Consider the following 113600-nt stretch of genomic DNA (forward strand, 5'->3'; position numbering starts at 1 on the left):
CGCCCCGCTCGCCGAACTCGCCGTCCGTGTCGCCGACCAGGTGCCCGACGGCGACCTCCGACGTGCCTTCCGCAGCTGGGCCCGTGAACACCGGGACCGGCACGGGGCCGGTCGCCTCACCCCGGTTGGCGTCGGCGCGGACGGCGAGCGGCACGGGCACCTCCCGGCGGCGCCTGCCATGCCGGGAGCGGCCGGGCCGTCCGAGGCGCTCCCCTGGGCGCCGATCCTCGTCGAGGTACGGCGCAGCGGGGCCGACAGCGGGTCGGTGGTCGCCGAGGTCTCCGTCTACCGGGGTGGCGCACGGCTCCTGGTGAGCGAGGAGCGGCTGCGCGCGGCACGGTTACGGGGCTGGGTGGTCGACCGGATCGACGAGGCGTACGAGGAGATCGTGGACGGCCGGCCCCTGGTGGCGTTCGCACTGCCCCGGGGCTGGCTCAACAAGGACGTCGACCAGTGGACCCGCAGGAAGGACAAGGATCCTCCGCTGGGGTGCCGTTCGGCGGTCGTGGTGCTCGATCACGACCGGCGGTCGAAGGGCCGCCACCAGTTCCAACTGCGGCGGATGTGGGACGAGCTCGACCGGCTGGACGCGTCGCCGCTGCACCGGGTCACCTGTGGCTCCGTGCACCGGGCGGCGCAGCTGTCCGTGCTGCTCCAGGACGTGCGCGGTCCGGTCGGGTTCACCCGGCCGCCGACGGCGGCCCGGGAACGGGACCTGCACGGCGCGGCCCTGGACGCGCCCGCGCCGATCGTGCTGTGGCCGCGCACCGGCTGCCCCCCGGGCGGGCCCTGCGGCGGGAGCTGCGCGGGCGCCGGGTTCCTGGACCGGCTCGCGGAGCGCATCTCGCTCCTGCCGCCCTCCGAACTGCCCGACGTGGTGTTCCGGTTGCGCAAGGAGGCGTTTCTGCACGACGGGCCGGAGCCGCACTGGGCGGCGGCGGGGGTGTCCCTCGTCTGGGAGGATCCGCGCCGTTTCCGTGAGGTCCGTCCACTGCGCCACTCCCCCGTCGGCTGAGCCCCCGTCCCCTTCCCACGACCTGGAGAACCGCGCATGTCCCTCTGGCCCGTCTACACCGGATCGAACGAGCCGAACGACGGCGTCGACGCGCTGCCGGCGCCGCCGCCGTGGCGGACGTTCGACGGAGGTCCGGCGCTGCCGCCGGCCCCCGAGGAGGCGGCGGAGGGCGGTGCGCCGGGCCGGGTGCACAGGGCCCGGACCTACCAGCCGACCCCGGAGACCGTGCAGCTCGTGAACGCGGCCCTGTACCTGCGGCGGCCGCTGCTCGTGACGGGCCCGCCGGGCAGCGGCAAGTCGAGTCTGCCGTACGCGGTGGCACGGGAGTTGCGGCTCGGCCGGGTGCTGCGCTGGAACGTCACGAGCCGCACGACGCTCACCGACGGCCTCTACCGCTACGACCCGCTGTCGCGGCTGTACGCGGCGGGGCGGGCCGGTGACGGCGCGCCGACCGTCGGCCGGGCGGCGATCGAGGATCACCTGCGGCTGGGGCCGCTGGGCACCGCGCTCCTGCCGTACGAGCGGCCGCGTGTGCTGCTCATCGACGAGATCGACAAGTCCGACCTCGATCTGCCGAACGACCTGCTGCACATCCTGGAGGAGGGGCAGTACGAGATTCCGGAGCTGGTGCGGGCGGCGCACTCCCACCCGGTGGCCGAGGTGATGGTGGCGGACTCGGAGGAGCGGGTGCCCGTGCGGCACGGCGAGGTCCGCTGCCGCGCCTTCCCGTTCGTGGTGCTGACCAGCAACGGCGAACGGGAGTTCCCGCCGGCGTTCCTGCGCCGCTGTGTGCGCCTCGAACTGCGGCGGCCGCTGCGGGAGCAGCTGGAGGACATCGTCCGGGCCCACCTCGGCGAGCTGGACGAGCGGGACCACGCGCTCGTGACGGCCTTCCTGCGCCGGGGCAGCGCGGGCGAGCTGGCCACCGACCAGTTGCTCAACGCGATCTACCTGACCCGGACCGCGGGGCTCGGAGCGGGTTCGCGCGAGGAGCTCGCGGAGGCGCTGATGCCGTATCTGGGGCGGCTGGCGGAAGCCTCCTGGGACCTCGATGACGTCTGACGCGCTGAGCGCCTTCGCCGCGCTGCTCGGCCGGGCCGGCGAGGAGCCGCCGACCGGCCGGGAGCTGGCCGAACTGCTATGGCTGGCCCGGCAGACAGCCGGACCCGATGACCCGGCCCGCGAGACGGCGGCATCCGCTTCCGCGCCGGAGGCGTCAGGACCGCGCGACGGCGCCCCGCGCCTGCCGCGGCTCCCGGCCGGTCCGGATCTGGCCCCGCCACCCGTACCCGCCGGAAGGTCCCCGTCGCCGGTTCCCGTGCCGCCCCGGGTGCCGCTGCGCACCCCGGACCCCGCACCACCCCGGCCCGCGCCCGAACCGGCCGTGGGGCACGCGCCGCTGCTCGCGCCCGCGCCGCCGATGCTGGCCCGGCCGCTCGCCCTGCAGCGCTCGCTGCGGCCGCTGCGGCGCACGGTGCCGAGCGCGGCGGGCCGGGAACTCGACGAGGCCGCGACCGCCGACCGGATCGCCGCGGTCGGCGCATGGGACGCGCTCGGCGCGGGAGGCGACGCGAACGGCGTCCTCGCCGGCGCGCACGGCGCCCGGCGGCAGCGGTGGTGGCTGCCGGTCCTGCGGCCCCGGCAGGAACGCTGGCTGCACCTGCGGATCGTCGTCGACTGCGGCCCGACGATGCCGATGTGGCGGCCGCTGGTGCGCGAGCTGCACACCGCCTTCACGCAGACCGGGGCGTTCCGCACGCTCGACGTGCTCCGGCTCGGCGCGGACGGCCGGCTGCCGCCGCGTCATCGGGAGCGGGGCCGCACCGCCGTCCTCGTGGTCAGCGACGCGATGGGCCCGCAGTGGCGCGACGGTTCGGCCGGACTGCGCTGGCGTGCCACGCTCGCCGCGCTCGGCGACGCGATGCCGGTCGCCCTGCTGCAGCCGCTGCCCGAACGGCTGTGGCGGCACAGCGCGGCGCCCGCCGAGCCCGGCCGGTTCGTCTCCCCCGCGGCGGGCGTGCCCAACACCGCTCTGCGCTTCTTCCCGTACGACGGCTCTCCCGCGCCGACGGGCGTGGTCCTCCCGGTCGTGGAGCCGGACCCCGTCTGGCTGGGGCACTGGGCCGCCCTGGTCGCCTCTCCGGCCGGTACGGAGGTGCCGGGCGCGGCGGCCTTCGTGACCCCGGGCGCCCCCGCGCCCCTGGTGGACGCCCTGGTGCCCGAGGACGCCGAGCCGGAGGAACTGGTCCTGCGTTTCCGGGCGCTGGCCTCGCCGCAGGCCTTCCGGCTGGCCGCGCACCTGGCGGTCGGCTCGGCCCACCTCCCCGTGATGCGGCTGGTTCAGGCCGCCGTCGAGGAGCGGCCCGCCCCGCGGCACCTCGCCGAGGTCGTCCTGAGCGGCATGCTCCGGGCCCTTCCCGGCACAACACCCGGCGCGTACGAGTTCCGTCCCGGCGTCCGCGAGGTGCTCCTCGGCACCCTCCCCCGCACGTCCCTGGTCGCCACGGCCGACCTGCTGGCCCGGGTCAGCGCCGAGATCGAGGACCGCGCGGGTGTCCTGCCGGGCGGGTTCGCGGCACTGGTGGAGACGCTCGGGGGGCAGGGCGGGGAGCGGGCGGTGGGGCGGCCGTTCGCGCTGCTGAGCGAGGAGAGCGTACGGCTGCTGCGGGGGCCGGAGGCACTCCCCCCGGCGGGCCGCACGCCGCCGGGCGACATCTCCGGGACGGGCGCCGGACCGGCCGCGCGGGCCGGGGAGCGGGACTGGTCGCTGCCGCTCGCCCAGCGGTACGTGCCCCTCGGGCGCAGGCCCGGCCAGTTCGGGGAGGAGCTGTTGCTCGCCCACGACGAGACCCTGGATCGTCGGGTGCTCGTCCGGGTGCACCCGTATCCGGCCCCCGAGGAGATGGTCGCCCGCGTACAGGTCCAGCAGCGCGTCACCCACCCCCACCTGCTGCGGATCCACTCCGCGCTCACGTCGCTCGAAGGGCGCTGCGCGGTGGTGTGCGCGGCGTTGCCGGGCACGACGTTGCGCGACTTCCTCCACGGCCGGCCGGCGGGCCTGGACATGGACCGCGCCGTGGCCTGGGCCGGGATGCTGTGCTCCGCCCTCGTCGCCCTGCACGGCGTGGGGCTGGTGCACGGCCGGGTACGGGCGGACCGCGTCATGCTGTCCGAGCGGGAGGAGCCGGTCCTCACCGATGCCGCTCCGGGCCGGGGCCGGCAGCGGGCTGAGGACGACCTGCACGACCTGGGGCTGCTGCTGTACGAGATGTGCACCGGGCGGCTGCCGCCGGATGACGGCACCGGTCCGGTCCCCCTTCGGGAGCTCCGGCCGGACGTGCCGCTTCCGCTGGAGACGACCGTTCTCGGTCTGCTCTCGGACCACCACGCCCACCGCCGGGACGCCGTACGCCGGATGGCGGCCACGTACGCCACGGGCGAGGCCCCGAGGCCGACGGCCGTCCTGCCGCGACCGAACTACCGCGTCCTCGGACCGGTCAAGGCGTGGTTCGACACGCTGCCCGAGGCGGACGCGCTGATCCTGGCGCGACTGCTCCTCGCCCGGGGCGACTGGGTGGCGATCGACGACCTCCACGCCGCTTTCCCGGTTTCCGTCACGGACGACGACCTGTTGGACCGTCTGTCGCGGCTGGTCGACGACGGCCACCCGATCGACGGCGCCGAGGGCTCGGCCCGGATCGTCCTGGGCCCTGAGCGCTTCGACCTGGTCCACGCCGAACGGCTGGTGTCCCGTGCGGAGGCGGCCGTGCGGACCGGTGACCGCGAGACGAGCGCCCGGCTCCTCCAGGCCGCCCTGCTCCTGTGGCGGGAGGAGCCGCTGGCGAACCTCCCGGGCGCCTGGGCCGAGGCGGAACGGGCACGGCTGGTGAACCTGCGTGCGCGCTGGGAAGTGGAGCTCGTCCGGGTGCTGAAGGCGACCGTCGGCGGTGGCGACGATCATCTGGGGTCCAGAGTCCTGGCCGTCGTCCATGCGGAGGACGGCGCACGGGAGGCGGAGTTCCTCACCGACTCCTTGCTGACCCGACGCACGCCCACCGGCGGACTCCTGACCAGCCTTCCGCCGCAGGAGGTCGTACGGCGCGCGGTGAAAGAGGCGAGAGTCCGGTGGAGCGTCGCCCGCTCCCGTCGGCCCGTCACCGGCCGGCTCGTCGTGGGCGGGCCGCAGACCGACGAGGGCGTTCTCGCCAAGGTCGCCTCGGCCTTGCCCGAGGAGGGCCGGCGCCTGCTCATCGCCTGTCCCCGATGGGTCGGCAGAGAGCTGCCGGCGGCACTCCAGGAGACGGCGCACCCCGTTCCCGGGCACGCGGCCTGGCAATGGCTGGAAGTGCCCCGGGGAGTCGAGGACGGCCGGTTGCCCGACGAGCAGGCACCCGCTCCGTCCTGGCACCCGGCTCTGGGGAGGCGCGGCGGCTTCCTGAGCCGGCTGTTCCGGCCGGCGCGGGGAAGAGCCGCCGAGGGGAAGGGAGACGGCACCACCGGCCCGCGGGAAGGTCCCTAGTCCTTCTCCCGGCCCCTAGTCCTTCTCCCGGCCCCTAGTCCTTCTCCCAGCCCGCGTGGAGGCGTGACTTCACGTCGTCCGGGGGCAGGAACCGCGACCAGCGTTCCGGGAACTCCGACGGCATGTCCGGGTCGTCCTCGTCCACGTCCTCGGCCTCCGCGCGCAGGCGGGCCATCAGTTCGGCGGCCTGGACGGCGCGGGCGCGTTCGTTGGCCTCGCGGGCGGCGGCGGTGGCGACGGAGGGCCAGACGCGGTCGATGGCCGCGTTGACGGCGGCGCCGACGAGGACGGCGAAGGCGGAGATGCCGATCCAGAGGAGGACGGCGATGGGCGCGGCGAGGGAACCGTAGATGGTGGGGCCCTCGACCTGGCTGGTCAGGTAGATGCGCAGGAGGAAGCTGCCGAGGACCCACATCGCGAGGGCGACGAGGGAGCCGGGGATGTCCTCGATCCATGGGGAGCGGACCGGCACGGACACGTGGTACAGCGTCGTCAGGAAGGCGATGGACAGCAGGATGACGGCCGGCCAGTAGAGGACGGAGACGACCTCCGTGCCCCAGGGGACGAGCTCCACCACCCGGTCGGGGCCGACGACGGCGAGCGGGAGGACGACGGCGCCGATGATCAGGGCGACGATGTAGAGCAGGAAGGCGAGCAGCCGGGTCTTGACGATGCCGCGGTGGCCGTCGAGGCCGTACATGACGGTGATGGTGTCGATGAAGACGTTGACGGCGCGGGAGCCGGACCACAGGGCGATGGCGAAGCCGAGGGAGATGAGGTCCGGTCGCTTGCCCTGGGTGACGTCCTCCAGGAGGGGGCGGGCGATCTCGTTGACGCCCCGGTCGGACAGGACCGTCCGGGCGGCGTGGAGGATGTTCTCCTCGATGCTGGCGACGGTGTCGGTGTTGGTCCACTCGTCGGCGTAGCCGAGGAGGGCGATCAGGCCGAGCAGCAGCGGGGGCAGCGACAGCAGGGTGAAGAAGGCGGCTTCGGCGGCGAGGCCGAGGATGCGGTACTCGATGCACGAGTTGACCGTGTCCTTGAGGAGCAGCCAGACCATCTTGCGTTTGGAGACGTTGCGGTACAGGACACGGGCGCGGTGGAGCCGGCTCCAGGGCCGCCGCTCGGGTCGTTCGGGTGTTTCGTTTGCTGCCTGCACCTCCTTACCGTATCGGCATGGCAGCCGGCACCCACACCGTGACCAACCAGGCTCCGCCCCTGGTGGCATACGACATGTACGCGTCCGACCGGGCCCTCGCGGAGGCCGTCGAGCGGCATCTGCCGCCGGACGTGTACGCGGAAGCGATCGAGCACCTGACCTCCTTCGGGGTGTCGGCGGGCTCGGCACAGGCGCAGGGTTGGGGGACGCTCGCGAACGAGTGTCCGCCGCGGCTGCGCACCCACGACCGGTACGGCAACCGGATCGACGAGGTGGACTTCCATCCGTCCTGGCACCGGCTGCTCGGCCGGGCCGTGACGGCGGGTCTTTCGGGTGGTGCGTGGGGCCGTCCGGGTGGTCATGTGTGGCGGGCCGCGGGTTTCGTCCTGGCCACCCAGGTGGAGGCGGGCCACGGCTGTCCGCTGTCGATGACGCACGCGGCGGTGCCGGCGCTGCGGACCGATCCGGAGCTCGCGGAGGCCTGGGAGCCGCTGCTGGCCTCGCGGGTGTACGAGCAGGGGCTGCGGCCGCCGCTGGAGAAGGCGGGCGTGCTGCTCGGGATGGGCATGACGGAGAAGCAGGGCGGCAGCGACGTACGGTCGATCACGACCCGGGCGGAGCCGCTGGCGGCCGACGGGGAGTACGTGCTCACGGGGCACAAGTGGTTCTGTTCGGCTCCGATGTCGGACGGTTTCCTCGTCCTCGCGCAGGCGCCGGCGGGGCTGACCTGCTTCCTGCTGCCTCGGGTGCTGCCCGACGGGTCACGCAACCCGTTCGCGATCCAGCGGCTCAAGGACAAGCTGGGCAACCGGTCCAACGCCTCCGCCGAGGTGGAGTTCGACGGGACGACGTGGGCGCGCCGGGTCGGCGAGGAGGGCCGGGGGCTGCGCACGATCATGGAGATGGTGGCGGCGACCCGGCTCGACTGTGTGCTGGGCTCGGCGGGTCTGATGCGGCAGGCGGTGGCGCAGGCCGTGCACCACGCCTCGTACCGCGAGGCGTTCGGCGGGCCGCTCGTCGACAAGCCGCTGATGCGGAACGTGCTGGCGGACCTGGCGCTGGAGTCGGAGGCGGCGACGGTCCTCGGGCTGCGGCTCGCGGCGGCGTACGACGCGGCCGGGGACGGCGCCGAGGGGAGTGAGGCGGAGCGGGCGCTGCTGCGGCTCGCGGTGCCGGTGGCGAAGTACTGGGTGACGAAGCGGTGCACGCCGGTGGTGGCGGAGGCGCTGGAGTGCCTGGGCGGGAACGGGTACGTGGAGGAGTCGGGGATGCCCCGGCTGCTGCGGGAGTCGCCGCTGAACTCGGTCTGGGAGGGGGCGGGGAACGTGCAGGCGCTGGACGTGCCGCGGGCGCTGCAGAGGGAGCCGATGGCGCTGAACGCGTTCCTGGAGGAGGTGGGGCGGGCGCGCGGGGCGGATCACCGGCTCGACCGGGCGATCCGGGACCTGCTGGCCGAGCTGGCGGACCTGGACGGGATCGAGGCGCGGGCGCGGCGGCTCGTGGAGCGGATGGCGCGGGTGTTGCAGGGCGCGCTGCTGGTGCGGTGGGCGCCGCCGGAGGTCGCGGACGCGTTCTGCGCGTCGCGGCTGGGCGGGGACTGGGGGGCGACGTTCGGGACGCTGCCGCACACGCTCGACCTGGCGGCGGTGGTGCTCCGGGCGCGGCCCGTGGCCGACGACTGAACGGGTCCCCGGCGGAGGACTGAACGGGCTCCTGGCAGAGGACTGAACGGGTCCCTGACAGAGGACTGAACGTGCGTACGGGAAGACCGTCGCGGGAGTGATGTGCCGCGCGTGCCAGGGGTGGAGGAGGGGGTCGGCACGCGCGGGAAAGCCGAGGGTGGTGCTGCGCCGACACGGCACCACCCTCCGCTTCGGTTCCACCCTCCTGCAGGGGGCCGGGCGTTGCCAGAGTTGCAAAGGGTTGCAGGATTACCCGAAGCATCCCGCGCGCGGCACCGCGGAGCGGCACCATGGGCGCCGGGACTCGCACAGAGCAGAACCGATACAGCGCCGATTCAGCACCGATACAGCACCACGGGTGGCTGGGAGGGACCGATGAACAACACTCAGCTCGACCTGAACCGGCTGGCCGCCATGGACTCCGCCCAGGCGACCCGGCTGCTGCACAAGGTCCGCGAGGCGACCCTGGCCGGCCGGACCCCGCCGGTCGCGCCCCGCCCCGTGATCGACGCCTCCTGGCAGCGGATGTTCCGGCTCGGCCTGAATCCGGACCAGGGCACGAGCAGTGTGCTGCTGCGGCGCGACGAGCTGGAGGAGCGGCGCCGCTCGACGGTCCTGGGCGAGGTGATGCGGACGCTCAGCGCGGGTCTGGCGGGGATCGCCGACGCCTCCATGCAGATCATGGTGGTGACGGACGAGCAGGGCCGGGTGCTGTGGCGGGAGGGCAATCTGTCGGTGCTGCGCCAGGCCCACGGGATCTGTCTGGAGGAGGGCGCGGCCTGGAGCGAGCACGACACCGGGACGAACGCGGTGGGGACGGCGCTCGCGATGGGCAGGGCCGTACAGGTGCACTCGGCGGAGCACTACGTGCACCAGCTGCACAACTGGACCTGCGCCGCGGCTCCCGTCCACGATCCGCGTGACCAGCGGCTGCTCGGCATCGTGGACGTGAGCGGCCCGGCGTCCAGCTTCCATCCGGCGACGCTGGCACTGGTGGCGTCGGTGGCGCAGCTGGCGGAGGCGGAGATGCGGCAGCGGCACCTGCGGTCGATCGAGCGGCTGCGGTCGGTGGCCGCGCCGATCCTGTGCCGGGTGGGCGGCCGGGCCGTCGCCGTGGACGCGCACGGCTGGACGGCGGCGGTCACGGGGCTCGCGCCGGTGGACCGGCTCGCGCTGCCCAAGTCCCTCCGGGCGGGGCGGACGTGGCTGCCGTCGCTGGGGATGTGCGCGGTGGAGCCGTTGCCGGGCGGCTGGCTGCTGCGGGTCGAGGAGGAGACCCGGCAGGGCGGCGCCGGCGCGGGGGCGGCGAGCCGGGTGGTGCTGGACCTGAGCCGGCCGCGCCGGGGGACGGTGGCGGTGTCGGGGGCGGCGGGCAGCTGGTCGCAGGAGCTCAGCCCGCGCCATGCCGAACTGCTGTATCTGCTCGCGCTGCATCCGGAGGGGCGGACGGCGGCGGACCTGGCGCAGGACGTGTTCGGGGACCGGACCCGCACGGTGACGGTGCGGGCGGAGATGTCGCGGGTGCGGCGCAACCTGGCGGGGGTCCTGGCCCACCGCCCGTACCGCTTCAGCGAGGAGGTCGAGGTCGAGGTCCTCGCCCCGGCCCGCCCGGCCGACCTCCTGCCCCACTCGACGGCCCCGGCGGTGCGCGCGGCCCGGGACGGGCTCGGCGGGGGCTGAGCGTCTCGCCGGCCGGCCGGAGGGTCAGACGGTGGTGGTCGTGAGGTCCTCGGCCCGGGGCGGGTTCGCGCCGCGGACCGTGCAGGTGGTCGCGGCGACCCGGGTGCCGAAGGTGACGGCCTCGCGCACCAGGGCGGTGGAGAGGGTGTCGAGCCGGCCGCCGAGGGCGCCGGCCGTGTGGAGGCGGTGCAGGAGGCCGGCGGTGAAGGCGTCGCCCGCGCCGACGGTGTCGACGACGTCGACGGGCGGGGCGGGGACGCGGGCGCGGACGCCGTCGTACGAGACGAGGGCGCCGGCGCCGCCGAGGGTGACGACGACGAGCGGGACGCCCGCGCGGTGCCAGGTGTCGCAGGCGGTCTCGGGGGCGGTGCCGGGGTGGAGGTGGGCCAGGTCGTCCTCGCTGAGTCGCAGGATGTCGGCGAGGCCGCACCAGCGCGGCAGCCGGGCGCGGTAGCGGGCGGGGGCGACGAGCAGCGGGCGGACGTTGGGGTCGAGACAGATCGTGGTGGTGGGGCGCAGCTCGGCCAGCAGTTCCTCGACGGCGGCGGCGCCCGGTTCCCGTACCAGGGTGAGCGAACCGGTGTGCAGACAGGCCGGGTCCAGCCGGCGTACCGGGGCGAGCTCCCGCGCGGTCCACTGCCAGTCGGCGGTGTTCTCGGCGTGGAAGGAGTAGGCGGCGGCGCCGTCGGGGCCGAGGTCGGCGACGGCGAGGGTGCTGGGTTCGGCGGCGTCGGGGCACAGGTCGGTGCGGACGCCGGACGCGGCGAGCCGGCGGCGGAAGAGGCCGCCGAAGACGTCGCCGGAGAGGCGGGCGAGGAGGTGGGTGGGGGTGCCGAGGCGGGCGAGCGCGACGGCGGTGTTCGCGGGCCCGCCGCCCGGCAGTACGTCGAGCCGAAGGCCCGTTCCCCCGGTCGTGTCGGGGGCGGCGAAGGCGTCGGCGACGCATTCGCCGAGTACGGCCACGGGGCGGCGGGTCGCGGTCATGCGGGGTGCCTTTCGAGGTGCGGGCTGGGGTGTCAGTCGGTGAGGACGGCGGAGCCGAGCGGGGTCAGGGAGGCGCTGATCAGCCGGATCCGGCCGCCGGCCGGTGCGGTGAACTCGACGGCGTCGGATTCCTGGTAGCGGGGGTGGGCGCGGGCGGTGAGGGCGCTGCCGTCGCCGGTGAAGACCTCGACGGAGGAGCGGTCGATCAGGATGTCGAGGGCGAGGGTGTTCCCGGGGCCGAGCTCGACCCGGGTGGTGTACGTGGCGGGGGTGCCGTAGCCGGCGCGGGTGGTGTCGAGGGCGAGGGTGCCGGTGGACTTCTCGTAGCGCAGTTCTGTCGCCTCGGCGGTGGAGGCCTTGAGGCGGAGGGTGATCGTGTCGGCGGTGGTGGCGCCGAGGTCGATGACGGTCCTCAGGCGGGCGCTGTCGCCGCGGCCGATGCGCCAGCCGCCCCGCACGGTCTTGCCGGTGACGGTGGTCGGCGGTCCCGCGGCGAGGGTGTCGGCGGCGGCGACGGGCCGCTGGCCGAGCCGGCCGTCGGCGGTGAGGAAGAGTTCCCGGTGGAGGGTCTGGGCGCCGGCCCAGCCGCCGATCCTGGTGGGTTCCCTGGCGTTCCAGTCGCTCATCCAGGCGGTCATCAGCCGGTGTCCGGCGTCGTCGAGGTAGCTCTGGGCGGCGTAGGCGTCGCCGCCTCCGTCGAGGATGCCGTGGCGTTCGGGGGTGAAGCGGCTGCCGTCGTAGTCGCCGACGGCGTAGCGCTGGAGGGACTGTCCGCCCTCGTTGGTGGCGTAGAGCAGGACCCACTTGCCGTCGAGCGGGAAGAGGTCGGGGCACTCCCACATGGTGCCGGTGGTGCCGTCGCCCTCGGTGAGGACGCCGTCGTACGTCCAGGCGCGCAGGTCGTCGGAGGCGTAGAGGTGGACCTTGCCGCGGCCGGCGTCGCCGGAGCCGACCACCATCTTCCAGCGGCCGTCGAGCGGGTCGCGGAAGAGCTTGGGGTCGCGGAAGCCGGCGGAGGAGCCGGGCGGGGCCTGGGAGACGACCTCGGTGCCGGGGGTGAAGGTGACGCCGTCGGTGCTGGTGGCGATCTCGACGGTCTCGGGGGTGGCGCCGGGGTGTGCGGTGGTGTCGGTGGACCGGGTGTAGGCGACGGTGAGGGTGCCGTGGTCGTCGACGGCGCTGCCGCTGAAGATGCCGCTGTTGTCTGTGGGGGTCGCGGGCGGCGGCGGGGTGAGGGCGACGGGCCGCTCGCGCCAGTGGACGGCGTCGGGGCCGTCGGCGTGCGCCCAGTGCATGGGGCCCCACTTGGGGGCGTCGGGGTGGTACTGGCTGAAGAGGTGGTGGCGGCCGCGCCACTGGATCAGCCCGTTGGGGTCGTTGATCCAGCCTTGGTAGGGCGTGTAGTGGAACTGCGGCCGCAGCGGGTCGGCGGTGAAGTCGCGATGTGTCGTGGGCTGGTTGGCCTGGCCGAGGGTGCGGAAGGTGAGGCCGTTGTCGTCGCGTACGGCGGCGTCGCCGGTGCGGACGTCGTCGAGGTTGATGTGGCCCCAGCCGCCGGTCTTGCGGTCGACGACCTCCAGGTGGACGGCCTGGCCGCGCCAGGGCGAGGTGTCCCACACGGTGCGTACGTACGCCTCGTCGTCGACGCCGGTCTGGGTCAGGAGCCGGGCGCCGTCGGCGTCCCTGACCAGGGCGACGTACAGCCGTTCGGGGTCCCAGCCGCCGGCGACGAGGAAGCTGAGACGGTCGGGCGCGGCGAAGGACGAGGAGGTGAGGGTGCCGGTGGCGTCGTCGCCGGCGGCCGCGAAGCCCCACAGGTGGTGGCCGCCGCGGTGGTGGAAGGGGCCGCCCCAGTAGGCGGGTGCGGTGCTGACCGCGCCGGGTCCGAAGGCGGTGCCCGAGGTGACGGTCCAGCCGGTCAGGTCGCCGGTCTCGAAACCGGGGTTGACCGGCCCGGACGCGAGGGCGCGGGGAGTGGCGGCGCGGGCGGGGAAGGGGGCGGTGAGGGGGATGCTCGCGGCGACGAGCGCCGCCGCGAGAAGGGTGAGGTGCGGTGCTTTCCAGCGGCTCATCCGGAAGCCTCCGTTGCCAACTCGTGACGAGTAGGGGGCATTGACGTTGCACGCCGCGGAGTCCATCATCCTGGCCAGTCGATGTCAACGTTGACATAAGTCAACGATGACACCCCCTGCGTCCTTCGAGGAGCCGCGCCATGAGGCCCATGCACCGCATACAGCGCACCGCCCGCAGCGCCCGAACCACCAGCACCACCAGCACTGCCCGCACCACCGGCACCGCCCGCACCACCACGTCCCTCGTCGCCGTCACGGCGTCGGCCGCCCTGCTGCTCACCGCCTGCGGCGAGGGCGCCAAGGGCTCGGCCGGCGGGGCCGGGGGCCCGGTGCGGGTCGGCCTGATCACCAAGACCGACACCAACCCGTTCTTCGTGAAGATGAAGGAGGGCGCGGAGCAGGCCGCCAAGAAGTCCGGCGCCGAACTCTCCACGGCGGCGGGCAAGTTCGACGGCGACAACGAGGGCCAGGTCACGGCCATCGAGAACATGGTCGCCGCGGGCGTCAAGGGCATCCTCATCACGCCCAACGACTCCAAGGCGATCGTCCCCGCGATCGAACAGGCCCGCAAGAAGGGCGTCCTCGTCATCGCCCTCGACAGCCCCACCGACCCCCAGGACGCCGCCGACGCGCTCTTCGCCACCGACAACCTCAAGGCCGGCGAGCTGATCGGCCGCTACGCCAAAGCCGTGACGGCCGGAAAGCCCGCCAGGATCGCCACCCTCGACCTCGCCCCGGGCGTCGCCGTCGGACAGCTGCGCCACGACGGCTTCCTCAAGGGCTTCGGCATCGAGGAGGGCGACCCGGCCCTCGTGTGCTCCCAGGACACCGGCGGCGACCAGGCCAAGGGGCAGACGGCGATGGAGAACTGCCTGCAGAAGGCCCCCGACGTCAACGTCGTCTACACCATCAACGAGCCCGCGGCCCTCGGCGCGTACACCGCGCTCAAGGCCAAGGGCCGGGAGAAGGACGTCCTGATCGTCTCCGTCGACGGTGGCTGCACCGGCACCAACGCCGTCAAGGACCGCAAGATCGCCGCCACTTCGCAGCAGTACCCGCTGCTGATGGCGGCCAAGGGCGTGGAGGCCGTCGTCGCGTACGCCAAGAACGGCACCAAGGCGTCCGGTTACGTCGACACCGGCGTCACCCTCGTCACCGACGCGCCGGCGCCGGGCGTGCCCGCCAAGGACACGGCGTACGGCCTGGACAACTGCTGGGGCTGACCGGCCCGCACCGACCGCCCCTCCCCCATCCCTCAGGAGTCTTCGTGACCACCACGACCACCGCCCCGGCCGGCGCGGCACCCGCGCCGCCCGCCGCCGCCGTCGCCGCGCGCGGCCGGCAGCTGCTCACCCATCCCACGGCGGGCCCGCTCGTCGCCCTGCTCGCCGCCTGTCTCTTCTTCTCCTTCCAGAGCGACCAGTTCCTCTCCGGCGGAAACCTCTCCCTCGTCGTCCAGCAGGTGATGGTCGTCGGTACCCTCGCCCTGGGGCAGACCCTGATCATCCTCACCGCCGGCATCGACCTGTCCTGCGGGGCGGTGATGGCCTTCGGCTCCATCGTGATGGCGAAGCTCGCCGCCGACGGGACCCTGCCGCCACTGCTCGCGGTCCTCGCCGGCATCGGCGTCTGCGCCCTGTTCGGCCTGGCCAACGGCGCGCTCGTCACCCAGGTCAGGCTGCCGCCGTTCATCGTGACGCTCGGCATGCTCAACATCGCCTTCGCGCTCACCCACATCTACTCCGACGAGCAGACCGTCACCGAACTCCCCGGGCTGCTCACCGGTCTGGGCGAGACCTTCCCGCTGGGCCGCACCGACATCACCTACGGCTCGGTGCTCACCATCGTCCTCTTCCTCGCCTTCGCCTACCTCCTCGGGCAGACCGCCTGGGGCCGGCACACCTACGCGCTCGGCAACAGCCCCGAGGTCGCCCGGCTCACCGGCATCCGCACCACCCGCCTGCTGCTCGGCGTCTACACCCTGGCCGGGGTGATCTACGGCATCGCGGCGCTGCTCCTGGTCTCGCGCACGGGCGTCGGCGATCCGAAGGCCGGCCAGACCGACAACCTGGACGCCATCACGGCCGTGGTGCTCGGCGGCACGAGCCTCTTCGGCGGGCGGGGCGCGGTCCTCGGCACCCTCGTCGGGGCGCTGATCGTGGGCGTGTTCCGCAACGGCCTCCAGCTGATGGGGGTGGGGTCGATCTACCAGACCCTGATCACCGGGGGCCTGGTGATCCTCGCCGTGACCGTCGACCAGTTCTCCCGCAGGAAGGCCAGCCGATGACCACCCCGCCGAGCGCTCCGACGCCCACCCCCACTCCCGTCCTCCGCGCCCGCGGGCTCGTCAAGCGGTACGGGCAGGTCACCGCGCTCGACGGCGCCGACTTCGACCTCATGCCCGGCGAGGTCCTCGCCGTGATCGGCGACAACGGGGCCGGCAAGTCCAGCCTGATCAAGGCGCTGACCGGGGCCCTCCAGCCCGACGAGGGCACGATCGAGCTCGACGGGGCGCCGGTCCGCTTCCGCGACCCGCTGGACGCGCGCCGACACGGCATCGAGACCGTCTACCAGGATCTCGCGGTCGCTGCCTCGCTGGACATCGCCGCCAACATGTTCCTGGGACGTGAGGTGCGGCGGCGCGGGCCGCTCGGCTCGGTGTTCCGGATGCTCGACAAGAAGAGGATGCGCGAGGAGTCGGCGGCGCACATGGCCGACCTGAAGATCGGGCTGCGCTCCTACACCCAGGCCGTGGAGACGCTGTCCGGCGGCCAGCGGCAGGGCGTGGCGGTGGCCCGGGCGGTCGCCTGGGCGCGGCACGTGGTGGTGATGGACGAGCCGACGGCCGCGCTCGGGGTGAAGGAGTCGGGGCAGGTGCTCGACCTGATCCGGCGGGTCCGGGACCGGGGCCTGCCGGTGGTGCTGATCAGCCACAACATGCCGCACGTCTTCGAGATCGCGGACCGGATCCACGTCCAGCGGCTCGGCCGCCGGGTGGCGCAGCTGCGGCCGGCGGACCACTCGATGTCCGAGGTGGTGGCGATCATGACGGGCGCCCTGACGGTGGAGGGGGCGGGCGGCGGTACGGTGCCGGTGAAGGGCTGAACCGACGACAGGAACGGTGATCATGGCGGGCACCCGGCGACCGACCCTTGCCGATGTGGCGGAGCGGGTCGGTGTGACCCCGAAGACCGTGTCCCGGGTGCTCAACGAGGACGGTCCGGTCTCCGCGGCGACCCGCGAGAAGGTCCTCGCGGTCGTCGAGGAGCTCGGCTTCCGGCCCAATCTCATGGCCCGCAACATGCGGGTGGGGGCGCGCGACTCGACCGTCGGCCTGGTCGTGCCCGACATGGGCAACCCCTTCTTCGGCACGGTCGCGGGCGGGGTCGAGCAGGCCGTACGGGACCGGGGGCTGACGCTCCTCATGGGGTCGTCCGGGGAGCGGGAGGAGGCGGAGCACGCGCTGATCACCACCTTCCTGGCCCGCCGGATCAGCGGGCTGCTCGTGGTGCCGGCCGCCGGCAGCGACCATCGCTTCCTGCGCCGGGAGCGGGAGGACGGGCTTCCGCTGGTCTTCCTGGACCGGCCCGGTTCCGGGCTCGCCGCGGACGCGGTGGTCAGCGCGAACGAGGAGGGGGCGCGCGCCGGGGTGGCCCATCTGATCGCCCATGGTCACCGGCGGATCGCCTTCGTCGGTGACCGCCCGGCGCGGCTGTACACCCGCAGGACCCGGCAGCGCGGCTATCAGGAGGCGCTGGCGGCGGCGGGCATCGAGCCCGATCCGGCGCTGGTGGTCTCGGCGCACGATCCGTACGCGGCGGGGGTGGCGGTACGGCGGCTGCTCGCCCTGGCCGATCCGCCGACCGCGGTCTTCGCGGCGAACAACTTCGCCACCCTGGGCGTGGTCCCGGCGCTGGCGGAGGCGGGCCGCCGGGACGTGGCCCTGGTGGGCTTCGACGACATCCCGCTGGCGGGGGTCCTGGAGCCGGGGCTCACCGTGGTGGCGCAGGACCCGGCGGCGATCGGGCGGGCGGCGGCCGAGCAGCTCCTGGCCCGGCTCGACGGTGACCGCTCGCGGGCGGTCACTCGGACGGTGCCGGTGACGCTGGTGCCGCGCGGCTCGGGGGAGCTGCGGCCCCCGGCGCCGTGACCGGCGAGGGCGGCCGCCTCCCGGACAGCCTGTCCGCCATGCGGACAGCATTCCGCCAGGACCGAACACCGGTGGGAATCCGGCGCTCCGCATGATGCGATGAAGCCATGAGCATCACTCTCACCACCTGGTCCCTCGAACAGACCTCCCCGTCCGACCTCCGCCCGGTCCCCGCGCCGGAGGGCAGGGACCTGAAGGTCGTGCGGGCCGAGGTGCCGTCGGCGGAGTTCAGCCGCTTCCTCTATACCGCGGTCGGCGGCGACATCCGCTGGACCGACCGGCTGTCGCTGACGTACGCGCAGTGGCAGGAGCTGGTGGAACGGCCGGGCGCCGAGATCTGGGTCGCGTACGAGAAGGGGACGCCGGCCGGGTACGTGGAGCTGGACCCGCAGCCCGACGGCGTGGTGGAGATCGTCTACTTCGGCCTGATCCCCGCCTTCCGGGGCCGCGGGATCGGCGGCCACCTCCTGTCGTACGGGGTCGAGCGCGCCTGGGACCTGGCCGAGCGCTGGCCGGACCGGGAGCCCACCAAGCGGGTGTGGCTGCACACCTGCTCGCTCGACGGCGAGCACGCGATGGCCAACTACGAGCGCCGCGGCTTCCGGCTGTTCGACACCAAGGTCGAGCAGACGGAGGAGGTCGCGAACCCGGGCCCCTGGCCGGGCGCGTACGCCTGAGCGCCCGCGAGCGATCCGCGTCCTCGGCCCGAGAGCCGTCAAAGGGGCCCTGAACTGGGCCCCTTTCGCGTGACCCAGACCACACCATCTCGCACAACGAGACGGCTATGTCCATATTCTGGACGAAGCTGGACTGGGTCCAAAGTCCCGTGACACGCTTCCGTCATGTCTGGAACTGGAATTGCCTTGGTGAGTCGGCGGCACGTCGACCTCGGCCGCATGTCCAGCGCCATGTGTTCGGCGCGCTGAGAGAACCAGCACCGCCGCACATCTCTTTTGAAGTCCTGTCCCTGCGCACCGTCGCGCCACCCTCCGTACCGAGCGCGAGTGTGCAGGTCAGAGCCGCCCTCCCGCAGTCCCGAAGGACATATCGCCATGGCCGCCACCCCGGAAAACCCCACACCCGCCGCCGCCCGCCGCAAGGCCGGGCGCCACCGTGGCGAGGGTCAGTGGGCCGTGGGGCACTTCACCCCGCTGAACGGCAATGAGCAGTTCAAGAAGGACGACGACGGTCTCAATGTGCGGACACGTATTGAGACGATCTACTCCAAGCGCGGATTCGACTCCATCGACCCCAACGACCTGCGCGGCCGTATGCGCTGGTGGGGCCTCTACACGCAGCGCAAGGAAGGCCTCGACGGCACCAAGACCGGTGTCCTGGAGCCGGAGGAGCTGGACGCCGAGTACTTCATGCTCCGCGTCCGCATCGACGGCGGCCGGCTGACCACCGAGCAGCTGCGGGTCATCGGCGAGATCTCCCAGGAGTTCGCGCGCGGCACGGCCGACATCACCGACCGGCAGAACGTCCAGTACCACTGGATCCGCATCGAGGACGTCCCGGAGATCTGGAACCGCCTGGAGGCGGTCGGCCTGTCCACCACCGAGGCGTGCGGCGACACCCCGCGCGTCATCCTCGGCTCGCCGGTCGCCGGCATCGCCGAGGACGAGATCATCGACGGCACGCCCGCCATCGACGAGATCTACCGGCGGATCGTCGGCAACAAGGACTTCTCCAACCTGCCCCGCAAGTTCAAGTCGGCGGTCTCCGGCTCGCCGCTGCTCGACGTGACGCACGAGATCAACGACATCGCCTTCGTCGGCGTGAACCACCCCGAGCACGGTCCCGGCTTCGACGTCTGGGTCGGCGGCGGACTGTCCACCAACCCCAAGCTGGGCGTCCGGCTCGGCACCTGGGTCTCGCTGGACGAGGTCCCCGACGTCTACGAGGGCGTCATCTCCATCTTCCGCGACTACGGCTACCGCCGGCTGCGCAACCGCGCCCGCCTGAAGTTCCTGGTCGCCGACTGGGGCCCGGAGAAGTTCCGCCAGGTCCTGGAGGACGAGTACCTGAAGCGCAAGCTGACGGACGGTCCCGCCCCCGAGCAGCCGGCCGGCCAGTGGCGCGACCACATGGGCGTGCACCGGCAGAAGGACGGCCGCTTCTACATCGGCTTCGCCCCGCGCGTCGGCCGGGTCGACGGCACCACGCTCACCAAGATCGCCGACCTGGCCGAGCAGCACGGCTCCGGCCGGCTGCGGACCACCGCGGACCAGAAGATGATCCTGCTGGACGTCGAGGAGGACCGGCTCGACTCGGCGGTCGCCGCCCTGGAGGCGCTCGACCTGCGGGTGAACCCGACGCCCTTCCGGCGCGGCACGATGGCCTGCACCGGCATCGAGTTCTGCAAGCTGGCCATCGTCGAGACCAAGGCCCGCGGCGCCTCGCTCATCGACGAACTGGAGCGCCGCATCCCGGAGTTCGACGAGCCGATCACCATCAACATCAACGGCTGCCCGAACGCCTGCGCCCGCATCCAGGTCGCGGACATCGGCCTCAAGGGCCAGCTGGTCCTGGACGACGACGGCAACCGGGTCGAGGGCTACCAGGTCCACCTGGGCGGCGCGCTGGGCCTCGAGCCCGGCTTCGGCCGCAAGGTCCGCGGTCTGAAGGTCACCTCGGCCGAGCTCCCGGACTACGTCGAGCGGGTCCTCAAGCGCTTCCAGGCGGAGCGCGAGGACGGCGAGCGCTTCGCCACCTGGGCGGCGCGCGCCTCCGAGGAGGCACTTTCGTGAGCGCAGCGAGCGAAACGAGGGATGCCGCATGAGCGAGCGGGCCGCCCCCTTCTACTGCCCCTACTGCGGGGACGAGGACCTGCGTCCGAACGAGCAGGGTCATGGCGCATGGGAATGCGCCGCGTGCAGCCGAGCCTTCCAGCTGAAGTTCCTGGGGCTGCTCGCCCCCGGACTTCCGAGCAACCATTCTGGAGGGGAACGGATATGACGGTCACTCAGGACATGACCGCGGCCGACCTGAAGGCACTCGCCGAGCAGGCCGGCCGCGATCTGGAGGACGCCTCCGCGCTGGAGATCCTCCAGTGGGCGGCCGCCACCTTCGGCAAGGACTTCTGCGTCACGTCCTCCATGGAGGACGCCGTCGTCGCCCATCTCGCCTCCCGCGCGATGCCCGGCGTGGACGTGGTCTTCCTGGACACCGGCTACCACTTCCCCGAGACCATCGGCACCCGTGACGCCGTCGACGCCGTCATGGACGTCAACGTCATCACCCTGACCCCGCGTCAGACGGTGGCGGAGCAGGACGCCGAGTACGGCGCGAAGCTGTTCGAGCGCGACCCCGACCTGTGCTGCGCGCTGCGCAAGGTCAAGCCGCTGGAGGAGGGCCTGACCCGCTACCGCGCGTGGGCCACCGGACTGCGCCGCGACGAGTCCCCGACCCGGGCGAACACCCCGGTCGTCGGCTGGGACGAGAAGCGGCAGAAGGTGAAGGTCTCCCCCATCGCCCGCTGGACCCAGGAGGACGTGGAGGCCTACGTCCTGGAGCACGGCGTGCTCACCAACCCGCTCCTCATGGACGGTTACGCCTCCGTGGGCTGCGCCCCCTGCACCCGCCGGGTCCTCGAGGGCGAGGACGCGCGGGCCGGCCGCTGGGCCGGGCGGGCGAAGACGGAATGCGGGCTGCACGGCTGATGACCACCCTCGACACTTCCCAGGAGAACGACGTGACCGGTGCCACCATCTGGCTCACGGGCCTGCCGAGCGCCGGCAAGACCACCATCGCGTACGAGCTGGCCGGCCGGCTGCGCGAGGAGGGCCACCGCGCCGAGGTCCTCGACGGCGACGAGATCCGCGAGTTCCTCTCCGCGGGCCTCGGCTTCAGCCGCGAGGACCGCCACACCAACGTGCAGCGGATCGGCTTCGTCGCGGAGCTGCTCGCCTCGCACGGGGTGAAGGTCCTGGTGCCGGTCATCGCCCCGTACGCCGACAGCCGCGAGGCGGTCCGCAAGCGCCACGAGACCGAGGGCACCCCGTACGTCGAGGTGCACGTGGCCACGCCGGTGGAGGTGTGCTCGGTCCGCGACGTCAAGGGCCTGTACGCCAAGCAGGCCGCGGGCGAGATCAGCGGGCTCACCGGCGTCGACGACCCGTACGAGGCGCCCGAGACGCCCGATCTGCGGATCGAGTCCCAGAACCAGACCGTGCAGGAGTCCGCGGCGCAGCTCCACGCGCTGCTCACCGAGAGGGGCCTGGCATGACGACCGTCGCCCACGTTCACGACACGACGGACAGCCCGTTCGCGCTGACGCACCTCGACTCGCTCGAGTCCGAGGCCGTCCACATCTTCCGCGAGGTGGCGGGTGAGTTCGAGCGGCCGGTGATCCTGTTCTCCGGCGGCAAGGACTCGATCGTCATGCTGCACCTGGCGCTGAAGGCCTTCGCTCCGGCGCCGGTCCCGTTCACGCTGCTGCACGTCGACACCGGGCACAACTTCCCCGAGGTCATCGAGTACCGCGACCGCGTGGTCGCCGAGCACGGGCTGCGGCTGCACGTCGCCTCCGTGCAGGAGTACATCGACGCGGGCAAGCTGCGCGAGCGCCCGGACGGCACCCGTAACCCGCTGCAGACCGTCCCGCTGACCGAGGCGATCCAGCAGCACCGCTTCGACGCGGTCTTCGGCGGCGGCCGCCGCGACGAGGAGAAGGCCCGCGCCAAGGAGCGGGTGTTCAGCCTCCGTGACGAGTTCTCCCAGTGGGACCCGCGCCGTCAGCGCCCGGAGCTGTGGCAGCTGTACAACGGCCGGCACGCACCCGGTGAGCACGTGCGGGTGTTCCCGCTGTCGAACTGGACCGAGCTGGACGTGTGGCAGTACATCCAGCGGGAGAAGATCGCGCTGCCGGAGATCTACTTCGCGCACGAGCGTGAGGTGTTCGCCCGCAACGGCATGTGGCTGACGGCCGGCGAGTGGGGCGGTCCGAAGGAGACCGAGACCGTCGAGCGGCGGCTGATCCGCTACCGCACGGTCGGTGACATGTCCTGCACGGGTGCGGTGGACTCCGACGCCACCACGCTCGACGCCGTGATCGCCGAGATCGCCGCGTCCCGGCTCACCGAGCGGGGCGCCACCCGGGCGGACGACAAGCTGTCCGAGGCCGCGATGGAAGACCGCAAGCGCGAGGGGTACTTCTAATGAGCACGTCCACCGAACAGGCCACCACCGGGCCCGCGGAGCTGGCGGCGACGACCCTGCTGCGTTTCGCGACCGCCGGGTCCGTCGACGACGGCAAGTCCACGCTGGTGGGCCGGCTGCTGCACGACTCGAAGTCGGTGCTCGCCGACCAGCTGGAGGCCGTCGAGCACGCCTCGCGTTCGCGGGGTCAGGAGGCGCCGGACCTGGCGCTGCTGACCGACGGCCTGCGGGCCGAGCGGGAGCAGGGCATCACCATCGACGTGGCCTACCGCTACTTCGCCACCCCCCGGCGCCGGTTCATCCTGGCCGACACCCCCGGGCACGTGCAGTACACGCGGAACATGGTCACCGGCGCCTCTACGGCCGAGCTGGCCGTGGTGCTCGTCGACGCCCGCAACGGGGTCGTCGAGCAGACCCGCCGGCACGCCGCCGTGGCCGCGCTGCTGCGGGTCCCGCACGTGGTCCTCGCGGTGAACAAGATGGACCTGGTCGACTACCAGGAGTCCGTCTTCGCCGCGATCGCCGAGGAGTTCACGACGTACGCGAGCGAGCTCGGCGTCCCGGAGATCACCGCGATCCCGATCTCCGCGCTGGCCGGCGACAACGTCGTGGAGCCGTCCGCGAACATGGACTGGTACGGCGGCCCGACCGTCCTGGAGCACCTGGAGACCGTGCCGGTCAGCCATGACCTGACGGCCTGCCACGCCCGCTTCCCGGTGCAGTACGTGATCCGTCCGCAGACCGCGGAGCACCCCGACTACCGGGGTTACGCGGGTCAGATCGCGGCCGGCGCGTTCCGGGTCGGCGAGCGGATCACGGTGCTGCCCTCGGGCCGGACCTCCACGATCACCGCGATCGACGCGCTGGGCGAGTCCGTGGACATCGCGTGGGCGCCGCAGTCGGTCACCATCCGGCTCGCCGACGACATCGACATCTCGCGCGGCGACCTGCTCGCCCCGAGCGGTGACGCCCCGGCCACCAGCCAGGACATCGAGGCGACCGTCTGCCACGTCGCCGACCAGCCGCTCGCCGTCGGCCAGCGGGTGCTGCTCAAGCACACCACCCGTACGGTCAAGGCGATCGTGAAGGAGATCCCGTCCCGGCTCACCCTGGACGACCTCTCCCAGCACCCGGAGCCGGGGCAGCTCGTCGCCAACGACATCGGCCGGGTGAAGGTCCGCACCGCCGAGCCGCTCGCGCTCGACGCGTACGCCGACTCCCGCCGTACCGGCTCCTTCCTCCTCATCGACCCCGCGGACGGCACCACGCTGGCCGCCGGCATGGCGGGCGAGTCCTTCGCCACCGCCAAGGCCGTGGCCAAGACGGACGCCGCGGACGACGAGGAAGGGTGGGACTTCTAGATGGAGCAGGGCTTCTACGCCACCTTCGCCAAGGAGGGCGGCCGCGTGGGCTCCGGAGCGCTCGGCGCGGGCCGGGGAGGTGTCGCGCGATGTGCGTGCTGACCTCCGTGCGCCGCTGCGGCGGCGCGACGCCGCTCCACCCGCAACGCCGAAGACTCCGACGTCGAACACGCTGAATCGAGGGGAAGACCTCCCGTGCCTGCCACCACCCGTACCACCCTGCGCCGCGGCCTCGCCGCCGCCGCTCTGCCCCTGCTGATCGGGGCGCTCGCCTCCTGCGGCTACGGCTCCCAGGCCAAGAACGACGAGAAGAAGGTGGCCGCGGTGGGCGCGAAGCTCTCCGCCGACACCGTACGGGTCGGGTACTTCCCCAACCTCACGCACGCCACGGCCCTGGTCGGTGACCACGAGGGCATCTTCCAGAAGGAGCTCGGCGGCACCGAGCTGGAGGTCTCCACCTTCAACGCCGGCCCGTCCGAGATCGAGGCGCTCAACGCCGGCTCGATCGACATCGGCTTCATCGGCCCCTCGCCGGCCATCAACGGCTTCACCAAGTCCCAGGGCAGCAACCTGCGCATCATCGGCGGCTCGGCCTCCGGCGGCGTGAAGCTCGTGGTGAACCCGGACCGGATCAAGACCCTCGAGGACGTCAAGGGCAAGCGGATCGCCACCCCGCAGCTCGGCAACACGCAGGACGTGGCCTTCCTCAACTGGATCTCGGAGAAGGGCTGGAAGGTCGACGCCCAGAGCGGCAAGGGCGACGTCTCCGTGCTCCGCACCGACAACAAGATCACCCCGGACGCCTACAAGTCCGGGTCGGTCGATGGTGCCTGGGTGCCGGAGCCGACCGCGTCCAAGCTGGTCAGCGAGGGCGCGAAGGTCCTCCTGGACGAGTCCGACCTGTGGCCGGACAAGAAGTTCGTCATCACCAACATCATCGTGTCGCAGAAGTTCCTCGCCGAGCACCCCGACGTCGTCGAGGCGGTCCTGCGCGGCTCGGTGAAGACGAACGCGTGGATCAACGCCAACCCGGACAAGGCGAAGGCCTCCGCCAACGCCAAGTTGAAGGGACTCACCGGCAAGCCCCTCGGCGCGAAGGTGATCGACAACGCCTGGCCGTCGATCCGGTTCACCGACGACCCGCTGGCCGCCACGCTCCAGGCGCAGGCCGACCACGCCGTCAAGGCCGGTCTCCTCAAGCAGCCCGACCTCGACGGCATCTACGACCTGAGGCCGCTCAACAAGGTCCTCAAGGCCGAGGGCAGGCCCGAGGTCTCCGACGCCGGCCTCGGCGCGAAGTAAACCCAGTCCGCAGCTGATACCCAGGAGGTGACGACCATGGCCACGACCACGACGCTCGCCAAGGCCGAGGACCGCGTCGGCGCGGTCGGACACGCCGCGCGCATCGAGCACGTCTCGAAGTCCTTCGGCGGACCCGCCGGCGGCCAGCTCGTCCTCGACGACATCTCGCTCGATGTCGCACCGGGCGAGTTCGTCACCCTCCTGGGTGCCTCGGGCTGCGGAAAGTCCACCCTGCTCAACCTGGTCGCCGGGCTCGACCGGCCGTCCGCGGGGTCCATCGACACCCCCGGCGGCCGGCCGGCCCTGATGTTCCAGGAGCACGCCCTCTTCCCGTGGCTGACCGCGGGCAAGAACATCGAACTCGCCCTGAAGCTGCGCGGGGTGCCGAAGGCGGAGCGCCGCCCGGAGGCCGAGCGGCTGCTCGAACTCGTCCGGCTCAGCGGCTCGTACGGCAAGCGGGTGCACGAACTGTCCGGCGGCATGCGCCAGCGCGTGGCGCTCGCCCGGGCGCTCGCCCAGGACAGCGACCTGCTGCTGATGGACGAGCCGTTCGCGGCGCTGGACGCGATCACCCGGGACGTGCTGCACGACGAGCTCACCCGGATCTGGCGCGAGACGCGGCTGTCGGTCCTGTTCGTCACGCACAACGTGCGCGAGGCCGTGCGCCTCGCCGAGCGGGTCGTCCTGCTTTCGTCCCGGCCGGGCCGCATCGCCCGGGAGTGGACCATCGACATCCCGCAGCCGCGCCGCATCGAGGACGCCGCCGTGGCGGAGCTGTCCGTCGAGATCACCGAACAACTGCGTGGGGAGATCCGCCGCCATGGCCAGCACTGAGACGACGACCACCGGCGCCGTCAAGGCCGACGACCTCGCCGGTCTCGAGGCCGGGCTCGACGCCCTCGACAGCGTGCAGGTCAGCAGGACGCCGCTGCGCGAGGTCCTGCTCAAGAAGGTCCTGCCGCCGGTCCTCGCCGTCGTGCTGGTCCTCGCGGTGTGGCAGCTCCTGGTGACCCTGGAGGTCGCCGACGCGGGCAAGCTGCCGTCGCCGGGCGCGGTGTGGGAGAGCCTGACCACCATGTGGCTGGAGGGCACGCTCCTCGGCGTGCTGTGGACCAGCGTGTCCCGGGCCCTGCTGGGCTTCCTGATGGCACTCGCCATCGGGACGCCGCTGGGCCTGCTCGTGGCCCGGGTGGGCGTGGTGCGGACGGCGATCGGCCCGATCCTGTCGGGTCTGCAGTCGCTGCCGTCGGTGGCCTGGGTGGCGCCGGCCGTGCTGTGGCTGGGCCTCAACGACAGCATGATGTACGCGGTGATCCTGCTGGGTGCGGTGCCGTCGATCGCCAACGGCCTGGTGGCGGGCGTGGACCAGGTGCCGCCGCTGTTCCTGCGGGCCGGCCGGACGCTCGGCGCGACCGGGCTGAAGGGTGCCTGGCACATCGTCATGCCGGCGGCGCTGCCCGGCTATCTGGCGGGTCTGAAGCAGGGCTGGGCGTTCTCGTGGCGTTCCCTGATGGCGGCGGAGATCATCGCGTCCTCGCCCGACCTCGGGCTGGGCCTCGGCCAGCTCCTGGAGAACGGCCGCAACAACTTCGACATGCCGGGGATCTTCCTCGCCATCTTCCTGATCCTGCTCGTCGGCATCGCGATCGACCTGCTGATCTTCAGCCCGCTGGAGCGCGCGGTGCTGCGCCGCCGCGGCCTGCTGGTGAAGGCCTGAGCACCATGAACGCCCCTGTCCTTCTCGTCATCGCGCACGGCAGCCGCGATCCGCGGCACGCGGCGACCGTGCAGGCGCTGGTGCGCCGGGCCGGCCTGCTGCGGCCGGGCGTGCGCGTGGAGACGGCGTTCCTGGACTTCAACCTGCCGTCCGTGCCGGGGGTCCTCGACCGGCTGGCCGCCGAGGGCGTGCGCGAAGTGGTGGCGCTGCCGCTGCTGCTGACCCGCGCCTTCCACGCCAAGTCCGACATCCCGGCCGTACTCCGCCAGGCCCCGCGCGGGCTGCGGATCCGGCAGGCGGAGGTCCTCGGCCCCTCGCCGCTGCTGCTCGCGGCGGTGGAACGGCGGCTGTACGAGGCCGGGCTCACGCCCGGCGACAAGAGCACCACCGGGGTCGTCCTGGCCTCGGCGGGCTCCACCGACCCGGAGGCGATCGCAGCGATCGCAGAAACGGCGCGGGAGCTGCGGAACACCGGTTGGTGCTCCGTGCGGCCTGCGTTCGCCTCCGCATCCCTTCCCCGCACCGACGAGGCGGTACGGGCGCTGCGCACCGAACCGGGCGTCCACCGCGTCGCCGTGGCCCCGTACGTCATCGCCCCCGGCCGCCTCCCCGACCGCATCGCCACCGGCGCCTCCACCGCCGACCACCTCGCCGCCGTCCTGGGCCCCTCCCCGGAACTCGCCCGCCTCCTCCTGGAACGCTACGAGCAGTCGGCGCAGGCACCGGAGCGGGTGGCGGTGGCGGGCTGAGCCCGTCCTAGCCGAAGTCGAGGCCGCCCGTGCGGGTGCGCTTGAGCTCGAAGAGGTCGGGGTGGGCGGCGATGACGCGGAAGGCGTCGAAGAGTTCGGCGGCCTTCTCGCCGCGCGGGATGGCCCGCAGCACCGGGCCGAACCAGGCGGTGCCGTCGACGTGGAGGGTGGGGGTGCCGACGTAGGCGCCCGCCTCGGGGTCCTTGCCGGTGTCGTGGCTGCGGCGGACGGTCTCGTCGTGTGCCGGGTCGTGGGCGACGGCGGCGAGTTCGGCGGGCAGGCCGACTTCGGCGAGGGACTCGGCGACGACCGCGTCGAAGTCCTTGTTCTTCCGCTCGTGGATGCGGGTGCCGTACGCGGTGTAGAGCGGGCGCAGGATCTCCTCGCCGTGCTTCTCGGCCGCGACGGCGGCGACCCGCGCGGGGCCGATGGAGGCATCGACGAGGGTGCGGTACCAGTCGGGCAGTTCGTTGCCCTCGTTGTGGAGGTAGAGGCTCATGGCCTTGAAGCGGAGGTCGAGGTCGCGGTGCCGCTCGACCTCCAGGATCCAGCGGGAGGTGATCCAGGCGAAGGGGCAGGCGGGGTCGAAGTAGAAGTCCACGGTGGTCGTCATGGCCCCGACCCTAGATCTCGTGTGGCCCCTGCCTGCGGGCCATTTACGAACTGTCGGACTGGGCCATTCAGCCGGTCATCTCGACGAGTTTGCGGACCGTGTTCCAGTTGCGGGCGGTGACGGTGACGCCCTTGAAGAGGGCGGGCCGGGACAGGGCCTCCCCGAGCTTGGAGCGGCCGAGGCCGTCGGGTGCGTAGAGGTAGACGACGCGGTCGCCGAGTGCGAAGGACTCGGGGGCGAAGGACTCCCGGTCGAGACCGGCGAAGCGGTCCTCGTCGACCGGGCCGGAGAGGTAGAAGGCGTGCAGCTGCTTGCCCTCGAGATCGGCGGCCGGGTAGGGGCAGTCCGCGGCGACGGCGGCGAGGTAGGCGTGGTCGCGGACGAGGCAGTCGACACGGAAGCCGAAGTGCTTCTCGATCGCGGCCTCGATGGTCTCCCTGACGGTCTCGTCGGGCTGGTCGGCCTCGGCGGTGAAGACGGCGTTGCCGCTCTGGAGGTAGGTCTTCACGTCCCGGTGGCCGAGTCCTTCGAGGAGCGAACGGAGCTCGGGCATGGGGACCTTGCGGTGCCCTCCGACGTTGATCCCGCGGAGCAGCAGGGCGTAGGTCGTCGTCATGGGCACACCTTAGGGGGTGTACGGGGACGACCGCCGTGCCCCGTGGGGGAGGGCACGGCGGTCGCCGGTTCCGGAGGTGTCGGGCTACCCGAGGGTCACTCGACGATCTTCAGGAGCTTGTTGGCGGTGCCGGGGCTGGCGTCGGAGATCTTGTCGGGGGTGGCCCCGGAGATCAGCGCCTGGGCGACCTGGTCCGGGGTGGCGTCGGGGTGTGCCGCGAGGTAGACGGCGGCGGCGCCGACCACGTGCGGGGTCGCCATGGACGTTCCGGAGATGGTCTTGGTGCCGGTGTCGCTGTCGTTCCAGGCCGAGGTGATGTCCGAGCCGGGGGCGTAGAGGTCCACGACCGAGCCGAAGTTGGAGAAGCTCGACTGCTGGTCGTCCTTGGTGGAGGACGCGACGGTGAGGGCCTCGGTGACGCGGGAGGGCGAGCCCTGGCCCGCGTCGGAGGACTCGTTGCCGGCGGCGACGCCGAAGGTGACGCCGGAGGCGATGGCCTTCTTCACCGCCTCGTCCAGGGCCGGGTCGGCGCTGCCGCCGAGGCTCATGTTGGCGACGGACGGGCCCTTGTGGTTCTGGGTGACCCAGTCGATGCCGGCGACGACCTGCTCGGTGGTGCCGGAACCGTTGTCGTCGAGGACGCGGACGGCGACGATCTTGGCCTTCTTGGCGACGCCGTGCGCGGTCCCGGCGATGGTGCCGGCGACATGCGTGCCGTGACCGTTGCCGTCCTGGGCGGTGTTGTCGTTGTCGATGGCGTCGAAGCCGTCGGTGGCCCGGCCGCCGAAGTCCTGGTGGCTGACGCGGACGCCGGTGTCGATGACGTACGCGGTGACGCCCTCACCCGCGTTGTCGGGGTAGGTGTACTTCTTGTCGCCGGCGGTGTCGGCCTGGTCGACGCGGTCCAGGCCCCAGGACGGCGGGTCCTCCTGGGTGGCGTTGATGGTGAACTTCCGGTTCTGCACCACCTTGGCGACGGCCGGGTCGGCGGCGAGGCGCTTGGCCTCGGTCTCCGTGAGGCCGTTGACCGAGAAGCCGTTGACGCTGGAGTCGTACGAGCGGCGCAGGGTGCCGCCGTACTCCTTCGCCAGCTCGCTCTTGCCGCTGCGGGCGGTCTTCTCGTCGAGCAGCACGACGTAGCTGCCCGCCACGGCGTTCTCGGCGCCGAGGCCGTAGACCGTTCCCTCGGCGGGCGTGGGGGCCGCGCCGGCGAACGGGCTCGCCAGGACGGTCACTCCGGCCGCCGCGGCGATCGCGGTCGTGATGGCGATGTAACGGGTCCGGTGGACTCGCTTGTGTATGGCCATGAAGAGGGGTCTCCTCGTCAGGATTTGTGGGGGGTTGGGCCGCTGGAAGAAAACTTTCCGGTAGCCCGTTCGAAACCCTGACTCATTGACGAGTGCAAATCAAGGCCTTCACAAGGCTGTGACTTTTTCAACAAGGTTTCTTAATAAGAAAAGGGACGAGTCTTCTCAACTCGCCCCTTGACCCGGGTGACTTACGCGAGCGGCAGCTCCGCCTCGATCAGATCGGCCGCGCGCGTCGTCCCGCCCTCGTGCGCCATCCCCGCCGCGATCTCGCGTGCGCGGCGGGCCACTTCGGGATCGTCGGCCAACGCGAGCACGGCCTCGCGCAGCCGCTCGGCCGTGACCTCCTCCATCGGCAGGTGACGGGCGACCCCGAGCGCCTGCAGCATGTCGGCGTTGCCGAACTGGTCGACCGCCTGCGGCACGGCGACCATCGGGGTGGCGGTGGCCAGGCCCTCCTGACTGCCGCCCGCGCCCGCGTGGGTGACGAAGGCGTCGGCCTCCTTCAGGATGGCCTGCTGCGGCACCCAGGTGTGCACCTCGACGTTGCCGGGGAGGTCGCCGAGTTCCGCCGGGTCGACGAACTTGCCGACCTGGAGCACCACATGCCATCCGTCGAGTCCCCCGAAGGCCTCGACGCAGGCCCGGTAGAAGGCCGGCTGCTTGGTGAAGGAGGAGCCGAGCGAGACCAGGAGGAGCTTCTCGGCGGCCGCGGGGCGCCGCCACTCCCCCGGGTCGGCCTGCCCGGCGCGGCAGGAGCCGACGAAGGTGTAGACGGACTCGTCGACCCGGTCGGCGTTCGGCTGGAGGGCCTTCGGGATGAGGACGAGCGCGCGGCGCGGGCGGGCGATGAGCCGGTCGGGGTGGGTGTCGACGCCGTGGACGGCGAGCCACTCCTCGAACCGCGCGTAGTACGCCTTGCCGCGCGGCGAGGCCTTGAGCTCCGCGAACATCGGCTCGGCGACCTCCTCCTCGTATCCCTCCCAGGGGACGAGATTCGGCCAGAGCGAAAGGGCGGGGACGCCCCAGGTGTGGGCGAGGACGGGGGCCGGGTACGCGGTGATGTCGTGCAGCACCAGGTCGGGGCGGTCCCGGTCGAAGGCCGCCGCGAGCTGCGGCAGGGCCTGGATGGCGTCGTCGAGGAACGGCTCGATGTTGTCGATGAGTTCGGTGCCCCAGGCGTCGGGGTCGTCGTCGGTCGGGAGCACGCTCTTGTAGACGACGGGGGTGGCGCCGGTCGCGGCGACCTTCTCGGCGAACGCGGCGGGGATCGCGTAGCTCACGCGGTGGCCCCGGTCGACGAGTTCGCGGATGACGTCGAGGCTGGGGTTCACATGGCCGTGGGCGGCGATGGAGAACATGGCGATGTGGGAGCGGTGAGTCGCGGTCATGCGAGGGACTCTAAGCGAGACGAGACGTCTCGTCCAATCTTTTCCTCGTCCGCAGCCCCGGGGGGCGTCCGAGAGGGGGCCACCGGTCGCCCGGGGACCGGCGGGCTCAGTCCCGCTGGTAGCGGGCGAGCACCCGGTTGCCGTCCTCCACCAGCCGCCGTCTCAGCTCGTCGTCACCGATCGCACCGCTGTAGTACTCCTGGAAGGCCGGAGTGGCGACCTTGTCCTTCCACTCCGGGTAGCCGCGCACCGACTGCGCGGGCGCCGGGCGAAGCTGCCGGGCCACCGCCGCGCCCGTGGACCAGCCGAACTCGGGGGTGTGCAGGGCCGGGTCGGCGAGCGCGGTGGTGGAGGTGGGCAGCATCCAGTCGCCGAGCGCGAGGCGGACGGTGTTGCGCGGCTGGAGGAAGAAGTCGAGGAACCGCGCCGCCTCCTCCTTGTGGGGGCTGTCCTCGGCGATGGAGAGGGTCTGCGGGCTGACGCCCTGGGCGAGCCCGCCGGCCCCGGCGGGGGCGGGGAGCACGATCCAGTCGAAGCCCTTGGGGGCCTGCTGGACGATCTGCTGGCGGTACGAGAAGCCCAGCGGGACCATCGCGTACTTGCCCCCGAAGAAGCCGGGCAGGGTGTCGGAGCCGCCGCTGCCGAGGGTGGCCCGGGAGGCGGTGCGGTCGGTGTCGACCATGGCGCGGATGGTGCCGGGCACGACGGCGTCGCCGTCCTCGAAGCGGAGGGTGACCTTTCCGTCGGGCTCCCGGTGGAAGAGCCGGCCGCCGGCCGAGAGGCCCAGGTTGAGCGAGACGGAGACGGGTTCCTTCAGCGGCCAGGCGACGGCGTACCGCCCCTTCCCCATGCGGGCCGTCAGGTCCCGCGCGATGCTCCGGAACTCCTCCCAGGACCAGGGCCGTTCGGCGGTGGGGATACGGACGCCGGCCTGGGTGAGGATCTTCCGGTTCGCCATGATCATGCGCGGTTCCTGGAGGAACGGCACGCCGTGGATCCCGTCGCCGAAGGTGGTGGTCCGCCAGCTGTGCGCGGGGATGTCGGCGCGCAGCCGCTCGGACAGCAGGGGGCGCAGGTCCGCGAGGTAGCCGCCGTAGGCGAAGTCGGCGAGGTCGTCGGAGGCGTCGTGGATGAGGTCGGGCGCCTCGCCGCCCTCGAAGGAGGTGAGCAGCTGGTCGTGGACGGAGTCCCAGCTGCCCTGCACGTAGTCGACCTGGATCCGGGGGTGGGTGGCGTTCCACTCCTTCACCAGGGCCTTGTTGGCGTCGACGGACTCCTTCTGCCAGGCGAGGGACTGGAAGCGGAGCCGGATCACCCCGTCGCCGGCGCGCTCGTCGCCGGAGCCGTCGGCGGTGCAGCCGGTGGCCAGCAGGGCGAGGGCGGCGGCGAGGGCGCCCGCGATCCTCGTCAGACGCCTCATGACTTCACCGCCCCGGCCAGCATGCCGCCGGTGATCCGCCCCTGGATGAGGGCGAAGACGACGAGGGAGGGCAGGGTGGCGAGGAAGGCCGCGGCGGCGAGCGGTCCGAGGTCGGCGACGCCCTCCGCGCCGATGAAGTGGGTGAGGACCACGGGCAGGGTCTGTTTCTCCGGGGTCTTGAGGAGCACGAGCGCGAAGAAGAACTCGTTCCACGCGGTGATGAAGGCGAACAGGGCGGTGGCGACGATGCCGGGGGCGAGCAGCGGGCCGGTGACGGAGACCAGGATCCGCAGCCGCCCGGCGCCGTCGACGGCTGCCGCCTCCTCCAGTTCGGTGGGCACGGCCCGTACGTAGCCGGTGAGCATCCACAGCGCGAAGGGCAGCGACCAGACGACGTACACCGCCACCAGACCGCCGAGGCTGTTGATCAGGTGCAGGTTCTTGAGGATGAGGAAGAGCGGGATGATCAGCAGGACGAAGGGGAAGGCCTGGCTGACCACCACCCAGCCGGTCGCCGCGGTGGTGAGCCGGGAGCGGTGGCGGGCGAGGACGTAGGCCATGGGGGTGGCGACGGCGACCGCCACGAGGGCCGCGGCGAGCGCGGCGAACAGGCTGTTGCCGGCCGCCCTGAGCAGCGGCTGCTCGTCGAAGGCCTGCCGGAAGTTGTCGAGCGTGGGGTCCCGGGGGATCCAGGTGGGGTGCAGCGAGCCCAGTTCGCCGGCGGGCTTGAAGGCGGTGGAGATCAGCCACAGGAACGGGAAGGCGAGGAAGACCAGATACGCGAGGAGTGCCGCGTACTGGCCGGCGCGGGCGGGCCCGCTGGTACGGAAGGCGCTCACCGGTCTCTCCCTCACCGTTCCTCCTTGAGCCGGCCGACGAGATACAGGGCGAGGAGTACGGAGACGACGGCGACGAGCACGCAGCCCATGGCGGCCGCGTAGCCGAACTGGCCGTAGCGGAAGGCCTCCTCGTAGGCGAAGAGCATGGGCAGCCGGGTCCGGCCGCCCGGTCCGCCGGCCGTCAGCACGTACACCAGGGCGAAGGAGTTGAAGTTCCAGATGAAGTTGAGCGCCGTGATGGCCAGGGCGACGGGTCTGAGCGCGGGCCAGGTGACGGTGCGGAAGCGGCGCCAGGCGCCGGCGCCGTCGAGGGCGGCGGCCTCGTGGAGCTCGTGCGGGGTGTTCTGCACGCCCGCGAGCAGGGTGACCGTGGTCTGGGGCATGCCGGCCCACACGCCGACGACGATCACGGCGGGCAGTGCGGTGCCGAGCCCGCTGAGCCAGGCCGTTCCGTCGCCGAGGCCGAGGTCGCGGAGGGTCTCGTTGAGGATGCCGGCGTCGGGGTTGTAGACCAGCCGCCACATGATGCCGACGACGACCTCGGGCATCGCCCAGGGGACGATCGCGAGCGCCCGGGCCAGCCAGCGCAGTCGCAGTCTCTGGTTGAGCAGCAGCGCGAGGCCGAGGGAGAGCAGGAACTGCGGGACGGTGACGCCGACCGCCCACAGCAGGCCGATGCGGAAGGAGTCCCAGAAGAGGGTGTCGTGGAGCAGGTCCTGGAAGTTGAGGGTGCCGACCCAGCGGGTGGCCTGGGTGCGGCCGGACTGGGCGTCGGTGAAGGCGAGCGCGATGCCGTAGAGCAGTGGGCCGACGCTGAGGAGCAGGATCGGCAGCAGCGCGGGGAGGACCAGGAACCAGGCGCCGTGGTCGCGGCCGGGGGGCCGGGCCCCACCGGGGGCGTTGCGACTCGCGGACCGCTTCGGTGCGGTCACCACACTCACAGTCCGACCCCCCGCGACCGGTTTGCGACCTTGTCTGGGACTCGGTCATCGTCCTGACGTGCCGTCGGTTCGTCAAGGCGACCTGCACGGATGCGAGACTTTGGCGAAATCGCACTGCTCTTGGGGAGAGAACGATGGACGAGGCGCGGGCACGGGAGATCCTGGCCGCCGCGGGACTGCGGGCGGCCGACGCGGCTCTGCTGGCGCTGGGCGAGAACGCGGTCTTCGCCCTCGGCGACCTGGTGGTCAAGGTCGGCCGGGACGCCGAGCTGCTGCCGCGCGCCGAGCGGGAGATCGCCCTGGCCGGCTGGCTGGAGGCGGCCGGCATCCCCGCCGTACGGGCCGCGGAGGCCAAGCCGCTGATGGCGCTGGGGCACCCGGTGACCCTGTGGCACCGGCTGCCCGGGGCCGTGCGGCCCGCCGAGCCCCGCGACCTCGCCCCGCTGCTCCGCGCCGTGCACGCCCTGCCCGAGCCGGCGGGACTCGCCCTGCCGCGCCGTGAGCTGCTCGGCGGCGTGGAGCGCTGGCTGCGGCTCGCGGGCGACGCGATCGATCCGGCCGACGCGGCCTTCCTGCGCGAGCGGCGCGACTCCTTCGCCCCGGCCGCGGCCCGGCTCACCCCGCATCTGCCGCCGGGCCCGATCCACGGCGACGCGCTCCCCCGCAATGTCCATGTGGGCCCCGAAGGACCGGTCCTGGTGGACCTGGAGACCTTCTCCTCCGACCTGCGCGAGCACGATCTGGTGGTGCTCGCCCTGTCCCGGGACCGCTACGGCCTCGACGCGGCCGCCTACGACGCCTTCACCGCGGCCTACGGCTGGGACGTGCGCGAGTGGGAGGGCTGTGCGGTGCTGCGCGGGGCGCGGGAGACCGCGAGCTGTGCCTGGGTGGCCCAGCACGCGCCGGCCGACCCGAAGGCGCTGGCCGAGTTCGAGCGGCGGGTGGCCTCGCTGCGGGACGGCGACCCCGAGGTGCGCTGGTATCCCTTCTGACGGCACCGGGACCTGACATCATGATCCCTTCGGGAACGGACCTTCTGGAACGGGGTGTTGTCATGCGGATGGAGCTGTCCGACGTCACGCTGGACGTCGAGGTGAGCGGTGAGGGACCGGTCGTGCTGCTGCTGCACGGCTTCCCGGACTCGCACCGGCTGTGGCGGCACCAGATCCCGGCCCTGAACGCCGCCGGCTACCGGACCGTCGCCCCGACCCTGCGCGGCTTCGGCGGCTCGGACCGGCCGGAGGGCGGTCCTGAGGCGTACCACCCGGCGAAGCACGCGGGCGACGTGCTGGAGCTGCTCGCCCGGCTGGAGGTCGACCGCTTCCATCTGGTCGGGCACGACTGGGGCTCCGGAATCGGGCAGGGCATCGCCCAGGTCATGCCGGAGCGGGTGACGAGCCTGACGGTGATGTCGGTGGGCAACCTGGCGGCGATCTTCGGCGCGGGCGACTGGGAACAGCGCCAGCGGCTCTGGCACCTGACGATGTTCCAGCACGAGGGGCTCGCCGAGGCGTGGCTGTCCCGGGACGACTTCGCGAATCTGCGGGCTATGCTCGCCGAGCACGGGGATCTGGCAGAGGTCCTTGAGCGGCTGCGCGCGCCGGGCGCCCTGACCGCCGCGCTGAGCATCTACCGGGCCGGGCTGCCGATCGAGGTCCAGCTGGCCGAGCCGCCGGCGACGCCTCCGCTGGGCGTCCCCGTCATGGGCGTCTGGTCCACCGGCGACCGCTTCCTCATGGAGCGCCAGATGACCGCCACCGCCGAGCATGTGAGCGGGCCCTGGCGCTACGAGCGCGTCGAGGACGCCGGCCACTGGCTCCAGCTGGACCAGCCGGAGAAGGTGAACGAGCTGCTGCTGTCGTTCCTGAAGGACAACGGCTAGGACAACGGCTAGGAGCGCGGCCGGGAAGGCACCGGCACGGGACCGCGCACCGGCCAGACCGGGTCGACGACCGCGTCCGGGTCGCCCTTGCGGCGCAGGAAGGACTGGAAGTCCTCGGCCCACTCGCGATACCAGCCGATCTGGCGCTCGTGCAGCTCGGCCGGGTCGAGGGCGGCGACCGAGGCGTGGCGCCCGGCTATCGCGACGGCCACCCGGACCGCGGCGAGCGCGTCGGCCGCGGCCTGGTGGGCCCGGTCGAGCACCACTCCGTACTCGGCGCAGACCGCTTCCAGGGTGCGCTTGCCGCGCCGGTAGCGGTCGACGGCGCGGTCGATGGTGTACGGGTCGATGACCGGGCCTATGCCCACCCCGCCGAGCCGCTCGCTCAGCGAGGGCAGTCCGTGGCGGTGCAGCTCGGCCGAGAGCAGGGTCAGGTCGAAGGAGGCGTTGTACGCCACGACCGGGACACCGCCCTCCCAGTACGCGGTGAGCGTGGTGGCGATCTCGTCGGCCACCTCGCGCACCGGGCGGCCCTCGGCGGCGGCCCGCTCGCTGCTGATGCCGTGGATCGCGGAGGCCTGCGCCGGGATGCGGACGCCGGGGTCGGCGAGCCAGTCGTGCTGTCTGACCACCCGTCCGTCGTGGACGCCGACGATCGAGGCCGTGACGATGCGGGCCTCCAGCGGGTCCGTACCGGTCGTCTCCAGGTCAAAGCCGGCCAGCTCTTCCCCGTACCAAGCCATCGGGTCCTCCTTCACTGATCTCCCCCGTGGTGATGCACACCCTCGCACGCGGCACTGACAATTCGGCCGCGGGCGTCAGGAGACCGGCCGGGAATCGAGCCAGATCGACTCGAACTCCTCCCGGTATGTCGCGAAAAGTCCGTGTTCCGCGTCACGGTCGTGCTGCCCGGCGCGCACCACGTTCCGGCCACCGCCCCGGAGCACCAGGACGGGTGCCTCCATCCCGCGCGCCTTGCGGAGGTAGGACTGGACGACCCCGACCCCGTCGGGGCCGTCGCCGTCGACCAGGTAGGCGGTGAAGCGCGGGGTCTCGTCGAAGACGTGGATCTGGAAGGCCCCCGGGTCGCGCAGCCGGGAGCGGACCCGGCGCATGTGCAGGATGTTCATCTCGACCGAGCGGCTGAGCTCGCCCTTCTTCAGGCCGAGTTCCCGCTCGCGCCGCTTGACCGCGCTGCTGGCCGGGTTGAGGAAGAGCAGCCGTATGCGGCAGCCGGACTCGGCGAGCCGGACCATGCGCCGTCCGGAGAAGTTCTGCACGAGCAGATTGAGGCCTATGCCCGTGGCGTCCAGCCGCCGGGCCCCGCCGAACAGGTCCTCGGCCGGCAGCTGCCGCTGCAGCCTGACCCGGTCGGGATGCACGGACACCACGTCCGCGTAGCGGTCGCCCACCAGGTCCTCGACGGCGTCCACCGGCAGCCGGTCGGCCGAGGGCACCCCCGCCCCGCTCCCCAGGATCTCCAGGAGCCGGGCGGAGGCCCGTTCGGACTGGGCGAGGACGGTCAGCGACAGGGCCCGGTTGCGGGAGACGACGTTGCGCGTCACCTCCAGCTCGTCCAGCGCGAGTTCGACCTCGCGCCGGTCGTCGAAGTAGGGCTCGAAGCAGGGCCAGTGCTGCACCATCAGCTCCCGCAGCTGCGGAAGGGTGAGGAAGCTGAGCACGTTGTCGTCGGCCGGGTCGAGCAGATAGCCCTTGCGCCGCGAGACCTCGCGCACCGCCACCGCCCGCTGGACCCACTCCTGGCCGGCCGGGCCGGCGGCGGCCACCACCCACTCCTCGCCGTGCACCGGCTCGTACACCGGCCGCAGCACGGCCGCGACGACGGCCCGCAGCCGCTGCTCGACGAGATTCAGCCAGATGTAGGCGCGGCCGGCCCGCTGGGCCCGGGTGCGCACCTCGCTCCACGCCTCCGCGCCCCAGTCGAGCTCGGCCCCGATCTCCACCGGCCGGGCGACGGACACCGCGCCGGGCGGCGCCTCCGCGGGCTCGGCCGGTCCGCCGTCGTGACCCGCCTCGCCTGGGGGCAGCTCCAGACCTCCCGAGCTCACCCACGCACCGCCTTCTGCTCCCGGACACCCGTTCCGGCCGACTGGACCACCATCTGACAATGATCGACAACGATCAAGGAAGGGTACTCCGGGAGCGGGAGGCGATGCAGCAGGATCGACCTGCCCGTTGCTCAACTACCGTCGCGCGGAGCTCCGTTCTGCCCGGCGAGATCGGCCGGAGTGAGCGGATTCATAGCGGTTACGTCCCTGGGCGCGAGCTGGAATCCCTGCCAGTGGACGGGCATCGGCTGCTGGTCCTCGTCCCGGGCGACGTGGTGGAACCCGATGTTGACCCAGACCGCCGGATTCTTCAGCGTCTCCCCGTTGACCCACTTGTCCACGCTGTCCGGGGCGCCCTGACCGCAGTTCAGGATGTTGTTGCTGGCGAACTGCTCGCAGGCCCGCGCCTGGGTGAAGTAGACGTCGTGCCGGGTGAAGGGGCGGCCGGCGTAGGTGTTGGTGTGGCCGGGCACGATCTCGTACGAGCGCGGGTGGCCGTCCTTGTTCTTGCCGGTCTCGCTCACCACCCGCCACCAGCGCATGTTCTTCGCGTCGCCGGCGAGCTCCTTGGTGACGGTGGTGCGGGTGGTCTTGACGGTCGGGCTGCCGCCCCGGGCGGGCGGGGTGACCTTGGAGTCGTACTGCTCGATCCGGCCCTTGGAGCTGCCGTCCAGGCCGAAGTCCAGCTTCCAGAAGACGTTGTGGGCGTGGCTGGTGGCGTAGTCGCGGGCGCCCTTGCCGATGGGCCAGCCGCGGCCGTCGGTGGCGTTGTAGTCGACCGGGGAGAGGCTGCCGGTGGCGCCGACGTTGGCACCGATGGTGCCGTCGGAGGAGAACCGCCACTCGGAGATGTACTCGTACCAGCCGACCTTGTTGACGGTGTAGACGAGCAGGTCCTTGCCCTGGGCGGCCCAGACCTTGCCGCCCTCGTCGGCGGCCATGCGGTAGGCGTGGCCGCGGGCCCGGGTGGTGGTGCACAGGCCGTTGACCTTGCCCACGTCGGGCACCTTCACCGAGGTGATGGTGCCGCCGGGGCACTCGCCGGGCTTCAGGCCCTGCAGGCCCCAGCCGAAGCCGGCGCCGGTGAGGTCGTCGTACTCGGCGTTGCCGTCGTCGTACGGGACGTGGATCTGGGCGAGCTTGGCGCTGTTCAGCACCCGGATGGGGGCGCGCTCGCCGGGCGGCTGGTAGGTCACCTTGTCCAGGACGAGCCCGGAGTCGGTGGAGTAGCGCCAGCACATGCGCCAGACGGTGCCGCCGTCGAGCTTCTGCTCGATGCGGTACGCGGCGGAGCAGTCGGCCGGCGGCGGGGCGGGGGCGGCCGGGGCGGCGCTGACGGGCGTGGCGCCGGTCAGGGCGACGGTGCCGAGCAGGGCGCCGGCGGCGAGGACGGTGCCCGACGTGCGGGCATGCCGAAGTCGCGAAGAGGACATGGGTTTCGTACTCCCTCGGTACGGACGTGCGGGGTGGGCCGCGGCGGTGGTCAGCCGACGCGGGTGACGGACCCGGCGCTGAGGTCGACGATCAGGTTGCGGGTGTCGATCCAGGAGCCGTTGAGCACCTTGGTGACGAGCCGGACGCACCGGTGTTCGCCGCACTTCGCGAGGCTCTCGGGGACGTCCTTCTCGCGGTAGGTGCGGTAGACGTCGCCGTTGAACCAGAGCTGCTCGGTGGAGGTGAGCTCCTTGCCGGTGGCGTCCTTGTAGTCCTCCTTGACGCCCTTGCCGAGCGGGCTGTCCAGGATCAGCCGCAGCGCCGCCCGCAGCTCCTCGGGGTGGGCGGAGGGCTGCACCCCGCGCTGGGCGCCGGACTGCTCGACCTTGCCGGTGTCGAGGTTGACGGTGCGGGTCAGCAGAGTGTCGCTCTTGTAGTCGTAGAAGCGGACCTGGGCGCGGCGCGGGCCGCCGGACGGCGCGCCGGGCGGCGGGTCGGCGAGCTCGGTGGCGAGGTGCTGGGGGCCGCGGCCGCCCTCGGCGTTCCTCTGCGCCGAGGCGGCCGGCGGGGTCAGCGCCAGGGCCTCGGCCCGCTTCAGCTCGTCGTCGGTGAGCGGGTCGGTGCCGATGCCCTTCTCGCCCTCGGGCGGGGCGGAGGCCAGGGTGGCGGGGCCGGGCGGCGGGCCGCCGGCCGAGGGCTCGCCCGGGGTGCCGGGCGCGGCGGCCCGTCCCGTGCCGCCGGAGGAGGCGCCGGGGGCCTCGTCGGCTCCGGCGCTGCCGGGCACGGCCACGGCGACGGCGACGGCCGTCCCGGTGACGGCCATGGCGGCGCCCGCCACCACCTTCCCCAGGTGACGGCGCACTATTTCGTACACACTTCCCCCCATATGTTCACGTTTTCCCCCTATAGAGCGATGGTCACCCGGTAGGACGGGTCGAAGTCCTAGGAGGTTGCCCCACTTTCGGGCAGGATCTGGCCGAAGCAGGACCCTTGCCCGCGGATCGGAAATGGAAGAGTTTCTCTATGCAGGTCTGGCCGGGACAGGCGTACCCCTTGGGCGCCACCTACGACGGTGCGGGTACCAACTTCGCGGTCTTCTCGGAGGCCGCCGACAGGATCGAGCTGTGTCTGCTCCACGACGACGGCTCGGAGACGGCGGTGGAGCTGCGCGAGACCGACGCGTTCGTGCGGCACGCCTATCTGCCGGGCGTGATGCCCGGTCAGCGCTACGGCTTCCGGGTGCACGGGCCGTACGCGCCGGAGCGCGGGCTGCGCTGCAACGCGTCGAAGCTGCTGCTCGACCCGTACGCGCGTGCGGTGTCGGGCTCGGTGGAGTGGGGCGAGGCGGTGTACGGCTACCACTTCGGTCGGCCGGACTCGCGCAACGACCTGGACTCGGCGCCGCACACGATGTCCTCGGTCGTGGTCAACCCGTACTTCGACTGGGGCGACGACCGGCGTCCGCGCACCGAGTACCACCACACGGTGATCTACGAGGCCCATGTGAAGGGCCTGACGATGCTCCACCCGGACCTGCCGGAGGAGCTGCGCGGCACCTACGCGGGCCTCGCGCATCCGGCGGTGATCGGGCATCTGAAGGAACTGGGCGTCACGGCTCTGGAGTTGATGCCGGTCCACCAGTTCGTCAACGACCACCGGCTGGCGGACGCGGGGCTCGCGAACTACTGGGGCTACAACACGATCGGTTTCTTCGCCCCGCACAACGCCTACGCGTCCTGGGGCGACCGGGGCCAGCAGGTCCTGGAGTTCAAGTCGGCGGTGCGGGCGCTGCACCGGGCCGGCATCGAGGTGATCCTCGACGTGGTCTACAACCACACCGCCGAGGGCAACCACCTGGGCCCGACGCTCTCCTTCCGGGGCCTGGACAACCCCTCGTACTACCGGCTGACCGACGACCCGCGCTACTACATGGACACCACCGGCACCGGGAACTCGCTGCTGATGCGGTCCCCGCACGTGCTTCAGATGATCATGGACAGTCTGCGGTACTGGGTGACCGAGATGCACGTGGACGGCTTCCGCTTCGACCTGGCGGCCACGCTCGCCCGCCAGTTCCACGAGGTGGACCGGCTGTCGTCGTTCTTCGACCTGGTCCAGCAGGACCCGGTGGTCAGCCAGGTCAAGCTGATCGCCGAGCCGTGGGACCTCGGCGAGGGCGGCTACCAGGTGGGCAACTTCCCGCCGCAGTGGGCCGAGTGGAACGGCATGTACCGGGACTGTGTGCGGGACCTCTGGCGCGGTGAGCCGCGCACGCTCGCCGAGTTCGCCTCGCGGCTGACCGGCTCCTCGGACCTCTACCAGGACGACGGGCGGCGCCCGCTGGCCTCGGTGAACTTCGTGACCTGCCACGACGGCTTCACGCTGCGCGACCTCGTGTCCTACAACGAGAAGCACAACGAGGCCAACGGGGAGGGCAACCGGGACGGCGAGAGCCACAACCGCTCCTGGAACTGCGGAGCCGAGGGCGACACGGACGACATCGGGATCATCGAGCTGAGGGCCCGCCAGATGCGGAACTTCCTCGCCACCCTGATGCTGTCGCAGGGCGTGCCGATGCTCAGCCACGGGGACGAGTTCGGGCGCACCCAGGGCGGCAACAACAACGCCTACTGTCAGGACAGCGAGATCTCCTGGGTGCGATGGCCGAAGGCCGGCGGCGAGCCGGAGGCCACGCTCCTGAGGTTCACCCGGGCGATGGTGCGGCTGCGCCGGGAGCACCCGGTCTTCCGGCGCCGCCGCTTCTTCCACGGGCGGCCGGTGGAGGGCACCCACGACGAGCTGACCGACATCGCCTGGTTCACCCCGCAGGGCGAGGAGATGACCGCCCGCGACTGGCAGGCCGCGCACGCCAAGGCGCTGACGGTCTTCCTCAACGGCAACGCGATCTCCGAGCCCGGTCCGCAGGGCGAGCGGATCTCGGACGACTCCTTCCTGCTGATGTTCAACGCCTCGTCGCAGGAGCTGGAGTTCGAGGTCCCGGACAGCCACGGCGAGGGCTGGAAGGTCGTCGTGGACACCTCCCACCCGGAGGGCATCCCACCGGAGGAGGGCCCGCGGGTGACGGCGGGCGAGCGGGTGACGCTCGCTCCGCTCACGCTGACGGTGCTGCGGCGGCCGGCCTGACCCGGTCGTCCGCGGCAGCCGTCTTGACCCGGACGGTCCAGGACAGCACGGCGCACGCCACGGCCGCCCCGGCCGCCACCCCGAAGGCGGCCGGGGCGCCGTGCGTGTCGGCGAGCCGGCCCGACACGGCGAGCGCGAGGGCCTGTCCGCCGACGATGCCGCTGGTGAGGAAGGCCATGGACTCGGCGAGCCGGGCGGGCGGCACGGTCCGCTCGGTGAGGCCGAAGACGGTGATGAGGTGCGGGGCGTAGGCGACGCCGAGGACCACGACGCCCGCGTACAGCCACCCCAGGCCGTCGACGAGGACCAGCGGCGCGGCGAGCACGACGAGCGCGGCGGTCGAGGCCCGCCAGCGGGTGGCCAGGCCGATCCGGTCGGGCACGGCGGCCATCGCGAACCCGGCGGCGGCGCTCGTCACGCCCATGGCGGCGTAGACGAGGCCGGCCTGGTCGGGCGCGCCGAGGCGTTCGGTGAGGGCGGTGATCCCCGCCTGCGAGGCACCGAACATGGCGCCCTGGAGGACCATCGTGACCCGCAGGGCGTACGTGGAGGCGGGCAGCCTGGTCCGTTCGGCGGCACTCGTACGGGTGGCCTTGCGGACGCTCACCGACCGGGCGGTCGGGTGCAGCGCGAACGCGGTGCCGCAGCTCGCGAGGAGCGCGGCGGCGGTCAGCAGGGCCGCCGCGGGGTGGGCGACGGCGGCGGCGAGGCCGACCAGGGCGGGGCCGAGCACGAAGGAGATCTCGTCGAGGGTGCCCTCGAAGGACAGGACGGTGGCCACGGCCCGGTCGTCGGCGCCGCCGGCCCGGGCCAGCCGCACCGAGCGGGTCCGGGCGAGCGGGCCGATCTGCGGGACGGTCGCCCCGGCGAGGGCGCCGAGCAGCATCAGCAGTCCGGTGGGTGCCCGGCCCAGCGCGGCGAGGACCAGGGCGGTGACGGCGACGGCGTTGGCGAGGGACGCGGCGAGGACCACCGGACGCTGGCCGCACCGGTCCGCGAGCCGTCCGACGAGCGGCCCGGCCACGGTCTGGCCGGCCGCGAGCGCGCCGCCCGCGAGACCGGCCGTGGTGAGGGAGCCGCTGGTCTCGGCGACCAGGAGGAGACTGCCGAGCTGGCACATCGCGGTCGGCAGCCGGCCGAGGAAGGAGACCACCGGCAGGGCCGGCCCGAGCAGGGACAGCGTGTCGCGATACATCCGGAGCATCACGCGAACGTAACGCGATGCACACGAACGGGCGCATGGGGCGATGACACAGAAGCCTCCGCGCGGGGTACGTACGTTCGCATGACGTCCTCTTCGCCGGGCTCCTCCTCTGAGCGGACGCTGCCCACCGCCACCTACCGGCTCCAGATCCAGCCGGAGTTCCCGTTCGCCGCCGCCGAGGGGGCCGTGCCCCACCTCGCCGCGCTGGGGGTCTCGCACCTCCATCTGTCCCCCGTCCTGGAGGCGGTCCCCGGCTCCACCCACGGCTACGACGTGACCGACCACCGGTCCGTACGGGCCGAGCTGGGCGGCGAGAGCGGCCTGCGGGCGCTCGCCGCCACCGCACGGGCACACGGGCTCGGCCTGGTGGTCGACCTGGTGCCCAACCACATGGCGGCCTCGCCGCGGCACAACCACGCCCTGCGGGAGGTGCTGCGGGAGGGCCCCGACTCGCCGTACGCCCGCTGGTTCGACATCGACTGGACGGCGGGCGGCGGGCGGATGCTCCTGCCGGTGCTGCCCGGCCGGCTCTCCGAGGTGCGGGACCGGATGCGGGTCACCGAGGGCGTGCTCACCCTGGACGGGCAGGAGTTCCCGCTCCGCGCGGGCACGGAGGAGCTGCCGCTCGACGAGCTGCTCGACGCCCAGTGGTACCGGCTCGCCTGGTGGCGACTGGCCCGCACCGAGCTCAACTACCGCCGCTTCTTCACCATCTCGGACCTCATCGGGGTCCGCGTCGAGGACCCGGAGGTCTTCGAAGCCACCCACACCAAGATCCTGGAGCTGGTGCGGGACGGGGTCGTCGAGGGCCTGCGGATCGACCATCCGGACGGGCTCGCCGACCCGGAGGGCTATCTGGAGCGGCTGGCCGAGGCGACCGGCGGGCGGTGCTGGACGGTGGTGGAGAAGATCCTCACCGGCACCGAGACGCTGCCCGCCTCCTGGCCGGTGGCCGGCACCACCGGCTACGACGCCCTGCGGTACGTGGACGGACTGTTCACCGACCCGGTCGGCGCCGACGAGCTCGCCGACGTCTACCGGGAGTTCGCCGGACGGGCCGGCGACCGGGGCGGCTACTGGGAGGCGACCGCCCGCCGCGCCGCGTACAAGGTGGTCACCCATGAGCTCGCCGCCGAGACCGCCGCGCTGACCCGGATCGCGGAACGGATCTGCGCCGCCGACCCCGGCCTGCGCGACCACGCGCCCTGGGCGCTGCACACGGCGGTGCGCGAACTGCTCGTCCGGGTGCCGGTGTACCGGCCGTACCGGACCGGCGGGGAGTACGTGCTCACCCCGGAGGCGGCGCGCGGCGCGAAGGCCGCGTTCGCCGTGCCGGAGGAGGCGACGGCGGTGGACGTGGTCCGCGACCTCGCGCTCGGACTGCGCGGCGACGGGCCGCAGCACCAGGCGTTCCGGGCCCGGTTCGCGCAGACCGCCTCCGCGCTGCGGGCCAAGTCCGTGGAGGACACCGCCTTCTACCGGTACACGCCGCTGCTGTCGGCGAACGAGGTGGGCGGCGAACCGGGAAGGCCGGCGGTCGCGCCCGACGAGTTCCACGCCTTCTGCGCCCGGCTCGCCCGGGACTGGCCCGGCACCGGAACGGTCCTGACCACCCACGACACCAAGCGGAGCGCGGACGTACGGGCCGGGATCGCGGTCCTCTCCCAGTGCCCGCAGCGCTGGGCGGAGCTCCTCGACGAGGTCGCCGGGGTGCCCGCGCCCGATCCGCACCTGGCGTGGACGGCGTGGCAGACCGCGTTCGGCCTCGGCGCCCCGGACGCGGCGCGGCTCGGGCCCGCCGTCCTGAAGTCCGTACGGGAGGCGGGCCTGCACACCAGCTGGACCGAGCAGGACGCCGGCTATGAACGGGCCGTGGCCGAGTTCGTGGCGGCGGGGCCCGGCCGCATCCCGCTGCGGACGGCCTCCGAGGCCGCCTTCGCCCTGGAACCGCACATCCGCTCCCACGTGCTGGGCGCCGCCCTCGTACAGCTGACGATGCCGGGCGTGCCGGAGCTGTACCAGAACACCGAACGGGAGTACCGCGCGCTGGTCGACCCGGACAACCGGGCGCCGTTCGCGACCGGCCCGGACGACGACAAGACGGCCGTGGTCCGCGCGGCCCTGCGGCTGCGCCGGGCCTACCCGGAGTTCTTCGGTCCGCTCAGCGGCTACGCCCCGCTGACCGCGACCGGGCCGGCGGCCCCGCACTGCCTGGCCTTCACCCGCGCGGACCGGGTGCTGACCGCCGTGACGCGGCTGTCGCTGCGGCTCGCGGAGGCAGGCGGCTGGCAGGACACGTCGCTGCGGCTCCCGGAGGGCCGGTGGACCGATCTCCTGGACGGGATCAGGGAGTTCAGCGGCGGACCGGACACTCCGGTGAAGCTCGCGGAGCTCTTCGACACACGGCCGGTGGCGCTGCTCGTGCGGGGTTAGGCCCCTGCGGAGGAGGGGACTGAGTGGGGCGAGGAGAGCGACGGGACTACGCCAAGTGAGTTCGGTGGAGAAGGAAGCCCCGTCATGGCCTCGCCCCGGCACGACCGTAACAGTCAGGCGGGGATCACGTCACGCAGGTTCTGCGGGGTGATCACGCACGAGCCCGGGGCCAGACCGTCGGGGCGCTCCAGACCGATGGAGGTGACCGGTTCCGGTCCGCGCGGCAGGGTCCGGCCGTCCCACAGCGTGGTCCGGGACCCTCCCTCCGTCATCAGGTCGATCAGATACCGGAGGGTCAGCGGGGTCCGGGCGACCAGGTCGCGGACCAGTGCCGCGACCGTCACCCGGTTGTCCTCGGCCCTGTACTGCAGCGGGCCGGTCTTGATGTGCAGATGCAGCCAGCGGGCCTGCCAGCGGCCCTCGTCGTCCCGCTGGAAGACGAGCGGCATCGCGACCCGGCCGGGCCCGCGCAGCTCCGACTTCATCCGCACCGTGCGCGGCTCGTACGGGCGGCCCTGCTGGTCGGCGGAGCGCAGCATGAAGCCGAAGAACGATTCCTTCACCTCGTCGAAGGCCTCCCCCTGGTAGACGATCACCTGGGGGACGACGAAGCTGCCGGGCAGCTCGGCCAGCCGCACGTCGATGAACTCCGAGGCGCCGTGCGGGGCTTCGGTCACATCGCCGGAGTGCGTGCCGCCGACCGTGCTGAGGTTGGTGTACGAGAGCCAGTGGAGGGTGTCGTAGGCGTCGTCCAGGATGAGCGCGGACAGATCGTGGTCGGTCTCGCGGCGGGCCTGCTTCCAGTACGTGAAGAAGCGCAGCAGTTCGCCCTCGACCGGCGACACGGAGCCGCGCGGCAGGGTGCCGAAGCCGGCCGCGCTCGCCCAGCCGCTCAGCGGCAGGGCGACGTCGAGCACGTCGGGGTCGACGAGCAGCCGGTCCGGGACGGGCAGACGGCGCCGGATCTCGGCGTCGAGCAGTGCGACGAGCCGGTCGCGGACGGCGGGCGGCAGCGGGGCGCGGGTGTCGTCGGCGATCCAGGCCTTGCCCCGCGGGTTGACGAAGACACGGCGCGGTGCGTCCTGCCGGGCCCCGGCGGCATCCGGCTCGGCGTCCTCCGGCAGGTCGGCGTCCCGCGGCAGCTCGGCGTCCTGCCGCTCGGCCTGGGCCGTGCGGTTCTGGAGGTGCTCGCGCAGGGAGAGCACCACCCGACCGGAGACGCGGGGCGCGGCCCGCTCGGCGGCGGCCAGGACGGCCTCGAGTTCCTTGTCGTCCCCGGCGGTGCGCAGCAGGCGGTCCAGGGAGCGGATCAGCAGGCCGGGCGCGGCGGCGGCCAGGAGTCCGGCCGCCCCGCCGACCTCGCCCCGGCGGAGCAGTTCCTCCGCCCGGCCGGCGAGCGTCGGCGCCTTCCGCTCGCCCCGGGCGACGGCGAACACCTCGGCGGCGTGCGGCCATTGCGGGTACTCGTGCGGGTGCAGCCGCTCCCCGAGCCGCTTCCACGCCTCGCGGTGGGCGGCCACGTCGGCGAGCTTGGCCGGATGCGCGGCGACGACCGCGTCGAGGCCCGCGAGGAGGGCACGGCGGTGGGGACGGGACGGCGTGCGGAACCGGGTGCGCTGCCGCAGCGTGACGTCGCCGTCCGACAGGGCGCAGGCGAGCCGCAGGACGTCGGTGACCGTGTCCAGGAGGAGGCCGCGACCGGCGCGGAGCCGGGCCCGGTTGACGACCGCGCGGCTCTCGCGGACCGGGATCGCCTCCGGCTGGGGCCCGTCCGCGCGGTGCTCGGCGAGCACGGCCAGGTCGGACAGGGCCTCCGGGCCGAGCGGGGTGACGCTGCCGGCGAGGGCCAGGTAGAGAGCGGTGACCTCCTCGTCCAGGGGCGCGCCGAGGTGCAGCACGGTGACGCGGTCACCGGCCGAGGCGATCAGCTCGTCATGGGCGGCGGCCATCTCCTCGTACGTGTGCTGATAGCGGCCGTACGTCGGCAGGGTCAGCAGGTTCACCGATCCGGCGCGCAGCTGGGCGAGCGTCCGGGCGCGGGTCGCGTCGTCGGCGGACAGGGCCTGCGCGACGCAGTCGGTCCAGAAGTCGGCGGTGTCGGGAACGCCGACGGGGAACCGGGCGAAGTAGGGGTTGTGCCGGACGTGTGCGCCGACCAGCTCGCGGACGGCGTCCAGGGTGCGGGTGGCGGTCGCGACGACCGTCTCCTCGGCCCGTCCGGACAGCTCGGCGAGGAGCCCGGCCGAGAGCTTGAACCCGACGGACATCAGTGCGACGTCGAACTGCCGTGTCGCGGCGGCCCCTTGACCGGAGGGTCCGCTAGGGGCGGGGATCCGGAGGGTGCGCTGGACGACCAGACGTTCGAGGGCGGGAAGCATGCGCGCATGATCCCAGGCGCTCGCGTCCGGACGCACACCGATTTCACTCTCGCTTTCGCTTCTCCTCACGCATAGGTCCGCCGTCAGCGGTTACCCGCACAGGAGGCGAGAACAGGCGGAGAAGGGAGAGCGACATGTCCGAACGGTGGCGGCGCGACGACAGGACGGGGCGGACCGCGGTGCCTCCGGTCGGCCCGTGGCGGACGACGGGACATCGCGTGCACGGCGATCTCGAGGTGCCCATCGAGGTCGTGTTCTCCTACGACCCGGCCGACCCCTGGGCGGTCCGCGCCAGCTTCGGCCAGCTCGGCGGGGCGGTGGACTGGACGCTCTCCCGCGAGCTGCTGCACTGCGGCATCCGGACGGCATGCGGGGTCGGTGACGTCCAGCTGTGGCCGCTGCGGCGCGGCGGCCGCCAGGGACGGCTGCGGATCCGCCTCGGTGGTACGGGAGTCCCGGTTCTGGTCGACGTCGACCGCTCCGAGCTGCGCACCTGGCTCTCCGCCACCTTCCACGCCGTCCCGGCCGGCACCGAGTCGTCACGCATCGACTGGGCGGCCGAGGCGGAGCACATCGGCCCGGGGCTCGCGCCGGAGTCCGGCGCGGAGCAGTAGGCACGGGAGAAACCGAACCACCCGTGAGGTGCGGTGGGCGCCTCACGGGTGGACCCCTCAGCCGCCGGGGCGGACCACCAGGCTGCGGGGGGCGCGGGTGATGAGGCCGGTGCGTTCGGGGTGGAAGCCGTCGGCGAGGCGGAGCCGGGGCATGGTGGCGAAGAGGGCGCGCAGGGCGTATTCCGCCTCCAGGGCGGCGAGGGTGACGGCGGGGCAGTAGCCGGAGCCGTACGTGAGCTGACCCGGGTCGTCGCGCAGGAAGTCGTGGCGGTCGGGGTCGCGGAAGCGCTCGGGGTCGCGGCCCGCGGCACCGATGAGGAGGGCGACGGGGGCGCCGGACGGGATCGTGCCGCCGCTGACCTCGACCTCGCCGCGGGTGCGGCGCACGACGATCTGCACCGGCGGCTCGCGCCGCAGGGACTCGGTCCAGGCGCGGGCGACGAGGCCGGAAGGGGCGTCGCGGAGGGCGACGACCAGGTCGGGGTCGGTGAGGACGTCGGCGAGGAAGCCGGCCAGGGCCTTCTCCCGTACGGCGATCTGGCCGGTGCACTGACCGGCGAGCGCGGACGCGGCACGGCCACGGACGAGCCGCATCATGTCCCGGTAGGGGACGCCGATGGCGGCGGCGACCGTGCCCGCGGGCAGCCAGTGGCAGAAGTCGGCGACCAGGTCGGCCTGGCGGCGGTCGGCGATCCGGCGGGCGAGGACGAACGCGGTGCGTTCGGCGACCGCCCGCAGCTCGCCCTCGTCGACGTCGGTGTGGGTCTCGGCGCAGGGCGGGTCTCCGGGCCGGTGACCGTGGGCGAAGCGGGCGTCGGTGAGGGCGCCGGCCACGTCGGCGTACCGGCTGAGCACCCAGGCCCGCAGCAGCGGGTCGTGGGTCAGCGGGAACTCCTCGCGCAGCACCCGGTAGGTGCGGTACGGGTCGCGGCTGGTGCCCGGTTCCAGGGGACTGGGGGCGACCCGGCGGGCCGTGCGTTCCGTCGCGGCGGTGGCGGCCGGGCTTTCGGCGGAGGCCATGGCGGGCAGGACGGCCCAGTGGTCCCGCCAGGGTGCGCGGTGGGAGGCGGGGCGCGGTGCGCGTCGGGGATCGGGGTGCGGTGCGGGCTTGTGGTCGTCGCTCATCTGGCCCCCTCGTCGGTCAGCGGCGTGCGTCCCCTCAGCCCACCACCGGGAAGCGCAGGTCGCAGCAGGTATACCGCCGAACGGGTGAATTCGAGGGTTCAGGCAGGCCTCAGGGGCGCGGAAGCCTCGGGGACGCGGAGGCCTCAGAGGCACGGAGGTCTCAGGGGCGCCAGGCTGCCGGGTCCGGGTGCCCGCGTCAGTTCAGGGACAGCCGGAACGCCATCTGACCGAAGCCCACCGCGTCCCCGGCCCGTACCACCACCGCGCCCGTGACCCGGCGGCCGTTGACCGTCGTGCCGTTGGTGGAGCCGAGGTCCCGCAGCACCCACATGCCGCCCTGGAGGAAGAGCTCCGCGTGCAGCCGGGAGACGGTCTCGTGGCTGAGCCGCAGGCCGTTCACCGGGTCGCGCCCGATCCGCAGGGGATGCGGCCCGGGCTGCGGCAGGAGCAGTTTCGGCAGCCGCTCGGCCTGCCAGGCCCGCCCCAGCCGCGCCGTGAACGCGGACATCTTCTCGACCGCGCCCACCACCTTGCGGGTCCACGTCGACTCGGTCGCGAGATCGGCGGTGAGCAGCGCGAGTTCGTCGGAGCGACGGGCGACGAGCGCCCGCTCCATCCGGAAGAGGAACGTGTCGTGCGACAGACGTCCCTGCGCGGCGCCCTCGCGCAGCACCGCGAGCGCGCGCTCCCGCTCGGCGTCGGTCAGCCGAGGGGCGTCCGGCGGGCCCGCCGGGAGCTCGAATGGGGTCGTCACATCCAGGATTGTCGGCCGGGAGGGCCCGGGGTGTCCAGAAGGGCCCCCGGCGACCCTGACAACCCTGACCGTCCCGGCGGCGGCCCGCGGGGGAACTCCCGTGCCCCGTCCCGGTGATCGCTGCTACGGTCGGCCGTCTATTCGACTACCCGGGGGAACCCTTACATGACGCTTGACCCTGCGCCGCTCGTCGTCCGGCCGCTCACCGGACCGCAGGAGCTCGATCTCTTCAACCGCCTCGACTACGTGCTCGACCACGAGCTCGCCGACGACCTCGCGACCGGCCGCCGCCTCCCGGAGTGGCTGTGGGTGGCGCTCCGCGGTGACCGTCTGGTCGGCCGCATCGGCTGGTGGACCGGTCGGCCCGGCGCCGAGCCACAGGCGCTGGACTTCTTCGACCTGGATCCGGAACTGCCGTCGGAGGAGGCCGCCGAGGTCGGTCGCCGTCTCCTGGACAGCGCGACCGCCGCCGTCCTGCGGGACGGCGCGCGGCCGGAGTTCGGGCGGTTCATGCCGGCGGACTGGCGCGAGGTGCCGGAGACCCGCGAGCGGCTGGAGACGCTGTTCGGAATCCTGGAGGGCTCGGGCGCCCGCCCGCTCGTGGAGCGGCTGCGGCTGGAGTGGCGGCCGGGCACGCCCGTCGCCGAGCCGGGCGACCGTCTGGTCTTCCGCCCGGTGAGGGACCGCGAGGACCTGGTCGCGCTGATGACCCCGGTGATGGAGGGCACCCTGGACGCCCACGGGCAGGCCGACCTGAAGTCCGGTCTGTCCGCGCGCGAGGCGGCCGAGCTGCACTACGACGACGAGCTCGCGCACTACACCACGCCCCGCGACTGGTGGCGGATCGCCGAGCTGGCGGACACCGGGGAGCCGGTCGGCTTCGTCGTGCCCGCGCGGAACAACTACCACCCGATCATCGCGTACGTCGGCGTCCTGCCCGCCCACCGCGGCCGGGGCTACATCGACGAGATCCTCGCCGAGGGCACCCGTGTCCTCGCCGCGCAGGACGTGCCGCGGATCCGGGCGGCGACCGACGTCGGCAACGTGCCGATGGCGAAGGCCTTCGGCCGGGCCGGTTACGTCACCTTCGAGCGGGCGATCAACTTCGTCTGGGACGCGCCGGGCATGTCGGGCGACTGACTGTCAGGATGGTCCCGTAGCCGTGGAACCAGGCGCGCGGATATCGGATCCATGAGCTCGGATCCGAAATATTGGATCCGAAGTACTGGATCCGGGATATTGGATCCAGAAGGTTGGATCCGGATGGCTGGGTCCAGAAGATCGGATCCGATATCCGCGCGCCCTCGACGAGGGGACCGTCGCGTGCTGTTCGAAGTGTGGGCGCCGCACGCCCGTGACCGGGTGACGCTGGAGCTCGACGGCGCCCGCCACCCGCTGGAGCGGGACGCCGAGCGCCCGGGCTGGTGGACCGGGACCGCCCCCGCCGCCGACGGCGACCGCTACGGCTTCGCCCTCGACGACGGCCCCCTGCTGCCCGATCCCCGGGCCCGTCGCCTCCCCGACGGCCCGGACGGTCTCGCCGCGGTCGTCGACCACGACACGTACGCCTGGCGCAACGACACCCCGAGGCTGCGGCTGCGCAGCGGCGTCCTGTACGAGCTGCACATCGGCACCTTCACCCCCGAGGGCACCCTCGACGCGGCGGCGGAGCGCCTCGGGGAGCTCGCGGGCCTCGGCATCACCCATGTGGAGCTGATGCCGCTGTGCCCGTTCCCGGGGGTGCACGGCTGGGGTTACGACGGGGTCGCGCCGTGGGCGGTGCACGAGCCGTACGGCGGCCCGGAGGCGCTCAAGCGGTTCGTGGACACCGCGCACGGCCTCGGGCTCGGGGTGATCCTGGACGTGGTGCACAACCACCTCGGCCCGTCCGGGAATTACCTGCCGTCCTTCGGCCCGTACTTCACCGACACCCACCACACGCCGTGGGGCGCCGCCGTGAACCTGGACGCGCCCGGTTCGGACGAGGTGCGGGCGTACTTCATCGGCAGCGCGCTCGCCTGGCTGCGCGACTACCGCGTCGACGGCCTGCGCCTCGACGCCGTGCACGCGCTGGCCGACACCCGCGCGCTGACCTTCCTGGAGGAGCTGTCGGCGGCCGTCGACGAGCTGGCGAAGGAGCAGGGGCGGCAGCACTTCCTGATCGCCGAGTCCGACCAGGGCGACCCGCGCACCACCACCCCGCGCTCGACCGGGGGCCTCGGCATCCACGCCCAGTGGAACGATGACTTCCACCACGCCCTGCACACCGCGCTGACCGGCGAGTCCCAGGGCTACTACGCGGACTTCGCGCGCGCCCCGATGGCCGCGCTCGCCAAGACCCTCACCCGGGTCTTCTTCCACGACGGCACCTACTCCTCCTTCCGCGGCCGCCACCACGGCCGCCCCGTCGACCGCGAGCGCACCCCCGCCCACCGTTTCCTCGGCTACGCGCAGACCCACGACCAGATCGGCAATCGGGCGACCGGGGACCGGCTTTCGGCCACGCTCTCCCCCGGTCTTCTCGCCTGTGCGGCAACCCTGGTCCTGACCGGTCCCTCCGTGCCGATGCTCTTCATGGGCGAGGAGTGGGGCGCCGGCACGCCCTGGATGTACTTCACCGACCACACCGATCCCGAGCTCGCCGAGGCCGTACGACGCGGCCGGCGCAGGGAGTTCGCCGCCCACGGCTGGGCCGAGGAGGACGTCCCCGACCCCCAGGAACCGGCCACCCGCGACCGCTCCGTCCTGGACCGCACCGAACGCGCCCGCGACCCGCACAAGCGCCTGCTGGCCTGGCACCGCGAGCTCATCGCCCTCCGTCGCAGCCAGCCCGACCTCACCGACCCGGACCTCGCCGGCGTGAAGGTCGCCTATGACGAGGAGGCCCGCTGGCTGGTCTTCCGCCGCGGCGACATCAGGGTCGCGGTGAACCTCGGCAAGGAGCCCGCCGCCATCCCCCTGGGCTCCAACGGCCACGACCGCGTCCTCGCCGCCTGGGCCCCCACCGATCCCCCGGCCCCGGACGGCCTCCTCCACCTCCCCGCGGAGTCCGCGATCGTCCTCACGGACGGCTGACCACGGTTCAGGTCGCGCCGGAGGCCCCGGAGGCGCCCTCAGCGGCTCACCGGGGTCTCCCGCTCGACCCGTGACAGCTTCTCGGGGTTGCGCACGGCGTAGAGGCCGCTGATGAGGCCGTCGTCGATGCGCAGCGCCAGGACGGTGTCGATCCTGCCGTCGAGCCGGAGGATCAGCGCCGGATGGCCATTGACCTGTGCCGGCCGCAGCGTCGCCGCGGCGCCGAACCTCGCCAGCCCGGCGACCAGGGCGGCCACCTCGCCGGCGCCCACGACGGGCGACAGCACGGCCTGTACGACTCCGCCACCGTCGCCCAGCAGGACGACGTCCGGCGCGAGGATGTCGAGCAGCCCTTGCAGATCGCCCGTTTCGACCGCCCGCCGGAAGGCGTCGAGCGCGTCGCGGGCCTCCGCCGGGGAAACGGCACCGCGCGGTCGGCGCGCCGCGACGTGCGCCCGCGCGCGGTGGGCGATCTGGCGGACCGCGGCCGGATTCCTGCCGACGGCCTCCGCGATCTCGTCGTACTCCAGATCGAACACCTCGCGCAGCACGAACACCGCCCGCTCGGTCGGGCCGAGTGTCTCCAGCACCAGGAGCATGGCCATCGAGACGCTGTCCGCCAGCTCGACGTCCTCGGCGACATCGGGCGCGGTGAGCAGCGGCTCGGGCAACCAGGGGCCGACGTAGGACTCCTTGCGCCGGCGGAGCGTGCGCAGCCGCTGCAGCGCCTGGCGCGTGGTGATCCGGACGAGGAACGCACGCGGATCGCGCACGGTGTCGAAATCCACGCCCGCCCACCGCAGCCAGGTCTCCTGCAGGACGTCCTCCGCGTCGGCGGCCGAGCCGAGCATCTCGTAGGCGACGGTGAACAGCAGGTTGCGGTGGGCGACGAACCCCTCGGTGGCGGAGTCCGTCCGGCCGCCGCCGGCAGGCGGCTCGGCCGTGTCCCTCGTCCCCTCGCCGCTCTCGCTCATGGCCGACTCCCCTCGGTTCGCTCCCGACCGTTCCCCACGCGGAACACACACGAGATGCCGGTGGCCACCGCTCTGTGACATCCCGTCCCGGTGGCGCACGTCACACCGCCGTCGCTGTCACACGGCCCGGGGCACCGGCATCTCGTGTTCGTCAGGACGCCGCACGGACGATCCACGCGGCGCGCCACCGCCCAGGGAGGACACAGCCATGGAACCCCGTATCAACCTGATGACCAACGCGATCGGCGCCAAGGTCAGCAAGCGGATCTACCACGTCGGCCTGGCGATCCGGGAGTCGTCGCTGCCCAGGGCCCTCCAGGAGCTGGTGGAGCTGCGCGCCAGCCAGATCAACGGCTGCGGTTGGTGCGTCGACGTGCACACCAAGGAAGCCGCGGCCGCCGGCGAGACCCCGCTCCGGCTCCATCTGGTCGCCGCCTGGCGCGAGTCCACCGTGTTCACCGAGGCCGAACGGGCCGCCCTCGCGCTGGCCGAGGAGGGCACCCGGCTCGCCGACGCCCACCAGGGCGTGTCCGACGAGACGTGGGCCCAGGTGCGGAAGCACTACGACGACGATCAGATCGCCGCGCTGGTCTCCCTGGTCGCCATGATCAACGCCGCCAACCGGCTCGGCGTGATCACGCGCATGCGGGGAGGTTCCTACGACCCCGGCGTCTTCGCCGGCCTGTCGAGCTGACCGGCTGGTGAACCGCGGCCCGGCCCGGGAGCACGGGCTCCGGGTTCGACGTCACTCCACGATCGACGTCACTCCACGATCGCCATCTCGCGCGGGGTGTTGTTGAAGCGGCGGCCGGTGCCCTCGTCGGTGAGGGTGACGATGTCCTCGATGCGGACGCCGAAGCGGCCGGGGAGGTAGATGCCCGGTTCGATGGAGAAGCACATGCCGGGGACGATCGGACGCCGTTCGCCCTCGATCATGTAGGGCGGTTCGTGGGTGGTGACGCCGATGCCGTGGCCCGTGCGGTGGATGAAGTACTCGCCGTACCCCGCGTCCGTGATGACCGCGCGGGCCGCGCGGTCGACGTCCTGGCAGGTGGCACCGGAACGGACGGCGTCGAAGCCGGCCTGCTGGGCCTGCCGGACGAGGTCGTGGACGAGGCGCTCCTCGTCGGTCGGTTCGCCCACGTGGACGGTACGGGTGGTGTCGGAGCCGTAGCCGTGCTTCAGGCCGCCGAAGTCGAGGACGACCATGTCGCCGTGCTCGATGACCCGGTCGCCGGCCTCGTGGTGCGGGTTGGCGCCGTTGGGGCCGGAGCCGACGACGGTGAAGTCGACCTGGGAGTGGCCGTGCTCCAGGAGCAGCCGGGCCAGGTCGGCGGCCACGTCGGTCTCCTTGCGGCCCGCGAAGCGGACCTTGAGGATCTCGTCGTACGTCCGGTCGGCGGCGGCGCCCGCGGCGGCGATACGGGCGAGTTCGTGCTCGTCCTTGACGGCCCGCAGCATCGGCAGGGCCTCGGTGAGCGAGACGTACGACGTCCCGGGCAGGGACCGCTGGAGGCCGAGCAGGTGCATGGCCCAGGCGTTGTCGCTGACGCCGAAGCGGCCGTCGACGTCCAGCAGCGGCGCCGTGACGGCGTACGGGTCCTTGCCGTCGGTCCAGTCGCGCACGGTGAGGGCGGCGGCGCCGGGGGCCTTCTCCGCGTCCGGGGCCTCCAGGGTGGGGACGACGAGCACCGGGTCCTGGCCGGGGGCGACGACGAGGACGGTGAGCCGCTCGGTGATCGCGGTGGGCCGGTAGCCGGTGAGGTAGACCAGGTCCGGTCCCGGTGCGACGAGGATCCCGGCGAGCCCGGCCTCGGCGGCGGAGTCGGCTGCGCGGGCCATCCTGGCCCGGTAGTCGTCGGCGGTGAAGGGTGCGGGGCCGGGCGCGGGGCCGGTGCTCTCGGGCATGGGGTCTCCTCCTCGACGTACAGCATCCTGCCGGGCGGTCCCGGCCCCCGCGACCCGCAACGCCGGGCTCGGGAACGCCGGGCCCAGGTAGCACCAGGCTCAGGACGCTTCGGGGTTCTGCACGATGAGCCGTTCCAGGAGGGCCTGGAACTCGTCGCCGACCACGATCCTCAGCCGGCCGTCCTCCTCGCCGTGCTCGCTGAGCTGGGTGAGGGTACCGGACCGCCACCAGAAGACGTACGGGCTGATGGCGCCGGGCGTGTCCTCGTAGCCGGAGGCGGCGAAGGAGGCCATCGCGCCGAGCGCGGGCACGATGCTGGTGTCCCGGATGGGGTGGAAGGCGAGCTGGTGCCGGAAGGGCATCGCCACGAGGGCGCCGTCCTCGCCGAGCGGGCGCCCGGTGACCCGGCGGACGACGGCGTCGAGGTCGAGGACGCGGCTCGCGGTGTAGAAGGAGTCGCCGAGGATCACCTCGAAGCGCATGCCGTCGGCGTCCTTGACGGTCTCGTGGCCCTCGACGGGCAGCCCGCGCAGGTTGTTCAGCGCCCGCTCGCGCAGCCGGGCAGGGTCACCGAGCCGTTCCAGGGCCTCGTCGGTGAGGGTCATGACGCTTTCCGGCAGGTCGAGGGCGAGGACCTCGTAGAGTCCGGGGGCGACGGTCCGCGCGTAGCCGAAGGCGTCGGGGTCGATGCCCTCGCCGCTGACGACCCGCGGGTAGAGCTGGGCGTGGATCTGCTCGGGCGGCAGCGTGTCGAGGGCGGAGGGCCCGTCGAGGGCGCGCACCACGAGCCGGACGTGCCGGTCGATCAGCCGGGGCCAGATGCGGGTGCCGCGCGGGTCCTGGTGGCAGACGGCGGCGAGGTTGCCGAGGCCGAAGCGGCGGTCGGCGTCGTCGACGACGGAGTCCGCGTAGACGGTGACCTCCAGGCCCTGCTCCGCGAAGGCCGCGCGGACGGCGCTCCGGAAGAGGGCTGCCTCGCGCTCGGAGAAGTACGAGAACTCGGGGTCCCGCGGCGCGTCCTCGCCGTCCCGCCTGGGCCCTCGCCCGAACCACCCCACGTCGCCCCGCCTTTCGTCGCCGCCGTTCCCGACCGTGCCTGACGCTCCCGACCGCGCCCACCGCTCCCGCCAGCCTAGCGACCGGCCTCGGTGAGGGTGGAGAGTCGGCGGACCAACTCGGCCACCGGCCCGACCGGTTCGCCGCCCGCGTGGAGCAGTTCGGTGCGGTGGACGAGCCGGGGCGCGGCCAGCGGCACCAGGGCGGCCGCGCCCGGTACGCCGGCGGAGACGGGCAGCAGCGCGAGGCCGTGGCCCGCGGCGGCGAGCGCGGCGACGGTACGGACGTCGGTGCCCTCGAAGCGCAGGGCGGCGCGGAACCCGTGCCCGGCCGGGCCGCCGTGCGCCGCGCGCAGCCGGTCGAGCGGGATGCCGGCGTCGGGGGCGTCGAGCCAGCGGGCGTCCCCGAGGTCCGCGAGGTCGAGCCCGGTGCGTCCGGCGAGCGGGTGGTCGGCGGGCATGACCACGGCGAGGGGTTCCTCGGCGACCCTGCGGGCGGTGAGCGGGGCGACGTCGGGGAGCCGCAGCGGGTCGCTGGGCGCGGCGACGCCGTCGACGAGCCCGAGGTCGGCGGCTCCGGTGGCGACGGCGGCGGGGACCTCGTCGCGCGGCAGGGCCCGCAGGGTCACGCCGGTGACGGGCAGGGCGGCGAGGGTACGGGGGTGGAGGGCCAGCGGGGAGGCGACCAGGGTGAGCGTCTCGCGGGGCGCGGCGGCGAACCGGGCGAGATCGGCCCGGGCCGCGTCGAGCCGCAGCAGCAGCGAGCCGGCGTGTTCGAGCAGCCGTTCGCCGGCCGGGGTGGGGGCGACGGGCCTGCGGGTGAGCAGCGGCAGTCCGAGGTCGCCCTCCAGGGCGGCGATGTGCTGGGAGACGGCGGACTGGGTGTAGCCGAGGACGCGGGCCGCCTCCGAGAAGGAGGCGAGCCGGGCCACGGCGACATACGTACGGAGGAGGTGCGGGTCCATGCGCGGGCGGGCTCGGATTCCGTCGCGGGCTCAGGAGCCGTCGGGACTGGTCAACAGGTCCTTCGCGTAGTGGGCGAGGGAGCGGTTGTAGCGGGGCAGCAGCGGAGCGAGGGCGCCCAGGGCGAGGGAGACGGCCTCGCGGTCGCGGCCGGTGTCGGCGAGGGCGAGTGCGAGGAAGGCGTCGACGGCGGCGGAGAGGGCGGCCTCGTCGGCGTCGAGCCGGTCGGCCGGAACCGCCCGTTCCTCGGTGAGGAGTTCGACGCTCCGGTCCGGGCGGCCGAGGTTGCGCAGGCTGCTGGCGAGCTGGATGACCGCCCGGCGGCGGCGAAGGCCGGTGAGCCCGCCGTCCAGGGCCCGCTGGTAGAACCGTACGGCCTGCTCGGGCTCACCGGTGGAGTCGTGGGCGGCGCCCCGCTCGAAGAGGCCGACCGGGTCGTCGGCGGGGCGCTCGCCGGCGAGTTCGGCGACGCGAGCGCGGAACTCGGCCGGATCCTCGTACGTGTCGAGCTCGGCCCAGAGGGCGGCGAGACGCCGCTCCCAGTCCTCGATGTGGCTGTCCCCGATGTCGCTGGTCGTCATGGCGGCACCCTATCCCCGGGCGGGATAAGCATTCGCGATGGACGATGCAGTCTTCATCGTTGGACGTGAACGAGCGGGCGCGCCAAGGATGGTCCCCATGAACACGCACACACCCGTCCCCCGGATCGCCCTGGTCGGCGACCGTTCCCCGCACGTGAAGTCCCATGTCCGCATCCCGATGCTGCTCGACGCGCTCGGCGAGCGCGACGGGCTCGTCCTCGACGCGTACTGGATCCCGAGCGGCGACGCGGAGGAGCCGGGCGCGGTCAAGGGCTTCGACGCCGTGTGGCTGACCCCCGGCAGCCCGTACGCCAGCGAGGCGGGCGCGCTCGCCGCGATCCGCACCGCCCGCGAGGACGGGATCCCGTTCCTGGGGACCTGCGCGGGCTTCCAGCACGCGCTGATCGAGTACGCGCGGGACGTGTGCGGCCTGACCCGGGCCGCGCACGCCGAGAACGACCCGGCGGCCGACACCGGCGACCTGCTGATCGCGCCGCTCGCCTGCTCGCTCGTCGGCCACGAGGGCGCGGTTCGGGTGACGCCCGGCACGCTCGCGGCCTCCGTCCTCGGCGCGGACCGGTCGACCGAGCGCTACCACTGCGATTACGGCCCCGACAGCCGCCATCTGGACACCTTGCGGGCGCACGGGATGCGGTTCACGGGCGAGGACGAGGACGGGCAGGTACGGATCCTGGAGCTGCCCGGCCACCCGTTCTTCATGGCGACCCTCTTCCAGCCGGAGCTGGCGGGCGACGGCACCCGTCCCCACCCCGTCGTCCGGGCCCTGGCGCGGGCGGCGGCGGCGCACGCGGCGGCGGGCGCGAACTCGGCCCTCACACTGTCGGCGGGCTGAAGTCCACGGCGGCGCCCGGCAGTACGCGCACGGACCGCCCCGGGAAGTCGAGGTGGCGGAAGATCTCGTTGTGGTGGGCGACGGAGGCGTCGGGCGCCGCGTAGGGGCCGGTCGCGTCCCGTACGGAGGTGGTGTGGCCGTCGGCGACGAGCACGAGGTCGTAGCGGTGGCTGAGGGCCCGGCGGGCGGTGGTGTCGACACAGATCTCGGTCGCGAAACCGGTCACGACGAGTTCCGTGGTGCCGAGGGCCCGGAGGGCGGCGTCCAGGTCGGTGTCGAGGAAGCTGTCGGCACTGGTCTTGGCGATGACCGTCTCGCCGTCCGCCGGGGCGAGCCGGGGCACGATCCGCCAGCCGTCGCTGCCGGGTTCCAGTCCGCCGCCGTGGTGCTGGACGGTGATGACGGGGACGCCGGCCGCCCGGGCGCGTTCGCGGAGGGCGGCGATGACGGCGATGGTCTCGTCGGCCCGGTGGGCGATGTCGGCGAGCGCGTTCTGCATGTCGATGACGAGGAGCGCCGGCGCGTGGGTCATGGGCCCACGCTACCGGCCCGCCGTCCCGCACCCAGGTTCACTCCCGCCCCGGCTCAGGTCATGCGTACGACGAGGTCGGCGCGGTCCCTTCCCCGCGCCACCACGCGGGCGTTGGCCTCGTCGGACTCGGCCACCCAGCGTTCGGCGCGGGCCGGCTCCTTGCCGAAGCGGACGTGCCGGGCGACGAGCCGGGGCACGCGGTCCCGGTCGTCGAGGTCCACGTACCAGGCCTCGTCGAGCAGCGGGCGGACGGCGGCCCAGGGGCCCTCGTCGTGGAGCAGGTAGTTGCCCTCGGTGATCACCAGGGGGACCTCGGGCGGGACAAGGATCGACCCGGCGACGGGTTCTTCGAGGGCGCGGTCGAAGGCGGGGGCGTAGACAGTGACGCCGGGTTCGGGCGCGCGGAGCCGGGCGAGCAGGGCGGTGAAACCGGCCGCGTCGAAGGTGTCCGGCGCGCCCTTGCGTCCGGCGCGGCCGAGCCGTTCGAGTTCGGCCTGGGCGAGGTGGAAGCCGTCCATGGGGACGAGGACGGCGAGCCCTTCGAGCCGGTCGGCCAGCCACCCGGCGAGCGTGGACTTCCCCGCGCCCGGCGGCCCGGCGATCCCGAGCACCCGCCGCCGCCCGCCGCCCGCGAGCACCCGGGCCCGCCCGGTGAGACGTTCCATGTCCCGCGCGTCCATGCCGGGCATTGTCGCACCGGGAGGCGCACCGGTGCCGGCGCCGCCGGAATCGGTGCCGGCACCGGTGCCGGCATCGGTGCCCGAGCCGACCGTGGCCGGTGGTCGGGCCCGCCCACCCCGTGCCATCGTGGTGTCATGACCATCGAAGTCCGCCCCGCCTCGGTCTTCGAGGACGTCCGTGCCGTCATCGGACCGAAGTCCCCCACGGCCAACGTCTGCTGGTGCCTGAGCTATCGGATCCCGTCCAAGGACAACCGTGAGCTCGTCGGACCGGCCCGGGGCGAGTTCGTCGCGGAGCTGTGCCGCGCCGAGCCCCCGCCGGGGGTGCTCGCGTACGACGGCGACGAGCCGGTCGGCTGGGCCGCCGTCGCACCGCGCGCGGACACGACCTTCGCGCGCAACCGCAAGATCCCGCACGTCGACGACCTGCCGGTCTGGTCGCTGTGGTGCGTCCGGGTACGGCCGGGCCACCGGAAACAGGGCATCTCGCACGCGCTGATCACCGGCGCGGTCGAGTTCGCCCGGGCACACGGCGCCCCGGCCGTCGAGGCGTATCCGCTCGACAACGGCGACGCCCGGGTCGATCTGACCATGGCGTACGCCGGGCTCCGGAAGAACTTCGAGCGCGCCGGGTTCGTCCACGTCGCCGACACCACCTCCGTGCTCGCGGGGCATCCCCGCGTCCTGATGCGTCTCGACCTGCGTCGCTGACGGCGGCCGACCCCCTCGCCGGAGGGTCGGTGCGCCCTCGTCCGTCATACGTATTACGTTGGAGTCATGACCTCCTCCGCCACCCCGGCCACTCCCCCGCCCCCGCTGCCCGCCCTCGCCCTCGTCACGCTCGTCGTCCGCGACTACGACGAGGCCGTCGACTTCTACACCCGCGCCCTCGGCTTCGAGCTGGTCGAGGACACCGACCGCGGCGACGGCAGCCGCTGGGTCGTCGTACGGCCCCGGGGCGCCGCACAGGGGACCGGGCTGCTGCTCGCCCGCGCCAAGAACGAGACGGAGGAGGCGGCCGTCGGCGCGCAGACCGGCGGCCGCGTGGGCTTCTTCCTCCACACCGACGACTTCGGCCGCGACCACGCCCGGATGACCGCCGCCGGGGTGCGCTTCCTGGAGGAGCCACGCCACGAGCCGTACGGCTCGGTCGCCGTCTTCGAGGACCTGTACGGCAACCGCTGGGACCTGCTCCAGCCCGCCGGAGCCTGACCGAAACTCCGTGGCCACGCCCCCCGCGCCCCGGTAACGTCCCCGCTCCACCCTCCGTACGAGAGAGAACGGGCGAAGCCATGAACAGCCGCCGCGCGACCACCACCCTCTGGCGCCCCACGGGCCCCGAGGAGCTGGAGCTCGTGCGCGGCCTCGAGTGGCGGGCGTGGCCGCCACGGCTGCCCGAGCAGCCGATCTTCTACCCGGTCCTCAACGAGGACTACGCGGTCCGGATCGCCCGGGACTGGAACGTGCCGCACAGCGGTGTCGGTTACGTGACCCGCTTCGAGGTCGACACGGAGTTCCTGGCCCGCTATCCGGTCCAGCAGGCCGGTGGCGAGACCATCCTGGAGCTGTGGGTGCCGGCCGAGGAGCTCGACGAGTTCAACGCGCACATCGTCGGCACGATCGAGGTCGTCCACGAGTTCCGCTGAGCGCCCGGGGAGACCTGGGCCTCAGGCCTCGCGCCCTCGAGAAGTGAGACGGGTCGCGAGGAACTCCTCGAAAGTCACGCGCCCCTCCGCCCGTCCCGGCGTCAGGTGCCCGCCCTGGCGGAAGCCGCGGTACGCCTTCCCCGCCAGCGGCACGTTCAGCAGGGCGCGGCGCCGGCCGCTCGCCCGCAGATAGGCGCGGGCCAGCTCGGGCAGCGTGCGGACCGCCGGACCGCCCAGGTCGGGGACGCGGCCTGCGGGTGCGCCGAGGGCCAGCTCGCAGAGCCGGTCGGCGACCTCGGAGACCTCGACCGGCTGGTCGCTGACGCCCGCCGGGAGCAGCATGACGGGCAGCTTCGCCGTGCCCTCCAGGACCTGGAGGACGAGGTCGTGGAACTGGGTCGCCCGCAGGATCGTCCAGCCGAGCCCCGACTCCTCGACGATCCGCTCGACGGCGAGCTTGGCCCGGTAGTAGCGGAGCGGCACGCGGTCCACGCCGACGATGGAGATGTAGACGAGGTGCCGCACCCCGGCCCGGCGGGCCGCCGCGACCAGGTTCCGGGCCGCCTGCTCGTCCCCGCCGCGCGGGGTGCTGGCGCAGTGCACGACGGTGTCCACGCCCGCGAGGGCCTCGTCGAGGCCGGGCCCGCCCTCGCGCAGGTCGACGGCGTACGGCTGGGAGCGCCGGCTGAGCACCCGCACCTCCTCGACCTGCTCGCCGCCCCGCTTCCCGTACGCGCGCAGCCGCTCGGTGACGAGCCGGCCGAGGGGGCCGGTGCCGCCGGTCACCAGGATCGTGGTCATCGCAGTCGCCTTCCTCTCGATGTCGATGCCTTGATGTCGATGTCGACATCCAGAGGACCGGCGCGGGCTCAGGAATGTGACAGGGCGGCGAACTGCCGCTCCGCGAAGACCAGCTTGTCGGGGTTCGTCACCATCCGCACCCCGACGACGGCACCGTCCCGCACCTCGAAGGACGCCACGGCGAGCAGCCGGCCCGCCGCGTGGGCCACCAGGGCGGGGGCACCGTTGGCCTCGGCGGCGAGCAGGCCGATGCCGGCCAGACCGTCGGAACGCCGCAGGACTCCGGCGAGGAAGCGCAGGACCTTCTCCCGGCCGAACACTGGCCGGAGGGCCGAGGTGACCTTGCCGCCGCCGTCGCTCCACCAGACGACGTCCTCGGCGAGGATCCGCTCCAGACCCGCGAGATCGCCTTCGCGGGCGGCCGCGACGAACGACTCGACGAGCGCGCCCCACCGTTCCTCCGACGGCGGTTCGAAGCGGGGCTCGTCCTCCGCCACCCGTCGCACCGCCCTCCGGTACAGCTGGCGGCAGTTGGCCTCGCCCAGGTCGAGGACCCCGGCGATCTCCCGGTGGCCGTAGCCGAACGCCTCGCGCAACACGTACACGGCCCGCTCGGTCGGCGTGAGCCGTTCGAGGAGGACGAGCAGCGCCGTCGACACGGAGTCGCGCGACTCGGCGGACTCCAGCGGGCCGAGCCCGCCCGGCTGTCCGTCCCGGCCCGTCCCGGTGAACACCGGCTCCGGCAGCCACGGCCCCGGATACTCCTCGCGCCGCGCACGGGCCGAGGTGAGCCGGGTGAGGCAGAGGTTGGTGACGACCTTGGCGAGCCAGGCCCCCGGACGCTCGATCGTCGCCCGGTCCGCCCCGCGCCACCGCAGATAGGCGTCCTGGACGACGTCCTCCGCCTCGTCGGCGGACCCCAGCATGCGGTAGGCGAGGCCGAACATCCGGCCCCGGTGGGAGAGGAATTCCTCGGCGGCGGCCTCGCCGTCGGAGGAGGGCAGCGCGGGTGACGTCACATCCCGAAGAATCCCACACCCACCGCAGGCCGCAGCAGGTCAGCCCCGCACAGGTCGGCCCAGCCGGGCGGCGAGCCGGGCGAGGGCCTCGGCGTCCGGGCTGCCGTCCGCCGCGCTGTACACGTGCACGACGAGACCCGACTCGCCGGGCGCGGCGGGCACGTGCAGGGTCTCGAAGTCGAGGGTGAGCAGCCCGGCCTCCGGGTGGCGGACCCGCTTGCGGCCGGCCGCGCACATGACGATCTCGCCGGTGGCCCAGATGGCGCGGAAGTCGGCGCTCCGCTCCGACAGTTCGGTGATCAGCGCGGCAATCCCGGCGTCGTCGGGCCAGCGCCCGGCGGCGACCCGCAGCTGACCGACGGCCTCGGCGGCCCGGTCCCGCCAGTCCGGCTGGACCTGCCGGGAGGCGGGGTCGAGAAACAGGAAGCGGGCGTTGTTGCCGTCCCGTCGCCGGGGGTCGTCGACGCCGCCGATCAGTTCGGCGCCGAGGGCGTTCCACGCCACCACGTCGAGCCGGTGGTCGGTCGCGAAGGCGGGCAGTCCGGCCATGCTGTCCAGGACCCGCCGCAGGAGCGGGCTGACCCGCGCCGCCGGGGCGGGCCCGCGCCGGTCGCAGGCGAGGGTGGTGAGGTGGGCACGCTCGGCCGTGTCCAGGCCGAGCGCCCGCGCCAGCGCGTCGACCACCTCGGGCGACGGCTGGGTGGCCCGACCCTGTTCCAGGCGTACGTAGTAGTCGACGCTGATCCCGGCGAGCTGGGCCAGCTCCTCCCGCCGCAGCCCGCGCACCCGGCGCCGTCCCCCGGGCGCGATCCCGACCCGCTCCGGCGCGACCCGCCCCCGCCGGGCCCGCAGGAAGCCCCCCAGGGCCCGTCCACGGTCGCCCGCCCCGTCCACCCCGTACACCGTCTCCATGGGAGCAAGTATGGGTGGCCCTGCCAGTACCAGGACTGCCGGTCCTGCGGTGGGACAGGGTTCTGGTTACGGGCGAACGCCCGCGAGAACGTGACGACATGCAGCAGAACGCGTCCAAGAACGTCCTCGTCGTCAGCGCCCACCCCGAGCCGCGCTCCCTCAACGCCGCCCTCACCGACTTCGCCGTCGACCACCTGCGGGCGGCCGGACGCCAGGTGCGGGTGTCCGACCTGTACGCGATGAAGTGGAAGGCCGGCGTCGACGCCGATGACTTCCCGGACCACCCGGCGGACGAACGTCTCGACGTGCTCGCCGGACAGGAGCGCGCCACCCTGGCGGGCCGGCTGACCGCCGACGTCGCCGCCGAGCAGGAGAAGCTGCTCTGGTCGGACGCGCTCGTCCTCCAGTTCCCGATGTGGTGGTTCTCCGTGCCCGCGATCCTCAAGGGCTGGATCGACCGGGTCTTCACCAACGGCTTCGCCTACGGCCCTTCCGTCCCCCCGCCGTACAGCGAGGGCGCCCTCGGCGGCCGCCGTGCCCTGCTCTCGACGACGGTCGGCGCACGGGAGACCGCCTTCTCCGACCGCGGCATCCACGGCGACCTCGAAAGCGTCCTCCACCCGCTGCAGCACGGGCTGCTGTGGTTCGCGGGCATCCAGCCGCTGGAGCCGTTCGCCGTGTACGGCACGGTCGACCTGCCCGAGGAGCGCTTCGCCGCCGCCAAGGAGGCCTACGCCCGCCGCCTCGACGCCCTCTTCACAGCCGCCCCCGTCCCGTACCGCTCCCTCACCGGCGGCGACTACGACCACGCCATGCGCCTGCTCCCCGGCCGGGAGGCACCGGGCACGCGCGGCCTCGACCTGCACCGTCGCTAGAGGTCGAGTTCGGCGCGGACCGTCTTGCCGACGGGGAGGCGGTCCAGGACCTGCCAACGGGAGGCGAGGGCGTCGACGAGGAGGAGGCCGCGGCCGGAGTCGGAGAGGGGGGTGGGCGGGCGGAGACCGGGGCGGTGTTCGGTGCGGGTGTCGGCGACGTCGATGCGGAGGTGGCGCTCCGGCTCGTACGCGAGGGTCAGCTCGAAGTCCCGGCCGGGGACGCGGCCGTGGGTGACGGCGTTCGCGGCGAGCTCGGCGACGATCTGGGCGACGGTGTCGGAGGTGGTGCTGCCGTGCGGGACGCCCCAGCGGTCGAGCTGGTGGAGCGAGAGCCGGCGGGCGAGGCGGGCGCCGCGCGGGGTCGAGCTGAAGCGCTGGGTGAACACACGTACGGTAACCGGCTCTTGGCGGGTCTGCGGGGAAGTCATGGGGCCAATGTGGCGGCGCCGGAGGCGGGTCCCCAGGTCAGAAACTCGTACGCTCCGTAAGCGTACGAGCTCGGAGGGTAGACAGTACTCGTCACCGCCCGTGAGCATTCGGGGTGGGAGGTGTACGTGATGACGACGGACGACAACGCGGAACCGGAGACCTCGGACAGCCTGAAGGCATTCGGGGAGGTGCTCAAGGCGTTCCGCAGGCGGGCGCGGCTCACCCAGGAGGAGTTCGCCCCGCAAGTGGGCTACTCGGTGGAGACGGTCTCCTCCGTGGAGCAGGGGCGCCGGTTCCCCTCGCCGAAGCTCGTGGACAAGTCGGAGGAGGTCCTCGACGCGTTCGGGGCGATCAAGGGGGCGGCGAAGCACCTGTCGCGGGAGCCGGGGCTCGCGAACTGGTTCCGGCGCTGGGCGGCGCTGGAGAAGAAGGCGCTGTGCCTGTACACGTACGAGAGTCGACTCGTACCGGGGCTGCTCCAGACCGAGGCGTACCAGCGCACGCTCTTCGAGGAGCAGTTGCCGCCAATGGGCGATGCCGAGATCCAGGAGAACCTCGACGCCCGTATGAAGCGGACCAAGTTGCTCACCGAGCGGCCCAACACCGCGTACAGCTTCATCATCGAGGAGCATGTGCTGCGCAGGGAAACGGGCGGGCCGGAGGTGCACCGAGCGCAGATCGAGCACATCCTGTGGATGTCCGAGCAGCGCAACATCGAGATCCAGGTGATGGAGCAGAGTCGCACCCATCACGCTGGGCTCGCCGGTCCCATGCAGTTACTGGAGACACCCGAGAACCGCTGGTACGCGTATATCGAGGGTCAGCGGGCCGGGCTGCTCATCTCCGAGGCGAAAGACGTCGGCATCCTCCAAATGCGGTATGCCAGGATGCGGTCACAGGCTCTTACCCTGGAAGACTCCCAGAGCCTGTTGCGGCAGATGCGAGGAGCTACATGAGCACCACAGACCTGGCCTGGTTCAAGAGCAGCTACAGCAGCAGCGGTGACGGCGACTGCGTCGAAGTCGCCCTCTCCTGGCACAAGTCGACGTACAGCGGCGGTTCCGGCGACGACTGCGTCGAGGTCGCCGCCTGCCCCACCACCGTCCACGTCCGTGACTCCAAGCGGCCCGAGGACGCCCAGCTCGCCCTCGCGCCCGCCGCCTGGGGTGCGTTCGTGGCCGGGTGCGAGCGGCTGTAATGGCCTATCTGGACGACCTGTTCTCCCTCTCCGGCCGCACCGCCCTCGTCACCGGCGGCAGTTCCGGGATCGGCAAGGGCATCGCCCGCGCCCTCGCGCGGGCCGGGGCGTCCGTCGTGATCGTCGCGCGGCGGGAGGCGGAGCTGAAGACCGCCGTCGACGAGTTGACCGAGCTCGGCGCGACCGCCGCCTGGGTGAGCGGTGACCTCGGCTCCCGTGACGGGGTGCGGGCAGCGGCCGAGGAGGCCGTCACCGTGCTCGGCGGGGAGCCGGACATCCTCGTCAACTCCGCCGGGATCAACCTGCGTCCGCCGCTCTCCGAGCTCGGTGACGACGTCTGGGACCGGACGATGGCCGTGAACCTGGAGGCGCCGTTCCTGCTCGGGCAGCGCTTCGGGCCCGGCATGGCCGAGCGGGGCTTCGGGCGCATCATCCACGTCACCTCCCAGCAGGCGCACCGGGCGTTCGTGCAGTCCGGTGCGTACGGGGTGTCCAAGGGCGCCCTGGAGTCCCTCGCCCGTTCGCAGGCGGAGGCGTGGTCGCCGTACGGGGTCACCGTGAACACCCTCGTTCCGGGCTTCGTGATGACCCCGCTCAACGTGCGGCTCTCCTCCGACCCCGTGAAGGTCGCGGAGCTCGCCGCCCGCACGATGGTCGGGCGCAACGGCCTCGCAGAGGACTTCGAGGGGGCGGCCGTCTTCCTGGCGAGCCGGGCCTCCGCGTACGTCACGGGGCAGGCGATCTTCGTGGACGGCGGCCTGTCCGTCCACTGAGGGCGCCCGCTAGGGCCGCGGTTCCTCCTCGCCTTGCGGGAGCGCCGCGGCCAGCCGGGCCCTGAGCTCGGCGTTCTCGGCCTCCAGGGCGTGGATCCGCTTCCGGGCGAAGTAGAGCTCGACCACGGCGTCCTGGAACTCGCCGACCAGCTCTTCGGGGGTGAGCTGCACCATCGTTTCTCCTCCCTCCCCTAGACCAGGGCAATCCGGCGGGGCGTGCCGCCGCTCTCGCGCCACCACAGGTCGCCGTCCTGGGAGTAGAGGACGCCGCCGCCGGTGGCGGAGACGGTCCCGGTGGGCGGTGTCGTGACGTTCCCGATCTCGACGGTGCCCTCCACGAGGAGACCCGGCTTGTCCGTGCGCTGCACGATGTGGACCTGGGCGCGCGGGTTGGCGCCGCGGTCGATGCCGATGCCGATGAGGCCGTTGCCCTCGACGGTGAGGTCCTCGCGGCCGGCGTTGTTGCGCAGGACGAGCAGGGCGCCGGTGGTCGGGCCCTGGGTCGCCGTGAGGAAGATGCCCTGGGAGGCGGTGCCCGCGGTCTGCAGGTCGATGGAGAGGGCGGAGGCGCCGGCGTCGGAGCCGTCGGCGTAACCGACGTGGGCGATCTTGAGGGTGCCGCGGTCGGTGCGCTCCGTGCCCCGCAGGTACATGGCCGAGGTCATGGGGTTCTTGGAGACGACGTTGAGGGCGGAGCCGGCGCCCTCGGTCGCCTCCAGGACGACGGTCGCCGCGTTGCCGGTGGTGTTGGTCGACTTGACGTACAGGCCCTCGCCGGGCGCTGCCGCGTAGTACCGCGGGGCGGTCACCTGGCCCTGCGCGACGACCGGACCGGTGAAGGTGGTGGTCTCCCCCGCCGCCTCGGCCTCGGTCGCCGTCCCTCCGACGGCGACGGTCACGGCTCCCGCCGTGAATCCCCCCATGAACAGCCTTCTCGTGACGGCCATGCGCCCCTCCCCTTGATCGTTCGACCTCATGGGCCGGTCATTGTGCCAGGGCAGGTCCACGACATGTCTTGATCGTTTTCATGATGGCCGAATGGAATCGTACCGTCCGGTTTCGGCCGCAACGCTGGCCAATTGATGCCTGGTACAGGCACTTCCCGCATGCAACCGTTCATGATCCGTCCATGCGGCCCGTCCGCTTCCTCTGCCTGTGCAGGTGATGACATGACGTTGAAGGTCTTGCTCGCGAACGCCCCCAACCCCACCGAGAACAGGAACGCGTCCAACTACGCCTGTTATCCGCACATCGGGATCGTCCAGCTCGCCACCGCCACGCGCGACGCACTGGGCGACCGGGTCGACATCCGGGTCGTCGACGGCGGCATCAGCAATACCGAGACCGTGCGGCAGGCCGTCCGGGACTTCGCCCCGGACGTGGTGGGGATCAGCGCGCTGACCCCGACCTATTCGGAGGCCCTGAAGATCGCCGAAACCGCCAAGGCCTGCGGCGCGAAGGTCGTCCTCGGCGACGATCACGCGATCTTCTTTCCCGAGATGATCCTGCGCAACAGGCCGCAGATCGACTATGTGATAGCCAACGACGGGGGCGAGATACCGTTCGTCCAACTGGTCCGCGCCCTGGTCGAAGGCACCGACGTGTCGGAGGTGTCCTCGCTCGCCTACCGCAAGGACGGCCGGATCCAGCTCAATCCGGCACCGAAATACGCGCTTTCCCTGCGCAACACCATTCCGGACCTTTCCTTCATCGACGACGTTCTCGACGTCTATGCCGACAACTACCGCGAGCAGTTCGGCCATCTCCACGGCCACACCGTGCGGCCCGTGACGGTGAACAACGCGCGCGGCTGCGAGAACGGCCACAAGCGCTGCACCTACTGCTCCATCGCCGACCTGACGGTCAACACCGGTGATCCGCGCGGATTCTGGCAGGCGATCGACCAGTACAACCGCGAGCACGGAATCAACCTCTTCTTCGAGGTCTACGACAGCTTCACCGCCAGCCCCCGCTATGTGGACGCCCTCATCGACGCCATGCCGCCGCACCTGAAGCGCCGTATCGACCACGGCGAACTCCAGGTCATGGTCTACGCCCGCGCCCTCGGACTGACCAAGCGCAACAACGTCGACAAGCTCCGGCGCCTCGGCGTCACCCGCGCCAACATCGGCCTGGACGCCGCCGACCCCGAAATGCTGGAGGCGCAGCGGAAGAACAAGACGACGGGCGAGACCAACCTCGAGGCGATCCGCATGCTGAACAAGGCGGGGATCTCGGTCCACGCCTCGTACATCGCCGGCGCCCCCGGAGAGCGGCCGGAGACGCTGGACCGCACCATCGCCGGCATCCGGCAGATGCTGGGCGAGGTCGAGCTCTCCTCGGTCGAGTTCTCGCGCTTCATCCCGTTGCCGAACAGCCCGGCGTGGGATCTCCTGGTCGACTACGAGCGGCCGAATTTCTTCAAGAGCAGTGAGGAGATCGACAGCTATCTGGCCGCGCTCGGAATCTCCGTGACGCGTGAGGACCGGGAGGAGATGTTCGCCAGGTTCGGTGATCAGGATCTGCTCGACATCGACGAGCTGGGTGCGTTCTGGGCGGACAACTTCACCCACATCAGCGAGAAGTACGCCCTGGAACGCATCGGAGAGGTGGACGAGATGGTGAGCGCGCACAACGTGCGCACGGGTAACAACGTCGGTTAGCGGCGAACCCCTTCGGGGGGTTCGAGGAGGAAGGTGCCGGAATGCTGGGAGTGGAGAACCTGTTCACCTACGCCCTGGGTGCTCTGCTGATCATTCTGCTGCCGGGGCCGAGTTCCCTCTTCACCCTTTCGGTCGCCGCGCGGCTCGGGGTGAGGGCCGGATACCGTGCCGCCGCCGGGGTGTTCCTGGGCGAGACGCTGCTCATGACGGCGACGGCGGCCGGACTCGCTTCCCTGCTCCAGACCAACGCGCTGCTGTTCGCCATCGTGAAGTACGCCGGGGCCGGCTATCTCACCTGGATCGCCGTGGGCATGATCCGGGCGGCCTGGGCGATGTGGCGCCGTCGGCAGGAGAAGAGCGAGGCGGACGACGCGGAGCCGTCGCCGTCTCCCGGTCGGCTGTTCCGGCGCTCACTGCTGATCACCGTCCTCAACCCGAAGGCGATCCTGTTCTTCATCTCGTTCTTCGTGCAGTTCGTCGACCCCGACTACGCCCACCCGGGCCTGTCGTTCGTGCTGCTCGCCCTCGTCTACCAGGTCATCAGCGTCGCGTACGTGACCGCGCTGATCCTCGGCGGCACCTATCTCGCCGCGCAGTTCCGCCGCCGCAGGAAGCTGTCGGCCGGGCTGACGACGGGGGCGGGAGCGCTCTTCCTCGGTTTCGCGGCGAAGCTGGCCACGACGAGCAACTGAGCGACGGGCAAGGGACAGGGCCCCGGCGGAAACCGCCGGGGCCCTGTCGTACTGCTCCAGATCGGACGACCGATCGAAACGACCGATCAGACCAGGTCGAACCGGTCCAGGTCCATGACCTTGCTCCAGGCCGCGACGAAGTCCTTCGCGAACTTCTCCTTCGCGTCGTCCGAGGCGTACACCTCGGCGAGCGCGCGCAGCTCGGAGTTCGAGCCGAAGACCAGGTCGGCGCGGGTGCCCGTCCACTTGACCTCGCCGGTGGCCGCGTCGCGGCCCTCGAACGTGGTCTGGTCGGCGGAGGTGGACTTCCAGGTCGTGCCGAGGTCGAGCAGGTTGACGAAGAAGTCGTTCGTCAGCTTGCCCGGCGTCTCGGTGAACACGCCGAGCGCCGTCTGCGGCTGGGTCACGCCCAGGGCGCGCAGGCCGCCGACGAGGACCGTGGTCTCCGGGGCGGAGAGGGTCAGCAGGTTCGCCTTGTCGAGCAGCAGGTACTCGGCGGGGAGGCGCTGGCCCTTGCCCACGTAGTTGCGGAAGCCGTCCGCGGCCGGCTCCAGGGCGGCGAAGGACTCGACGTCCGTCTGCTCCTGGGAGGCGTCCACGCGGCCGGCCGAGAACGGGACCTCGATGTCGAGGCCGGCGTCCTTGGCGGCCTTCTCGACGGCCGCGTTGCCCGCGAGGACGACGAGGTCGGCGAGGGAGACCCGCTTGCCGCCGGTCTGGGCGGAGTTGAAGGACTCCTGAATGCCCTCCAGGACGCGCAGCACCTGGGCGAGCTCGTCCGGGTTGTTGACCTCCCAGTTGCGCTGCGGCTCCAGACGGATGCGGCCGCCGTTGGCGCCGCCCCGCTTGTCGCTGCCGCGGAAGGAGGAGGCGGCGGCCCAGGCGGCGGAGACCAGCTGGGTGACCGTGAGGTCCGAGCCGAGGATCCGCTCCTTGAGGGAGGCGATGTCGGCGGCGTCGACCAGCTCGTGGGTGCGGGCCGGCAGCGGGTCCTGCCACAGGAGGACCTCGGAGGGGACCTCCGGGCCGAGGTAGCGGACGACCGGACCGAGGTCACGGTGGGTCAGCTTGTACCAGGCGCGGGCGAAGGCGTCCTCGAACAGCTCCGGGTTCTCGTAGAAGCGGCGCGAGATCTGCTCGTAGACCGGGTCGAAGCGCAGCGACAGGTCGGTGGTGAGCATGGTCGGGCGGTACTTCTTCTCCGCGTCGTACGCGTCCGGGATGATCTCCGGGGCGTCCTTGGCGACCCACTGGTGGGCGCCGGCCGGGCTCTTGGTGAGCTCGTAGTCGTACTCGAAGAGGTGCTTGAAGAAGTCGTGGCCCCACTTGGCCGGGGTGGTGGTCCAGGTGACCTCGAGGCCAGAGGTGATCGCGTCGGCGCCCTTGCCGGTGCCGTACGAGTTCTTCCAGCCGAGGCCCTGCTGCTCCAGCGGGGCGGCCTCGGGGTCGGCGCCGACGTTGTCCGCCGGGCCGGCGCCGTGGGCCTTGCCGAAGGTGTGGCCACCGGCGATGAGGGCGACGGTCTCCTCGTCGTTCATCGCCATCCGGCGGAAGGTCTCACGGATGTCGCGGGCCGCGGCGATCGGGTCCGGGTTGCCGTTGGGGCCCTCGGGGTTGACGTAGATGAGGCCCATCTGCACGGCGCCGAGCGGGCTCTCCAGCTCGCGGTCGCCGCTGTAGCGCTCGTCGCCGCCGAGCCAGGTGCTCTCGGGGCCCCAGTAGACGTCCTCCTCGGCCTCCCAGACGTCCGCGCGGCCGCCGGCGAAGCCGAAGGTCTTGAAGCCCATCGTCTCCAGGGCGACGTTGCCGGTGAGGATCATGAGGTCGGCCCAGGAGATGCTCTGGCCGTACTTCTTCTTGACCGGCCACAGCAGACGGCGGGCCTTGTCGAGGTTGCCGTTGTCCGGCCAGCTGTTCAGCGGGGCGAAGCGCTGCTGGCCGGCGCCGGCGCCGCCACGGCCGTCGCTGATGCGGTAGGTGCCGGCGCTGTGCCAGGCCATGCGGATCATGAGCGGGCCGTAGTGGCCGAAGTCGGCCGGCCACCAGTCCTGCGAGGTGGTGAGCACCTCGGCGATGTCCCGCTTCACGGCCGCGAGGTCGAGGGCCTTGAAGGCCTCCGCGTAGTCGAAGTCCTCACCGAGGGGGTTCGCCACGGCGGGGTTCTTGGCGAGGATCTTCAGGTTGAGCCGCTCCGGCCACCACTGGCGGTTGCCGCCGCCCTGGGTGGGGTGCGGGGCGCGGTCGTGTGCGACCGGGCAGCCGCCGACCCCCTTCGCCGCCTCGTCTTCGGTGACCAGCGGATCGTGATTCTGCTCAGACATCGGGTCTTCCTTCCGAACCATTCGGATCGCGAGCTCGGGTACTGACTGCCGAGGCGTCGGTGTGGGTATCGGTGTGGCCGGTGCACACCCTCTTGGCTACTACTGGAGTAGATCCTATGGTGGACTCAGTCCAAGTCAATACGACGGTCAGACCGACACGCGCTCTTCATGGCCGATTCGTTCTGATGTCGCGGTGCAAGGCTGGGTGACCATGAGCAACCTGCTGGAACGGCTTCGCCGACGCGGCTGGCGGATGACCGCCCAGCGCCGCGTGGTCGCCGAGGTCCTCGACGGCGAGCACATCCACCTGACGGCCGACGAGGTGCTGGCCCGCGCGGCGGCGCGGCTGCCGGAGATCTCCCGCGCGACCGTCTACAACACGCTGGGCGAGCTCGTCTCGCTGGGCGAGGTGATCGAGGTCTCCAGCGTGGGCCGCGCCAAGCGCTACGACCCGAACGCCCACAGCGCCCATCAGCACCTGGTCTGCGCGGGCTGCGGAACGGTCCGCGACGTCCACCCGGCGGGCGACCCGCTGGTCGGTCTGCCGGACGCGGAGCGCTTCGGTTTCACGGTGACGGGCGTGGAGATCACGTACCGGGGACTGTGCCCGGTGTGCGGGGCGGCCGAGGACCCTGCGGCGGAGGATCCCGGAAACGACTGAGCCGGCCCGCGCGATGACGCGCGGGCCGGCTCAGGGGGACGGATGCGGTGCCCCGGGGCTCAGCTCTCGTCCGGCTCCAGCCGCAGCGAGATCGAGTTGATGCAGTAGCGCTGGTCCGTCGGGGTCGGATAGCCCTCGCCCTCGAAGACATGGCCCAGGTGGGACCCGCAGCGGGCGCAGCGCACCTCGGTGCGGATCATGCCGTGGGAGGTGTCGGCGACCAGTTCGACCGCGTCGCTGTCCTTCGGGTCGTAGAAGGACGGCCAGCCGCAGTGCGACTCGAACTTCTCGTTCGACGTGAAGAGCTCCGCTCCACAGGCACGGCAGGAGTAGACGCCCTTGGTCTTGGTGTCCGTGTACTCACCGCGGAAGGCGGGCTCGGTGCCGGCCAGCCGGAGCACCTGATACTCCGACGGGGTCAGCTCGGCCTGCCATTCCTCGTCGGTCTTCTCGACCTCGTACGCCATGAGCTCGCTCCCTGCTTCCCTACTACGCAAGCCGGCCAAGCCGGCCGAGCCGGTCCAGGATCTTCGGGCCCAGGTCGGTGACGTCGCCCGCGCCCATGGTCAGAACCATGTCGCCGGGCTTGGTCATTCCCGCGATGACCTCGGGGACCGTGTCCTTGTCGTGGACGGCCGTGACATCGGCGCCCGCGGCGCGCGCCGCGGCGATGATCAGCTCGCTGGTGACGCCCGGGATCGGGTCCTCGCGGGCCGGGTAGATGTCCAGGACCACGGAGGCGTCGGCGAGCGCGAGGGCCTCGCCCATCTCCCGGCCCAGCTCCTGGGTGCGGGAGAAGAGGTGCGGCTGGAAGACGACGAGGAGGCGGGCGCCCCCGGCGGCGCCGCGCATGGCCTCCAGGTCGGCGGTCATCTCGGTGGGGTGGTGCGCGTACGAGTCGATGACCTGGACGTCCGCGGCCTCGCCCTTCAGCTGCAGGCGGCGGCCGACGCCGGTGTAGGCGGTCAGCGCCTGGGCCAGCTCGGCCGGGTCGATGCCGACGCGGGAGCCGGCGGCGAGGGCGGCGGCGGCGTTGTGGGCGTAGTGGCGGCCGGGCACGGAGACGGTGAAGGTGTGCTCGACGCCGTCCATGACCACGGTGACCTCGCTGGTCATCCCCTTGGGCGTGATCTTCCGGATCCACACGTCGCTGGTCTCGTGCTCGCCCACGGTGACCACGGACAGGTCGGGCCGTCCCGAGACCCGGCCCCCCAGCTCGCGGGCGCCGGCGTGCTCGCCGACGACGAGGGTGCCGCCGGGGCGGATCTTGGCGGCGAAGGCCTCGAAGGACTCGTAGATCTCGTCCATCGACGCGTAGTTCGCGTGGTGGTCCAGCTCGACGTTGAGGACGATGGCGACCTCGGGGTCGTACTTCTGGAAGCTGCGGTCGCTCTCGTCCGCCTCGGCCACGAAGACCTCGCCCTCGCCGTGCCGCGCGTTGGTGCCGGGGCCGGCGAGGTCGCCGCCGATGGCGTACGAGGGGTCGAGACCGAGCTCGGTGAGGGCCACGGCCAGCATGGAGGTGGTCGTGGTCTTGCCGTGGGTGCCGGCGACGGCGATCGCGCTGAGGCCGTCCATGAGGGAGGCGAGCGCGTCGGAGCGGTGGACGACCGGGATGCCGAGCTCGGCGGCGCGGGCCAGCTCGGGGTTGTCGGCGCGGATGGCGCTGGAGACGACGACGGCGGTGGCGTCGTCGGCGAGGTGCTCGGCGGCGTGGCCGATGTGCACGGTGGCGCCCAGGGCGCGCAGGGACGCGGCGGTCGCCGACTCCCTGACGTCACTGCCGGCGACCTTGGCGCCGCGCTGGGCGAGGATCTTCGCGATGCCCGACATTCCGGCACCGCCGATGCCGATGAAGTGCGGCCGTTCCATGGCGGCAGGGATGGCGGGTGCCATGCGGTTCTCTCCCCGGGAGTGCGTGCGGATGTCGAGGTCCCAGCCTAGTGGCTGGCGCCGGGGGCCCCGGGCGGCTCGCCCTCGGGCCGCGGCGCCGGGGCCCCGGGCGGCCCGGACTCGGGCCCGCCCGGGGCCCCGGCGAGGGCCGGCTACTCCTCGTTGTGCGCGAACAGCTTCAGGACCGGGACGCCGACCTTGTGGCGGGCCCGGGACGCCCAGTCGCGGTGGAAGAACTCCTCCACGTAGTGCGGGGCGGTCAGCACGATCACCTCGTCGGCGTTCACCTCGTCGACCACGGACTTCATCTTGTCCAGGGGGTGGTCCTCGACCACCTGTCCGACCGCCTCGCAGCCCGCGTCTCTCAGTGCCTGGAGGGAGTGCTCCAGGGCCTGCTCGGCGAGCGGCCGTGCCGCCTTGCCCTCCGGCTCCTCGCCCTCGCGGGCCGCTTCCTTCAGTTCGCCCATGGCGACGTCGTCGATGGCGCGCAGCAGTACATCGGCCTGGTCACCGCGCGGCTGCATCAGCACGACGAACGACACGCCCTCGTCGCCGTGCAGGGTGGTGACGAAATCCACGTCGACGGACGTCAGGGGCTTCTCGATCATCAGAACGCTTGTGAACACCTCAGGAGCCCTTCTGCGGAAACCATCCTTCCCCGTGCCCGCACGGGGATTGCGAGAGTAAGTGTGCCCAGCCGACGCTAAGCGGAACGACAAATTCCGCCGATTGTCAGATCCGACGGTAGCGGGTGAAGAGGAAGCCGTCCTGCTCCAGCACGGACGCCACGGCGAAGCGTTTCGGAACGTCCACGGAGGGGCCTCCGGCGATCCGCTGGGCACCCCCCGCGGTCATGGTCGGCGAGACCGTCAGACACAGCTCGTCGAGCACCCCCGCGGCCACGAACTGGCCGAGCAGACGGGGTCCGCCCTCGGTCAGCTGGCGCCGCAGACCGCGCTCCGCGAGCGCCGCCACGGCCCGCTCCGGCTCGACCCCGGGACCGTCGCCGGCGATCATCACCTCCGCGCCCGCCCGCTCGGCCTCCGCCCGCCGCTCCGGGGAGGACGCGGCTCCGGTGAGGACGAGGGTCGGCACCAGCGGCTCGGTGAAAAGCGGAAGGGAGAAATCCAGGTCCAGTGAGGCCGTCACGACGGCGATCACCGGCGCCGGACCCTGCCCGGCCGCCGCCCGGCGGGCCGCGAAGGCCTCCCGCGCCCGCGCCGGGCGGTAGCCCTCCAGGCGTACGGTCTCGGCGCCGACGACGACCACGTCGGCCAGGGCCCGCAGGGTCCCGAAGATCCGCATGTCGGCCTCGGAGGACAGCGGCTGGGACCGGCCGTCGTGCTGACCGGCCCCGTCGAGCGAGGAGACCATGTTGGCGCGCAGCCAGGGGCCGAAGGCGGCCTCCGCCGGATACGCGTAGGCGTCGGCGAGCTCGTCGAGGGACCACTCCCGGTCCGAGGCGGCCGAGCCTGGGGTGTGGGAGGCGGCCGTGGTGTCGGGGGCGGCCGTGGTGTCGGGGGCGGCCGAGGCCGGTGCGTGGGGGGCGGCCGTGCCGTGGGGGGCCGGGGGGCCGGCGGCTGTCATGTCCGTCACAGGGAACAGGCGTCGCATCCCCGCAGTCTGACATGGCGCTTACAGTGGGGAACTGTGTCGACCCGTGCCATAACCGAAGCGGCTTCCACCGAAGCGGCCCCGCTCTCGCTCTGCTCGCGCGAGCCCCACGTCCCCGCCGACCGTCTCGTCGCGGAGATGGTGCCGCCGCCCCGGTTCGACTCCGTGCGCTTCGACACGTACATCCCGGACCCCCACCAGCCGAGCCAGATCGACGCCGTCAAGATCCTCAGCGGCTTCGCCGAGGGCCTCGGCGGCGCCCACGCCTCCGGCGCCGGCCGGCGCCGCTGGTTCTCCAGGGCCCCGAAGAAGGCCGCGGTGCCGGCCGGCCCCCGCGGGGTCTACCTCGACGGCGGCTACGGCGTCGGCAAGACCCACCTGCTGGCCTCCCTGTGGCACGCCACCCCGGCCGAGCCCGCGCTCAAGGCCTTCGGCACCTTCGTGGAGCTGACCAACCTGGTGGGCGCCCTCGGCTTCCAGCAGACCGTGCAGACCCTCAGCGGGCACCGGCTCCTGTGCATCGACGAGTTCGAGCTGGACGACCCGGGCGACACGGTCCTGGTCTCCACCCTGCTCGGCAAGCTGGTCGACGCGGGCGTGGCGCTCGCCGCCACCTCCAACACCCTGCCCGGCAAGCTCGGCGAGGGCCGGTTCGCCGCCGCCGACTTCCTGCGCGAGATCCAGGGCCTGTCGGCGCACTTCCGGCCGCTGCGGATCGACGGCGAGGACTACCGCCACCGCGGCCTGCCGGAGGCCCCGGCGCCGTACGCCGACGAGGTCGTCGCCAAGGCCGCGTACGCCACGCCCGGCGCCTCGCTCGACGACTTCCCGCACCTGCTCGAACACCTGGCCAGGGTGCACCCGAGCCGGTACGGCGCGCTGACCGACGACCTGACGGCGGTCTGCCTCACCGATGTGCGGCCGGTCCCCGACCAGTCGACCGCGCTGCGGCTCGTCGTCCTCGCCGACCGGCTCTACGACCGCGAGATCCCGGTGCTCGCCTCCGGGATGCCCTTCGACAAGCTGTTCAGCGACGAGATGCTGAACGGCGGGTACAAGAAGAAGTACTTCCGGGCGATCTCGCGGCTCACCGCGCTCGCGCGCGACGCGAAGGGACTCGTGGCGCAGTAGCTTGGGGGCCATACCCGATCGAAAGGGATCCACCATGGCCGCTACGCGTACCGCCCGCAACGTCTGGGAGGGCGACCTGTTCAAGGGGTCGGGCACCGTGTCGCTCGACTCCTCCGGCATCGGCTCGTACCCGGTGTCCTGGCCGGCCCGCACCGAGGAGCCGAACGGGGTGACCAGCCCCGAGGAGCTGATCGCCGCCGCGCACTCCTCCTGCTACAACATGGCGTTCTCCAACGTCCTCGCGAAGAACGACACCCCGCCGACCCGCCTGGAGACCACGGCCGAGGTCACCTTCGTGCCCGGCAAGGGCATCACCGGCAGCCACCTCACCGTGCGCGGGACGGTGCCGGGACTGGACGCGGAGGAGTTCCGGCGGCTGGCCCAGGAGGGCGAGAAGAACTGCCCGGTGAGCCAGGCGCTGGCGGGGACGACGATCACGCTCGACGCCGAGCTCGTCTGATCCTCCGTAACCGAGGCAACGCGTGTCCCGCATGTTCACGTGTCACCACCTTGCGTGATACACACATGCGGGTCACACGCGTCACACCCGTAGATCAGTCCTGTCCGCCAGCAGGAAGTGGGTTGCTGCCTCATGTCCGCAACACGACGTCAGATCCTCGCCCGCACCGGCGCGTCCGTCGCCGGCATCGCCTTCACCGGCGCCGTCTCCGAACTCTTCGCCGGCAGCGCGGCTGCCTCCCCCCTCGGCGCCGGCGCCGGGTACGGCCCGCTGCTCCCCGACCCGGACGGTCTGCTCGACCTCCCGGCCGGCTTCTCCTACAAGGTCCTCTCCCGGCAGGGCGACCGGCTGCGCTCCGGCGAGGGCTCCGTCCCCAGCAACCACGACGGCATGGGCGCCTTCGCGGGCCGCCGCGGCCGGATCCACCTCGTACGGAACCACGAGAACCGGGTCACCGGGAGGATAGGGGTCCCGACCGTCGACGGGCTCACGTACGACCCGGCGGCCAAGGGCGGCTGCACCGTCCTCACCCTCGACGGACGGAACAACGTCCTGGACGAGCGGGTCGGCGTCGCCGGCACCGCCGTCAACTGCGCGGGCGGGCCGACCCCCTGGCGCACCTGGCTCACCTGTGAGGAGACCGAGGACAAGGCGGGCACGAACGGCTACACCAAGGACCACGGCTTCGTCTTCGAGGTCGACGGGGCCGATCCGCTCCGCACGGGCGCGGTGCCGCTGACCGCGATGGGCCGCTTCCAGCACGAGGCGGTCGCCGTCGACCCGCGCAGCGGGATCGTGTACGAGACGGAGGACGCCTTCCAGCATCCGTTCGGGCTGTTCTACCGCTTCCTGCCGAACAAGCCGCTCGGCGGCACCGGTTCGCTGCGCGCGGGCGGCGCCCTGGAGGCGATGCGGGTGCCGGGCGTGCCGGACCTGTCGGTGGTCCAGGAGACGGGCGCGTGCTTCGAGGGCGTGGAGTGGGTGCCGGTGCCGGACCCGATGGCCACGCAGACGCCCATCAGACTCCAGGACTTCGGCCCGAAGGGAATCACCCACGCCCAGAAGCTGGAGGGCTGCTACTGGGGCGGGCGCGGGGACGGCCCGGGGGCCGTGTACTTCGTGTCGTCGTTCGCGCGCACCAAGGACGGCTCCGGGGCGACCCACTTCGGGCAGGTGTGGAAGTACGAGCCGCACCGGCGCCGGCTCACCCTCGTCGTGGTCTTCGGCCCGAGCACCGACATCCAGCTGCCCGGCGAGTCGCCGGACAACATCTGTCTGGCGCCGACCGGCGGCCTGATGGTCTGCGAGGACGGCGACGGCGGGCAGCACGTCTACGGCGTCAACCGGAAGGGCGAGGTGTACGCGGTGGCGCGCGGCGCGCAGAACATCGGCACCCCGGAGGCCCCGGAGTGGGGCGAGTTCGCGGGCGTGACGTTCTCGCCGGACGGTTCGACGATGTACGTCAACTGCTACACGCCGGGGACGACCTTCGCGGTGACGGGCCCGTGGCGCTGATCGGCCCGGACGGAGCGGGGCGCCGAGCCCGGTGCGGGCCCTGGTGCCGCCCCCGGTGCTGATCAGCCCAGCGTCTCGTAGCGCACCCCCGTGAGGGTCTCGGACAGCTCCCACAGGCGGCGGCCGGTCTCCGGATCGGCCGCCGTCGGTGCGAGCGCCACCCGCGTCGGGGCGCCGCGCAGTTCACCGCGCCCGTCCGGCCCGATGAAGGCGCCGCCCTCGGCGTCCGGGGCGGTCGCCGCGTAGAGCTGGGGCAGCGCGCCGGTCCTCGGAGCCTGGGCGAGCAGCGGGCCGAGGACGCGGCCGAAGACCAGCCGGACGAGGGCGACGGGGGTCTCGTTCTGGAGGTTGGTGGCGGTGTAGCCGGGGTGCGCGAGGAGGCTGCGCACGGGGCTGCCGGCGGCGGTCAGACGCCGGTGGAGCTCGTGGCCGAAGACGGCGTTGGCCAGCTTGGACCGGTTGTAGGCACCCATCGGCGAGTAGCGGGGGGTGCCCTGGGCGCCGTCGCCGTTCTCCAGGGCGTCGAAGTCGATCCGGCCCTTGCGGTGCTGGACCGAGCTGACGGTGACGACCCGGGCGTCGCGGCCGGCCGACAGGCGGTCGAGGAGGAGCCCGGTGAGGGCGAAGTGGCCGAGGTGGTTGACGGCGAACTGGAGTTCGTGGCCCTGCGCGCTGAGGGTGCGGGGCGGGGCCATCACACCCGCGTTGTTGACGAGCACGTCGATGCGCTCGTGGTCGGCGCGCAGCTTCCCGGCGAAGTCCCGTACGGAGTCGAGGTCGGCCAGGTCGAGCCGCCGCACGTCGAGGCGGGCGCCGGGCACCTCGCGGGCTATGCCCAGGGCCGCCTCCCTTCCCCTGCGCTCGTCGCGGACGGCGAGGACGACGTGTCCGCCGCGGCGGGCGAGTTCGCGGGTGGTGGCGAGGCCGAGGCCGCTGTTGGCGCCGGTGACGACGAGGACGCGGCCGGCGAGGTCGGGGATGCGGTCGGCGTTCCAGTGTGAGGATCGGGTCATGCGTCACACGCTGCCGCTCGTGTCACTCGGTGTCAAGAGCTTCTCCGAGTGACACGGGCGGGCTAGGATCGGCCCATGACGACCGACGCCACCACCCCCGCCGTCAGCCTGGCCGAGCGCAAGCGCCTGCTGGTCGCGACCGAGCTCACCGAGTCGGCGCTCCAGCTGCTGGCCCTGAAGGGCTTCGACGCGGTCACGGTGGACGAGATCGCGACCGACGCCGGGGTGTCGAAGCGGACCTTCTTCCGCTACTTCGCCTCCAAGGAGGACGTGGTCGTGCAGTTCCTGTCGGGCATGGGGGCCGACATCCACGCCGCCCTCGCCGGGCGCCCGGCCGACGAGCCGCCGTCCGCGTCCCTGCGGCACGCCGTCGCCGTACCGCTCGCCGCCTGCACCGACCGCCACGCCGACCACGCGGCCCGCGCCCTGCGCGTGGTCCAGCTGATCCTCCGTACGCCCGCGCTCCTCGCCCGCTTCCTGGAGCGGCAGGCCGACTGGCGCGAGACGCTCGCGGCGGAGCTGGCCGGCCGCCGGGGCCTCGACCCGGCCGGGGACCTGTATCCGAGGCTGGCGGCGGGCACGGCCCTGGTCGCGTTCCACACGGCGCTCCAGTGCTGGGCCGACAGCGACGCGGCCGAGGACCCGCTGGAGCTGCTCGACCGGGCGTTCGCGGTGGTGGCACCGGCGCTGGACGCGCAGGATCGATAGCAGCGACAGCGAACCGACGACCGGACGGACACCGGACGGGGAAGGCGGACGGATGCCGAGGAACGAAGGCCACGTGGCGCGGGGGTCACTGCGGGAGCTGCTGAAGGTCCCGGTCGGCGAGCGCGTCGACCTCTCCGCGTACGACGCCGCGGCGACCCCCGGCGGCCCGGACGGCAAGGCGGCCGGTCTCGCCGCCACCACCGCGATCGGCCCCCGCCTCGCCGAGCTCCAGGAACGCCTCTACGCGGCGAGCACGGCCGGCGACCGGCGCCGGCTGCTCCTGGTGCTCCAGGGCATGGACACCAGCGGCAAGGGCGGCACGGTCAAACACGTGATCGGCCACCTCAACCCCTCCGGCTGCCGCGTCCGTGCCTTCAAGGCACCGACGGACGAGGAGCGCGCCCACCCCTTCCTGTGGCGTATCACCCAGGCACTCCCCCGGGCGGGCGAGATCGGCATCTTCGACCGCTCCCACTACGAGGACGTCCTCATCGCCCGGGTCCGCGCCCTGGTCCCGGCGGACGAGCTGGAGGAGCGCTATGGGGAGATCGACGCCTTCGAGCGGTCCCTCGCGGACGACGGGGTGACCCTCGTGAAGGTCTTCCTCCACCTCTCGTACGAGGAGCAGCGCGCGCGTCTCCTGGAGCGGCTTGACGATCCGGACAAGCACTGGAAGTTCAGCCCGGGCGACATCGAGGAACGCGCCCTGTGGCCCGCCTACCAGGAGGCGTACGAGATCGCCCTCGGGCGCTGCGCGACCGACCGGACCCCGTGGTACCTGGTCCCCGCCGACCGCAAGTGGTACCGCAACTGGGCGATCAGCGGCCTGCTCCTGGAACACCTGGAGGAGCTGGACCCGCGGTATCCGAAGGGCGACTTCGACGTGGCGGAGTGCCGGAGGCGGTTGCTCACCCAATGATCGGTTAATTTCCGTGGGTGACCATTCCTGTACGAAGACTGTCGGCGCTTGCTCTGTTGGGTGCCGTTCTCGTCGGCTGCGGCGGGGGCGCGGCCGATCCGTCCGCCCCCGGGACGCGGACGCCCGGCGCGAAGGCCGCGCCGCCCGCACCCGGCCACGAGGCGGCGCCCGCCCGGCCCGCCCAGCCGGCCCGTAAGGCGCCGCCGACGCTCGCCCCGGCGGCCGGCGGGCTCACACCCGTCTACACGCACCGGGCGAAGAGCGCCGAGAAGGTCGTCGCGCTCACCTTCGACGCCGACATGACGGCCGACCAGGGCCCCCGCGCCGCGCGCGGCGAACACTTCGACAATCCGCAGCTCATCGCGACCCTGCGCCGGCTGAAGGTGGACGCGACCGTCTTCATGACGGGCCGCTGGGCCGAGGAGTACCCGGACCAGGCGCGCTCCATCGGGACGGACCCGCTCTTCGAGATCGCCAACCACTCGTTCAGCCACTACGCCTTCGCCGAACCCTGCTACGGGCTGCCGACCGTGCCCCGGCCCGACATGGCGGCCGACGTCCAGCGGGCCTTCGACGCCTTCCGCGACGCCGGGGCCGTCAACGTCGTCCCCTACTTCCGCTTCCCCGGCGGCTGCTACGACGACGACGCCCGCCGCGCCCTCGCCCCCGCCGGCGTCACCGCCGTGCAGTGGGACGTGGTCAGCGGCGACGCCTTCGCCGAGAACGCCGACGCCGTCGCCGACCAGGTCCTCTCCGGCGTCCGCCCCGGCTCCCTGGTCGTCATGCACTGCACCCGCAGCGCCGCCCCGGTGACGGAGCGGGCCATCCGCCGCATCGTCCCGGAACTGCGGGCCCGGGGCTACCGCTTCGTGAAGGTGTCGGAGCTGATGAGCCACTAGGAAGTGCAGGCGGCGTCAGGGAGTCGTGAGGAGCTTGACGACGATCGAGCCGTCCTTGCGGGCCTTGCGCCACGGGTACTCGCAGACCATGCGGTCCACCTCGACCGGCTGCTCCACGTACGTGCGCTCGGGGAAGGGCTTGCACCTGCCCCGGTCCGCGTACTTGGGGCAGTCGCCGTTGGGCTTCAGGAACTGGTGGGAGCGCCAGGCCAGGGTGCCGGCCAGCTTCTCGTCGGGGTGGGTCGGCAGGTACTGGTTGCTGAAGAAGGAGCCGATCATGCCGCCGGCCAGCGCCATGGCGAGCAGCACGCCGACGGCCGTGAACCGCCGCTCCTCCCCGTCGCCGGCACGCAGCCGGCGGAGCAGCGGGACGAGTCGCTGGGCCGCGAGGACGCAGGCGAGGACGGTGAGCGCGGTGAGCGTCACCTGGATCTGGATCATGGTGCGCGGGAAGAGCTGCACCTGCTGGTCGGCCTCCATCCGGCCGGCCAGGAAGAAGCGGATCAGCCAGGCGCTGCCGAAGCAGGCGAGCGGGGCGACGACGACGGCCTTGCGCAGGCCGAGCGCGACGGCGAAGCCGAGGCCGATCAGCACGATCACGGCGTACATGTGCAGACCCGAGAACTCGCCGAAGCCCGGGTACTCGCCCGGCTCGTCCCAGGCGAGACCGCTCAGCGGCGTGGTGCCGATGTAGGCGGGCTCGGTCAGCGTGTAGCCCGAGCACCACTGGTCACGAGTGCTGGTCGCGCCGAGCAGCACCCGCAGGTAGACGCCCGCCACCAGCAGGAAGCCGAGCAGCGAGCTGCCGAGGAAGAGCAGGCCGCGCAGCCGGCCGGTGTGCCACGGGTAGAAGAAGAGGACGGCGATGAGCACGCCGGGCAGCGACCACAGGTGCCAGCCCGAGTAGACGAGGAAGAGCAGCCCGAAGAGCAGTCCGAGGAATCCGCCGCGCAGCACCGTCCCGCGCGGGGAGAAGCGCGGCGAGGCGCGCAGCCAGAGCAGCAGCTTGGCGATCAGCGGCAGCAGGAGCACCAGCACGAGCGGGCTGTACGGCTTGTGCGGAAGCGTCTGCTGGAGTGCGGGCAGCAGGCCGAGGGCGAGCGCGGGCAGCGGCTTCAGGCACATCCGCCAGAGCAGATAGGCGGCGGGCCCGGTCAGCGCCACGAAGGCGATGAACACCCACTTGAACGCGAGGGCCGGCTCACCGCCGAAGAAACCGGCCTTGGCGACGTAACCGATGACGTACGGCACGGCCGGCGGGTAGAACCCGTCCATCGCCCCGCTGTGCAGCACCTCCTCCGCCCAGCCGAGTATCCGGTTGTTGTCGCCGAACGGCCCGTTCAGCGGCCACGGCGTGCCCCGCAGCGCGAAGACCTGCCCCGCGCCGAGGAAGCCGGTGCCGAGTCCGGCGACGGCCGCGGCCCCGAGCCGGACGGTCAGCCGCCGCACGCGCGGGGTGGCGCGGACGGTCGCCCAGCCCACGACCGCCACGATGACCAGGGTGAGCACGGCGAACCTCAGCTGGAGGTTCGACAGCCCGCTGACCTGGCCCACGCGCGTGATGGGGCTGTTGTCGACGGACAGACCCCAGACGGTGAAGCCGAGAGCGGCCGCCACGGCCACCAGGATCTCCCCGCCCGCCGGGCCCCAGCGGCGTGAGGCGCGCCCCCTGCGGGGTGTTGTGCTCCTGGCCGTGGGGGAAAGACCCGGAGCCGGTTCGACCGTCTCCGGGATCGGGACCGTCTGCAACGATCTCTCTCCAGTGACCGCGTGTGTGACGGGCACCACACTGACACCGGGAGTCGCACGAAGAGCGCAGGCAGGGCCGTGTATCTACGGCCGTGACGTACCATCGGCACGGCCCCTGACGGGCCATGACGGCTGATCAGCGTTTGCGCTGCCTCGGCACGCGGGCAACGCGCCCCAGCTTCCGCTTCACCCGAGTGAAGGTCGAAGGCGGGTCCGGCTGGACCTTCAGGGTGACGGTGAGCTGACTGCCCTGGATGTCGAGACCGACCGTGTACGGGCGGCTGCCCGCCGACGACTCCAGGGCGAGCGTGCGGCGGTCGGCCTGGCGCGGGATACCCGCGCCGAGCGCACCGCCGAGGGCACCGGTGACAGTGAGATCCCGTACCGAGCACCGGAGCCCGATCTCCCATGTGCCGGGGTCGAGCGGACCGCCGTCGGCGACGGCTGCGAGGTCGATGGCCACGCGAAAACCGGCCCGGCCGTAGTCGTAGGTCTCCCGTCCTCGGCTGACGGTGAGGTGCGGGGTCTCCTCGTGGGTCACCGGCACCGCGACCTGCCGCCCGCTTCCGCGGTGGCGCAGGACGGCCTCGGTGGTGAGGGCATCGGTGTCGACCTGGTCGAGGTAGGCGTAGCCGGCGAGCGCGACCACGCTGCCCTGCCAGGTCAGCTCCTCGACGCGGCGGCGCGGGCTGACCCGTACGACCTCGTCGGTGACGTCGCACAGTTCGGCGTACGCGGCGGAGTCGCCCGGCGGGTAGGGCGCGGCGGCGTACAGCCGGCCGTCACGGACCGCGGTCTTGCCGGGTCGGCCGGCCGCGTCCCATGCGACGATGCTCGCGAGCTCGTCGAGCAGCCCTTCCCTGACGCAGTGCACGCGCAGCCGCTCGGCCACGTCGAGCCGGGCGAACACGCCGGGGGTGACCCAGCGTTCGGCGTACGGCCGGGCGAGTTCGACGACGGCCTTGCGCTCGTCCTCGGTGTCGTTCAGGAAGCGCCGGTCGAATCGGCGCAGCAGCTCGACCTTCGCGTGCCGGGTGATCAGCCGGTCGCGCAGGTCGCCGGGCTCGGTGAGCTCCGTGACGAGGCCCACCAGCTCGTCGGCCTGCGTCACCATGGTCGGGTAGTCGAGGCCGCCGGCGGTGATGTTGCCCTTGTCGCCACGGCCGACGAGGTAGTAGCAGTCGTAGTCGGCGAGGATCGATATCACCGAGCTGCGGAGGTAGGCGCGGGCGACGAAGTGCTGGTCCTCGCTGATCCGCATGTGCTCGGGGAAGCGCAGTCCGTGCTTCTCGATCATCTCGCGCCGGAACAGCTTGAACGGCATCAGCGTCCAGTACACGACCGCCGGGTCCGCGCGGTCGACGTTCTTCGCGAAGACCTCGTTGACCTCCTTGCGGATGGTCCGGCCGACGCCGACGAGCTTGGCGAGGACGGTGTCGGAGCCGTTCCGCTCGGCCATCGCCACCAGGCGCTCCAGGGCCTGCGGGCCGAGGCAGTCGTCCCCGTCGAGGAAGAAGACGTACGTGCCGGTGGCGTGGTCGAGGCCCACGTTCCGCGGCCGGCTCGGCCCGCCGGACGCCTCCTGGTGGATCACCGTCACCGCACCGGGATGCCGCGCCGCCCACGCGTCCAGGAACGCGCCGCTGCCGTCGGTGCTGCCGTCGTCGACGGCGACGATCTCGACGGCCTCCGTGCCGATGCTCTGGCGCGCGACCGACGCGAGGGTCTGCTCCAGGTACGGCATCGCGTTGTACACCGGGACGACCACCGAGACGATGGGCGTGCGGGCTGCGGTCATGGTGCGGTGGCTCCCGTGCGGACGTACGAAAACGCGGCGTGCACATTCTGTGAACGGCGAGGACACCGTACGGCACATCCACCCCCTCCCGGCAGGGGTCGTTCACCTGAACAGGCCGAACGTCGACCCTCTTTCCACCCGCAGACCGGCGGCCTGCCCCGAGCGCCCGGCCCTCCTGGCGCCAGGGCGCCTGGGCCTGCCCGGGGTTCCAGTCCTGTGTGGCTCCCTACTCGGAATCGGGTCCGGATTTGATCCGCAGCTGGCAGTGACGCAGAAAGCTTCGCATTGATATCGCCCCCAGGGTGACGCATCGTGTGGGTGACGTGCCGGTAGACGGGGCGGGGGCTCACTCGTAACCCCGGACGGCGTCACAGGTAGGCGTTGCACTCGCTGACGGTGGTCAAGTCGCCGACTGTTTGGCCCCCATTGCCGCGTTGGCCGGCTCAGCGCAGCCCACGTACCTTCGACGGGCGCCAGCTGCAAGTCCAGGTGGGACGGAAGTCCAACCAGTTGTGCCTAGTATCCAGTTGCCAGCCCGTCACTGCGCATCGCCGTCTCCCGAAGGTCACGTGGCCGACTTTTTGACAGGTCGGTGTTCTCGTTCAGTATTCGAGTGGCCGAACTCGAGGGAGGGGGAGAACACGGAGCGAGAGACAGCAGGCCCGGACTGGTGCGATAGCGGGCTTGTATTCACCACGCCGACTGGCCAGCCTATCGACCCGGCCAACCTCACTCGCCGCTTCCGTAGCCCCTCGAACAAGGCGTCGACCTCGTCGTGATCAAGGAATTCCGCGGCCACGCCCACATCGAGCGTCACCGCCGTCCGACAACGCCAAGCCATCGACACTTTCAACGGCGCACTCAGTACGGCCAACGACAATCCCGACGCCCCACCCCGCCATGGCAACCTTCCACTGGCGTTGCCGTCACCGTTGCCGTCAAGAACCCGAGAAGCCCCACCGAACACTCTCAGTGGCGCTTCAGCGGCGGTATCTGGAATCCCTGCTGGCCGAAGCTAACGAGAGTCGAACACCATTCTCGCGAGAACCCACGCAGGGCCCTCCAAGGTGAATCCCGTAAACTTCTTACTTGCATCTTTCGGCTAGGCCACTTACAGATCGTACGGGTAGAGCTGAATTTCGGGAGCCCAGAAGGAAATGAAACCCTCCACAGGGAGCTCCGACCTTCGATTCGAGATTTCAATCAGGAGGATGCCCGACCCTACCCTGATCTCCACGACCGAATCATCACCATCGTCGAATCTGACTACTTGGCCCGTGATGAGGGTGACAGACTCCGCAACCTCCGAAAGGGAAGTAGCACCCGAGTGGCAGGCCGTCCAGGCTGCGACATCTTCCGGGACTTCAACCTCGATCGAATTGACCCACTTCGGGTTGGTTCGGCCCCATCCAGCGGCCAGATGGGATGCCAGACTCGCATTTGAAGCGGACGATCCCTTCCAATGGGGCTAGGACTTGCAGAACTTCTACTCTCATCACTTCACCCCCAAGGGAACTCGCTGATTCGTATCGTTGAGCGGCACCGCGTAGTGCTCTGCCAGGACCTCGCGCGCGGGCAGCTTGACCCCGGGTTCCAGGGTGCCGGAGTAGATCTGCTATTGGAGATCGTCGGCGACCTTCTCGAAGGCGTCCTCGAAGTCGGCCGAGCGCGTGAGGATATCGCCGGGGCAGAGGATGCGCCAGGAATCAAGTGGCGCTCATACTCCGACGTTTAGGACAACATAGCCGACGAGCCACTCCCTTGGTAGGCAGCAAAAACACGAATCGGCGGCCGATCCAACCAGATCGGCCGCCGATTATGTTTCCGAATCAGTCAGGGAGCCCGACGAACTTCTCAGACTTCCACGGCGATAACACCCACAGTTGAACATCCTCGGGCAGCATGTCAGGCAAGGTTCTTCTACATGTTCCACATGTCCCCGTGGGGTAGTCGATGTAGAACACGGCCTTTCTGATGCCTGGATTCATTCGCAAGAACGCCGCCGCGTGAGTCTCCACATGGTGCGAGCTATTGCCGGGCATACCTTTTTCTGGCACGGGCTAGGACGTTGACAGCCTGCGCAGATCCGATGTGCACGCGGACAGCAGGAGAAGACGTTTCGAGAAGCGAATCCCCAAGCCCGGTAGCCAAGGCCCGCAATGCGGCCTCTCGCGCAAGATCAAACTCGCTGTCATCGTCAGCGATGTTCATCAAGATTTGCGCCAAGTCGGCCGGCCCGCGCGCCTTTCGAAGATGCCTGCCAGTGATGGAAATCGCGATATCTCGAACATCGCCATCAGCATCCCAATCGACTCCAGCCAGGAAACTACGGAGCTCGGGGAGGAGCTCAGAAGACATCCCCCAGTAGTCACCAAGAACCTGCAAGGCGAGCCGGGACAGCATTGGGTCCGAAGGGTTGCGGAGATACTGTCTGACGGCCGGTGCTTGTGCAGGGGAGCCCGCCAGCCCAACTACGTGCAGCGCCGTATACAGATCGCCCTGATTTGCCCGACCCCGAGTAATTGCCTCCACGGCAACGTCGAGTTCCCTAGTGCTCAGCGCCCCAGATTTCGCCTTACTGAGCATTTCTGCAAATTCTGTCATCGGTGCCTCGGGACATATTTCTCTGAGTAGTCGAGCAGTTTGCTCGCCTGACTGAATTCTCTCTGGAGTGAGGGGAAGCTCGGATGGTCAACCCCCACCTTTGAAATCTGCACTTTGATCTGATGCATACGATTCAGGAGGCCTGTCTGAGCATCTCGCACCTCGCCAACGTGGTCCCATGGAGTCCCATCAGCCTTTCGGGCAACAACCTCACCGCCGAGCTCACGTTTAGCGGCATCCAGGTCCCTGAAAGTGAGATGCTCGGCTATCCTGTCCGTCTTTGTCGGAATGCCGCAGTTCGAATTGTGCACAAGCACTGGCGTGGTCCCCGCCAGCACATAGTACGTATGGAGGTCGGAGACCGTCAGATTGCGAACCGTGGCGCCCTGCTCCGTCCACCGTTGGACGGCCGTGATCTCGACGAGAGTGCCGGCTCCCGTGCGCAGCCACTGGCCCGCCTTCAGGTCGGTGGCGTCGATCCATTCACCGAGTTCGGGGACCCAGAACGGGTGCTCGTCCGTAGCCGTGACTTCAGCAGTCCTCGGGCCCGACTTGCCGTCGGCGTCGATCGTGATCTTGACGAGGTGCTTGAGGCCCTCGCCCTTGATCTCCGCGGTGACGGTCTCGACCTCGGTCCTGCCCGTTTCCGGGTCGGTGGCCAGGACCTTGTCGCCGACCTTGACGTCTTCGATGGCCTTGGACGTTCCGTCCGCCATGAGGACGTCGGTGCCCTCGACGAAACTGTTGCACTTCGTCGCCGTCTTCGCGACGCCCTTCGCACCGTTCTTGGCGGCTCCCCCGACTCCGGTGAAGACCAGACTCAGCGTGTCCGCCATGGCCTCGGCGTCCTCATAGGCCGGATCGGTCGTGTCGAAGCCCATCTTGTCGACGAGCTTGTCGTACTGCTCCGAGACGGACGGCAGGCCGGGGATCAGGTCGAGGGTCGAGACGGCGCTACGGAAAATGCCCGGGACCGTATTGCGGTTCCACTTCATCTTCCGGGGCGTCACGTCGATGACGGTGCCCCAGTTCACGCCACCGTAGGTGTAATAGCGCTTGCCGCTCTTGGACTCGTCGTACTTACTCCACTTCCAGCCGTTACCGGTGGGCTGCCACGACTCGTGGTACGTCACCGACATCTCGTTGCCGGAGTCACTCGGCCGGCACGTGCTCGAGTTCCCACCGCAGATGCCGTCAGGCCGGAGGCCCGACGGGTCCGACAGGGTCATCGGGTTGTTGTTGGAGTAGACATAGCCGTTGAGGGACTGGACGTCCTCGGGGGCCAGGATCGGGTCCACGCTGATGAAGCGGCCCGTGATCGGGTCGTACTCGCGGGCGCCCAGGTGGGTGAGGCCCGTCGGGTCGACCGTGCCGCCGACGAAGCCACGGGTGCCGGCCCAACCGGTCGGGGCGGTGCCGCGCAGTTCACCGAAGGGGGTCATGCGGCGCTGGTCGACGACGACGCCGGAGGCGTCGATGTCGATCGTGCCCGTCTTGTGGTGGTCGGTGACCTGGAAGGACACCTTGTTGTCGTCGGTGCGGACAGCCGTCGCGGTACCGAGCTCGTAGTAGCGGGTCGCGGTCGGCTTGGCGGCCCCCTTGACCAGCTTGAGTTCGGTGGCGCCGAGGTAGAGGGTGAAGGACTCCGCCTCCGGGTTCGCCGAGTCCACGTCGTGGCTCAGCAGCCGGCTTCCGTCCGCGGCGTAGACGTAGTCGCTCGTCTTCGTCGTGGTGACGGTGACGCCGCCCGACTCCTTCTTCACGGTGTCGGTGAGCTTGGTGAGCTTGCCCTGGGAGTTCCAGGCGAGGACCTGGTCGCTGGTGCTGCCGGTCCCGGGCCTCAGGTGCCGCTCGGTCGTGTTGCCGCTGTCGTCGTACACGTACGACTCGGTGACCGGATCACCCGTGCCACCGGTGACCGTGCTGGTGCCGAGCAGCGAGTGCGGCCTCGTCGCGCCCTTGACCGGGTAGGTGTACGTACGGACCTTGTCGGCGGCCGCGTTGCCGGAGGGGTCGTGCTCCGTCTCCGTCTTGCGCGTGCCGTCGGTGTTGTACGTCCAGCTCGTCCAGTACGGAGCCGGGCCTCCCATGGAGGACGCCGACGGACCATCCGTCGGACAGGCCGTCGCCGACGGTGTGAACGCCTCCGTCAGCCGCGCCAGGTGGTCGTACGTGAAGCACTGCGTGTCCACGCCGTACCGCGACACGTCACTGAGCGACGTGACGTTGCCGACCTCGTCGTACGTGTAGCCGGCCGAGCGCTCCGCGCCGCTGCCGCCCTCCAGATCCGTCCGACTGCCCTTCAGACGCTGGGTGCCGAACTCCCACTCGTTGGTGATCCAGACGTTCTTGCCGCCGGCCGCGTTCAGGGTCGACTGCAGAGGCTTGCCGGTCAGGCTGTACGTCTGCTTCGTCAGATATGTGGAGAGCAGACTGCCCGCCGAGGTCGTCCGGCGCAGACCGTCATACGTGAACGCGAGCGCTTCACCCGCGAGGTTGCCCGCGGCCGGGTAGGCCACCGACTTCACCGTGCCGTCGAGGTTGTACGACGTGCCGGTGACATAACTGCCCGCCAGACCCTCCTGCCCGGGAACCGACGGCACGGTCAGGGTCGTACGCGTCGGCCGGTACAACGCGTCGTACACGTTGACCGTCGTCTTGTACTCGTACCTGGTCGCCCCCACCGTCACGTAGCTGCTGGAACTCCCCACCATGCCCTTGTTGTTCAGGGGATCCCAGGTCTGCGAGGTCAGCAGCGGACCAGTGGCACTTCCGTCCCGCGACTCGATCTGACGAGAAAGGTTGTCGTAGACGTACCAGACGGTCTTCTTGTTGCCGTTCTCGCTGCTGGTCAGCTCTCCACGGTCGTTGTACTTCTTGACCGTGGTGCCCGTGTCCGGGTCGACCGCGCCCGTCTGCCGGCCCAGCTGGTCATAGACCCAGCTCCACACGTTCGACGAAGGATCGGTGAGCTTCACCATGTGGCCCGACGGGTCGTACTCGTACTTAGTGCTGTCGGCCGGGCCGTTGGGGTCCACGCCCTGGTACTGCAACCTCTCCACGACACGGCCGGCCGCGTCCGTCACGGACGTGGTCGTCGTACCGCCCTTCGGCGGGATGACCGTGGCCCGGTCTCCGCCGTGGATCGTGCGGGTCGTGGACAGGACCTTCAGGCCCACGCCGTTGCCCGCGAGCTCGGTCACCTTCGTCGCTCGGCCCAGACCGTCGTACTCGGTCGTCGTCTGCGACTCGACACCGGTCGTGTTCTCCAACTTGAAGAGGGAACCCGACGGCCCGCCCGTCGCGTAGTACGGCGCGTGCTTGCGCTCCACCAGGCCACGCGCGTCGTAGAACGTGTCCGTCAGGACCTTGCCGCCGTTGTCGCCGGGTCCTTGGGTCTGCCGCTCACGGCGGTGACCGTCGTAGAGAAGGAAGTTCGCTGTCTGAGAGCCGTCCGCGTTCAGCGTCAGGGTCTCGACCGAGCGAATGCTCCCCTCATCGTCGTGGTAGCGGTACTCGACGTTCGGGGTCTGGTTGTTCAGCTTCGACCGGTCGGGCTTCCACAGCTTGAGGTTGCGGCCGAGCGCGTCGTACACGACATCCGTACGCAGCTGGTTGGCGTCGACCTCCGCGGAGGGAAGTCCGCGCAGCGGCTCGTAGAAGGTCTTGGTCACGCGCGCGGTGGACGCGACGCCGGCCGTGGCCGGGGGCGTCGTCTCGGTGGTCTCCCTGGGGCGTCCCGTTGCCGGCGTGTAGGCCGTCGTGGTGGTCCGGGCGCCCGTGTGGGCGGTCGTCACCGGGGTGACGGTCCCGTCGACCGGGTCGAAGACGCTCGTGGACGCCAGCTCCGTGACAGTCAGCGGTCGGCCGTACGTGTCGAACGTGGTCGCGCTGTCCAGGTAGGTCGCCTTGGTGCCCGAACGGTGCTTCAGGACCTCCACCATGGTCGGCAGGCCCTTGGTCGGAGCGACACCGTAGCCCTGGCCGTCGTACCGCGTGCGCACGTCGGAGATCACGGCGGAGCTTCCGTCGGCCCTCGTGTCCCGGTTGACCGTCGCGGTGCAGTTCGCCGCCACGGTCTCCTTGCGGATGACACCGGTGAGGATCCAGGCGCTCGTGTTGTCGACGTACGTGGTGCGGGTGCACTGGTCGTCGGACGCGACCGCGACGTCTCCGAGGTCCTCGTCCTTGATGACCCGGCCATAGGCGTCGAAGAAGTTCTTCGAGCGGACCTCGCGCCAACTGCTGCCGGCTCCGTTGTCGAGCGAGGTGTACGAGCGGGTCGTCTCAGTGCTCGTGATGTTGGCGGTGGTGGTACCCCAGTCACGGACCCGCTTGGCCGTCTCCTTCTTCCAGGGCGTGTTGACCGTCTTGGACAGGATCTTTCCGCCGGGCGCGTCGTACGTCTCGACCCGGTACTCGTAGCCCGCCCATGCCTGGTCGTCGGTGATCGTGCCGCCGACGCCGTCGGGCACCGTGACCGTACGCGTCTTCGTCTTGTCAGCGGGGTCGTTGCGGTCGCCGTCCATGCCACGCAGGAACCAGTGGTCCACCTGCGAGAGCATCTGCGACGTGCTGCCTGTCTGCACACGGGTGTGCTGGTAGCCGCGCCACTGCGACCAGGTCTTGAGCTTCTCCTTGGTCAGACCGTCGTCATCGTCGAAAGCCCAGGCCGCGTCGCCCAGGTAGGCGTAACGCGTGACCATGTCGGGCGAGCCGCCGGTGAGGTCGGTCGCGATGACCGAGTCGACCACGTACTTGTTGAACCACTCCGTGGTCACCGGCATCTTGTTGCTCGGCTGGTACTGCTGGGGGAAGCACCGCGTGGTGTTGCTCTGCGGCGTGGGGAGCGCGCTCCAGGAGCACGCCTGCTGCGAGTAGTTGACGTCCACCTGGCCACCGGCCTCGTCGGTGATGGTGGAGAGGCGTTCCTTGATGAACGGCGCCCGGCCGTCTCCCGACTTGTCGAGCCGGTTGGTCAGCGGGTCGTAGTTGAGGACGGTCGGCGGCAGGGAGAGCGGCGTGCTTCCCGCCAGTCCCTTTCGCACGATCGAGGAGAGGAGGAGCTGGTAGTCGATGTCGGACGAACCCCACCGGTGCTTCAGGGTCCAGGAGTCGATGTCCTTGTAAGTGCCGTCCGACTGCAGCGTCTGGGTGGTGACCGACGCGAGCCGCGTACGGGTGAAGAACGTCGGGGAGTAGCGGCCGGCGTCGCAGTCGGTTCCGGCCTTGCAGTGCATGTCCCACGGCGTGTCGTACCAGTACTGCCGGTTGGCGTCGATCTTCGCGGGATCGCAGAGCGCGGCGTCCGTCTCGAGACAGCGTTCCGCGGTGGTGAAGTTGACCCGGGCCATCGGCTTCACGGTCGCCGAGTTGATGTCCGTGACCTTCTGGCCGTACTCGATGTGGTCGAGCGTGCCGCCGCGCACATACGGGGTGTCGTCGGTCGCGGTCAGGTAGCGGCCGTAGGAGTTCGCCTCCTGGTCGTACCAGTAGGTGATGACGTTGCCCTTGGTGTCGACGGCCTTGTCGAGGTTCCAGCGCCATCCCTGCTGGCACCAGGCGCTCTTGATGTCGGCGTTGTAGCAGGGTTCGCCGGTGTTGTTGCCGTAGACCGGAACGGTGAAGACGGACTTGGTCTCCGGCTTGCCCGTGGCCCAGTTGTCGAGCCGGTTGTAGCCGAACCAGTAGGTCGTACCGTCCGACGTGACGGCCTTGAAGTACTCACCGTCGTCGTCCCCGTTGCCGCGGTTGGCGTCCTTGACCCGGGTGACCTTGGTGCTGTCGTCCCCCTTGAGCCGCCACTCGTCCGCGCCGACGGGGATGAGCTCACCGGAGTGGCCGGCGAAGCTGATCGTCGCGTTGTCGTAGCCCCAGCAGAGGTCACCGATCTCGGCGTCGTCCTTCTTGACGCCTTCGTCACCACAGGGCTTGTACGAGCGCTCGACGAAGCCCGGAGACATGTCGAAACCGTCACCGGCCCAGGAGGCCTGGTTGTTGCTGTTGGAGGTACGGCCGTCGAGCGTCCCCGAGGAGTAGTTCAGCGCCACCTTGGGCACGAACGCGCCCGGTACGGAGGGCACGGCCATGGCGTACGAGGTGGTGAACGTGCCGGTGTTGAGCTCGGTGTTCCAGGACGAGGACGCCGCGAGCGGGCTCGCCTTGAAGTCGCCGGCGAGGCTCGAGGCTCCCGAGGTCGCGGCCAGGACGGTCGTGGTGGAGGCACCCGTCTGTGTCTGAAGGCCCGCCGGGGCGGCCGGCGGCACCGGCACGGCCTCGGCGGTGACCTTCTTCGTCTCCGTGTCGTTTCCGCCCGTGAGCGGGATCGGGGCACGGCACGCGGGCTTCTCGGGTGTCGTCAGGACGCAGTCGGGCAGCCGGACGAGCCGCAGGCGCGATCCGTAGCCGCCACCCGCGCTCCTGGAGAAGCCGCTGTAGTCGACGGTGACTTTGGTCGTGAGCGGCGCGGCGGTCGTTCCGGCGGTCGCGTTGCCGATGGTCAGCAGGACGCCGTCGACGCCGGCGCGCTCGGCCGCCGAGCGGTCGAGCAGGCGCACGTCGGCCTGGGCCGGCCGGGCACTCTGTGAGCTCTGTGCCGAGCGGGCGGCGCCGCGCCCCTTGACCGCGTCGAGTGTGACGGGCGTCTTGCCGACGCGGACGGTGGCACCCGCCGTGCCGCCACTCTCCGGGAGGACCACGCGGACGCTGCCGGCCGCGGGCCAGGCGATGGACGGCCTGGTGGCCTTCGAGCGCTGCTCGGGACGCCCCGGCTTGGGCTTCGCCGTCCCGCCCTTCACCGGCCGCTCGGACGAGACGGCCGTCGGCCTGTTGTCGTCCGCCGACGCCGTGGTCACGGCAGACGGCAGGCTCTGTATCAGGGTGCCCAGCAGGGCACCGCTCGCCAGCACGGAGAGACGGGCCCGCGCCCGTCTCCGTCCTGGGCCGAATAGCTGCATGAAGGAACTACCTCCTGGTCACGGTGTTGGTTCCGGAGGAATGCCGAGGGGTGGACGGGAAGGTGACCCGTCCACCCCTCGTTCCGGAAGTGCAGGGCCTACAGCGCCGAGGCCGTGCTCAGTTCGACGCTTGATTCGGTGAGGGCGACGACCTGCGCCGGGCTCAGCGCGCCCTGGAACATCCACACGTCGTCGAGCTCACCCGAGAAGTACGACCCGAAGACGCCGTTGGTCAGGTCGCGGCCGAACTGCACCTGCCCCGTGGCCTCGAACGGCTGCGCCGCCGAAGCCCACGAGACGTGATCTGTACAGGTACCCGCCTCGGCCTCGGCGTCGGGGCAGATCTGGTTCTCGAGGGCACCGTTGACGTAGAGCGACAGCTGGTCGGAGAACCCGTCGTACACGACCGCGAGGTGGTTCCATCCGGTGCGGGTCGAGAAGTCGTAGGTATGGACGGCCGTCGTGCGGGTGACCGTCTCCCCGTCGGCGCCGGTGACGCTGACCCTCCACTGTCCTACGTCCTGCCCGTCCACCGCCTTCTGGTGGTCCCAGCCGACTTCGACGGCGCTCTGCCTGCTGCCCGCCACGGACAGCGCCGTCATGTCGCGGTTCGTCGAAGCGAGACTGGCCCATCCGGTGATGCTGAAGCTCTGCCCCGTGTGGATCGGCATGGCCGTGGTGGCCGCGTAGTCGTTCACTCCGTCGAGGGCGAGACTTCCGGACGGAAGTCCGTCGGCGCCGGCGACGGCACCGCTGCCCGTGCTGACCTTGGCCTCGTGGTAGAGCACGGCGTTCTCCGCGCTGCCTGCCTCGTCCGGTGCGGCAGCGGGCGTGCCCGAGGAGTTGTTGAACTTCCAGCGGGCACCGAGCTGCGGGCGCTGCTTGACCATCGAGTGGGCCTCGTCCGCGGTGACGACACGGTCGTAGACCCGAACGTCGTCGATGTCACCGCCGAAGAACTCACGGTTGATGCCCTCGCGGTTGACCGCACCGACCTGGAGGCCGCCCGAGTTCGTCCACGGCTTGGCCGGTGTATAGGCGGTCTCCGCCACCTTGTATCCGTTGATGAACAGCCGCAGCTTTCCGGTCTTGGCGTCCGAGACACCCACGAGGTGCGTCCACTCGTTGTTGGTGGGACCGAAGCAGGGAACGCCGTTGACGACGCTTGTGCAAGCGGCCTGCTGGGTCGTCGTCAGCGTGGCTGCGGTGGCGTCTTCGGAGAAGCGACCGAAGTTCCACTTCTTGCTGTACGCGGAGTAGTACAGCAGGAACTCGCCTTGGTACTGGCCGTTCTGGGAGACGGCCATCCGCGGCATGCCGTCACCGGGCGCGGTGGCGGGAAGCCGGACCCATGCGGAGACGGAGAAGCTGCGGTTGGTGTCCACCTGAGGTCGTGCGGTGCGCGCGTAGTCGTCGACGCCGTCGAAACGCACGGCCTTGTCGGACGCGCCGGGGACGCCGGAGGTGGCGCCGTTGAGCTCGAGTGCGGTGACCTCGCCACGCCCGAACGCGACCTCGCCGGTCGGCTCGTCGAGCTTCCAGACCGCCTTGGCCGGGCGGCCCGTCGTCACCGGCCGGTCCTTCGCCGTCTCGGACACTTCCGCGGCCCCCAGGGCGCGGTCCCAGACGGCGATGTCGTCGAGAGAACCGTTCCAGGAGTCGGTGATCTGGTCCTTCCACTTCATCCGGCCGAAGGTCGTCGCACCGCGGGCCGCCCACATGCTCACGTTGCTCATCGAGTTGGCGGCGACACCGTCGACGTACAGCGTGAGGCTTCGGGCCGTCGCGTCGTAGACGGCGGCGATGTGGGTCCACTTGCCTTCGACGGCGGGCGTGGTGGACGCCACGGTGTACCAGCTGTAACCCGAGAGGACGTCCGCTGTCGGGGACTTGACCGCCCACTTGTCTCCGAGGAGCCCGAGGGTGATGGACTGATGCCGGCCGAGCTGGGTGATCGCCGCGGAGCTCTCGGTGGCCACGATGCCCACCGGCTTCGCCCACCCGGAGAACGTGAAGCTGCGATCGGTATCGACGATCGCGCGCTCCGCCGAGATGTATCCGTTCGCGGTGTTGTCGAGCGTGGCGCCCGCCCCCGTGCCGTCGTGGCCGGTGGGGTCGGTGCCGACGCCCGAACCACGCGTCGTCGCGAACGTGCTCACCATGCCCGCGACCGAGCCGACCGGCTCCTTCTCGTCCATGGCCCATCCGGACCGCTGGGGCTGGCCGCTGAGGACGTTGAAGTAGTACGTCTCGGGCTGCGAGGCGTTGACACCGTCGAGCGCCCTGACGGACAGCCAGTGCGGCCCCGGGGTGTCCATCAGAAGGGTGACCGATCTGGGTTCGCCCTTCGTGGTCGTCACCGTGTTGGCCGCGGAGGCTTCCTCGTCGAGGCCGTACTCGTACTTCACCACGTCGGTGCTCGCACTGTCGATGACGAAGGTGCCGTACTTGCCGACACCATCGGTCCACGGGATGTCGTCGGACTGGATCTTGCTGCCCGGAAACTCCGTGGACGTCACGTCCGGCCCGTCGGGGTGGTCCGTGTCGACCATGACGTAGCAGGCCGTCGGGTCACCGGTCGAGGTCCACGGACCCCATTCGGCCCCGTCCCAGGCACGCGCCTCCCATCCGAACCAGGTGCTCTTCGGGATGGTCGTCGGCAGGATGACGGAGAACGGGGATCCGGACGCCTTGAACGTGCCGGAAGCGGGCACCGCGCCCTCGGTGCCGGTCGAGAACCAGCGTCGCTTGTGGCCGGTTCCGTCACCCGGGTCCCAGGCGACCGCGAACTGAACCCCGATCTTCTCGTTGTCCGGGTCCGTGGCCACCACCGTGATCTGCGGCATCCGGTTGATCTTCAGACCCGTCGAGAGACACACGGAGCCGGGCGACATGGAGTGCGACTTCATCGGGATCTGGCGTGGCGGCAGGTTGTAGTTCACCCGCAGGCTCGCGTCGTCGGTGAAGCGCTTCCACGCGCCGGCATCGGCCTCGTTCTCCGCCTTCAGGCCGAAGGTGATGCTCGGCCAGGAGCTGTTGGCGGCCTGCTGCACCACGTTCTTGACGTTGGTTGCCCCGAACTCCAGGTAGCCCGCGGCGCAGGCCGAGCTCCAGCCCTTCGCCGCACTCTGTGTCTGGAGCCACTTGTACCAGTGGGCGCTCGTGGACGAGTTGTTCCACGTGGTGCTCGCGCCGATGGCGTGGGTCAGGTAGAGCTGGACCGGCTTCGCGGTGCAGCTGTACGAGTGGGACTCGTACACGTTGAACTCGGCGGAGAGGATGTGCTTCCCGGCGAACTTGCTGGTCACCGGGATGCGGTAGTAGACCCGCTTCACATCCGCGGTGGAGCAGCCGGGAGACGCGCAGTAGCCCGTGCCGAAGTCCGGCACGTACGTGCCGTTGTACGAGAACTTGTAGTAGGGCTGGTCACCGTTGGTCCTGGAGATGCCTGCCCAGGCCGAGGTGTGGGGGGTGTCCCAGGCCGGGTCGATCAGCACCGGGTAGACCGTGCGGGGGTCGTCCAGCAGGGTCCGCTCCGGAGTGAGAACCATCGCGTCCTCGCCACCGGTTCCCCGGCCGTCCGCGGACAGTTCCAGTCCTACCGGGGCGGCATGGGCCCCCGCCTGAGCGGGGCCCTCAGCCGAGCCTGCCGCGAGCAGGGGCGACTTGGCCGTGCCGGTGGCCGTCGTCGGACCGGAGTCCTTCTTGCCGGGCCCGTCCTTCGCGCCGGCCGACGAATCGAACATCATCGGCCTGGGCGCGGTGAACACCGTACCGCCGCCGGCCTTGTCGACCGCGGCGAGCGTGCCATCGGCGTTCTCCCGCACGTCGAGACCGTCGGTGTTCACACCGATGCGCAGCAGGTCGAGGGCCGGATTCTTCGCCGCCTCGGGAGTCTTCACGACGAGCAGCTGGTTGAAGCCGGTCCGCGTGGCGGTCAGGCGCAGGTCGACCCCGGGCAGAACCGACGGATATGTGGCCGTCTCACCCTTGAGCTCGGGCGCCGGAAGCGGCTTGGGCCAGGTCAGTTCGAGGACCTTGCCCGCACGCGCCATCCGCACCAGCGGCTTGTCCCCGCCACCGGAGAAGGCCAGTCCCGACAAGGCGGCCTTAGGCTCCACCATGCCGCCGGCCACCCTGTGCAGCGCGGGATCGATGTCCACCCAGGCGCCGTCCTTGCGCGTGCGCACCGGCCGGGTGTGGGTGACCGACTCCAGGGTGCCGTCCGGGCGGGCGGTCACTTCGCTGAACTCGGTCCGCATCGACACCACGTCGACGGGCTTGCCGGTCTTCTTGGCCTTCGCGACGGCGAGGCTCTCCGGCGTGTCGGCAGCCTCCGGCCCTGTGTGGGTGTTCGTGCCGCCCTCAGTGGCAGCAGGGGTCGCCACCGCACCACTCTGCGTGGCACTCAATCCGGTGATGGCGCACGCCACCGCGACGACCGTCGCAGCGCTGCGCGGAAATCTCCACCGCGTATGTCTCGATCTCATTCGGCCCCCACTTCCCCCAGTCATCAGTACTGCGGAGGAGTAAAGGAGGGGGGCTCGCCAGCGTCAAAGGAATACGTCAGGTCGATGGATGGCACAGATCGGGCACATACGGTCATTCTCTGGCTACTGCATGGAGTAAAAGGGGACAGTTGTCCTTCCCATGACGTGACAGGGAACACAGTTCTACCTGTGGGTAACGAGAGGCGAGCAGAACGGCACCACCGGCGGGGCAGGGCGGGCCCAGACGCCCGGAGCGGCCCGCCCTCTCTCGCGACCCCCGGTCAGTTCGCCGGCTTCTGCGGGGTCGCCTCGCTCGGGCGGACGATGACGAAGCCCTGGCCCTCCAGCTTCAGCTGCATCGCCTCGCCCGAACCGCCCCGGATCATCGAGCCGAAGGACTGGGAGCGGTGCAGCGAGGGGCGGAGCTGCTCGCTCCAGCCGACGACGGCGTCGGTGTCGACGAAGACCGGGTCCTGCGGGCCGACGGGGATGACGATGGGGGCGCCGTCGCAGATCAGGGCGATCTTGCCGTGGCCGGTGAAGACGCTGTTGAAGAGGCCGCCGCCGGCCATGCCGGCCCCCTTCACCGTCTTGATCTCGTAGTGGAGCGTGGGATCGAAGCACAGCACGTTGCGGCCGTTGACGGTCAGGGCGTCGCCCTGCTCGATCTCCACGATGAAGCAGTTCTGCGCCTCGTGGGCGAACCACGCCTCGCCCTGGCCGCGTACGGCCATCAGCGCGAGGCCCTCGCCCGTCACGGCACGCTTGAGCAGGCCGCCGAGGCCCTGGCTCTTGTGCTCGAACTGGAGGTTCCCCCGGAAGGCGATCATCGAGCCCTGTCGGGCGTGCATCTCCCCGTTGACGGTGTACTTGACCGACTTGGCGTTCTGGAGGGTCATCCCCGGAAACGTCGCCGCCTCGGCGAGGTGCTCACTGGCGAAAAGATCACTCTTCATGGGGGCATCCTGTCCCGGAAGCTCCCATTCCTACAAGAATCTCTCCGTACGGGCGTCCGGCCGCGCGGTGGCAGACTTGCCGGGTGAGCAGCAACGACACCGATGTCCGTGGCGATTCCCGTGCCGATTCCCGGGACGAGAAGCCGCAGTTCGTCCTTCCCCTCGTGGTCCGCATCGAGCGGGCGGCACCCCCGGCCCGTACGGACGCCCTGGAGACGGCCGCCCGCGCGGTTCTGGAGATCCTGGCCGACGAGCGGTCGCTCGGCGAGGGCGAGTGGGCGCGGGTCATGACGGAGTGGCAGGACGCCCGGATCCGCAAGGTGGTGCGCCGGGCGCGCGGCGCGGAGTGGCGCCGGGCCGAGGCTCTGCCGGGGATCACGGTCGCGGGCAGGGGCGGGGAAGGGACCGGGGAAGAGAACGGGGACGGGGACGGGGAAGGTGTTCCCGCCGCCGAGGTACGGGTCTTCCCGCCGGTTCCCCTGGACGGCTGGCCCAAGGAACTGGCCCGGCTCCAGGTGTCCGGCACCGACCTGGACGATCCCGCCGAGCCGGGGCCGGTGCCGGAGGGCGCCGCCGTGCTGTGGCTCAATCCGGAGCTCGACATGTCGGCCGGCAAGACGATGGCACAGGCCGGGCACGGCGCGCAGCTGCTGTGGTGGGAGCTGTCGGACGCCGACCGCAAGACCTGGCGGGACGCCGGTTTCCCGCTCGCCGTACGGACGGCCGACCCGGAGCGCTGGGCTCGGCTCACCTCGGGCGGGCTGCCGGTGGTGCGGGACGCCGGTTTCACCGAGATCGCGCCCGGTTCGTGCACGGTGGTGTCGGAGTTCCCGGCGATGGGCCTTCGCGCGGCCGTGTGAGGTCGAAACCTCAAATCAACCTCTGAACGTCTCCCTGTCCGGATTCGCGGGGCCGCTCCCGGGCCATCACCTGGGGGACCGAAGGAGGGGGACATGACGAAACTGGGTGTCGGCATCGGCTGGCGGCCCGAGATCGCGGGCGCGGTCGAGGGGCTGACGGGGGTCGACTGGGTGGAGGTCGTCGCGGAGAACATCTGCGCCGGCCACCTGCCCGACTCCCTGGAACGGCTGCGGGCGCGCGGCGTGACCGTCGTGCCGCACGGCGTCTCGCTGGGCCTCGGCGGGGCCGACCGGCCGGACGCCGGGCGTCTGGCCGCGCTCGCGGAGAAGGCGGAGGCCCTCGGCGCGCCGCTGGTGACGGAGCACATCGCGTTCGTACGGGCCGGGGGGCCGCTGACCGCGACGCCGCTCCTGGAGGCCGGGCACCTGCTGCCGGTGCCGCGGACCTGGGACGCGCTCGACGTGCTGTGCGAGAACGTCCGGATCGCGCAGGACGCGCTGCCGGTTCCGCTGGCCCTGGAGAACATCGCGGCCCTGGTCTCCTGGCCGGGCGAGGAGCTGACGGAGGGCCAGTTCCTGTCGGAGCTGGTGGAGCGCACGGGGGTGCGGCTCCTGATCGACGTGGCCAACCTGCACACCAACCGCGTCAACCGGGGCGAGGACCCCGCGGAGGCGCTGTCCTCACTGCCGGTCGAGGCCATCGCGTACGTGCACGTGGCGGGCGGCCTGGAGCGGGACGGCGTCTGGCACGACACCCATGCCCACCCGGTTCCCCGTCCCGTCCTCGACATCCTCGCGGACCTGGCGTCGCGCGTCTCCCCGCCGGGTGTCCTCCTGGAGCGGGACGACCACTTCCCGCCCGCGGAGGAGCTGGCCGCCGAACTGTCCTCGATCCGCACCACACTCGCCGCCGCCCGGCCCCGTCCGCTCCTGATCGGCGCGGGCGCCCGCGTCTCGGGCGGAGCGATGCCGAAGCCGAAGCAGACGCCGAGGCCGTCGGGCATACGGACGGCCACGGCCGCATCCGCCCCCGAGACCTCCGACTCCCTCGGCTCCCCCGCCGCCACCGGCGTCGTCCGGCAGCGGGTCGGGGTGGCCGAGGCGGCCTTGCTGTCGGCGCTCGTCGCCGGGACGCCCGCGCCGGAGGGGTTCGACGTGCGGCGGCTGGGGGTGCAGAGCCGGGCGCTCGCGGCGAAGCGGGCGGACGTGGTCGCGAAGGTGGCGCCCGAGCTGCCGGAGATCCTGGGCGACGGCTACCGGCCCGCGTTCCTCGCGTACGCCAGGAGCCGGCCCATGACGGACGGCTACCGGCACGACGCCCTCGACTTCGTCGAGGGGCTGCTCGTCGCCGGGCGGCCGGAGGACGCGGAGGCCCGGCGGCGGCTCACCGCGTGGTGGCGCGAGCGGGCGGGCGTCCGGCCACCCGGGCCGGCCGCGCGCTTCGCACATCGGGTTCGTACGGCTCTGGGACGGGGGTGAGGTGGTCGTGAACACGCTCGTGTTCTTCTACTACGTGCTGGGTGGCGCCGGCATGGCGTTGCTGTTCGTCAAGCGCGGCCGGACCGGGCGCGGCCCCGGCGGGCCGGTGCAGGACCGGTACGAGGCGGCGTTCCTGAACGGTGGTCCGGCCAGGGTCGTCGACACCGCGCTCGCCGCCCTGCACGGGGACGGTCGCGTGGTGGTGGGCGGTCCCGGGATCGTGCAGGTGATCCGTCCGACCGCGCACGACCCGGTCGAGCGGGCCGTGTTCCAGGAGCTGTCGGCCGCCCCGCACGGCGCCCTCGCGCCGCTGCGGTACGCCGTGATGCGGCATCCGGCGGTGCAGGAGATCGGTGACGGGCTCGCCGGCCGGGGGCTGATCATGGAGCCCCGGGTCCGCCGGTCGGCGCTGTCCTGGAGCACGGCCCTGGGGATCCTGGCCCTGATCTCGCTGCCGTTCTCGCTGATCCTCACGGTGGCGGACCTGATGGAGTCGGGCCCGCGGCTGCCGTTCATCGTGAAGGTGCTGCCGGTGCTCGTCGGTGTGATGGTCGCCGCGGTGCTGTGCGCCACGGCCGCGAAGCGCCGGGTGACGCCCGCCGGACAGGCCGCCGTCACGGCGTTCGCCCAGGCGCACGCGCACCTGACGCTCCAGGGGATGCCGGTGGCGCTGTACGGGCTGCGGGCGCTGCCGGACCCGTTCCTGCGGGAGCAGTTGGCCACGGCGGCCCGGACGCCCCTGCCGTCCCCGGTCCGCCGGCCGTCCTCCCGCCCGCACTCCTCGCACTCTTCGCACCCGTCCCACGACGCCGTGGTGCTGCCGGTGCTGTGGTGCGCGGCCTCGGCCGGGGGGACGGGTGGCGGCTGCGGGGGCGGGAGTTCCTGCTCCGGCGGCGGTTCTTCCTGCTCGGGTGGCGGTTCTTCTTGCTCGGGTGGCGGGAGCACGTGCTCCTCGGGCTCGTCGGGCTCCTCCAGCTCGTGCTCGTCCTCGTCCTCGTCGAGCTCGTGTTCGTCCTCCAGCGGCAGTTCCTGCTCGTCCAGCAGTTCCTGACGCGACCGGGGCGCGTGCGGCCTTTCGGGGACATGACAGCCGACACCCCTCGTCGGTGCTTTACTTCCCCGCTCCCGGCCCGAACCATCCCTTTGTCGCCCGCCCCGCCCGTGGCTACGAAGGGAAGCGCCGATGAAGTCGGTCGCGCTGATGCTGTCCGCCTCACTGTCCGCCCTCCTCACGCCGGCCATCACCTCGGCCACCGCCCCAGCGGCCGCCACCGCCTCGCGGCTCGACGCACCCCGGCTCGACGCGCCGCCGGCCGAGAGCCGGGGCGTCCAGGTCGCCGCGCGGGCCGCGGCGGCGCAGGGCATCCGGTTCGGGCCGTGCCCGGCGGTCGAGAGACTGCCCGCGCCGGTGGAGTGCGGCACCGTGCGCGTCCCGCTGGACTACGCGCACCCGGAGGGCACCCGCGTCCCGCTCACCGTCAGCCGGGTGAAGGCCTCCGGGCCCGCGGCCGGTCGGCAGGGCGCGCTCGTGTTCAACCCCGGCGGCCCGGGCGCCTCCTCGACGTACTTCCCGCTCGCGGCCGACCTCCCCGTCTGGAAGCGGATCGCCGCCGCGTACGACCTGGTCGGCTACGCCCCGCGCGGGGTGGGCCGCTCGGCGCCGGTCTCCTGTCAGGACCCGGCCGACCGGGCGACCGGGCCGACGCTCGCGCCGGCGATCCCGTCTGAGGTCTACAAGAAGGAGCGGATCGCCCGCGCCAGGACGTACGCACAGGGCTGCGCGAGCCGCACCGGGCCCGCGCTCCGGCACTACCACTCGCTCAACAACGCCCGTGACCTGGAGGTGCTGCGGGCCGCGCTGGGCGAGCCGCGGCTGACGTACATGGGCGCCTCCTACGGCACGTACTTCGGTGCGCTGTACGCGACGCTCTTCCCGCACCGGGTGCGCCGGATGGTCTTCGACGCGCCCGTCAACCCGGCGCCGCAGCGGATCTGGTACGTCAACAACCTCGACCAGTCGCTCGCCTTCGAGCGCCGCTGGGCCGACTTCCGCACCTGGGCGGCGAAGCACGACGCGGTGTACGGGCTCGGCACCACGGCCGCCGAGGTGGGCGAGAACTACGAGAAGGTGCGCGCCGAGCTGGCCGCGTCCCCCGCGGGCGGCCGGGTCGGCCCCGGTCAGCTGCACGGGGCGATGCTCCAGGCGCTGTACGACGACCGCTTCTGGGCGGCGCGGGCGGGCGCCCTCGGCGCGTACCTCCAGGGCGACCCGAAGCCGCTGGTCGCCCAGGCGGCACCGGCCGTCCCGACCCGTACCGGTGAGCCGGCGGCCGGTGACCCGGGGAACGGGGCCGCCGTCTACACGGCGGTGGAGTGCAACGACGCTCCCTGGCCGGAGGACTTCGCCCTGTGGGACCGGGACAACACCCGGCTCGCGCGCCAGGCGCCGTTCGAGACCTGGGACAACGTGTGGGCGAACCTGCCCTGCGCCTACTGGAAGGCCCCGCGCCAGAAGCCGCTGGACGTGCGGACCGGGCCGGGAGTGCTGCCGCCGGTGCTGATCCTGGCGGCCGAGCGGGACGCTGCGGCGCCGTACGAGGGGGCATTGGAGATGCAGCGCAGGCTGTCCGGGTCGGCCCTGGTGACGGAGCGGAACGCCGGGTCGCACGGCATCGGAGGCGGTGCGAACGCCTGTGTGAACGGCCATCTGGAGCGGTACCTGCTCTCCGGAGCCGTACCGGCCGTGGGTGTCGACGGCTCGGAAAGGACGCCGGTGCGGCGCGCGTCATGCGCGCCGCACCCGGAGCCGGACCCGGTGTCGCTGGAGCGGCAGGCGGAGTTCCGCAGGCCGTCTGATCTTCCGGGTCGAGGGATCACCGCCGGGCTGGGCGCCGGGCGGTGACCGTGTCGGGAGTACCGGTACCGGTGTCGGTACCGGTGCCCGGCCGTCAGGCCAGGCCGGCCACCAGGTCGGCGACGCTCTTGCGGCGGCCGGTGTAGAACGGGACCTCCTCGCGGACGTGCATCCGCGCCTCGGAGCCGCGCAGGTGACGCATGAGGTCGACGATCCGGTGGAGCTCGTCGGCCTCGAAGGCCAGCAGCCACTCGTAGTCGCCGAGCGAGAAGGAGGCGACCGTGTTGGCGCGCACGTCCGGGAAGCCGCGGGCCATCTTGCCGTGGTCGGCGAGCATCCGGCGGCGGTCCTCGTCCGGCAGCAGGTACCAGTCGTAGGAGCGCACGAAGGGGTAGACCGAGACGTAGTCGCGCGGGGTCTCGTCGGCCAGGAAGGCCGGGATGTGCGACTTGTTGAACTCGGCGGGGCGGTGCAGCGCCATGTTCGACCAGACCGGCTCCAGGGCGCGGCCCAGCTTGGTGCGGCGGAAGAGGTTGTACGCCTCCTGGAGCTCGTCGCTCGTCTCGGCGTGCCACCAGATCATGACGTCGGCGTCGGCGCGCAGACCGGACAGGTCGTACGTGCCGCGGATCGTGATGTCCTTGGCGGCGAGCTGGTCGAACAGCTCCTGGACCTCGTCGGCGTAGCCGCCGCGGTCGGCGGGCAGGACGTCGCGCAGCTTGAACACAGACCACAGGGTGTAGCGGATGACCTCGTTGAGGTCCTTCGCCTTCTTACCGGCGTTCGGGATCTTTTCGGGCGCACTCATACGCCTATTCTCGCCCGTCACGGACAGTGCCCCGCACCAGGGTCGGCTGTTTTCGACGTGGCGATGATCTCGTCCAGGATCTCGTCGGCCGCCCGGCGGCCCGAGGCGACGCAGGCGGGGATGCCGACACCGTCGTACGCGGCGCCCGCGAGCCGCAGCCCGGGCAGCGCGGCGACGGCGGAGCGGACGCGGTCCACCCGGGCCGGGTGGCCGACCGGGTACTGGGGCAGCCCGCCGGTCCAGCGGGTCACGGTGGTGGCGACGGGCCGGGCGCCGAGGCCGGTGGCGGCGGCGAGGTCCTTCAGGGAGGCGTCGACGAGGTCGGCGTCCTCGCGGTGCACCTGCTCCTCCTCGCCGTGGCGGCCGACCGAGGTGCGCAGCACGAAGAGGTCGGGGGCCGCGTCGGCGACCCAGCCCCACTTCTGGCTGGAGAAGGTGGAGGCCTTGATGGTGCGGCCGTCCACGGGCGGGACGAGGAAGCCGGAGCCGGGCAGCGCGGGCAGGTCGGCGCGGCGGAAGGCCAGGGTGATCAGGGCCATCGAGGCGTACTCGACGGCGCCGAGCTCGGCGGCCGCGGCGGGCGCCGGTCCGGCGAGGAGCCCGGCCGCGGGCCCGGCGGGGGCGGCGAGGACGACGGCGTCGGCTTCGAGCGTCCGGTCGGGGGTGACGGCCTGCCAGCCCCGCGGGCCGGAGCGGCGCAGCTCCGTCACGGGGGTGCCGGTGAGGATCTCGCCGCCGGCGGCGCGTACGGCGTCGGCAACGGCGCCGGGCAGGGTGCCGATGCCGCCGCGGATGCCGGCGAAGGCCGCGCCGCCGAGGCCGGTGGCGGCGCCCGCCACGTCGGCCGGGGTGGCGGCCCCGGCCCGCTGGACGGCGCGGACGGCCTCGGTGAGGGTGGGGTGGCGGCGGGCGGCCTCGAAGAGGGCGGGGACGGCGGCCTTCATGGAGATGCGGTACGCGTCGCCCGCGTAGACGCCGCCGAGGAGGGGTTCGACGAGCCGGTCGACGACCTCGTGTCCCATGCGTTCGGCGACGTACGCGCCGATGGCGATGTCGTCGCCGATCTCGGTCGGCGGGAGTTCGAGGTCCCGGCCGATCCGGCGGACGGCCTCGGCGGAGAGCAGCCGCTCGACGGCGTGACCGTCGCCGGGGACGCCCATGACGTGGCCCTTGGGCATGGGCACGAGCGTGCCGCGGGACCAGACGGACGCGGTGGTGGTGGCGGGGGCCTGGAGCCGGTCGCCGAGGCCGACGGCCTCGGCGAGGGCGATCGCCTCGGGGCGGCGGGCGAGCAGCGACTCGGCGCCGAGGTCGACGGGCGCGCCGGCGATCTCCCCGGTGAGGAGCTTTCCGCCGACCCGGTCTCCCGCTTCGAGGACGGTGACCCGCGCGCCGGCCGTGACGAGGCGGTGGGCGGCGGCGAGACCGGCGATGCCGCCTCCCACGACGACGACGTGCGGTCCGCCGCCGGTGGCGGGCCGGCCGGCGGTGGGCTGCGCGTTCATGGGGCCGTTCATGGGACCACTCTCTCAAATCGCCCGCGCGCTTCCGTTCCGAGGCCCGACCGTGACCGCTTCGCGACCGCCGGACGGAAACCCGCTGCCGCACCCTGGCGTCCAAGGGGCACGACACACCATCACCTTGGGGGGTTTTCGGATGCGGAGAACACGCACGGCCACGGCGGCGGCGCTGCTGACGGCCGCGCTCGTCCTGACCGGTTGCGGCGCCGGGGACGAGAGCGGTGCCGCCGCCGACCGCAAGGGCGGCGGGTACGCGGCCGGACCGGCCGGCACGGCGGCGCCCGAGGGCGCGGCGGACGGCGACACGGGCGCGGAGCGGTCGCCCGCCGGGAAGCCGGGCGCCCAGCAGCCGGGGGGCCGGAGCCCGGTGGCGCCGCAGCACGTCATCCGTACCGCCGAGCTGTCCGTGGAGGTCGAGGACGCGACGAAGGCGCTTGCCGCGGCGCGGCGGGTCACGGCGGACGCGGGCGGCCATGTCGAGAACGAGACGACGGACCGGATCGACGGCATCCACGTCAGCTCGCGGATCGTGCTGCGGGTCCCGCAGGAGCGCTACGACTCGGTCCTCGCCGAACTGGCGGGCGCGGGCAAGCTGCTGTCGCGCACGGCGAACGCCAAGGACGTCACCGACCAGGTGGTGGACGTGGAGAGCCGGATCGCCACCCAGCGGGCGAGCGTGGCGCGGGTGCGGGCGCTGATGGAGAAGGCCACGCAGCTGAGCGACGTGGTCACTCTGGAAGGGGAGCTGAGCCGGCGTCAGGCGGATCTGGAGTCGCTGCTCGCCCAGCAGGCCTCGCTGAAGGACCGTACGACGTTGGCGACGGTCACCCTCCAGCTGTCCGAGCCGGAGGCCGCGCCGGTCGCCGAGGACGACGAGCGGCCGGGCTTCCTCGACGCACTGGCCGGCGGCTGGGGCGCCCTGGTGGGCGCGGCCGCGTGGGTCCTGATCGTGCTGGCCGCGCTCGCCCCCTGGCTGGCCGTGGCGGCGGTGCTGTACGTGGTGTGGCGCCGGCTGGTCCGGCCGCGGTGGGCGCGGCGACGGACGGCA

Annotated in this window: 96 protein-coding genes and 1 pseudogene (2 of these 97 only partly in view); 51 read left to right on the forward strand and 46 right to left on the reverse strand. The window is 72.0% G+C overall.

The window, feature by feature from the left end; genetic code table 11:
• The 3 genes in view from ACFY7C_RS07200 to ACFY7C_RS07210 are tightly spaced (at most 36 nt apart) and all read left to right on the forward strand, a layout consistent with a single transcriptional unit that may run on beyond the window.
• On the forward strand, positions 1–1015 hold the 3' portion of the coding sequence (locus tag ACFY7C_RS07200; RefSeq protein WP_389644989.1) for a trypsin-like peptidase domain-containing protein. 806 nt of this gene lie to the left of the window's left edge; 1015 of the gene's 1821 nt are visible here — the last part of the coding sequence; its start codon lies beyond the left edge, outside the window; the stop codon is at positions 1013–1015.
• A gap of 36 nt (positions 1016–1051) precedes the next feature.
• Positions 1052–2077, forward strand: coding sequence for an AAA family ATPase (locus tag ACFY7C_RS07205; protein WP_389644991.1), 1026 nt, complete (start codon positions 1052–1054; stop codon positions 2075–2077).
• A complete protein-coding gene (locus ACFY7C_RS07210; RefSeq protein WP_389644994.1) occupies positions 2067–5534 on the forward strand; it encodes an SAV_2336 N-terminal domain-related protein in 3468 nt (1155 codons plus the stop codon). Before ACFY7C_RS07205 ends, ACFY7C_RS07210 begins: the two co-directional genes overlap by 11 nt.
• 34 nt (positions 5535–5568) lie before the next feature.
• Here the strand turns inward: ACFY7C_RS07210 and ACFY7C_RS07215 are convergent, their stop codons facing one another.
• Positions 5569–6693 carry a YihY/virulence factor BrkB family protein gene (locus tag ACFY7C_RS07215; protein ID WP_389644997.1) on the reverse strand — a complete coding sequence of 375 codons (1125 nt, stop codon included), beginning with the start codon at positions 6691–6693 and terminating at the stop codon, positions 5569–5571.
• A 17-nt stretch (positions 6694–6710) separates the two neighbouring features.
• Between ACFY7C_RS07215 and ACFY7C_RS07220 the strand changes: the two genes are divergently transcribed.
• A complete protein-coding gene (locus tag ACFY7C_RS07220) occupies positions 6711–8375 on the forward strand; it encodes an acyl-CoA dehydrogenase family protein (protein WP_389645000.1) in 1665 nt (554 codons plus the stop codon).
• A gap of 375 nt (positions 8376–8750) precedes the next feature.
• Positions 8751–10055, forward strand: coding sequence for a GAF domain-containing protein (locus ACFY7C_RS07225; RefSeq protein ID WP_389645002.1), 1305 nt, complete (start codon positions 8751–8753; stop codon positions 10053–10055).
• Between the two features lie 24 nt (positions 10056–10079).
• On the opposite strand, the gene ACFY7C_RS07230 is transcribed toward ACFY7C_RS07225, so the two are convergent.
• On the reverse strand, positions 10080–11039 hold the full coding sequence (locus ACFY7C_RS07230; protein WP_389645005.1) for a carbohydrate kinase: 960 nt from the start codon (positions 11037–11039) through the stop codon (positions 10080–10082).
• A gap of 32 nt (positions 11040–11071) precedes the next feature.
• Positions 11072–13111, reverse strand: coding sequence for a glycoside hydrolase family 32 protein (locus ACFY7C_RS07235; protein WP_389645008.1), 2040 nt, complete (start codon positions 13109–13111; stop codon positions 11072–11074).
• A gap of 149 nt (positions 13112–13260) precedes the next feature.
• Between ACFY7C_RS07235 and ACFY7C_RS07240 the strand changes: the two genes are divergently transcribed.
• From ACFY7C_RS07240 to ACFY7C_RS07315, 16 genes are all read left to right on the forward strand, one after another.
• A complete protein-coding gene (locus ACFY7C_RS07240) occupies positions 13261–14334 on the forward strand; it encodes a sugar ABC transporter substrate-binding protein (protein ID WP_389646045.1) in 1074 nt (357 codons plus the stop codon).
• A 44-nt stretch (positions 14335–14378) separates the two neighbouring features.
• The gene (locus tag ACFY7C_RS07245) at positions 14379–15398 is read left to right on the forward strand and encodes an ABC transporter permease (RefSeq protein ID WP_389645010.1); all 1020 of its coding nucleotides are present in this window, start codon (positions 14379–14381) and stop codon (positions 15396–15398) included.
• Positions 15395–16216, forward strand: coding sequence for an ATP-binding cassette domain-containing protein (locus ACFY7C_RS07250; protein WP_389645013.1), 822 nt, complete (start codon positions 15395–15397; stop codon positions 16214–16216). The genes ACFY7C_RS07245 and ACFY7C_RS07250 overlap by 4 nt, the downstream gene beginning before the upstream one ends.
• A 22-nt stretch (positions 16217–16238) precedes the next feature.
• Complete coding sequence (locus tag ACFY7C_RS07255; protein WP_389645016.1) at positions 16239–17261, forward strand: LacI family DNA-binding transcriptional regulator; 1023 nt, start codon at positions 16239–16241, stop codon at positions 17259–17261.
• 107 nt (positions 17262–17368) lie between these two features.
• Positions 17369–17938 carry a GNAT family N-acetyltransferase gene (locus ACFY7C_RS07260; protein ID WP_389645019.1) on the forward strand — a complete coding sequence of 190 codons (570 nt, stop codon included), beginning with the start codon at positions 17369–17371 and terminating at the stop codon, positions 17936–17938.
• Between the two features lie 165 nt (positions 17939–18103).
• The gene (locus ACFY7C_RS07265; RefSeq protein ID WP_352077884.1) at positions 18104–18187 is read left to right on the forward strand and encodes a putative leader peptide; all 84 of its coding nucleotides are present in this window, start codon (positions 18104–18106) and stop codon (positions 18185–18187) included.
• Positions 18188–18313: 126 nt separating this feature from the next.
• Entirely contained in the window at positions 18314–20011 is a 1698-nt protein-coding gene (locus ACFY7C_RS07270; protein ID WP_389645022.1) for a nitrite/sulfite reductase, read from the forward strand.
• A gap of 28 nt (positions 20012–20039) precedes the next feature.
• Complete coding sequence (locus tag ACFY7C_RS07275) at positions 20040–20219, forward strand: hypothetical protein (RefSeq protein WP_389645024.1); 180 nt, start codon at positions 20040–20042, stop codon at positions 20217–20219.
• Complete coding sequence (locus ACFY7C_RS07280) at positions 20216–20923, forward strand: phosphoadenylyl-sulfate reductase (RefSeq protein ID WP_389645027.1); 708 nt, start codon at positions 20216–20218, stop codon at positions 20921–20923. Before ACFY7C_RS07275 ends, ACFY7C_RS07280 begins: the two co-directional genes overlap by 4 nt.
• Positions 20905–21489 (forward strand): adenylyl-sulfate kinase, encoded by a 585-nt coding sequence (cysC, locus tag ACFY7C_RS07285; RefSeq protein WP_389645030.1) that lies wholly within the window; start codon positions 20905–20907, stop codon positions 21487–21489. Before ACFY7C_RS07280 ends, cysC begins: the two co-directional genes overlap by 19 nt.
• The gene (cysD, locus tag ACFY7C_RS07290; RefSeq protein WP_389645033.1) at positions 21486–22421 is read left to right on the forward strand and encodes a sulfate adenylyltransferase subunit CysD; all 936 of its coding nucleotides are present in this window, start codon (positions 21486–21488) and stop codon (positions 22419–22421) included. Before cysC ends, cysD begins: the two co-directional genes overlap by 4 nt.
• Positions 22421–23782 (forward strand): sulfate adenylyltransferase subunit 1, encoded by a 1362-nt coding sequence (locus ACFY7C_RS07295; protein ID WP_389645035.1) that lies wholly within the window; start codon positions 22421–22423, stop codon positions 23780–23782. Before cysD ends, ACFY7C_RS07295 begins: the two co-directional genes overlap by 1 nt.
• 195 nt (positions 23783–23977) lie before the next feature.
• Complete coding sequence (locus ACFY7C_RS07300; RefSeq protein ID WP_389645037.1) at positions 23978–25084, forward strand: aliphatic sulfonate ABC transporter substrate-binding protein; 1107 nt, start codon at positions 23978–23980, stop codon at positions 25082–25084.
• Between the two features lie 36 nt (positions 25085–25120).
• The gene (locus ACFY7C_RS07305) at positions 25121–25918 is read left to right on the forward strand and encodes an ABC transporter ATP-binding protein (RefSeq protein ID WP_352077635.1); all 798 of its coding nucleotides are present in this window, start codon (positions 25121–25123) and stop codon (positions 25916–25918) included.
• Positions 25905–26801, forward strand: a complete 897-nt coding sequence (locus tag ACFY7C_RS07310) for an ABC transporter permease (RefSeq protein ID WP_389645041.1) — start codon at positions 25905–25907, stop codon at positions 26799–26801. Before ACFY7C_RS07305 ends, ACFY7C_RS07310 begins: the two co-directional genes overlap by 14 nt.
• Before the next feature lie 5 nt (positions 26802–26806).
• Positions 26807–27550: a sirohydrochlorin chelatase gene (locus ACFY7C_RS07315; protein ID WP_389645044.1), complete on the forward strand. Its 744-nt coding sequence runs from the start codon at positions 26807–26809 to the stop codon at positions 27548–27550.
• Between the two features lie 7 nt (positions 27551–27557).
• Here ACFY7C_RS07315 and ACFY7C_RS07320 read toward each other — a convergent pair whose 3' ends face one another.
• The 7 genes and pseudogenes from ACFY7C_RS07320 to ACFY7C_RS07350 all read right to left on the reverse strand — a co-directional run bounded on the left by ACFY7C_RS07320 (position 27558) and on the right by ACFY7C_RS07350 (position 34671).
• Positions 27558–28163: a DsbA family protein gene (locus ACFY7C_RS07320; RefSeq protein WP_389645047.1), complete on the reverse strand. Its 606-nt coding sequence runs from the start codon at positions 28161–28163 to the stop codon at positions 27558–27560.
• A 67-nt stretch (positions 28164–28230) separates the two neighbouring features.
• Positions 28231–28779, reverse strand: a complete 549-nt coding sequence (locus ACFY7C_RS07325) for a DUF1697 domain-containing protein (RefSeq protein ID WP_389645050.1) — start codon at positions 28777–28779, stop codon at positions 28231–28233.
• Between the two features lie 95 nt (positions 28780–28874).
• A complete protein-coding gene (locus tag ACFY7C_RS07330; protein WP_389645052.1) occupies positions 28875–30086 on the reverse strand; it encodes a S8 family serine peptidase in 1212 nt (403 codons plus the stop codon).
• Between the two features lie 191 nt (positions 30087–30277).
• A pseudogene (mgt, locus tag ACFY7C_RS07335) lies at positions 30278–31532 on the reverse strand (macrolide-inactivating glycosyltransferase).
• Between the two features lie 51 nt (positions 31533–31583).
• Complete coding sequence (locus tag ACFY7C_RS07340; protein ID WP_389645055.1) at positions 31584–32897, reverse strand: ABC transporter substrate-binding protein; 1314 nt, start codon at positions 32895–32897, stop codon at positions 31584–31586.
• Positions 32894–33736, reverse strand: a complete 843-nt coding sequence (locus ACFY7C_RS07345; RefSeq protein ID WP_389645058.1) for a carbohydrate ABC transporter permease — start codon at positions 33734–33736, stop codon at positions 32894–32896. The genes ACFY7C_RS07340 and ACFY7C_RS07345 overlap by 4 nt, the downstream gene beginning before the upstream one ends.
• Positions 33737–33747: 11 nt before the next feature.
• Entirely contained in the window at positions 33748–34671 is a 924-nt protein-coding gene (locus ACFY7C_RS07350) for a carbohydrate ABC transporter permease (protein WP_389646048.1), read from the reverse strand.
• Between the two features lie 140 nt (positions 34672–34811).
• Here ACFY7C_RS07350 and ACFY7C_RS07355 point away from each other — a divergent pair, with 140 nt between their 5' ends.
• Positions 34812–35669 (forward strand): aminoglycoside phosphotransferase family protein, encoded by an 858-nt coding sequence (locus tag ACFY7C_RS07355; RefSeq protein WP_389645060.1) that lies wholly within the window; start codon positions 34812–34814, stop codon positions 35667–35669.
• Positions 35670–35731: 62 nt separating this feature from the next.
• A complete protein-coding gene (locus ACFY7C_RS07360) occupies positions 35732–36559 on the forward strand; it encodes an alpha/beta fold hydrolase (RefSeq protein WP_389645062.1) in 828 nt (275 codons plus the stop codon).
• An 8-nt stretch (positions 36560–36567) separates the two neighbouring features.
• Here ACFY7C_RS07360 and ACFY7C_RS07365 read toward each other — a convergent pair whose 3' ends face one another.
• The 4 genes from ACFY7C_RS07365 to ACFY7C_RS07380 form a co-directional block, all read right to left on the reverse strand.
• Entirely contained in the window at positions 36568–37302 is a 735-nt protein-coding gene (locus ACFY7C_RS07365) for a 3'-5' exonuclease (protein ID WP_389645065.1), read from the reverse strand.
• Between the two features lie 75 nt (positions 37303–37377).
• Entirely contained in the window at positions 37378–38628 is a 1251-nt protein-coding gene (locus ACFY7C_RS07370; RefSeq protein ID WP_389645068.1) for an SAV2148 family HEPN domain-containing protein, read from the reverse strand.
• A 131-nt stretch (positions 38629–38759) separates the two neighbouring features.
• Positions 38760–40061, reverse strand: a complete 1302-nt coding sequence (locus tag ACFY7C_RS07375; RefSeq protein WP_389645071.1) for a copper amine oxidase — start codon at positions 40059–40061, stop codon at positions 38760–38762.
• Between the two features lie 50 nt (positions 40062–40111).
• Positions 40112–40885 carry a Tat pathway signal sequence domain protein gene (locus ACFY7C_RS07380; protein ID WP_389646051.1) on the reverse strand — a complete coding sequence of 258 codons (774 nt, stop codon included), beginning with the start codon at positions 40883–40885 and terminating at the stop codon, positions 40112–40114.
• Between the two features lie 200 nt (positions 40886–41085).
• Here ACFY7C_RS07380 and glgX point away from each other — a divergent pair, with 200 nt between their 5' ends.
• Positions 41086–43206 (forward strand): glycogen debranching protein GlgX, encoded by a 2121-nt coding sequence (gene glgX / locus ACFY7C_RS07385; protein WP_389645074.1) that lies wholly within the window; start codon positions 41086–41088, stop codon positions 43204–43206.
• On the opposite strand, the gene ACFY7C_RS07390 is transcribed toward glgX, so the two are convergent.
• The gene (locus ACFY7C_RS07390; RefSeq protein WP_389646054.1) at positions 43175–44401 is read right to left on the reverse strand and encodes an MFS transporter; all 1227 of its coding nucleotides are present in this window, start codon (positions 44399–44401) and stop codon (positions 43175–43177) included. The genes glgX and ACFY7C_RS07390 overlap by 32 nt on opposite strands.
• 90 nt (positions 44402–44491) lie before the next feature.
• Between ACFY7C_RS07390 and treY the strand changes: the two genes are divergently transcribed.
• Positions 44492–46843, forward strand: coding sequence for a malto-oligosyltrehalose synthase (treY, locus tag ACFY7C_RS07395; RefSeq protein WP_389645076.1), 2352 nt, complete (start codon positions 44492–44494; stop codon positions 46841–46843).
• A 113-nt stretch (positions 46844–46956) separates the two neighbouring features.
• Here treY and ACFY7C_RS07400 read toward each other — a convergent pair whose 3' ends face one another.
• A complete protein-coding gene (locus ACFY7C_RS07400) occupies positions 46957–49221 on the reverse strand; it encodes a hypothetical protein (protein ID WP_389645080.1) in 2265 nt (754 codons plus the stop codon).
• A gap of 134 nt (positions 49222–49355) precedes the next feature.
• On the opposite strand from ACFY7C_RS07400, the gene ACFY7C_RS07405 reads away from it, so the two are divergent.
• On the forward strand, positions 49356–49835 hold the full coding sequence (locus ACFY7C_RS07405) for an SsgA family sporulation/cell division regulator (protein WP_389645083.1): 480 nt from the start codon (positions 49356–49358) through the stop codon (positions 49833–49835).
• Between the two features lie 57 nt (positions 49836–49892).
• Here ACFY7C_RS07405 and ACFY7C_RS07410 read toward each other — a convergent pair whose 3' ends face one another.
• Positions 49893–50960: a cytochrome P450 gene (locus ACFY7C_RS07410; protein WP_389645086.1), complete on the reverse strand. Its 1068-nt coding sequence runs from the start codon at positions 50958–50960 to the stop codon at positions 49893–49895.
• A gap of 196 nt (positions 50961–51156) precedes the next feature.
• Positions 51157–51714, reverse strand: a complete 558-nt coding sequence (locus ACFY7C_RS07415) for an FHA domain-containing protein (RefSeq protein ID WP_389645088.1) — start codon at positions 51712–51714, stop codon at positions 51157–51159.
• Positions 51715–51879: 165 nt separating this feature from the next.
• On the opposite strand from ACFY7C_RS07415, the gene ACFY7C_RS07420 reads away from it, so the two are divergent.
• Both ACFY7C_RS07420 and treZ read left to right on the forward strand, forming a co-directional pair.
• Entirely contained in the window at positions 51880–52854 is a 975-nt protein-coding gene (locus ACFY7C_RS07420; protein ID WP_389645091.1) for a GNAT family N-acetyltransferase, read from the forward strand.
• A gap of 183 nt (positions 52855–53037) precedes the next feature.
• Positions 53038–54789, forward strand: a complete 1752-nt coding sequence (treZ, locus tag ACFY7C_RS07425; protein ID WP_389645094.1) for a malto-oligosyltrehalose trehalohydrolase — start codon at positions 53038–53040, stop codon at positions 54787–54789.
• A gap of 38 nt (positions 54790–54827) precedes the next feature.
• Here the strand turns inward: treZ and ACFY7C_RS07430 are convergent, their stop codons facing one another.
• On the reverse strand, positions 54828–55763 hold the full coding sequence (locus ACFY7C_RS07430; protein ID WP_389645097.1) for an RNA polymerase sigma-70 factor: 936 nt from the start codon (positions 55761–55763) through the stop codon (positions 54828–54830).
• Between the two features lie 208 nt (positions 55764–55971).
• Here ACFY7C_RS07430 and ACFY7C_RS07435 point away from each other — a divergent pair, with 208 nt between their 5' ends.
• Positions 55972–56457 carry a carboxymuconolactone decarboxylase family protein gene (locus tag ACFY7C_RS07435; RefSeq protein ID WP_389645100.1) on the forward strand — a complete coding sequence of 162 codons (486 nt, stop codon included), beginning with the start codon at positions 55972–55974 and terminating at the stop codon, positions 56455–56457.
• A 68-nt stretch (positions 56458–56525) separates the two neighbouring features.
• Here the strand turns inward: ACFY7C_RS07435 and ACFY7C_RS07440 are convergent, their stop codons facing one another.
• The 4 genes from ACFY7C_RS07440 to ACFY7C_RS07455 all read right to left on the reverse strand — a co-directional run bounded on the left by ACFY7C_RS07440 (position 56526) and on the right by ACFY7C_RS07455 (position 60271).
• A complete protein-coding gene (locus tag ACFY7C_RS07440) occupies positions 56526–57671 on the reverse strand; it encodes an aminopeptidase P family protein (protein WP_389645103.1) in 1146 nt (381 codons plus the stop codon).
• A gap of 99 nt (positions 57672–57770) precedes the next feature.
• Positions 57771–58730, reverse strand: a complete 960-nt coding sequence (locus ACFY7C_RS07445; RefSeq protein WP_389645105.1) for a hypothetical protein — start codon at positions 58728–58730, stop codon at positions 57771–57773.
• A 74-nt stretch (positions 58731–58804) separates the two neighbouring features.
• Positions 58805–59692: a LysR family transcriptional regulator gene (locus tag ACFY7C_RS07450; protein ID WP_389645108.1), complete on the reverse strand. Its 888-nt coding sequence runs from the start codon at positions 59690–59692 to the stop codon at positions 58805–58807.
• A gap of 30 nt (positions 59693–59722) precedes the next feature.
• Positions 59723–60271, reverse strand: coding sequence for a tetratricopeptide repeat protein (locus ACFY7C_RS07455; RefSeq protein ID WP_389645110.1), 549 nt, complete (start codon positions 60269–60271; stop codon positions 59723–59725).
• A gap of 97 nt (positions 60272–60368) precedes the next feature.
• On the opposite strand from ACFY7C_RS07455, the gene ACFY7C_RS07460 reads away from it, so the two are divergent.
• Positions 60369–61124, forward strand: coding sequence for a hypothetical protein (locus tag ACFY7C_RS07460; RefSeq protein ID WP_389645113.1), 756 nt, complete (start codon positions 60369–60371; stop codon positions 61122–61124).
• Here the strand turns inward: ACFY7C_RS07460 and ACFY7C_RS07465 are convergent.
• Together ACFY7C_RS07465 and ACFY7C_RS07470 are read right to left on the reverse strand one after the other, a co-directional pair.
• Positions 61105–61656 (reverse strand): isochorismatase family protein, encoded by a 552-nt coding sequence (locus tag ACFY7C_RS07465; protein WP_389645116.1) that lies wholly within the window; start codon positions 61654–61656, stop codon positions 61105–61107. The genes ACFY7C_RS07460 and ACFY7C_RS07465 overlap by 20 nt on opposite strands.
• 53 nt (positions 61657–61709) lie before the next feature.
• The gene (locus ACFY7C_RS07470) at positions 61710–62336 is read right to left on the reverse strand and encodes a nucleoside/nucleotide kinase family protein (protein WP_389645118.1); all 627 of its coding nucleotides are present in this window, start codon (positions 62334–62336) and stop codon (positions 61710–61712) included.
• A gap of 135 nt (positions 62337–62471) precedes the next feature.
• Here ACFY7C_RS07470 and ACFY7C_RS07475 point away from each other — a divergent pair, with 135 nt between their 5' ends.
• The 3 genes from ACFY7C_RS07475 to ACFY7C_RS07485 all read left to right on the forward strand — a co-directional run bounded on the left by ACFY7C_RS07475 (position 62472) and on the right by ACFY7C_RS07485 (position 63982).
• Positions 62472–63047: a GNAT family N-acetyltransferase gene (locus tag ACFY7C_RS07475; protein ID WP_389645121.1), complete on the forward strand. Its 576-nt coding sequence runs from the start codon at positions 62472–62474 to the stop codon at positions 63045–63047.
• 105 nt (positions 63048–63152) lie between these two features.
• Positions 63153–63548, forward strand: a complete 396-nt coding sequence (locus tag ACFY7C_RS07480; RefSeq protein WP_389646057.1) for a VOC family protein — start codon at positions 63153–63155, stop codon at positions 63546–63548.
• Positions 63549–63628: 80 nt separating this feature from the next.
• Positions 63629–63982 (forward strand): hypothetical protein, encoded by a 354-nt coding sequence (locus ACFY7C_RS07485; RefSeq protein WP_389645123.1) that lies wholly within the window; start codon positions 63629–63631, stop codon positions 63980–63982.
• A gap of 21 nt (positions 63983–64003) precedes the next feature.
• On the opposite strand, the gene ACFY7C_RS07490 is transcribed toward ACFY7C_RS07485, so the two are convergent.
• The 3 genes from ACFY7C_RS07490 to ACFY7C_RS07500 all read right to left on the reverse strand — a co-directional run bounded on the left by ACFY7C_RS07490 (position 64004) and on the right by ACFY7C_RS07500 (position 66714).
• The gene (locus tag ACFY7C_RS07490; RefSeq protein WP_389645126.1) at positions 64004–64783 is read right to left on the reverse strand and encodes an SDR family oxidoreductase; all 780 of its coding nucleotides are present in this window, start codon (positions 64781–64783) and stop codon (positions 64004–64006) included.
• A 68-nt stretch (positions 64784–64851) separates the two neighbouring features.
• Entirely contained in the window at positions 64852–65802 is a 951-nt protein-coding gene (locus ACFY7C_RS07495; RefSeq protein WP_389645128.1) for an RNA polymerase sigma-70 factor, read from the reverse strand.
• Positions 65803–65841: 39 nt separating this feature from the next.
• Positions 65842–66714, reverse strand: coding sequence for a helix-turn-helix transcriptional regulator (locus ACFY7C_RS07500; protein ID WP_389645131.1), 873 nt, complete (start codon positions 66712–66714; stop codon positions 65842–65844).
• A 98-nt stretch (positions 66715–66812) separates the two neighbouring features.
• Between ACFY7C_RS07500 and ACFY7C_RS07505 the strand changes: the two genes are divergently transcribed.
• On the forward strand, positions 66813–67589 hold the full coding sequence (locus ACFY7C_RS07505) for an NAD(P)H-dependent oxidoreductase (protein WP_389645134.1): 777 nt from the start codon (positions 66813–66815) through the stop codon (positions 67587–67589).
• Here ACFY7C_RS07505 and ACFY7C_RS07510 read toward each other — a convergent pair.
• Positions 67586–68017, reverse strand: coding sequence for an ATP-binding protein (locus ACFY7C_RS07510; RefSeq protein WP_389645137.1), 432 nt, complete (start codon positions 68015–68017; stop codon positions 67586–67588). The two genes, ACFY7C_RS07505 and ACFY7C_RS07510, sit on opposite strands and share 4 nt — an antisense overlap.
• A gap of 129 nt (positions 68018–68146) precedes the next feature.
• Here ACFY7C_RS07510 and ACFY7C_RS07515 point away from each other — a divergent pair, with 129 nt between their 5' ends.
• The 3 genes from ACFY7C_RS07515 to ACFY7C_RS07525 are packed head-to-tail and all read left to right on the forward strand — an operon-like array spanning position 68147 to position 69989.
• Positions 68147–68974: a Scr1 family TA system antitoxin-like transcriptional regulator gene (locus tag ACFY7C_RS07515; RefSeq protein ID WP_389645140.1), complete on the forward strand. Its 828-nt coding sequence runs from the start codon at positions 68147–68149 to the stop codon at positions 68972–68974.
• Positions 68971–69216, forward strand: coding sequence for a DUF397 domain-containing protein (locus ACFY7C_RS07520; protein ID WP_389645143.1), 246 nt, complete (start codon positions 68971–68973; stop codon positions 69214–69216). The genes ACFY7C_RS07515 and ACFY7C_RS07520 overlap by 4 nt, the downstream gene beginning before the upstream one ends.
• Complete coding sequence (locus tag ACFY7C_RS07525) at positions 69216–69989, forward strand: SDR family NAD(P)-dependent oxidoreductase (RefSeq protein ID WP_389646060.1); 774 nt, start codon at positions 69216–69218, stop codon at positions 69987–69989. The genes ACFY7C_RS07520 and ACFY7C_RS07525 overlap by 1 nt, the downstream gene beginning before the upstream one ends.
• Positions 69990–69998: 9 nt before the next feature.
• Here ACFY7C_RS07525 and ACFY7C_RS07530 read toward each other — a convergent pair whose 3' ends face one another.
• Together ACFY7C_RS07530 and ACFY7C_RS07535 are read right to left on the reverse strand one after the other, a co-directional pair.
• The gene (locus ACFY7C_RS07530; protein WP_389645146.1) at positions 69999–70163 is read right to left on the reverse strand and encodes a hypothetical protein; all 165 of its coding nucleotides are present in this window, start codon (positions 70161–70163) and stop codon (positions 69999–70001) included.
• A gap of 17 nt (positions 70164–70180) precedes the next feature.
• The gene (locus ACFY7C_RS07535; protein WP_389645149.1) at positions 70181–70936 is read right to left on the reverse strand and encodes a hyaluronoglucosaminidase; all 756 of its coding nucleotides are present in this window, start codon (positions 70934–70936) and stop codon (positions 70181–70183) included.
• 222 nt (positions 70937–71158) lie between these two features.
• Here ACFY7C_RS07535 and ACFY7C_RS07540 point away from each other — a divergent pair, with 222 nt between their 5' ends.
• The gene (locus tag ACFY7C_RS07540; protein ID WP_389645152.1) at positions 71159–72652 is read left to right on the forward strand and encodes a B12-binding domain-containing radical SAM protein; all 1494 of its coding nucleotides are present in this window, start codon (positions 71159–71161) and stop codon (positions 72650–72652) included.
• Between the two features lie 41 nt (positions 72653–72693).
• The gene (gene leuE / locus ACFY7C_RS07545; RefSeq protein ID WP_389645155.1) at positions 72694–73344 is read left to right on the forward strand and encodes a leucine efflux protein LeuE; all 651 of its coding nucleotides are present in this window, start codon (positions 72694–72696) and stop codon (positions 73342–73344) included.
• An 86-nt stretch (positions 73345–73430) separates the two neighbouring features.
• On the opposite strand, the gene katG is transcribed toward leuE, so the two are convergent.
• Positions 73431–75665, reverse strand: coding sequence for a catalase/peroxidase HPI (katG, locus tag ACFY7C_RS07550; protein WP_389645158.1), 2235 nt, complete (start codon positions 75663–75665; stop codon positions 73431–73433).
• A 211-nt stretch (positions 75666–75876) separates the two neighbouring features.
• Between katG and ACFY7C_RS07555 the strand changes: the two genes are divergently transcribed.
• Positions 75877–76326, forward strand: coding sequence for a Fur family transcriptional regulator (locus ACFY7C_RS07555; RefSeq protein WP_389645161.1), 450 nt, complete (start codon positions 75877–75879; stop codon positions 76324–76326).
• Between the two features lie 59 nt (positions 76327–76385).
• Here the strand turns inward: ACFY7C_RS07555 and msrB are convergent, their stop codons facing one another.
• From msrB to ACFY7C_RS07575, 4 genes are all read right to left on the reverse strand, one after another.
• Positions 76386–76793, reverse strand: coding sequence for a peptide-methionine (R)-S-oxide reductase MsrB (msrB, locus tag ACFY7C_RS07560; protein WP_389645164.1), 408 nt, complete (start codon positions 76791–76793; stop codon positions 76386–76388).
• A gap of 22 nt (positions 76794–76815) precedes the next feature.
• Positions 76816–78222 (reverse strand): UDP-N-acetylmuramate--L-alanine ligase, encoded by a 1407-nt coding sequence (gene murC / locus ACFY7C_RS07565; RefSeq protein ID WP_389645168.1) that lies wholly within the window; start codon positions 78220–78222, stop codon positions 76816–76818.
• Positions 78223–78371: 149 nt separating this feature from the next.
• Positions 78372–78845 carry an indole-3-glycerol phosphate synthase gene (locus tag ACFY7C_RS07570; protein WP_389645171.1) on the reverse strand — a complete coding sequence of 158 codons (474 nt, stop codon included), beginning with the start codon at positions 78843–78845 and terminating at the stop codon, positions 78372–78374.
• 106 nt (positions 78846–78951) lie between these two features.
• Positions 78952–79833 carry a pyrimidine reductase family protein gene (locus tag ACFY7C_RS07575; RefSeq protein ID WP_389645174.1) on the reverse strand — a complete coding sequence of 294 codons (882 nt, stop codon included), beginning with the start codon at positions 79831–79833 and terminating at the stop codon, positions 78952–78954.
• A gap of 36 nt (positions 79834–79869) precedes the next feature.
• Between ACFY7C_RS07575 and zapE the strand changes: the two genes are divergently transcribed.
• The 3 genes from zapE to ACFY7C_RS07590 all read left to right on the forward strand — a co-directional run bounded on the left by zapE (position 79870) and on the right by ACFY7C_RS07590 (position 82939).
• Positions 79870–80964 (forward strand): cell division protein ZapE, encoded by a 1095-nt coding sequence (zapE, locus tag ACFY7C_RS07580; RefSeq protein WP_389645177.1) that lies wholly within the window; start codon positions 79870–79872, stop codon positions 80962–80964.
• 34 nt (positions 80965–80998) lie between these two features.
• Positions 80999–81424, forward strand: coding sequence for an OsmC family protein (locus ACFY7C_RS07585; protein WP_389645180.1), 426 nt, complete (start codon positions 80999–81001; stop codon positions 81422–81424).
• Positions 81425–81556: 132 nt separating this feature from the next.
• The gene (locus tag ACFY7C_RS07590) at positions 81557–82939 is read left to right on the forward strand and encodes an alkaline phosphatase PhoX (RefSeq protein WP_389645183.1); all 1383 of its coding nucleotides are present in this window, start codon (positions 81557–81559) and stop codon (positions 82937–82939) included.
• A gap of 62 nt (positions 82940–83001) precedes the next feature.
• On the opposite strand, the gene ACFY7C_RS07595 is transcribed toward ACFY7C_RS07590, so the two are convergent.
• Entirely contained in the window at positions 83002–83952 is a 951-nt protein-coding gene (locus tag ACFY7C_RS07595; RefSeq protein WP_389645186.1) for an oxidoreductase, read from the reverse strand.
• A gap of 75 nt (positions 83953–84027) precedes the next feature.
• Here ACFY7C_RS07595 and ACFY7C_RS07600 point away from each other — a divergent pair, with 75 nt between their 5' ends.
• The 3 genes from ACFY7C_RS07600 to ACFY7C_RS07610 are packed head-to-tail and all read left to right on the forward strand — an operon-like array spanning position 84028 to position 86478.
• A complete protein-coding gene (locus ACFY7C_RS07600; RefSeq protein ID WP_389645189.1) occupies positions 84028–84660 on the forward strand; it encodes a TetR family transcriptional regulator in 633 nt (210 codons plus the stop codon).
• A 52-nt stretch (positions 84661–84712) separates the two neighbouring features.
• Positions 84713–85579 (forward strand): PPK2 family polyphosphate kinase, encoded by an 867-nt coding sequence (locus ACFY7C_RS07605; RefSeq protein WP_389645192.1) that lies wholly within the window; start codon positions 84713–84715, stop codon positions 85577–85579.
• 53 nt (positions 85580–85632) lie between these two features.
• On the forward strand, positions 85633–86478 hold the full coding sequence (locus ACFY7C_RS07610) for a polysaccharide deacetylase family protein (RefSeq protein ID WP_389646063.1): 846 nt from the start codon (positions 85633–85635) through the stop codon (positions 86476–86478).
• 15 nt (positions 86479–86493) lie between these two features.
• On the opposite strand, the gene ACFY7C_RS07615 is transcribed toward ACFY7C_RS07610, so the two are convergent.
• The 7 genes from ACFY7C_RS07615 to ACFY7C_RS07645 form a co-directional block, all read right to left on the reverse strand.
• Positions 86494–88095, reverse strand: coding sequence for a hypothetical protein (locus ACFY7C_RS07615; protein WP_389645195.1), 1602 nt, complete (start codon positions 88093–88095; stop codon positions 86494–86496).
• A gap of 268 nt (positions 88096–88363) precedes the next feature.
• Positions 88364–90025, reverse strand: a complete 1662-nt coding sequence (locus ACFY7C_RS07620) for a glycosyltransferase family 2 protein (protein WP_389645198.1) — start codon at positions 90023–90025, stop codon at positions 88364–88366.
• A 1829-nt stretch (positions 90026–91854) separates the two neighbouring features.
• Positions 91855–92067 (reverse strand): DddA-like double-stranded DNA deaminase toxin, encoded by a 213-nt coding sequence (locus ACFY7C_RS07625; RefSeq protein WP_389645201.1) that lies wholly within the window; start codon positions 92065–92067, stop codon positions 91855–91857.
• On the reverse strand, positions 92054–92611 hold the full coding sequence (locus ACFY7C_RS07630) for a hypothetical protein (protein ID WP_389645203.1): 558 nt from the start codon (positions 92609–92611) through the stop codon (positions 92054–92056). Before ACFY7C_RS07630 ends, ACFY7C_RS07625 begins: the two co-directional genes overlap by 14 nt.
• Positions 92612–92625: 14 nt before the next feature.
• Positions 92626–99483, reverse strand: a complete 6858-nt coding sequence (locus ACFY7C_RS07635) for a polymorphic toxin type 28 domain-containing protein (protein ID WP_389645206.1) — start codon at positions 99481–99483, stop codon at positions 92626–92628.
• Positions 99484–99683: 200 nt separating this feature from the next.
• Positions 99684–103973: a LamG-like jellyroll fold domain-containing protein gene (locus ACFY7C_RS07640; RefSeq protein ID WP_389645209.1), complete on the reverse strand. Its 4290-nt coding sequence runs from the start codon at positions 103971–103973 to the stop codon at positions 99684–99686.
• A 383-nt stretch (positions 103974–104356) separates the two neighbouring features.
• Positions 104357–105031 (reverse strand): AIM24 family protein, encoded by a 675-nt coding sequence (locus ACFY7C_RS07645; protein ID WP_389645212.1) that lies wholly within the window; start codon positions 105029–105031, stop codon positions 104357–104359.
• A gap of 83 nt (positions 105032–105114) precedes the next feature.
• Here ACFY7C_RS07645 and ACFY7C_RS07650 point away from each other — a divergent pair, with 83 nt between their 5' ends.
• The 4 genes from ACFY7C_RS07650 to ACFY7C_RS07665 all read left to right on the forward strand — a co-directional run bounded on the left by ACFY7C_RS07650 (position 105115) and on the right by ACFY7C_RS07665 (position 110272).
• Positions 105115–105891, forward strand: coding sequence for a peptidyl-tRNA hydrolase (locus tag ACFY7C_RS07650; protein ID WP_389645215.1), 777 nt, complete (start codon positions 105115–105117; stop codon positions 105889–105891).
• Between the two features lie 93 nt (positions 105892–105984).
• Entirely contained in the window at positions 105985–107370 is a 1386-nt protein-coding gene (locus ACFY7C_RS07655) for a DUF692 family multinuclear iron-containing protein (protein ID WP_389645218.1), read from the forward strand.
• A gap of 7 nt (positions 107371–107377) precedes the next feature.
• Entirely contained in the window at positions 107378–108421 is a 1044-nt protein-coding gene (locus ACFY7C_RS07660) for a TIGR04222 domain-containing membrane protein (RefSeq protein ID WP_389645221.1), read from the forward strand.
• 132 nt (positions 108422–108553) lie between these two features.
• The gene (locus ACFY7C_RS07665) at positions 108554–110272 is read left to right on the forward strand and encodes an alpha/beta hydrolase (protein WP_389645224.1); all 1719 of its coding nucleotides are present in this window, start codon (positions 108554–108556) and stop codon (positions 110270–110272) included.
• Positions 110273–110318: 46 nt separating this feature from the next.
• Here ACFY7C_RS07665 and hemQ read toward each other — a convergent pair whose 3' ends face one another.
• Positions 110319–111032, reverse strand: a complete 714-nt coding sequence (gene hemQ / locus ACFY7C_RS07670; protein ID WP_389645227.1) for a hydrogen peroxide-dependent heme synthase — start codon at positions 111030–111032, stop codon at positions 110319–110321.
• A 17-nt stretch (positions 111033–111049) separates the two neighbouring features.
• Positions 111050–112549, reverse strand: coding sequence for a protoporphyrinogen oxidase (gene hemG, locus ACFY7C_RS07675; RefSeq protein WP_389645230.1), 1500 nt, complete (start codon positions 112547–112549; stop codon positions 111050–111052).
• A gap of 139 nt (positions 112550–112688) precedes the next feature.
• Between hemG and ACFY7C_RS07680 the strand changes: the two genes are divergently transcribed.
• Positions 112689–113600, forward strand: the 5' portion of a protein-coding gene (locus tag ACFY7C_RS07680; RefSeq protein ID WP_389645233.1) for a DUF4349 domain-containing protein. It continues 147 nt past the right edge of the window; only the first 912 of its 1059 coding nucleotides appear in the window; its start codon is at positions 112689–112691; its stop codon lies beyond the right edge, outside the window.

The organism is Streptomyces sp. NPDC012769 (assembly GCF_042901205.1).
GTDB lineage: Bacteria > Actinomycetota > Actinomycetes > Streptomycetales > Streptomycetaceae > Streptomyces.

Excerpts from the sequence above, each read along its gene's own strand:
- ACFY7C_RS07205 (WP_389644991.1), top strand. The coding sequence starts at position 1,052 with ATGTCCCTCTGGCCCGTCTACACCGGATCGAACGAGCCGAACGACGGC.
- ACFY7C_RS07210 (WP_389644994.1), top strand. The coding sequence starts at position 2,067 with ATGACGTCTGACGCGCTGAGCGCCTTCGCCGCGCTGCTCGGCCGGGCC.
- ACFY7C_RS07220 (WP_389645000.1), top strand. The coding sequence starts at position 6,711 with ATGGCAGCCGGCACCCACACCGTGACCAACCAGGCTCCGCCCCTGGTG.
- ACFY7C_RS07225 (WP_389645002.1), top strand. The coding sequence starts at position 8,751 with ATGAACAACACTCAGCTCGACCTGAACCGGCTGGCCGCCATGGACTCC.
- ACFY7C_RS07230 (WP_389645005.1), bottom strand. The coding sequence starts at position 11,039 with ATGACCGCGACCCGCCGCCCCGTGGCCGTACTCGGCGAATGCGTCGCC.
- ACFY7C_RS07235 (WP_389645008.1), bottom strand. The coding sequence starts at position 13,111 with ATGAGCCGCTGGAAAGCACCGCACCTCACCCTTCTCGCGGCGGCGCTC.
- ACFY7C_RS07240 (WP_389646045.1), top strand. The coding sequence starts at position 13,261 with ATGCACCGCATACAGCGCACCGCCCGCAGCGCCCGAACCACCAGCACC.
- ACFY7C_RS07250 (WP_389645013.1), top strand. The coding sequence starts at position 15,395 with ATGACCACCCCGCCGAGCGCTCCGACGCCCACCCCCACTCCCGTCCTC.
- ACFY7C_RS07255 (WP_389645016.1), top strand. The coding sequence starts at position 16,239 with ATGGCGGGCACCCGGCGACCGACCCTTGCCGATGTGGCGGAGCGGGTC.
- ACFY7C_RS07260 (WP_389645019.1), top strand. The coding sequence starts at position 17,369 with ATGAGCATCACTCTCACCACCTGGTCCCTCGAACAGACCTCCCCGTCC.
- ACFY7C_RS07265 (WP_352077884.1), top strand. The coding sequence starts at position 18,104 with ATGTCTGGAACTGGAATTGCCTTGGTGAGTCGGCGGCACGTCGACCTC.
- ACFY7C_RS07270 (WP_389645022.1), top strand. The coding sequence starts at position 18,314 with ATGGCCGCCACCCCGGAAAACCCCACACCCGCCGCCGCCCGCCGCAAG.
- ACFY7C_RS07275 (WP_389645024.1), top strand. The coding sequence starts at position 20,040 with ATGAGCGAGCGGGCCGCCCCCTTCTACTGCCCCTACTGCGGGGACGAG.
- ACFY7C_RS07280 (WP_389645027.1), top strand. The coding sequence starts at position 20,216 with ATGACGGTCACTCAGGACATGACCGCGGCCGACCTGAAGGCACTCGCC.
- cysC (WP_389645030.1), top strand. The coding sequence starts at position 20,905 with ATGCGGGCTGCACGGCTGATGACCACCCTCGACACTTCCCAGGAGAAC.
- cysD (WP_389645033.1), top strand. The coding sequence starts at position 21,486 with ATGACGACCGTCGCCCACGTTCACGACACGACGGACAGCCCGTTCGCG.
- ACFY7C_RS07295 (WP_389645035.1), top strand. The coding sequence starts at position 22,421 with ATGAGCACGTCCACCGAACAGGCCACCACCGGGCCCGCGGAGCTGGCG.
- ACFY7C_RS07305 (WP_352077635.1), top strand. The coding sequence starts at position 25,121 with ATGGCCACGACCACGACGCTCGCCAAGGCCGAGGACCGCGTCGGCGCG.
- ACFY7C_RS07310 (WP_389645041.1), top strand. The coding sequence starts at position 25,905 with ATGGCCAGCACTGAGACGACGACCACCGGCGCCGTCAAGGCCGACGAC.
- ACFY7C_RS07315 (WP_389645044.1), top strand. The coding sequence starts at position 26,807 with ATGAACGCCCCTGTCCTTCTCGTCATCGCGCACGGCAGCCGCGATCCG.
- ACFY7C_RS07320 (WP_389645047.1), bottom strand. The coding sequence starts at position 28,163 with ATGACGACCACCGTGGACTTCTACTTCGACCCCGCCTGCCCCTTCGCC.
- ACFY7C_RS07325 (WP_389645050.1), bottom strand. The coding sequence starts at position 28,779 with ATGACGACGACCTACGCCCTGCTGCTCCGCGGGATCAACGTCGGAGGG.
- ACFY7C_RS07330 (WP_389645052.1), bottom strand. The coding sequence starts at position 30,086 with ATGGCCATACACAAGCGAGTCCACCGGACCCGTTACATCGCCATCACG.
- ACFY7C_RS07340 (WP_389645055.1), bottom strand. The coding sequence starts at position 32,897 with ATGAGGCGTCTGACGAGGATCGCGGGCGCCCTCGCCGCCGCCCTCGCC.
- ACFY7C_RS07355 (WP_389645060.1), top strand. The coding sequence starts at position 34,812 with ATGGACGAGGCGCGGGCACGGGAGATCCTGGCCGCCGCGGGACTGCGG.
- ACFY7C_RS07360 (WP_389645062.1), top strand. The coding sequence starts at position 35,732 with ATGCGGATGGAGCTGTCCGACGTCACGCTGGACGTCGAGGTGAGCGGT.
- ACFY7C_RS07365 (WP_389645065.1), bottom strand. The coding sequence starts at position 37,302 with ATGGCTTGGTACGGGGAAGAGCTGGCCGGCTTTGACCTGGAGACGACC.
- ACFY7C_RS07375 (WP_389645071.1), bottom strand. The coding sequence starts at position 40,061 with ATGTCCTCTTCGCGACTTCGGCATGCCCGCACGTCGGGCACCGTCCTC.
- ACFY7C_RS07380 (WP_389646051.1), bottom strand. The coding sequence starts at position 40,885 with ATGGCCGTCACCGGGACGGCCGTCGCCGTCGCCGTGGCCGTGCCCGGC.
- glgX (WP_389645074.1), top strand. The coding sequence starts at position 41,086 with ATGCAGGTCTGGCCGGGACAGGCGTACCCCTTGGGCGCCACCTACGAC.
- ACFY7C_RS07390 (WP_389646054.1), bottom strand. The coding sequence starts at position 44,401 with ATGTATCGCGACACGCTGTCCCTGCTCGGGCCGGCCCTGCCGGTGGTC.
- treY (WP_389645076.1), top strand. The coding sequence starts at position 44,492 with ATGACGTCCTCTTCGCCGGGCTCCTCCTCTGAGCGGACGCTGCCCACC.
- ACFY7C_RS07400 (WP_389645080.1), bottom strand. The coding sequence starts at position 49,221 with ATGCTTCCCGCCCTCGAACGTCTGGTCGTCCAGCGCACCCTCCGGATC.
- ACFY7C_RS07405 (WP_389645083.1), top strand. The coding sequence starts at position 49,356 with ATGTCCGAACGGTGGCGGCGCGACGACAGGACGGGGCGGACCGCGGTG.
- ACFY7C_RS07410 (WP_389645086.1), bottom strand. The coding sequence starts at position 50,960 with ATGAGCGACGACCACAAGCCCGCACCGCACCCCGATCCCCGACGCGCA.
- ACFY7C_RS07420 (WP_389645091.1), top strand. The coding sequence starts at position 51,880 with ATGACGCTTGACCCTGCGCCGCTCGTCGTCCGGCCGCTCACCGGACCG.
- ACFY7C_RS07430 (WP_389645097.1), bottom strand. The coding sequence starts at position 55,763 with ATGAGCGAGAGCGGCGAGGGGACGAGGGACACGGCCGAGCCGCCTGCC.
- ACFY7C_RS07435 (WP_389645100.1), top strand. The coding sequence starts at position 55,972 with ATGGAACCCCGTATCAACCTGATGACCAACGCGATCGGCGCCAAGGTC.
- ACFY7C_RS07440 (WP_389645103.1), bottom strand. The coding sequence starts at position 57,671 with ATGCCCGAGAGCACCGGCCCCGCGCCCGGCCCCGCACCCTTCACCGCC.
- ACFY7C_RS07450 (WP_389645108.1), bottom strand. The coding sequence starts at position 59,692 with ATGGACCCGCACCTCCTCCGTACGTATGTCGCCGTGGCCCGGCTCGCC.
- ACFY7C_RS07455 (WP_389645110.1), bottom strand. The coding sequence starts at position 60,271 with ATGACGACCAGCGACATCGGGGACAGCCACATCGAGGACTGGGAGCGG.
- ACFY7C_RS07460 (WP_389645113.1), top strand. The coding sequence starts at position 60,369 with ATGAACACGCACACACCCGTCCCCCGGATCGCCCTGGTCGGCGACCGT.
- ACFY7C_RS07465 (WP_389645116.1), bottom strand. The coding sequence starts at position 61,656 with ATGACCCACGCGCCGGCGCTCCTCGTCATCGACATGCAGAACGCGCTC.
- ACFY7C_RS07470 (WP_389645118.1), bottom strand. The coding sequence starts at position 62,336 with ATGGACGCGCGGGACATGGAACGTCTCACCGGGCGGGCCCGGGTGCTC.
- ACFY7C_RS07475 (WP_389645121.1), top strand. The coding sequence starts at position 62,472 with ATGACCATCGAAGTCCGCCCCGCCTCGGTCTTCGAGGACGTCCGTGCC.
- ACFY7C_RS07485 (WP_389645123.1), top strand. The coding sequence starts at position 63,629 with ATGAACAGCCGCCGCGCGACCACCACCCTCTGGCGCCCCACGGGCCCC.
- ACFY7C_RS07490 (WP_389645126.1), bottom strand. The coding sequence starts at position 64,783 with ATGACCACGATCCTGGTGACCGGCGGCACCGGCCCCCTCGGCCGGCTC.
- ACFY7C_RS07500 (WP_389645131.1), bottom strand. The coding sequence starts at position 66,714 with ATGGAGACGGTGTACGGGGTGGACGGGGCGGGCGACCGTGGACGGGCC.
- ACFY7C_RS07505 (WP_389645134.1), top strand. The coding sequence starts at position 66,813 with ATGCAGCAGAACGCGTCCAAGAACGTCCTCGTCGTCAGCGCCCACCCC.
- ACFY7C_RS07510 (WP_389645137.1), bottom strand. The coding sequence starts at position 68,017 with ATGACTTCCCCGCAGACCCGCCAAGAGCCGGTTACCGTACGTGTGTTC.
- ACFY7C_RS07515 (WP_389645140.1), top strand. The coding sequence starts at position 68,147 with ATGACGACGGACGACAACGCGGAACCGGAGACCTCGGACAGCCTGAAG.
- ACFY7C_RS07520 (WP_389645143.1), top strand. The coding sequence starts at position 68,971 with ATGAGCACCACAGACCTGGCCTGGTTCAAGAGCAGCTACAGCAGCAGC.
- ACFY7C_RS07525 (WP_389646060.1), top strand. The coding sequence starts at position 69,216 with ATGGCCTATCTGGACGACCTGTTCTCCCTCTCCGGCCGCACCGCCCTC.
- ACFY7C_RS07530 (WP_389645146.1), bottom strand. The coding sequence starts at position 70,163 with ATGGTGCAGCTCACCCCCGAAGAGCTGGTCGGCGAGTTCCAGGACGCC.
- ACFY7C_RS07535 (WP_389645149.1), bottom strand. The coding sequence starts at position 70,936 with ATGGCCGTCACGAGAAGGCTGTTCATGGGGGGATTCACGGCGGGAGCC.
- ACFY7C_RS07540 (WP_389645152.1), top strand. The coding sequence starts at position 71,159 with ATGACGTTGAAGGTCTTGCTCGCGAACGCCCCCAACCCCACCGAGAAC.
- leuE (WP_389645155.1), top strand. The coding sequence starts at position 72,694 with ATGCTGGGAGTGGAGAACCTGTTCACCTACGCCCTGGGTGCTCTGCTG.
- katG (WP_389645158.1), bottom strand. The coding sequence starts at position 75,665 with ATGTCTGAGCAGAATCACGATCCGCTGGTCACCGAAGACGAGGCGGCG.
- ACFY7C_RS07555 (WP_389645161.1), top strand. The coding sequence starts at position 75,877 with ATGAGCAACCTGCTGGAACGGCTTCGCCGACGCGGCTGGCGGATGACC.
- msrB (WP_389645164.1), bottom strand. The coding sequence starts at position 76,793 with ATGGCGTACGAGGTCGAGAAGACCGACGAGGAATGGCAGGCCGAGCTG.
- murC (WP_389645168.1), bottom strand. The coding sequence starts at position 78,222 with ATGGCACCCGCCATCCCTGCCGCCATGGAACGGCCGCACTTCATCGGC.
- ACFY7C_RS07575 (WP_389645174.1), bottom strand. The coding sequence starts at position 79,833 with ATGCGACGCCTGTTCCCTGTGACGGACATGACAGCCGCCGGCCCCCCG.
- ACFY7C_RS07585 (WP_389645180.1), top strand. The coding sequence starts at position 80,999 with ATGGCCGCTACGCGTACCGCCCGCAACGTCTGGGAGGGCGACCTGTTC.
- ACFY7C_RS07590 (WP_389645183.1), top strand. The coding sequence starts at position 81,557 with ATGTCCGCAACACGACGTCAGATCCTCGCCCGCACCGGCGCGTCCGTC.
- ACFY7C_RS07595 (WP_389645186.1), bottom strand. The coding sequence starts at position 83,952 with ATGACCCGATCCTCACACTGGAACGCCGACCGCATCCCCGACCTCGCC.
- ACFY7C_RS07600 (WP_389645189.1), top strand. The coding sequence starts at position 84,028 with ATGACGACCGACGCCACCACCCCCGCCGTCAGCCTGGCCGAGCGCAAG.
- ACFY7C_RS07605 (WP_389645192.1), top strand. The coding sequence starts at position 84,713 with ATGCCGAGGAACGAAGGCCACGTGGCGCGGGGGTCACTGCGGGAGCTG.
- ACFY7C_RS07620 (WP_389645198.1), bottom strand. The coding sequence starts at position 90,025 with ATGACCGCAGCCCGCACGCCCATCGTCTCGGTGGTCGTCCCGGTGTAC.
- ACFY7C_RS07625 (WP_389645201.1), bottom strand. The coding sequence starts at position 92,067 with ATGCCCGGCAATAGCTCGCACCATGTGGAGACTCACGCGGCGGCGTTC.
- ACFY7C_RS07630 (WP_389645203.1), bottom strand. The coding sequence starts at position 92,611 with ATGCTCAGTAAGGCGAAATCTGGGGCGCTGAGCACTAGGGAACTCGAC.
- ACFY7C_RS07645 (WP_389645212.1), bottom strand. The coding sequence starts at position 105,031 with ATGAAGAGTGATCTTTTCGCCAGTGAGCACCTCGCCGAGGCGGCGACG.
- ACFY7C_RS07655 (WP_389645218.1), top strand. The coding sequence starts at position 105,985 with ATGACGAAACTGGGTGTCGGCATCGGCTGGCGGCCCGAGATCGCGGGC.
- ACFY7C_RS07665 (WP_389645224.1), top strand. The coding sequence starts at position 108,554 with ATGAAGTCGGTCGCGCTGATGCTGTCCGCCTCACTGTCCGCCCTCCTC.
- hemQ (WP_389645227.1), bottom strand. The coding sequence starts at position 111,032 with ATGAGTGCGCCCGAAAAGATCCCGAACGCCGGTAAGAAGGCGAAGGAC.
- hemG (WP_389645230.1), bottom strand. The coding sequence starts at position 112,549 with ATGAACGGCCCCATGAACGCGCAGCCCACCGCCGGCCGGCCCGCCACC.